General features: G+C 62.5%; 108 protein-coding genes, 1 tRNA gene, 2 other RNA genes and 1 pseudogene (2 of these 112 cut by a window edge). 82 read left to right on the forward strand and 30 right to left on the reverse strand.

All coding sequences use genetic code 11. From position 1 onward, the window contains the following. The 6 genes from JNO50_RS01280 to JNO50_RS01305 form a co-directional block, all read left to right on the forward strand. Positions 1–93, forward strand: partial view of a M48 family metalloprotease gene (locus tag JNO50_RS01280; protein ID WP_189533686.1) — the 3' end only. It extends 1,344 nt beyond the left edge of the window; 93 of the gene's 1,437 nt are visible here — the last part of the coding sequence; its start codon lies off the left edge, out of view; its stop codon occupies positions 91–93. A gap of 302 nt (positions 94–395) precedes the next feature. After that, complete coding sequence (gene aceE, locus JNO50_RS01285) at positions 396–3,059, forward strand: pyruvate dehydrogenase (acetyl-transferring), homodimeric type (RefSeq protein WP_189533684.1); 2,664 nt, start codon at positions 396–398, stop codon at positions 3,057–3,059. Between the two features lie 16 nt (positions 3,060–3,075). Next, complete coding sequence (gene aceF, locus JNO50_RS01290; protein ID WP_189533682.1) at positions 3,076–4,689, forward strand: dihydrolipoyllysine-residue acetyltransferase; 1,614 nt, start codon at positions 3,076–3,078, stop codon at positions 4,687–4,689. Between the two features lie 11 nt (positions 4,690–4,700). Further along, entirely contained in the window at positions 4,701–6,485 is a 1,785-nt protein-coding gene (gene lpdA / locus JNO50_RS01295; RefSeq protein WP_189533680.1) for a dihydrolipoyl dehydrogenase, read from the forward strand. Between the two features lie 90 nt (positions 6,486–6,575). Beyond that, the gene (locus JNO50_RS01300) at positions 6,576–8,321 is read left to right on the forward strand and encodes an autotransporter assembly complex protein TamA (RefSeq protein WP_229804637.1); all 1,746 of its coding nucleotides are present in this window, start codon (positions 6,576–6,578) and stop codon (positions 8,319–8,321) included. 13 nt (positions 8,322–8,334) lie between these two features. Next, positions 8,335–12,168 (forward strand): translocation/assembly module TamB domain-containing protein, encoded by a 3,834-nt coding sequence (locus JNO50_RS01305; RefSeq protein WP_189533675.1) that lies wholly within the window; start codon positions 8,335–8,337, stop codon positions 12,166–12,168. Between the two features lie 85 nt (positions 12,169–12,253). Here JNO50_RS01305 and ssrA read toward each other — a convergent pair. Both ssrA and JNO50_RS01315 read right to left on the reverse strand, forming a co-directional pair. Then, positions 12,254–12,555, reverse strand: a transfer-messenger RNA (tmRNA) gene (gene ssrA / locus JNO50_RS01310). 128 nt (positions 12,556–12,683) lie between these two features. Beyond that, positions 12,684–15,890: an EAL domain-containing protein gene (locus tag JNO50_RS01315; protein WP_189533673.1), complete on the reverse strand. Its 3,207-nt coding sequence runs from the start codon at positions 15,888–15,890 to the stop codon at positions 12,684–12,686. A gap of 107 nt (positions 15,891–15,997) precedes the next feature. Here JNO50_RS01315 and rnpB point away from each other — a divergent pair. From rnpB to gap, 9 genes are all read left to right on the forward strand, one after another. Beyond that, an RNA gene (gene rnpB / locus JNO50_RS01320) (RNase P RNA component class A) lies at positions 15,998–16,354 on the forward strand. Between the two features lie 162 nt (positions 16,355–16,516). Beyond that, on the forward strand, positions 16,517–17,539 hold the full coding sequence (dusB, locus tag JNO50_RS01325) for a tRNA dihydrouridine synthase DusB (RefSeq protein WP_189533672.1): 1,023 nt from the start codon (positions 16,517–16,519) through the stop codon (positions 17,537–17,539). Then, a complete protein-coding gene (locus JNO50_RS01330; RefSeq protein WP_189533670.1) occupies positions 17,529–17,765 on the forward strand; it encodes a helix-turn-helix domain-containing protein in 237 nt (78 codons plus the stop codon). The genes dusB and JNO50_RS01330 overlap by 11 nt, the downstream gene beginning before the upstream one ends. A gap of 74 nt (positions 17,766–17,839) precedes the next feature. Continuing rightward, complete coding sequence (purH, locus tag JNO50_RS01335; RefSeq protein ID WP_189533668.1) at positions 17,840–19,417, forward strand: bifunctional phosphoribosylaminoimidazolecarboxamide formyltransferase/IMP cyclohydrolase; 1,578 nt, start codon at positions 17,840–17,842, stop codon at positions 19,415–19,417. A gap of 13 nt (positions 19,418–19,430) precedes the next feature. Beyond that, entirely contained in the window at positions 19,431–20,708 is a 1,278-nt protein-coding gene (gene purD / locus JNO50_RS01340; protein WP_189533666.1) for a phosphoribosylamine--glycine ligase, read from the forward strand. A 101-nt stretch (positions 20,709–20,809) separates the two neighbouring features. Beyond that, on the forward strand, positions 20,810–21,415 hold the full coding sequence (gene tsaC, locus JNO50_RS01345; RefSeq protein ID WP_189533664.1) for an L-threonylcarbamoyladenylate synthase type 1 TsaC: 606 nt from the start codon (positions 20,810–20,812) through the stop codon (positions 21,413–21,415). A gap of 29 nt (positions 21,416–21,444) precedes the next feature. Further along, a complete protein-coding gene (tolQ, locus tag JNO50_RS01350) occupies positions 21,445–22,113 on the forward strand; it encodes a protein TolQ (RefSeq protein WP_189533662.1) in 669 nt (222 codons plus the stop codon). 75 nt (positions 22,114–22,188) lie between these two features. Continuing rightward, positions 22,189–23,055 (forward strand): drug/metabolite exporter YedA, encoded by an 867-nt coding sequence (gene yedA / locus JNO50_RS01355; protein WP_189533660.1) that lies wholly within the window; start codon positions 22,189–22,191, stop codon positions 23,053–23,055. A 239-nt stretch (positions 23,056–23,294) separates the two neighbouring features. After that, a complete protein-coding gene (gene gap, locus JNO50_RS01360) occupies positions 23,295–24,305 on the forward strand; it encodes a type I glyceraldehyde-3-phosphate dehydrogenase (RefSeq protein ID WP_189533658.1) in 1,011 nt (336 codons plus the stop codon). A gap of 96 nt (positions 24,306–24,401) precedes the next feature. Here the strand turns inward: gap and JNO50_RS01365 are convergent, their stop codons facing one another. After that, positions 24,402–24,845: an Lrp/AsnC family transcriptional regulator gene (locus JNO50_RS01365; RefSeq protein ID WP_189533656.1), complete on the reverse strand. Its 444-nt coding sequence runs from the start codon at positions 24,843–24,845 to the stop codon at positions 24,402–24,404. 459 nt (positions 24,846–25,304) lie between these two features. Next, positions 25,305–26,312 (reverse strand): glycosyltransferase family 2 protein, encoded by a 1,008-nt coding sequence (locus JNO50_RS01370; RefSeq protein WP_189533654.1) that lies wholly within the window; start codon positions 26,310–26,312, stop codon positions 25,305–25,307. A 289-nt stretch (positions 26,313–26,601) separates the two neighbouring features. Between JNO50_RS01370 and phoB the strand changes: the two genes are divergently transcribed. From phoB to tal, 3 genes are all read left to right on the forward strand, one after another. Beyond that, positions 26,602–27,291: a phosphate regulon transcriptional regulator PhoB gene (phoB, locus tag JNO50_RS01375; RefSeq protein ID WP_189533651.1), complete on the forward strand. Its 690-nt coding sequence runs from the start codon at positions 26,602–26,604 to the stop codon at positions 27,289–27,291. Between the two features lie 7 nt (positions 27,292–27,298). Beyond that, a complete protein-coding gene (gene phoR, locus JNO50_RS01380; protein ID WP_189533649.1) occupies positions 27,299–28,627 on the forward strand; it encodes a phosphate regulon sensor histidine kinase PhoR in 1,329 nt (442 codons plus the stop codon). A 105-nt stretch (positions 28,628–28,732) separates the two neighbouring features. After that, positions 28,733–29,791, forward strand: coding sequence for a transaldolase (tal, locus tag JNO50_RS01385; protein WP_189533647.1), 1,059 nt, complete (start codon positions 28,733–28,735; stop codon positions 29,789–29,791). A gap of 54 nt (positions 29,792–29,845) precedes the next feature. Here tal and JNO50_RS01390 read toward each other — a convergent pair whose 3' ends face one another. Both JNO50_RS01390 and JNO50_RS01395 read right to left on the reverse strand, forming a co-directional pair. Further along, entirely contained in the window at positions 29,846–30,847 is a 1,002-nt protein-coding gene (locus tag JNO50_RS01390) for a sodium:calcium antiporter (protein ID WP_189533645.1), read from the reverse strand. 57 nt (positions 30,848–30,904) lie between these two features. Continuing rightward, entirely contained in the window at positions 30,905–31,429 is a 525-nt protein-coding gene (locus JNO50_RS01395; RefSeq protein ID WP_189533643.1) for a hemerythrin domain-containing protein, read from the reverse strand. Positions 31,430–32,037: 608 nt separating this feature from the next. Here JNO50_RS01395 and ampD point away from each other — a divergent pair. Continuing rightward, positions 32,038–32,580: a 1,6-anhydro-N-acetylmuramyl-L-alanine amidase AmpD gene (ampD, locus tag JNO50_RS18870; protein WP_268248170.1), complete on the forward strand. Its 543-nt coding sequence runs from the start codon at positions 32,038–32,040 to the stop codon at positions 32,578–32,580. A 3-nt stretch (positions 32,581–32,583) separates the two neighbouring features. Here the strand turns inward: ampD and kup are convergent, their stop codons facing one another. Further along, entirely contained in the window at positions 32,584–34,449 is a 1,866-nt protein-coding gene (gene kup, locus JNO50_RS01405; protein WP_189533639.1) for a low affinity potassium transporter Kup, read from the reverse strand. Positions 34,450–34,669: 220 nt separating this feature from the next. Here kup and JNO50_RS01410 point away from each other — a divergent pair, with 220 nt between their 5' ends. From JNO50_RS01410 to JNO50_RS01490, 17 genes are all read left to right on the forward strand, one after another. Further along, positions 34,670–36,382 (forward strand): proline--tRNA ligase, encoded by a 1,713-nt coding sequence (locus tag JNO50_RS01410; protein ID WP_189533637.1) that lies wholly within the window; start codon positions 34,670–34,672, stop codon positions 36,380–36,382. 37 nt (positions 36,383–36,419) lie between these two features. Then, positions 36,420–37,019, forward strand: coding sequence for a lytic transglycosylase domain-containing protein (locus JNO50_RS01415; RefSeq protein WP_229804636.1), 600 nt, complete (start codon positions 36,420–36,422; stop codon positions 37,017–37,019). Further along, entirely contained in the window at positions 37,016–38,146 is a 1,131-nt protein-coding gene (locus JNO50_RS01420; protein ID WP_189533632.1) for a dienelactone hydrolase family protein, read from the forward strand. The genes JNO50_RS01415 and JNO50_RS01420 overlap by 4 nt, the downstream gene beginning before the upstream one ends. Positions 38,147–38,619: 473 nt before the next feature. After that, a complete protein-coding gene (gene epsF / locus JNO50_RS01425) occupies positions 38,620–40,005 on the forward strand; it encodes a chain length determinant protein EpsF (RefSeq protein ID WP_189533631.1) in 1,386 nt (461 codons plus the stop codon). Between the two features lie 9 nt (positions 40,006–40,014). Further along, positions 40,015–40,905 carry a chain length determinant protein tyrosine kinase EpsG gene (epsG, locus tag JNO50_RS01430; RefSeq protein ID WP_189533629.1) on the forward strand — a complete coding sequence of 297 codons (891 nt, stop codon included), beginning with the start codon at positions 40,015–40,017 and terminating at the stop codon, positions 40,903–40,905. Continuing rightward, positions 40,902–41,795 (forward strand): exosortase B, encoded by an 894-nt coding sequence (xrtB, locus tag JNO50_RS01435; protein WP_189533627.1) that lies wholly within the window; start codon positions 40,902–40,904, stop codon positions 41,793–41,795. The genes epsG and xrtB overlap by 4 nt, the downstream gene beginning before the upstream one ends. Beyond that, a complete protein-coding gene (gene epsI, locus JNO50_RS01440) occupies positions 41,785–42,474 on the forward strand; it encodes an exosortase-associated protein EpsI, B-type (RefSeq protein WP_189533625.1) in 690 nt (229 codons plus the stop codon). The genes xrtB and epsI overlap by 11 nt, the downstream gene beginning before the upstream one ends. Next, positions 42,474–43,589: a GDP-mannose 4,6-dehydratase gene (gene gmd / locus JNO50_RS01445; protein ID WP_215796449.1), complete on the forward strand. Its 1,116-nt coding sequence runs from the start codon at positions 42,474–42,476 to the stop codon at positions 43,587–43,589. The genes epsI and gmd overlap by 1 nt, the downstream gene beginning before the upstream one ends. Positions 43,590–43,596: 7 nt before the next feature. Next, positions 43,597–44,583: a GDP-L-fucose synthase family protein gene (locus JNO50_RS01450; protein ID WP_189533623.1), complete on the forward strand. Its 987-nt coding sequence runs from the start codon at positions 43,597–43,599 to the stop codon at positions 44,581–44,583. A gap of 82 nt (positions 44,584–44,665) precedes the next feature. Then, entirely contained in the window at positions 44,666–45,922 is a 1,257-nt protein-coding gene (locus JNO50_RS01455; protein ID WP_189533621.1) for a flippase, read from the forward strand. Further along, complete coding sequence (locus tag JNO50_RS01460; RefSeq protein WP_189533619.1) at positions 45,919–46,815, forward strand: glycosyltransferase family 2 protein; 897 nt, start codon at positions 45,919–45,921, stop codon at positions 46,813–46,815. Before JNO50_RS01455 ends, JNO50_RS01460 begins: the two co-directional genes overlap by 4 nt. A 2-nt stretch (positions 46,816–46,817) precedes the next feature. Then, positions 46,818–47,954, forward strand: a complete 1,137-nt coding sequence (locus JNO50_RS01465) for a glycosyltransferase family 4 protein (RefSeq protein WP_189533617.1) — start codon at positions 46,818–46,820, stop codon at positions 47,952–47,954. A 3-nt stretch (positions 47,955–47,957) separates the two neighbouring features. After that, entirely contained in the window at positions 47,958–49,268 is a 1,311-nt protein-coding gene (locus JNO50_RS01470; protein ID WP_189533615.1) for an O-antigen ligase family protein, read from the forward strand. Then, complete coding sequence (locus JNO50_RS01475) at positions 49,261–50,445, forward strand: glycoside hydrolase family 5 protein (RefSeq protein ID WP_189533613.1); 1,185 nt, start codon at positions 49,261–49,263, stop codon at positions 50,443–50,445. The genes JNO50_RS01470 and JNO50_RS01475 overlap by 8 nt, the downstream gene beginning before the upstream one ends. A gap of 27 nt (positions 50,446–50,472) precedes the next feature. Next, positions 50,473–51,192, forward strand: coding sequence for a glycosyltransferase family 2 protein (locus tag JNO50_RS01480; RefSeq protein ID WP_189533611.1), 720 nt, complete (start codon positions 50,473–50,475; stop codon positions 51,190–51,192). 28 nt (positions 51,193–51,220) lie between these two features. Beyond that, positions 51,221–52,342, forward strand: a complete 1,122-nt coding sequence (locus tag JNO50_RS01485; protein WP_189533609.1) for a DUF1972 domain-containing protein — start codon at positions 51,221–51,223, stop codon at positions 52,340–52,342. Further along, positions 52,339–53,577 (forward strand): glycosyltransferase family 4 protein, encoded by a 1,239-nt coding sequence (locus JNO50_RS01490; protein WP_189533607.1) that lies wholly within the window; start codon positions 52,339–52,341, stop codon positions 53,575–53,577. Before JNO50_RS01485 ends, JNO50_RS01490 begins: the two co-directional genes overlap by 4 nt. 44 nt (positions 53,578–53,621) lie before the next feature. Here the strand turns inward: JNO50_RS01490 and JNO50_RS01495 are convergent, their stop codons facing one another. Then, entirely contained in the window at positions 53,622–54,119 is a 498-nt protein-coding gene (locus JNO50_RS01495) for a MarR family winged helix-turn-helix transcriptional regulator (RefSeq protein WP_189533605.1), read from the reverse strand. Between the two features lie 247 nt (positions 54,120–54,366). Between JNO50_RS01495 and guaD the strand changes: the two are divergent. Beyond that, positions 54,367–55,569 (forward strand): annotated as a pseudogene (guaD, locus tag JNO50_RS01500) (guanine deaminase); the annotation flags it as partial. A gap of 69 nt (positions 55,570–55,638) precedes the next feature. Here guaD and JNO50_RS01505 read toward each other — a convergent pair. From JNO50_RS01505 to JNO50_RS01520, 4 genes are read right to left on the reverse strand one after another with little or no spacing between them, the layout of a single operon-like run. After that, complete coding sequence (locus JNO50_RS01505; protein ID WP_189533603.1) at positions 55,639–56,166, reverse strand: RDD family protein; 528 nt, start codon at positions 56,164–56,166, stop codon at positions 55,639–55,641. 12 nt (positions 56,167–56,178) lie between these two features. Continuing rightward, positions 56,179–56,529, reverse strand: coding sequence for a DUF3106 domain-containing protein (locus tag JNO50_RS01510; RefSeq protein ID WP_189533601.1), 351 nt, complete (start codon positions 56,527–56,529; stop codon positions 56,179–56,181). Next, entirely contained in the window at positions 56,522–56,887 is a 366-nt protein-coding gene (locus JNO50_RS01515; RefSeq protein ID WP_189533599.1) for a hypothetical protein, read from the reverse strand. Before JNO50_RS01515 ends, JNO50_RS01510 begins: the two co-directional genes overlap by 8 nt. Next, the gene (locus JNO50_RS01520) at positions 56,884–57,450 is read right to left on the reverse strand and encodes an RNA polymerase sigma factor (protein ID WP_189533597.1); all 567 of its coding nucleotides are present in this window, start codon (positions 57,448–57,450) and stop codon (positions 56,884–56,886) included. Before JNO50_RS01520 ends, JNO50_RS01515 begins: the two co-directional genes overlap by 4 nt. A gap of 198 nt (positions 57,451–57,648) precedes the next feature. On the opposite strand from JNO50_RS01520, the gene ilvB reads away from it, so the two are divergent. The 5 genes from ilvB (at position 57,649) to pssA (ending at position 62,438) form a co-directional block, all read left to right on the forward strand. Then, complete coding sequence (gene ilvB / locus JNO50_RS01525; protein ID WP_189533594.1) at positions 57,649–59,409, forward strand: biosynthetic-type acetolactate synthase large subunit; 1,761 nt, start codon at positions 57,649–57,651, stop codon at positions 59,407–59,409. A gap of 8 nt (positions 59,410–59,417) precedes the next feature. After that, complete coding sequence (ilvN, locus tag JNO50_RS01530; RefSeq protein WP_189533592.1) at positions 59,418–59,909, forward strand: acetolactate synthase small subunit; 492 nt, start codon at positions 59,418–59,420, stop codon at positions 59,907–59,909. Between the two features lie 50 nt (positions 59,910–59,959). Beyond that, positions 59,960–60,976 (forward strand): ketol-acid reductoisomerase, encoded by a 1,017-nt coding sequence (gene ilvC / locus JNO50_RS01535; protein WP_189533590.1) that lies wholly within the window; start codon positions 59,960–59,962, stop codon positions 60,974–60,976. An 86-nt stretch (positions 60,977–61,062) separates the two neighbouring features. Beyond that, positions 61,063–61,707 carry a phosphatidylserine decarboxylase gene (locus tag JNO50_RS01540; RefSeq protein ID WP_189533587.1) on the forward strand — a complete coding sequence of 215 codons (645 nt, stop codon included), beginning with the start codon at positions 61,063–61,065 and terminating at the stop codon, positions 61,705–61,707. Next, positions 61,707–62,438, forward strand: a complete 732-nt coding sequence (gene pssA, locus JNO50_RS01545) for a CDP-diacylglycerol--serine O-phosphatidyltransferase (RefSeq protein WP_189533585.1) — start codon at positions 61,707–61,709, stop codon at positions 62,436–62,438. The genes JNO50_RS01540 and pssA overlap by 1 nt, the downstream gene beginning before the upstream one ends. A 31-nt stretch (positions 62,439–62,469) precedes the next feature. Here the strand turns inward: pssA and JNO50_RS01550 are convergent, their stop codons facing one another. Further along, positions 62,470–63,693: a cysteine peptidase family C39 domain-containing protein gene (locus tag JNO50_RS01550; RefSeq protein WP_189533583.1), complete on the reverse strand. Its 1,224-nt coding sequence runs from the start codon at positions 63,691–63,693 to the stop codon at positions 62,470–62,472. Between the two features lie 83 nt (positions 63,694–63,776). Between JNO50_RS01550 and JNO50_RS01555 the strand changes: the two genes are divergently transcribed. The 7 genes from JNO50_RS01555 (at position 63,777) to JNO50_RS01585 (ending at position 70,783) form a co-directional block, all read left to right on the forward strand. After that, complete coding sequence (locus JNO50_RS01555) at positions 63,777–65,564, forward strand: 2-isopropylmalate synthase (RefSeq protein WP_189533581.1); 1,788 nt, start codon at positions 63,777–63,779, stop codon at positions 65,562–65,564. 127 nt (positions 65,565–65,691) lie between these two features. After that, positions 65,692–66,318, forward strand: a complete 627-nt coding sequence (bioD, locus tag JNO50_RS01560; protein WP_189533579.1) for a dethiobiotin synthase — start codon at positions 65,692–65,694, stop codon at positions 66,316–66,318. 146 nt (positions 66,319–66,464) lie between these two features. Continuing rightward, positions 66,465–67,523 (forward strand): cytochrome c oxidase subunit II, encoded by a 1,059-nt coding sequence (gene coxB, locus JNO50_RS01565; RefSeq protein WP_189533577.1) that lies wholly within the window; start codon positions 66,465–66,467, stop codon positions 67,521–67,523. A gap of 22 nt (positions 67,524–67,545) precedes the next feature. Then, positions 67,546–69,168 carry a cytochrome c oxidase subunit I gene (ctaD, locus tag JNO50_RS01570; RefSeq protein ID WP_189533575.1) on the forward strand — a complete coding sequence of 541 codons (1,623 nt, stop codon included), beginning with the start codon at positions 67,546–67,548 and terminating at the stop codon, positions 69,166–69,168. A gap of 10 nt (positions 69,169–69,178) precedes the next feature. Next, positions 69,179–69,718 (forward strand): cytochrome c oxidase assembly protein, encoded by a 540-nt coding sequence (locus JNO50_RS01575; RefSeq protein WP_189533573.1) that lies wholly within the window; start codon positions 69,179–69,181, stop codon positions 69,716–69,718. Next, positions 69,715–69,909: a DUF2970 domain-containing protein gene (locus tag JNO50_RS01580; protein WP_189533571.1), complete on the forward strand. Its 195-nt coding sequence runs from the start codon at positions 69,715–69,717 to the stop codon at positions 69,907–69,909. Before JNO50_RS01575 ends, JNO50_RS01580 begins: the two co-directional genes overlap by 4 nt. A gap of 13 nt (positions 69,910–69,922) precedes the next feature. Beyond that, on the forward strand, positions 69,923–70,783 hold the full coding sequence (locus JNO50_RS01585; protein WP_189533569.1) for a cytochrome c oxidase subunit 3: 861 nt from the start codon (positions 69,923–69,925) through the stop codon (positions 70,781–70,783). Here the strand turns inward: JNO50_RS01585 and JNO50_RS01590 are convergent, their stop codons facing one another. After that, positions 70,784–70,981, reverse strand: coding sequence for a twin transmembrane helix small protein (locus tag JNO50_RS01590; RefSeq protein WP_189533567.1), 198 nt, complete (start codon positions 70,979–70,981; stop codon positions 70,784–70,786). It lies immediately after the preceding gene. 73 nt (positions 70,982–71,054) lie between these two features. Between JNO50_RS01590 and JNO50_RS01595 the strand changes: the two genes are divergently transcribed. From JNO50_RS01595 to JNO50_RS01690, 20 genes are all read left to right on the forward strand, one after another. Then, positions 71,055–71,693 carry an SURF1 family cytochrome oxidase biogenesis protein gene (locus tag JNO50_RS01595; RefSeq protein WP_229804635.1) on the forward strand — a complete coding sequence of 213 codons (639 nt, stop codon included), beginning with the start codon at positions 71,055–71,057 and terminating at the stop codon, positions 71,691–71,693. After that, positions 71,690–72,226: a hypothetical protein gene (locus JNO50_RS01600; RefSeq protein WP_189533565.1), complete on the forward strand. Its 537-nt coding sequence runs from the start codon at positions 71,690–71,692 to the stop codon at positions 72,224–72,226. Before JNO50_RS01595 ends, JNO50_RS01600 begins: the two co-directional genes overlap by 4 nt. Before the next feature lies 1 nt (position 72,227). Beyond that, a complete protein-coding gene (locus JNO50_RS01605) occupies positions 72,228–73,226 on the forward strand; it encodes a COX15/CtaA family protein (protein WP_189533563.1) in 999 nt (332 codons plus the stop codon). After that, a complete protein-coding gene (locus JNO50_RS01610) occupies positions 73,214–74,107 on the forward strand; it encodes a heme o synthase (protein ID WP_189533561.1) in 894 nt (297 codons plus the stop codon). The genes JNO50_RS01605 and JNO50_RS01610 overlap by 13 nt, the downstream gene beginning before the upstream one ends. Positions 74,108–74,112: 5 nt before the next feature. Then, positions 74,113–74,706, forward strand: coding sequence for an SCO family protein (locus tag JNO50_RS01615; RefSeq protein WP_189533559.1), 594 nt, complete (start codon positions 74,113–74,115; stop codon positions 74,704–74,706). 46 nt (positions 74,707–74,752) lie between these two features. Beyond that, positions 74,753–75,514 carry a flagellar brake protein gene (locus JNO50_RS01620; RefSeq protein ID WP_189533557.1) on the forward strand — a complete coding sequence of 254 codons (762 nt, stop codon included), beginning with the start codon at positions 74,753–74,755 and terminating at the stop codon, positions 75,512–75,514. Positions 75,515–75,663: 149 nt separating this feature from the next. After that, on the forward strand, positions 75,664–76,317 hold the full coding sequence (gene hisG, locus JNO50_RS01625; protein WP_189533555.1) for an ATP phosphoribosyltransferase: 654 nt from the start codon (positions 75,664–75,666) through the stop codon (positions 76,315–76,317). A gap of 5 nt (positions 76,318–76,322) precedes the next feature. Then, complete coding sequence (gene hisD, locus JNO50_RS01630) at positions 76,323–77,615, forward strand: histidinol dehydrogenase (RefSeq protein WP_189533553.1); 1,293 nt, start codon at positions 76,323–76,325, stop codon at positions 77,613–77,615. A gap of 6 nt (positions 77,616–77,621) precedes the next feature. Then, positions 77,622–78,692, forward strand: coding sequence for a histidinol-phosphate transaminase (gene hisC / locus JNO50_RS01635; protein WP_189533551.1), 1,071 nt, complete (start codon positions 77,622–77,624; stop codon positions 78,690–78,692). Further along, entirely contained in the window at positions 78,689–79,288 is a 600-nt protein-coding gene (gene hisB / locus JNO50_RS01640) for an imidazoleglycerol-phosphate dehydratase HisB (RefSeq protein ID WP_189533549.1), read from the forward strand. Before hisC ends, hisB begins: the two co-directional genes overlap by 4 nt. A 31-nt stretch (positions 79,289–79,319) precedes the next feature. Continuing rightward, the gene (gene hisH / locus JNO50_RS01645) at positions 79,320–79,961 is read left to right on the forward strand and encodes an imidazole glycerol phosphate synthase subunit HisH (protein ID WP_189533547.1); all 642 of its coding nucleotides are present in this window, start codon (positions 79,320–79,322) and stop codon (positions 79,959–79,961) included. Between the two features lie 23 nt (positions 79,962–79,984). Then, positions 79,985–80,734: a 1-(5-phosphoribosyl)-5-[(5-phosphoribosylamino)methylideneamino]imidazole-4-carboxamide isomerase gene (gene hisA, locus JNO50_RS01650; RefSeq protein WP_189533545.1), complete on the forward strand. Its 750-nt coding sequence runs from the start codon at positions 79,985–79,987 to the stop codon at positions 80,732–80,734. A 3-nt stretch (positions 80,735–80,737) separates the two neighbouring features. Then, positions 80,738–81,505: an imidazole glycerol phosphate synthase subunit HisF gene (gene hisF, locus JNO50_RS01655; RefSeq protein WP_215796450.1), complete on the forward strand. Its 768-nt coding sequence runs from the start codon at positions 80,738–80,740 to the stop codon at positions 81,503–81,505. Further along, entirely contained in the window at positions 81,502–81,891 is a 390-nt protein-coding gene (gene hisI, locus JNO50_RS01660; protein ID WP_189533541.1) for a phosphoribosyl-AMP cyclohydrolase, read from the forward strand. The genes hisF and hisI overlap by 4 nt, the downstream gene beginning before the upstream one ends. A 91-nt stretch (positions 81,892–81,982) precedes the next feature. Continuing rightward, positions 81,983–82,309: a phosphoribosyl-ATP diphosphatase gene (locus tag JNO50_RS01665; RefSeq protein ID WP_189533539.1), complete on the forward strand. Its 327-nt coding sequence runs from the start codon at positions 81,983–81,985 to the stop codon at positions 82,307–82,309. 11 nt (positions 82,310–82,320) lie between these two features. Further along, positions 82,321–82,644 (forward strand): histidine triad nucleotide-binding protein, encoded by a 324-nt coding sequence (locus JNO50_RS01670; RefSeq protein ID WP_189533536.1) that lies wholly within the window; start codon positions 82,321–82,323, stop codon positions 82,642–82,644. Positions 82,645–82,676: 32 nt separating this feature from the next. Continuing rightward, positions 82,677–82,877, forward strand: coding sequence for a Sec-independent protein translocase subunit TatA (gene tatA, locus JNO50_RS01675; RefSeq protein WP_189533534.1), 201 nt, complete (start codon positions 82,677–82,679; stop codon positions 82,875–82,877). 9 nt (positions 82,878–82,886) lie between these two features. Continuing rightward, on the forward strand, positions 82,887–83,297 hold the full coding sequence (gene tatB, locus JNO50_RS01680) for a Sec-independent protein translocase protein TatB (RefSeq protein ID WP_189533532.1): 411 nt from the start codon (positions 82,887–82,889) through the stop codon (positions 83,295–83,297). Continuing rightward, positions 83,294–84,025 (forward strand): twin-arginine translocase subunit TatC, encoded by a 732-nt coding sequence (gene tatC / locus JNO50_RS01685; RefSeq protein ID WP_189533530.1) that lies wholly within the window; start codon positions 83,294–83,296, stop codon positions 84,023–84,025. The genes tatB and tatC overlap by 4 nt, the downstream gene beginning before the upstream one ends. Further along, positions 84,022–84,384 carry a DUF2069 domain-containing protein gene (locus tag JNO50_RS01690; protein WP_189533529.1) on the forward strand — a complete coding sequence of 121 codons (363 nt, stop codon included), beginning with the start codon at positions 84,022–84,024 and terminating at the stop codon, positions 84,382–84,384. The genes tatC and JNO50_RS01690 overlap by 4 nt, the downstream gene beginning before the upstream one ends. Here JNO50_RS01690 and JNO50_RS01695 read toward each other — a convergent pair. The 8 genes from JNO50_RS01695 to JNO50_RS01730 form a co-directional block, all read right to left on the reverse strand. Continuing rightward, positions 84,360–84,830, reverse strand: coding sequence for a hypothetical protein (locus JNO50_RS01695; protein WP_189533527.1), 471 nt, complete (start codon positions 84,828–84,830; stop codon positions 84,360–84,362). The genes JNO50_RS01690 and JNO50_RS01695 overlap by 25 nt on opposite strands. Before the next feature lie 11 nt (positions 84,831–84,841). Further along, positions 84,842–86,473 carry a methyl-accepting chemotaxis protein gene (locus tag JNO50_RS01700; RefSeq protein WP_189533525.1) on the reverse strand — a complete coding sequence of 544 codons (1,632 nt, stop codon included), beginning with the start codon at positions 86,471–86,473 and terminating at the stop codon, positions 84,842–84,844. 97 nt (positions 86,474–86,570) lie between these two features. Next, complete coding sequence (locus JNO50_RS01705) at positions 86,571–87,392, reverse strand: TatD family hydrolase (protein ID WP_189533523.1); 822 nt, start codon at positions 87,390–87,392, stop codon at positions 86,571–86,573. A 20-nt stretch (positions 87,393–87,412) separates the two neighbouring features. Next, positions 87,413–90,004 (reverse strand): TonB-dependent receptor plug domain-containing protein, encoded by a 2,592-nt coding sequence (locus JNO50_RS01710; protein WP_189533521.1) that lies wholly within the window; start codon positions 90,002–90,004, stop codon positions 87,413–87,415. Positions 90,005–90,220: 216 nt separating this feature from the next. Then, positions 90,221–90,583 (reverse strand): response regulator, encoded by a 363-nt coding sequence (locus JNO50_RS01715; protein ID WP_189533519.1) that lies wholly within the window; start codon positions 90,581–90,583, stop codon positions 90,221–90,223. Beyond that, on the reverse strand, positions 90,580–92,274 hold the full coding sequence (locus tag JNO50_RS01720) for a sensor histidine kinase (protein WP_189533517.1): 1,695 nt from the start codon (positions 92,272–92,274) through the stop codon (positions 90,580–90,582). Before JNO50_RS01720 ends, JNO50_RS01715 begins: the two co-directional genes overlap by 4 nt. An 86-nt stretch (positions 92,275–92,360) precedes the next feature. Then, positions 92,361–94,472 carry an FUSC family protein gene (locus JNO50_RS01725; RefSeq protein ID WP_189533515.1) on the reverse strand — a complete coding sequence of 704 codons (2,112 nt, stop codon included), beginning with the start codon at positions 94,470–94,472 and terminating at the stop codon, positions 92,361–92,363. A gap of 74 nt (positions 94,473–94,546) precedes the next feature. Then, the gene (locus tag JNO50_RS01730; RefSeq protein WP_189533513.1) at positions 94,547–96,793 is read right to left on the reverse strand and encodes a glycoside hydrolase; all 2,247 of its coding nucleotides are present in this window, start codon (positions 96,791–96,793) and stop codon (positions 94,547–94,549) included. Positions 96,794–96,964: 171 nt separating this feature from the next. On the opposite strand from JNO50_RS01730, the gene JNO50_RS01735 reads away from it, so the two are divergent. Beyond that, entirely contained in the window at positions 96,965–97,822 is an 858-nt protein-coding gene (locus JNO50_RS01735; protein ID WP_189533511.1) for a GGDEF domain-containing protein, read from the forward strand. 70 nt (positions 97,823–97,892) lie between these two features. Here JNO50_RS01735 and JNO50_RS01740 read toward each other — a convergent pair. Next, a tRNA-Leu gene (locus JNO50_RS01740) sits at positions 97,893–97,977 on the reverse strand. A 65-nt stretch (positions 97,978–98,042) separates the two neighbouring features. Next, entirely contained in the window at positions 98,043–98,939 is an 897-nt protein-coding gene (gene rsmI, locus JNO50_RS01745; protein WP_425325364.1) for a 16S rRNA (cytidine(1402)-2'-O)-methyltransferase, read from the reverse strand. Between rsmI and JNO50_RS01750 the strand changes: the two genes are divergently transcribed. The 3 genes from JNO50_RS01750 (at position 98,919) to JNO50_RS01760 (ending at position 101,405) form a co-directional block, all read left to right on the forward strand. After that, entirely contained in the window at positions 98,919–100,094 is a 1,176-nt protein-coding gene (locus tag JNO50_RS01750; protein ID WP_229804630.1) for a penicillin-binding protein activator, read from the forward strand. The genes rsmI and JNO50_RS01750 overlap by 21 nt on opposite strands. A 124-nt stretch (positions 100,095–100,218) precedes the next feature. Beyond that, the gene (locus JNO50_RS01755) at positions 100,219–100,809 is read left to right on the forward strand and encodes a phosphoheptose isomerase (RefSeq protein ID WP_189533507.1); all 591 of its coding nucleotides are present in this window, start codon (positions 100,219–100,221) and stop codon (positions 100,807–100,809) included. Then, positions 100,806–101,405, forward strand: a complete 600-nt coding sequence (locus JNO50_RS01760; protein WP_189533506.1) for a BON domain-containing protein — start codon at positions 100,806–100,808, stop codon at positions 101,403–101,405. The genes JNO50_RS01755 and JNO50_RS01760 overlap by 4 nt, the downstream gene beginning before the upstream one ends. An 18-nt stretch (positions 101,406–101,423) precedes the next feature. Here the strand turns inward: JNO50_RS01760 and JNO50_RS01765 are convergent, their stop codons facing one another. After that, the gene (locus tag JNO50_RS01765; RefSeq protein WP_229804629.1) at positions 101,424–101,585 is read right to left on the reverse strand and encodes a hypothetical protein; all 162 of its coding nucleotides are present in this window, start codon (positions 101,583–101,585) and stop codon (positions 101,424–101,426) included. 254 nt (positions 101,586–101,839) lie between these two features. Then, the gene (locus tag JNO50_RS18875) at positions 101,840–102,130 is read right to left on the reverse strand and encodes a hypothetical protein (protein ID WP_229804625.1); all 291 of its coding nucleotides are present in this window, start codon (positions 102,128–102,130) and stop codon (positions 101,840–101,842) included. 115 nt (positions 102,131–102,245) lie between these two features. Between JNO50_RS18875 and JNO50_RS18880 the strand changes: the two genes are divergently transcribed. Further along, positions 102,246–102,428 (forward strand): helix-turn-helix domain-containing protein, encoded by a 183-nt coding sequence (locus JNO50_RS18880; protein WP_229804623.1) that lies wholly within the window; start codon positions 102,246–102,248, stop codon positions 102,426–102,428. 3 nt (positions 102,429–102,431) lie between these two features. On the opposite strand, the gene JNO50_RS01780 is transcribed toward JNO50_RS18880, so the two are convergent. From JNO50_RS01780 to JNO50_RS01795, 4 genes are all read right to left on the reverse strand, one after another. Further along, the gene (locus JNO50_RS01780) at positions 102,432–103,634 is read right to left on the reverse strand and encodes a sensor domain-containing phosphodiesterase (RefSeq protein ID WP_189533504.1); all 1,203 of its coding nucleotides are present in this window, start codon (positions 103,632–103,634) and stop codon (positions 102,432–102,434) included. A 159-nt stretch (positions 103,635–103,793) separates the two neighbouring features. Next, complete coding sequence (locus tag JNO50_RS01785; RefSeq protein ID WP_189533502.1) at positions 103,794–104,786, reverse strand: Tim44 domain-containing protein; 993 nt, start codon at positions 104,784–104,786, stop codon at positions 103,794–103,796. Between the two features lie 40 nt (positions 104,787–104,826). Further along, entirely contained in the window at positions 104,827–105,546 is a 720-nt protein-coding gene (gene tsaA / locus JNO50_RS01790) for a tRNA (N6-threonylcarbamoyladenosine(37)-N6)-methyltransferase TrmO (RefSeq protein WP_189533500.1), read from the reverse strand. 58 nt (positions 105,547–105,604) lie between these two features. Next, positions 105,605–106,354, reverse strand: coding sequence for a GNAT family N-acetyltransferase (locus JNO50_RS01795; RefSeq protein ID WP_189533497.1), 750 nt, complete (start codon positions 106,352–106,354; stop codon positions 105,605–105,607). 202 nt (positions 106,355–106,556) lie between these two features. Between JNO50_RS01795 and mnmG the strand changes: the two genes are divergently transcribed. The 8 genes from mnmG to JNO50_RS01835 form a co-directional block, all read left to right on the forward strand. Beyond that, positions 106,557–108,452 (forward strand): tRNA uridine-5-carboxymethylaminomethyl(34) synthesis enzyme MnmG, encoded by a 1,896-nt coding sequence (gene mnmG / locus JNO50_RS01800; protein WP_189533495.1) that lies wholly within the window; start codon positions 106,557–106,559, stop codon positions 108,450–108,452. Further along, a complete protein-coding gene (rsmG, locus tag JNO50_RS01805) occupies positions 108,449–109,075 on the forward strand; it encodes a 16S rRNA (guanine(527)-N(7))-methyltransferase RsmG (protein WP_189533493.1) in 627 nt (208 codons plus the stop codon). Before mnmG ends, rsmG begins: the two co-directional genes overlap by 4 nt. Further along, positions 109,072–109,863 (forward strand): ParA family protein, encoded by a 792-nt coding sequence (locus tag JNO50_RS01810; RefSeq protein WP_189533491.1) that lies wholly within the window; start codon positions 109,072–109,074, stop codon positions 109,861–109,863. Before rsmG ends, JNO50_RS01810 begins: the two co-directional genes overlap by 4 nt. A 2-nt stretch (positions 109,864–109,865) precedes the next feature. Continuing rightward, the gene (locus tag JNO50_RS01815; RefSeq protein WP_189533489.1) at positions 109,866–110,723 is read left to right on the forward strand and encodes a ParB/RepB/Spo0J family partition protein; all 858 of its coding nucleotides are present in this window, start codon (positions 109,866–109,868) and stop codon (positions 110,721–110,723) included. 92 nt (positions 110,724–110,815) lie between these two features. Next, positions 110,816–111,178, forward strand: coding sequence for an ATP synthase subunit I (locus tag JNO50_RS01820; protein ID WP_189533487.1), 363 nt, complete (start codon positions 110,816–110,818; stop codon positions 111,176–111,178). Between the two features lie 11 nt (positions 111,179–111,189). Continuing rightward, the gene (atpB, locus tag JNO50_RS01825; RefSeq protein ID WP_189533485.1) at positions 111,190–111,999 is read left to right on the forward strand and encodes a F0F1 ATP synthase subunit A; all 810 of its coding nucleotides are present in this window, start codon (positions 111,190–111,192) and stop codon (positions 111,997–111,999) included. 69 nt (positions 112,000–112,068) lie between these two features. Then, positions 112,069–112,356: a F0F1 ATP synthase subunit C gene (gene atpE / locus JNO50_RS01830; RefSeq protein WP_189533483.1), complete on the forward strand. Its 288-nt coding sequence runs from the start codon at positions 112,069–112,071 to the stop codon at positions 112,354–112,356. A gap of 50 nt (positions 112,357–112,406) precedes the next feature. Further along, positions 112,407–112,444: the 5' end (the start) of a F0F1 ATP synthase subunit B gene (locus tag JNO50_RS01835; RefSeq protein ID WP_189533481.1), read on the forward strand. The gene runs 433 nt beyond the window's last position; only the first 38 of its 471 coding nucleotides appear in the window; its start codon is at positions 112,407–112,409; its stop codon lies beyond the right edge, outside the window.

A 112,444-nucleotide genomic window follows, 5' to 3' on the forward strand; every position in this document is an offset into this window, starting at 1 on the left:
CCGGGCGAGGACTTCTACCTGCGCTCCTCGATCGAGGCGCGCACTCGCGAGTTGGAAAAAATGCTCAAAGATGAAAAGAACAAAGCGAAATAGTCATACAAACGTTCCAAATTGGCATGCCGCGCTGGCAAAAAAACAACATGGTGCGATGCAATAAGCGGCGCGGCCGGCCTGATTTCGAGTAAATAGCCCAGAGTCCTATTCCTTTTCGAACTGGCGGCGTTTTACACTGCAGGCAACCCGGTTCGTTGTTCGCAACCGAACATTTTTATTAGTTTTTTGTTCGTTTATAATCCTGATTGCTGGCGCGGATTCAAATTCGATCCCGAATGACGCATAACGATAGGGGATCGCTCCTCTCCCGCGCCCATGAAACCAAGATGTGAGGATGAGATATGGCTGCAACCTTCCCGGACGATATCGACCCGCTGGAAACGAATGAATGGCTGGAGGCCCTCGAATCGGTGCTCTTGACCGAGGGGCCGGAGCGCGCCCACTACCTGCTGGAGAAGCTGGTCGAGCGCACCCGCAGCCGCGGCGCGCACCTGCCTTTCGATGCGACCACGGCCTACCAGAACACCATCCCCGTCGGGCGCGAGAAAAAATCGTCCGGCGACTTCGAAATGGAACACCGCATTCGCTCGATCAACCGCTGGAACGCCATGGCCATGGTGCTGCGCGCCGGCAAGAAAGAGCTCGAGCTTGGCGGTCACATCGCCAGCTTCCAGTCGGCGGCCACGCTCTACGATGTCGGCTTCAACCACTTCTGGCGCGCGCCCAACGACGAGCAGGATGGCGATCTGGTGTATTTCCAGGGTCACTGCGCGCCGGGCGTGTATGCCCGCGCCTACATCGAAGGCCGTCTCTCCGAAGAGCAATTGGATAATTTCCGTCAGGAAGTCGACGGCAAGGGGCTGTCGTCCTATCCCCATCCGTGGCTGATGCCGGACTTCTGGCAGTTCCCGACCGTCTCGATGGGCCTTGGCCCCTTGATGGCCATCTACCAGGCGCGGTTCCTGAAATATCTGGAAAGCCGCGGTCTCGCCCGGACTCCCGGCCGCAGGGTATGGTGCTTCTGCGGCGACGGCGAGATGGACGAGCCCGAGTCCCTGGGCGCGATCAGCCTGGCGGCCCGCGAGGGACTCGACAACCTGATCTTCGTGGTGAACTGCAACCTGCAACGCCTGGATGGCCCGGTGCGCGGCAACGGCAAGATCATCCAGGAGCTGGAGGGAGACTTCCGCGGTTCCGGCTGGAACGTGCTCAAGGTGATCTGGGGCAGCCGCTGGGATCCGCTGCTGGCGATGGACAACAAGGGCCTGCTGAAAAAGCGCATGGACGAATGCGTGGATGGCGATTACCAGACCTTCAAGTCCAAGAATGGCGGATATGTCCGGGAGCACTTCTTCGGCAAGTATCCGGAGCTGCGCGAGATGGTCGCCAACATGTCCGACGACGAGATCTGGAATCTCAATCGCGGCGGCCATGATCCGCACAAGGTCTTCGCGGCCTACCACGAAGCGGTGAACAACGCCCGCGGCCGCCCGACCGTGATCCTCGCCAAGACCATCAAGGGCTATGGCATGGGAACGTCCGGCGAGGCGCAGAACATCGCCCACCAGGCCAAGAAAATGGATCTGGAGTCGATCCGTCGATTCCGTGACCGGTTCGGCATCCCCATCCCGGATGACAAGCTGGCCGAGGTGCCGTACTACAAACCGGCCGAAGACAGTCCCGAGATGGTTTACATGCGCGAACGCCGCAAGGCCCTCGGCGGCTACCTGCCGGCGCGCCGTCCGGTGCAGGCGCCGCTGGCGATTCCGGGGCTGCATGTGTTCGACGCCCAGCTCAAGGATTCGGGCGAGCGCGAGTTCTCCACGACCATGGCCTTCGTGCGCATGCTCGGCACCTTGCTCAAGGACAAGAACATCGCGCGCCAGATCGTGCCGATCGTGCCTGACGAGTCCCGGACGTTCGGCATGGAAGGCATGTTCCGTCAGTACGGCATCTGGTCGTCGATGGGTCAGAACTACGTGCCGCAGGATCATGACCAGCTGATGTTCTACAAGGAGTCGCGCGACGGCCAGATGCTGCAGGAAGGCATCAACGAACCGGGCGCCATGTCGTCGTGGATCGCGGCGGCGACAAGCTATGCCAATAATGGCATCCCGATGATTCCGTTCTACATCTACTATTCGATGTTCGGCTTCCAGCGCATCGGCGACCTGGCCTGGGCCGCGGGCGACATGCGCGCGCGCGGTTTCATGCTGGGTGGCACGGCGGGCCGCACCACGCTGAATGGTGAAGGGTTGCAGCACGAGGATGGCCACAGCCACATCCAGGCCGGCCTGATTCCCAACTGCATCAGTTACGACCCGACCTATGCTTACGAGCTGGCGGTGATTCTTCAGGACGGACTGTCCCGCATGTACGTGAACCAGGAGGACGTGTTCTACTACATCACCCTGATGAACGAAAACTACGCGCATCCGGCCATGCCGGCCGGCGCGGAAGAGGGCATCCTCAAGGGCATGTACCTGCTGCGCGACGGTGGCGACGCCGAAGTGAAGGTGCAGTTGATGGGCTCGGGCACCATTCTGCGCGAAGTGATCGCCGCAGCGGACCTGCTGCGCAACGATTTCGGCGTCTCCGCCGACATCTGGAGCGCGACCTCGTTCAACCTGCTGCGCCGCGACGGCATGGAGGCCTCGCGCTGGAACATGCTCAATCCGCTGGAGGCGCCGCAGGTGCCCTACGTGACCGCGCAACTGGCCGACCGCAAGGGACCGGTGATCGCGGCGACCGACTATATCCGCAACTATGCCGACCAGGTCCGCGAATACGTGCCGGGCCAGTACGTCGTACTCGGCACCGACGGTTTCGGACGTTCCGATTCCCGCGGCAATCTGCGTCAGTTCTTCGAAGTCGACCGTCATTATGTCGCCGTGGCCGCCCTGTCGGCGCTGGCGCGCGAGGGTCGGATCGAAGCGGCGCGCGTTGCCGAGGCCATCAAGCGCTATGGCATCGACACGGCCAAGCTGCCGTCCTGGAAGGCATGAGCGGGGAACCTACACTATGAGCAATCTGATTGAACTGAACGTGCCGGATATCGGCGGACACAGCAATGTCGATGTGATCGAGGTGTTCATCCTGCCGGGTCAGACGGTGGCGGTGGACGATTCCCTCATCACCCTGGAAACCGACAAGGCCACCATGGATGTTCCGGCGAGCCACGCCGGGGTGGTCAAGGAGGTTCGCGTCAAGGTCGGCGACAAAATCAGCGAAGGCGGCGTGATCGCCCTGATCGAGGTGTCGGACCCGGCAAGCGCCGAAGCGCCAAGCCCGGCGCCGGCTCAGGCCTCCGCCCCCTCCACGGCGCCCGCCGCCGCGCCCGCGACGAGCGGCGCCCCCGCCGAAATCCGTATCCCGGATATCGGCGGCCATAGCGGTGTGGACGTGATCGAAGTGGCCGTGAAGCCTGGCGATACCATCGCCGTGGACGACACGCTGGTGACGCTCGAGACCGACAAGGCGACCATGGATGTGCCGGCGACGCTGGCGGGCGTGGTCAAATCGGTCGCGATCAAGGTTGGCGACAAGGTCGGCCAGGGCGATCTGATCGTGGTGGTCGAGGGCTCGGCCTCCTCAGCTGTGGCTCCGGCAAGTCCCGCGCCGGCGCCCGCTCAGGCCACCCCGGCTCCCGCCCCGGCCCGGGCCGAGCCGGCCGCTCCGTCCGCCGCGTCGACCAGCGTCGACGAGGCGTCCTTCGCCCGCGCCCACGCCGGGCCGTCGGTACGGCGCCTCGCGCGCGAGCTGGGCGTCGACCTTTCCCGCGTGGCCGGCACCGGCCGCAAGGGGCGGATTGTCGAATCCGACGTGAAAGCCTACGTGAAGTCGCTGATGAGCGGCGTCGCGGCCGCTCCGGCGGCCTCGGCTGCCCCGTCCAACGGCTCCGGCCTCGATCTCTTGCCGTGGCCGAAAGTCGATTTCGCGAAATTCGGTCCGGTGGAGACGGCGCCGCTGTCGCGCATCAAGAAGATCTCCGGCGCGAACCTGTCGCGCAACTGGGTGATGATTCCCCATGTGACGCAGTTCGACGAAGCCGACATCACCGAGATGGAAGCGTTCCGCAAGGCCATGGGCGAAGAGCTCAAAGCCGAGGGCGTGAAACTGACGCCGCTGGCCTTCCTGATCAAGGCGTCGGTCGCGGCGTTGAAGAAATTCCCGGAATTCAATGCGAGCCTGGATGGCGACAATCTGGTGCTCAAACAGTATTTCCACATCGGCTTCGCCGCCGACACGCCGAACGGTCTCGTGGTGCCGGTGATTCGCGACGCCGACAAGAAAACCCTGTCGGAAATCGCTCAGGAAAGCTCGGCGCTGGCGAAAAAGGCCCGCGACGGCAAGCTGACTCCCAACGACATGCAGGGGGGCTGCTTCAGTATCTCCAGCCTTGGCGGTATCGGCGGCACGGCGTTCACGCCGATCATCAATGCGCCGGAAGTGGCGATCCTGGGCGTGTCCCGCTCGGCCATCAAGCCGGTATGGAACGGCAAGGAGTTCGCTCCGCGCTTGATGCTGCCGCTGTCGCTGTCCTATGACCATCGCGTCATCGACGGCGCTTCCGCCGCGCGCTTCACGAGCTATCTTGCCCAGGTGCTGGCCGATATCCGCCGTCTGATGCTGTGACAGGAACTGCAATGAGTCAAACCATGGAATTGAAGATCCCCGATATCGGGGGGCACAACAATGTCGATGTGATCGAGGTGTTCGTCAAGCCGGGCGATACGGTGAAAGTGGACGACTCCCTGATCACCCTGGAGACCGACAAGGCCACCATGGACGTGCCGTCGACCCACGCGGGCGTGGTCGCCGAAGTGCGCATCGCGGTCGGCGGCAAGGTGTCCGAGGGCGATGTGATCGTCGTGTTGGAAGCCGCTGCGCAATCCGGCGCTTCGCCCTCCGCGGAAAACACCGGTGTGGCGTCGGCGCATACCGAAGCGGGCAGCGTGCCTGCCGCGCCGGTTCCCGCCACACATGCCGGTGGCGCCGACATCGAATGCGACATGATGGTGCTGGGCGGCGGGCCCGGCGGCTACTCCGCGGCCTTCCGCTCGGCGGATCTGGGGCTCGATACGGTGGTTGTCGAACGGTTCGCGACCCTTGGCGGCGTCTGCCTCAACGTCGGCTGCATCCCGTCCAAGGCGCTGCTGCACAACGCCGCGGTGATCGACGAGGTCAAGCACCTGGCGGCCAACGGAATCCGTTTCGGCGACCCGGAGATCGACATCGACGGTCTGCGCGGCTATAAGGAAAACGTCATCGCCAAGCTCACCACCGGGCTCGCCGGGATGGCCAAGGCGCGCAAGGTCCGTGTGGTGCGCGGCATCGGCCGTTTCATCGATCCCCACCACATCGAGGTCGAACTGACCGACGGCCCGGGCAAGGCCGTCACCGGCGAGAAGAGAGTGGTGCGCTTCAAGCAGGCCATCATCGCGGCCGGCTCGCGCGTGGTGAAGCTGCCGTTCATTCCGGACGATCCGCGCATCGTCGACTCCACCGGCGCGCTGGAGCTCAAGGCGGTGCCGCAAAAAATGCTGATCATTGGCGGCGGCATCATCGGGCTGGAAATGGGCACGGTCTATTCCACGCTCGGCGCCCGCCTCGATGTGGTGGAAATGATGGACGGCCTGATGCAGGGCGCGGATCGCGATCTCGTCAAGGTATGGGAAAAAATGAACGTCCACCGTTTCGACCGGATCATGCTCAAGACGCGCACGGTCGGCGTCGAACCCCGCGAGGATGGCATCTGGGTCAGCTTCGAGGGCGAGCAGGCGCCGGAAGGTCCGCAGCGCTACGACCTGGTGCTGGTCGCGGCCGGTCGCGCGCCGAACGGCAAGCTGATCGGCGCCGAGAACGCCGGCGTGACGGTATCCGAGCGCGGATTCATTCCGGTCGACAAGCAGATGCGCACCAATGTGCCGCACATTTTTGCCATCGGGGACCTTGTCGGCCAGCCGATGCTGGCGCACAAGGCCGTGCATGAAGCGCATGTCGCCGCTGAAGTGGCGGCCGGTCACAAGGCCTTCTTCGATGCCCGGGTCATCCCCGGCGTGGCCTACACCGACCCGGAAGTGGCCTGGGTCGGCATGACCGAGGAAGAAGCCAGGGCGCAGGGCGTGAAACTCGAGAAGTCGGTGTTTCCATGGGCGGCTTCGGGACGCGCGATCGCCAACGGTCGCGACGAGGGTTTCACCAAGCTGCTGTTCGATGCGCAGACGCATCGCATTGTCGGTGGCGGGATCGTCGGCACCCACGCCGGTGACATGATCGGTGAGATCTGCCTGGCGATCGAAATGGGCTGCGATCACGAGGATATCGGCAAGACCATCCATCCGCACCCGACCCTGGGGGAATCGATCGGCATGTCCGCGGAGGTGTTCGGCGGAGTGTGTACCGACTTGCCGCCGCAACGACGCAAATAATTCGTGTCAGAAAGTACCATAATGCGACGAGGCCCGCCCTCGTCGCTTTTTTTGTTTTACCATGTGCCCATTGCCGTGAAAGCCGGAGCCATGCGACCCCACCCGCCGATCTTCCGCATCCTGATCCTGACTGGCGCGCTATGCGTCTTGCCGTCCCCGGCGCTCGCCGCGGTCGACTATGCCGTACGCGTCGATGCCCCGGCGCCGCTGGCCGCACTGCTTGCCGAACACCTTTCGCTCGTCACGGATCGCAAGGATCCCGATATGGACGAGGCGCTGCTTGACGCGATGGTGCGCGACACCCCCGAAGAGGCGGTCAAACTGCTGGAAACGGAGGGGTATTTCGCCGCGCAGGTCCGCGTCGACACCGAACCTGGCAAGACGCGCGGCTATGTGGTGAAGGTCGAGCCGGGACACGCGGCGACGGTCGCCGATGTGACGATCCGGCTGACCGGCCCGATCCACGGGGAAGAGGATTTTCAGGGGCGGTACGCCGCGGTGCTGGAAGCCTGGACTTTGCCGATCGGCGCCCCCTTTCGCCAGTCCGACTGGGAGGACGGTAAGAAGGCGACGCTAAGGCTGCTGCTCGTCGACCGTTTCCCCATGGCGCGCATCGCCCATAGCCGGGCGCTGGTCGATCCAGTCACGCGCAAGGTGGATCTGGATGTCGAACTGGACAGCGGCCCGCGCGTCGAGTTCGGTGCGCTGGCCATCAAGGGGCTCGAGCGCTATCCGCCGAGCGTGGCCCGGGGGCTGGCGGATTTCCGGGAAGGCGATCCCTACCGGCTGGACAAGCTCCTCGCCTATCAGTCGGCGCTCGAACAGTCTCCGCACTTTTCCACCGCCATTGTCAGCGCCAACCTGCAGCGCTTCAGCGACGGCAAGGTGCCGGTGGAGGTGGATTTGACAGAATTTCCGCGCCAGAAGCTGGAGTTGGGTCTGAACTATGGCACGGATGTCGGGCTGGGTACTCGTATCGGTTACGAGCATTACAATATTTTCCGGCGAGGCTATACCGGCTCGCTGGTGTACGACTGGAAAAAAAGCGAGCAGCAGTTTTCCCTTGGGCTTGGCTTGCCGCGTCAATCCGACGGCTATGCGCATTCGGCGACCTACGCCTACAAGCGCACCGATACCAATAACGTCATCGAGCTGTCCCACTCCGCCGGGCTGTGGCGCACGCGTTCGCGCGGCAAGATCGAGGCCCGGCTCGGGCTGGAATACCTCGCCGACAGCCAGAAAGTGGCCGGGAACACAACCATCAACCGGGCATTGATTCCATCGTTCGGCTGGACACGCCGCTCCGTGGACAATCCCCTGCGCCCGCGCTCCGGCCTCTTGATCGACTCCAAATTGTCCGGCACGATCGGCGGCGCGTTGTCCAATACCTCGTTCGTGCGCGGCTATCTGAAAGCCACCGCCTACTGGACGCCGTTTCCCGGATGGGGAACCTGGGTGGGACGCACCGAGCTTGGTCAGGTCTGGGCCAACGATACCGACCAGGTCCCGTCTTCCCTGCTGTTCAAGGCGGGCGGCAGCAACAGCGTTCGTGGTTACGATTATCAGGCGCTGGGCGTGCCGGGGCCGGACAATAGCGTGCTCGGCGGCCGGGTGCTCGCCACGGCCAGTGTCGAATACCAGATCCCCGTGATGCGCGACTGGGCGCTGGCGCTGTTCACCGACGTTGGCGACGCGAGCCAGAGTTGGAAGTCCTACCGCTCCCGTCATGGCAATGGTGTCGGCGTGCGCTGGATGAGCCCGGTGGCGCCACTGTCTTTTGATATCGCCAAAGGAGACAAGCTCCGTTGGTACCTCAGCCTCGGGCTGGCTTTTTGATCGACCGACCTCCATGTCCGATTTCGAACCCGTGAACGATTCCGATACCGTCAGCAAGGCTTCCGGCCCGGCCGCGCCCCGGCCGCGCAAGCGCGGGCGCCGCCTGCTGGCGGGCGCTCTGGCGGCGCTGTTGCTCATGTTTGGCGCCCTGGCCTGGCTGGGCGCGACGGAAGCCGGATTCGCGGTCCTGTGGCGCGCCGCGGCGTGGGCAAGCGGTGGCGCCCTGACTGTCGGCAAGGCCCGCGGCACGCTGATTGACCGGTTTTCCCTTGACGATATTCAGTGGTCCGGGGCGACCGAGCGGGTGAGAGTCACCAATGTGGCTGTCGACTGGTCCGCCGGGGATGTGTGGCGCAGAACGCTGACCATCCGGCGCCTGGCTGTCGGGCACGTGTCCGTGATATCCGTTCCGGGTGCCCGGAAGCCCCCTTCGTCCCCGACCGTCCTGCCCGAGTCCCTGTCGCTGCCGTTCGATGTGAACGTGGACGCGTTGACGCTTGCGAGCCTCGGTTTCGATGGGGAGGGTCCGTCATTGTACGGCGTGTCGGCAAGCTACCGTTATCGGGCCGATAACGGCCACCGGCTGCGCATCGATCGCCTTGATTCTCCCTGGGGCCGGGGACGGGCCGCGCTCTTCGCCGCGGACCGCCGGCCCTTCGCGCTCAGCGGCGATCTGGCCGTGGACGGCAGCGTCGAATCGCTGCCCGTCGCCGGAAAACTGGATGTTTCGGGATCGCTCGCCGCCGTCAGGATTTCGGGGGGGGTGACGGGCAAAGCGGTCAATGCCCGGGTGGATGGCGAGTTCGCGCCATTTTCCACCGACTCCTTTTCCATCGTCCGGCGGCTGGACATTCTGGCCGGCGGAGTGAACCCGCATGCCTGGCTCGCCGATCTTCCCGATGCGCGGCTGAACATCGCCGCTTACCTGAGGCCGGCGGCTGGCCGGGTGAGCGGCGGCATGTCCGTGCTCAACCTGGAACCGGGCGACATGTCGCGCAACCGCTTGCCCGTCCGGTCCATGGCGGCGGAGTTCCTGTTGGGACAGAATGCGCTGGACCTGACGTTTTTGGGGCTGGACATGCCGGCGGGCCACATCCGGTTGAGCGGTACCGTCGGCAACATGCTGGATATGACGCTTGCCCTCAAGGAGGTCGCGCTCAAAGGTATGCATGCCGACGCTCCGGACGATGTGGTCAACGGCGCGTTCAGGATCGGTGGCAGTGTGGCCGAGCCCCGTATCGAAGGCAAAGCGGCCGGCACATGGCTGGGGCTGGAGCTGAACGGTGGCATTGTCTCCTCTCCCTTGCGGCATGTCGCCCTGCGCAAGCTCGGGCTTCGGGCCGGCGGGGGAGAGTTGACGGTCTCAGGATCGCTCGAACTGGAAAAACTGCGCCGTTTCGACGTGTCCGGAGCCCTGTCCCATATCGATCCATCCCGGTTCGGCGCCTCCTGGCCCCGGGGCGACGTGAGCGCCAGGCTCTCGGCGGCCGGGAAACTGGAAAAAGGCCCGGAAGGGCGGCTCAATCTCGTCCTGTCGGAAAGTCGTCTTTCCGGGCAGCCGCTGACCGGCCGGGTCGATGCCGAACTGGTTCCCGAGCGCCTCAAACGTCTGGCGATGGACCTTTCTCTGGCCCGCAACCGTTTGCAGGCGCAGGGCAGTTGGGGGGCCGCGGGTGACCGCTTGAAGTTCGCGCTGGACGCTCCCGCCCTGGGGCTGCTCGGCCCGGGGTTTTCCGGCAGCCTCGACGCCTCGGCGGAGGTCTCCGGCACACCGAAAGTGCCGGTCGTCAGCGGCAGGGTGAAGGCGGATCGCCTGGCGTTGCCCGGAGACGTCTTTGTGCAGAGCCTGTCGGGTGCGGGAGACCTCCGCGCCGACAACGCCAGTCCGTTCCGGGTCGCGGTGTCCGGCGACGGTCTCCGCGTCGCCCAGCGCCGCATCGACGGTTTGCGTCTGGTGCTGGAGGGGACCCGCGCGCGTCACCACCTCGAGTTCGATGGCCGCATGCAGGCCGAACGCCTTACCGAAAGCTGGCTGGTCAGGGCATCCGGAGGATTGGCGCAAGACCGGCTGGTCTGGGGCGGTTCGCTGGACCGGCTGGAACTCGCCGGCAGCGTGCCCGTATCGCTGCAGGCCCCGGTCAGGCTCTCTGTCGCGAAAGACAGCCTGGATATCGGCGCGGCCCGACTGTCCGCCCTGGGGGGTACCCTGGCGCTGGCGTCGCTCTCGCGCAAAGGCGACGGCAGCCTGTCCACCCGGGGGCAATGGCGCGGCCTGTCGCTCGCGGAGCTCGAGCACCTCGTGTCCTTGCCGGTGAAGGCGGCCATGACGCTGGACGCCGAGTGGGCGATCGATACGGCCCGCGAAATCCGCGGGACGATCGGGCTGCGCCGCGCCGCCGGCGATATCCTGCTGCCGGGCTCCGGCAAGGACGGCCAGCCTCTCGGGCTGAACGGCCTCGACGCCACGGTATCGATGGGCAATGGCCAAGCGCAATGGACACTGGCGGCGAGAACCCGTCATGGCGACCTGGAGGGAACCGGCAGTCTGCCACTGGGCAGTCGACTACCGGATGCCCGTACTCCGCTGTCGGGCAATGTGCGTCTGTCCTTGCCGGCGCTGTCCACCTTTGCCGCGCTGGCCGGTCCTTCCCTGGAACTGGGCGGGCGGGTGAACGCTGACCTGTCGTTCAACGGCCCGCTCGGCGCTCCCCATTGGCAAGGGCGTGTGGGAGGAGACCATCTGCTGTTCGCCGACCGCCGCACCGGCATCCGTCTGGCCGACGGCACCCTGGCGGCCCGCATTACGGATGAGCGAGTGGAGCTGGATACGCTGCGCTTCTCCGGCGGCAAGGGGTATGCGACCGCGCACGGCGCCCTGGCCCTCAAGGATGGCGGCCCGGATGCGCGTGTCCAGGTGGAACTCAATGCCTTCAGTGTGTTCGACCGCCCGTCGCGGCGCCTGGTCGTCAGCGGCAATGCGGAGCTGGCCATGGCCGGGCGCAAGGTCAGCCTGACCGGCAAACTGCGCGCCGATCAGGGGCGGGTCGAACTTGCCCGTCTGGGCACTCCGTCGTTGTCCGACGATGTGGTGGTCAAGGGCAGGGCGGCGCCCGAGCCGTCGGCTTTGGCGAGTTTGCCGCTGTCGGTGGCGCTGACGCTCGATCTTGGCGACCGGTTCCGGTTCTCTGGCCAGGGTCTTGACGTGGAGCTGACCGGGCAGGCGCTCCTGACGGCCGAGCCGGGCATGGCCCCAGCGGCCAAGGGGCAGGTCAGAGTTGTCAAGGGTCGCTACAAGGCCTACGGGCAGGATCTTGACATCGAGTACGGTGTCATCAGTTTCGCCGGCCCGCTGGACAACCCGGGACTCAATGTCCGGGCCCGCCGGCGCCTGTCGCCGGTGGGGGCCGGGGTGGAAGTGACCGGCTCGGTGGCGACGCCGCAGATACGCCTGATTGCAGACGAAGCCATGTCCGACAGGGACAAGCTCGCCTGGCTGGTGCTCGGACGCGCGTCGTCGGGGTCGGACAGCGACAACAACTCGATGGCCGCCTCGGCCGGCGCCTTGCTGGCCGGTACGCTCAACGAGCGGATCGGGCTGTTCGACGACCTGGGCATGACCCAGCGCAACGAGCGGACTCTGGCGGATGGGCGAATCAGCCCCGCGGAGCAGGTGGTGACGGTCGGCAAGCAGCTGACCCAGGAGTTCTATCTTGGCTACGAGTACGGTATCACCAGTGCCCATCAGGCCGTGAAGATGATCTACTCGCTCAGCAAGAGCTGGTCGCTGGTGTTGCGGGCGGGCACGGAGGCATCGGCCGAAACCCGCTATACGCTGCGATTCGATTGATGAGGCCTGCATGCCGGCCCGAACGCTTTGAAAGGATGCCGGTTACGTTTCCGGCGCCACCCCTTGGCGGCCGAGTCGCACAACATGTTCTGCCCGCCTTTCTGTTCCCAGGCGAGGGCGGGCTACCCGGATCGCTTTTAGCGGTTAGGCATATTTGCGATCGTCGTAGATATCTGCGTTTGCATTTATCGGTTTTGCGCCGTTAAGGCCGGTCGCCTTTCCCGCTGATACTCCGGCTATCTCACCCTGTCGAAACCAGGTCGGCCCCGTCGATGGTGGAGCCGGCGGGAATCGAACCCGCGTCCAGTATGCCTTACCCTTCGTACGCTACAGCGATACCCGGTCATGGTTGTCGGCCGGGAAGACGGAGCCAGTATTGCCGGATTCTCCGAGCAGCGCTTGCAGAAAACGGCCATGGCGGCAGGGGACTGAAGAGGGATGGCAACAGGCAGGGAAAAAGGCATGCGGATTTTGCCGCGGTCGCCTGCCCGGGGACGTCCGGGCAGGTCGCGCGATTACGCCTTGTCCGCGGCGGTGACTTTACCGTCGATGACCACGGTTTTGCGGCTGGCCAGCAGATCGCCCATCTCCTGGGCCGATTGCGGTCGGCCCATCAGGTAGCCTTGCAGCAGCTGACAGCGCAGGCTGCCCAGGAACTGGCGCTGGGCCTCGGTCTCGACGCCTTCGGCCAGGGTGTCCATGCCCAGCGCTTCGGCCAGGTGGATGATGGCCGAGACGATCGCGGCGTCTTCGCTGTCGTCGGGGAGATCGCAAACGAACGAGCGGTCGATCTTGATGGTGTCGGGCGCGAAGCGCTTGAGGTAGGCAAGGCTCGAGTAGCCGGTGCCGAAGTCGTCCACCGACAGGCGCACGCCCATTTCCTTGATGCGCGCCAATTGACCGGCTGCCATGTCCGGGTCTTCCATCAGCGTGCTTTCCGTCACCTCCAGCTCCAGCAGGCTGCCTTCCAGGCCGTTTTCCCGGAGGGCGTGCTCGACATCCTCGATGAAGTCATGCCGGGCCAATTGCCGCGCCGATACGTTGACGGCCACCGGGATGCAGGGCAATCCGCTGTCGCGCCAGCGCGCCAGTTGCCGGCAGGCCTCGTTGAGCACCCAGCGGCCGATGCCGACGATCAGCCCGGTGTCTTCGGCGACGGGAATGAAGCGATCCGGCGGAATGCGGCCATGCTCCGGATGATTCCAGCGCAGCAATGCCTCGCAGCCGACCAGCCGCCGTGACTTGATGGCGAACTGGGGCTGGTAAACCAGTTCGAGTTCGTTGTTTTCCAGGGCTTGGCGCAGATGGGATTCGAGCAGTAAACGCTCGGTGACCTGTTCGTTCATGCGCCGCGCATAGAACTGATAGGTGTTCCGCCCGCTTGATTTGGCGTGATACATGGCCAGGTCGGCGTTCATCAGCAAGGTCTGGATGTCCTCCCCGTCTTCCGGACAGACGCTGATGCCGATACTGGCCGATACGACAAGCGTGTGGCCCGCGACCACGAACGGGCGGTGCAGGATATCGAGCAGGCTTTGGGCCGCGTGTCCGGCCTCTTCCGGCGAGTCAAGGTCGGGCAGGATCAGGACGAACTCGTCGCCACCGGTGCGGCCGACCGTATCGATCGGCCGCAGGGCGCCGGCGAGGCGGTCGGCGACCATCTTGAGCAGCTCGTCGCCGTTGCCGTGCCCCAGCGAATCGTTGATGTTCTTGAAATGGTCGAGGTCGACAAACAGCACGGCGAGCTGATGCAGGTTTTTTTGCGCGGCGCGAATGGCCTGCTGCAGCCTGTCGTGGATCAGCACACGGTTGGGCAGGTCGGTGAGGAAGTCGTATTCGGCCAGATGGCGCACGTGCGCTTCCTGGGCCTTGCGCTCGGTGATGTCGGTGAACAGCGCGATGAAGTGCGTGATGGCGCCGTTCTCGTCGGTCAATACGCTGATATTGAGCCATTCCGGAAAAATCTCGCCATCCTTGCGGCGGTTCCAGATCTCCCCCGCCCAGTGGCCGCGCTCCCGGAGCCGCTGCCACATGTCCTCGTAAAAGCTGTCGTTATGGCGCCCGGAGGCCAGAATCGACGGCATCTTGCCGAGGACTTCCGATTCCTCGTAGCCGGTGATTTCGCAGAACAGCCGATTGACAGCCAGAATTCGGCTGTCCGCATCGGTGATCAGAATCGCCTCGTTGCTCGAGTCGAAGACCCGGGCGGCAAGCCGCAACTGATGATCCGAGCGGACCCGCTGGGTGATGTCGCGTCCCGTCACGCACAGATAGTGCTCGCCTTCGTAGTCGATGCTGTTCTGGGTGACTTCCAGATAGGTCGTGGTGTCTCCCGGCTCCGACAGCATCACTTCGTACGTGACGGGCAGGGGCTGGGGAGGGGCGGCGAACAGGGCGGCGAGCCGGGCGGTGCGATCGTCCTGCTCCTCGCCAAGACAGCGTTTGGCGGCATCGTTTTCATACGCCAAGTGTTTGTGCTCATCGAGCAGGCAGACGATGTCCGTCGCATGGTCGACCATGAAGCGCGACAGCAGCAACTCGCGCGAGCGCTCTTTGAGTTCACGGTTGCTCTGCATCAGATCCTTGCGGTAACGCCCGATCAGGGCATTCATCCAGCGCATGAACAGCCAGGAAAACACCACGCCGAGCACGAGCGCGAACAGGGTCATCAGCAGGGTCGCCGATATTCTGAGCTGCAGGGTCCTGTCCAATTCGTCGCGTGCCTTGCGTCCGATGTCGGCGATACTGTCGGTCTCCATGGCCGACACCAATGTCCAGTCCCAGCCGGGCAGACGCCGGACATAGGCCAGGTGCGACACTTCCTTGCCATGACGCTCCGGGGCCGCGTATTCCATGAAGCCGCCCCGGCGGCTCAGTTCCATCATCGCCAGGACCTGAGCGCGCAGCGGGGCGGGCAGCGCCAGATAGTGTCGTCCTTCGAGGGAGGGATCGGCCGGGTAGAGACGCAGCACGCCGTGATTATCGATCAGCAGGGTATTGCCGTCCTCGCCATAGCGCATGCTCGACAGCATGGCCAGGGCATCGCGCTGCATGGCATCTTCGACGTTGGCAACGTATTCCCCGCTGCCGATCAGCCAGCCCGCGGGGTCGAAACGCTTCACGTAGGCGATCTTGTCCGCCATCGTCCGGGTGCCGGGCAAGTACCAGCGGTAATGACTGAAGCCGCTGCCGGAAGGATTGCGCGTCGCGTCGATCAGCCCGCGCATGATGTAGTGCCCGCGGTCATCCTTGTTGTCGATGAGTGGCCGGCCTTCCATGCGCGCGGCGGTGGGAAGGAGCACGCAGCGGCCGTCGAGGGTGTCGATGAAGAAATAGCCGCGGCCGTCGAAGTAGCGCAACGGCCTGAGGGTTTCCACGATCATGCGGCGCAGACGGGCGTCGGATACCCTGCCGTGCTCGCGTTTCCATATCGTATCGACAACGGTATAGGTCTGGTCGACCTGTTCGCGGATCTGGTTGTGCAACTGGGCGGCCGTCCGGTCACGGAATGCCTGCAGGGTCAGCGCCGTGTGATCGCCGTAGGCCTGGAGGTATTCCCGGGCGCGCTTGCCGGTGTCGCTTTCGATGGAGGCTTGCCGGGCGACGAAATCGCGCCAGTGCAGTGTCAGGAAGTAACCCGCCATGGTGATCGCCAGGGCAAAGACGATTGCGAGCGTACCGAACAACTGTAGTCTCGATAGTCGTGATTGAGTGAGCTCCATGTGCGCTGCCGTTTCCCTGGGAAAGAAGAGTATACAAGCTAATTCCGTTGGAATGAGTTAAAAAATCGACGCCATCGCGAAAGCAGTTTGCGGTAGAATGCGCTCCGGGAGTCGGCCAGACAGTCGCCGCGCCGCAAGGCGGGGAGGAAAGTCCGGGCTCCATAGAGCAGGATGCCGGTTAACGGCCGGACGCCGCGAGGCGATGGAAAGTGGAACAGAGAGCTGAACCGCCGATGGCCTTTCTTCGGAAAGGATCAGGCAAGGGTGAAAAGGTGTGGTAAGAGCACACCGCGGACGTGGCAACACGGACGGCAGGCTAAACCCCATCCGGAGCAAGACCAAATAGGGGTGCGTTAACGTGGCTCGCGTTGCACCCGGGTAGGTTGCTTGAGCCCGTCGGCAACGGCGGGCCTAGAGGAATGACTGTCCAACGACAGAACCCGGCTTACCGGCCGACTCCCCCCTTCCTCGCGACACGCCGAATGCATCCCATATCTGTGACAGTCATATGTCATGTCATTTCTTCCGGCTATCAGGATTGCACAAAAAATAAGCAAAATGTTTTTTACCGCCCGGAAAAAAAGCATTACAATAGCCGCCCTTTCCCTCGTAATGCCTTGTTAAACATGCAGATCGGTCCGTACACCCTGAAAAACCGGCTAGTCGTCGCACCTATGGCCGGGGTAACCGATCGCCCGTTCCGCATGTTGTGCAAACGCATGGGCGCCGGCATGGCCGTGTCGGAGATGATCACCTCCAACAAGGCGCTGTGGGGCACTGCGAAAACCCTGCGCCGTGCCGATCACCAGGGCGAGGCGGAGCCGATCTCAGTGCAGATCGCCGGCGCCGATCCGGAGCAGATGGCGCTGGCGGCGCGCGTCAATGTCGAGCAGGGCGCGCAGATCATCGATATCAACATGGGCTGTCCGGCCAAGAAGGTGTGCAATGTCGCCGCCGGTTCCGCGCTGTTGCGCGACGAGGCGCTGGTGGGGCGCATCCTCGAGGCCGTGGTGAAGGCGGTCGACGTTCCCGTGACGCTCAAGACCCGTACTGGCTGGAGCCGCGACAACCGCAATGCGTTGAGGATCGCGAAGCTGGCCGAGTCGTGCGGAATCGCCGCGCTGGCGCTGCACGGCCGTACGCGGGAAGACCTGTACCGGGGCGACGCGGAGTACGACACCATCCGCCAGGTCAAGGCGGCGCTGACGATTCCGGTGATCGCCAATGGCGATATCGATTCGCCGGCCAAGGCGCGCCATGTGCTCGATGCCACCGGCGCCGACGCGATCATGATCGGCCGGGCGGCTCAGGGCCGGCCGTGGATTTTTCGGGAAATCCAGCATTACCTGGATACCGGGGAGACCTTGCCGGCGCCGAAGATCGCCGAGGTGAGGGAGGTCCTGCTCGATCATCTGGACGAGCTTTACGCGTTCTACGGGGAATATTCCGGATGTCGCGTGGCGCGCAAGCATATCGCCTGGTACACCAAGGGTTTGCGAGGGTCCAACGACTTTCGGCAGACCATGTACGCGCTTGAAAGTACGACCGGCCAGAAGGCGGCGGTCGCCCTGTATCTTGATCGACTGGCCGAAGCGTCCGAACGGCTGGAATATATCGAGGCTGACGAGAATGACAACCATGCAGAATAACGAACATATTTCCCAGTCGGTCCGGCTGGCCATGGAGCAGTATTTCAGGGATCTGGACGGGGAAACGCCCTCGTCGATCTACGACATGGTGTTAGCCTGCGTGGAGAAGCCGCTGATAGAAGTCGTGCTGGTCCATACCCAGGGAAACCAGACAAGAGCCGCGGAGTTACTGGGACTGAACCGGAACACTCTGCGGAAAAAAATGAAATCCTATGATTTGATTTGAAGATAAACAGGCCGTCCGACCTCCGGACGGCCTGTTTTTTTGTGTGTGTCTCAACCTAGCGGTGGTAAGAAGAAATGACCAAGATCGAACGAGCGCTGATCAGCGTTTCCGACAAAACCGGAATAGTCGAGTTTGCCAGAGCCCTTGCCGAGAGCGGCGTGGAGATCCTGTCGACGGGGGGAACCGCGAAACTGCTGGTCGACGCCGGCCTGGCCGTGACCGAAGTGTCCGATTACACCGGTTTTCCGGAAATGCTCGACGGGCGCGTCAAGACTCTGCATCCCAAAGTGCACGGCGGCATTCTCGGCCGCCGCGATGTGGCCGAGCATGTCGAAACCATGAAGCGCCATGATATCGGCAATATCGACCTGGTCTGCGTCAATCTTTATCCGTTCGAGGCCACGATCGCCAATCCCGACTGTTCCCTCGAGGAGGCTATCGAGAACATCGATATCGGCGGTCCGGCCATGGTGCGTTCCGCCGCCAAGAACTGGGCGCATGTGGCCATCGTCACCGATGCCGCCGACTACCCGAAGCTGATCGGCGAGTTGCGCGACGGTGGCGGCGCCCTGTCCCGCGCCACCCGTTTCGAATTGGCGAAAAAGGCCTTCACGCATACGTCTGCCTACGATGGCGCGATTTCCAACTATCTCACATCGCTGACACCGGAGAGCCTGTCCGGGCAGCCCGAGCGCCAGGTGTTCCCCGCACGGCTCAACATGCAGTTCATCAAGGTTCAGGACATGCGCTACGGGGAAAACCCGCATCAGGCCGCGGCGTTCTACCGGGACCTGGATCCGGCCGCCGGCGCCATCGCGCATTATCGCCAGTTGCAGGGCAAGGAATTGTCCTACAACAATATCGCCGATGCCGACGCGGCATGGGAGGCCGTGAAAACTTTCGACGATACGGCCTGCGTGATCGTCAAGCATGCCAATCCGTGCGGTGTGGCCGTGGCCGGTTCGACGCTGGAGGCCTACCGTCTGGCGTTCGCCACCGACACCACCTCGGCGTTCGGCGGCATCATCGCTTTCAACCGCGAGGTCGATCTTGAAACGGTCGAGGCCGTGACCGGCCAGTTCCTCGAAGTGTTGATCGCGCCGTCCTTCTCCGCGGATGCCAAAACCGCCATCGCCGCCAAGAAAAACGTCCGGGTGCTGGAAATCCCGCTCGATACCGGCGCCAACCGCTTCGAGTTGAAGCGCGTCGGCGGCGGGGTGCTGGTGCAGACACCGGATGTTCGCAACGTTACGATGGATGAACTGAAAGTCGTGACGCGCCGCGCGCCGACACCGGCGGAGATGGCCGATCTTCTGTTCGCCTGGCGCGTGGCGAAGTTCGTCAAGTCCAATGCGATCGTGTTCGCCCGCAACGGGCAGACGGCCGGTATCGGCGCAGGGCAGATGAGCCGCGTCGATTCGACGCGGATCGCGTCGCGCAAGGCGGCCGATGCCGGTTTGTCCCTGGCCGGCGCGGTGGCGTCGTCCGATGCCTTCTTCCCGTTCCGCGATGGCATCGATGTGATCGCCGAACAGGGTATCCGCGCCATCATCCAGCCTGGCGGTTCGATGCGCGATGAAGAAGTGGTGGCGGCGGCGGACGAGCATGGCATCGCCATGGTATTGACCGGTTGCCGTCATTTCCGCCATTGATCGGGAGTCTTGTATGAAAGTGATGGTAATTGGCAGCGGAGGACGCGAGCATGCCCTGGCCTGGCGTATCGCCAAATCGCGCCGGGTGTCGCGGGTTTTTGTCGCGCCCGGCAACGCCGGCACGGCGCTGAACCCCGACCTGACCAACGTTCCGGTGACCGATATCGGGGAGCTGGTCGCATTCGCCCGTGCCGAGAAAATCGAATTGACCGTGGTGGGTCCCGAAGCGCCGCTGGCGGCGGGGGTGGTCGACGCCTTCCGTCAGGCCGGCCTGAAGATTTTCGGGCCGACGCGCTACGCCGCCCAGCTGGAAAGCTCGAAGGATTTCGCGAAGGACTTCATGGTGCGCCACGGCATCCCGACGGCGCAGTACCGGACCTTTTCCGATGCCGCCGCCGCTCATGCCTGGGTGGCCGAGCGCGGGGCGCCCATCGTCATCAAGGCCGATGGCCTCGCCGCCGGCAAGGGGGTGGTGGTGGCGATGTCCGAAGAGGAAGCCCACCAGGCCATCGACATGATGCTGGTCGGCAACCGGATGGGGGAAGCCGGCGCCCGTGTCGTCATCGAGGACTATCTTCAAGGCGAGGAAGCGAGCTTCATCGTCATGGTCGATGGCGAGCATGTGCTGCCCATGGCGACGAGCCAGGACCACAAGCGCTTGCTGGATCAGGATCGCGGTCCGAATACCGGGGGCATGGGGGCGTATAGCCCGGCTCCGGTCGTGACCCCGGAGGTGCACGCCAGGGTGATGCGGGAAATCATCATGCCCACGGTGCGTGGCATGAAGGCGGACGGTCACCCTTACACCGGATTCCTCTACGCTGGACTGATGATCGATGCCGAGGGCCGGCCCCGGACGATCGAGTTCAACTGCCGATTCGGCGATCCGGAAACCCAGCCCATCATGGCGCGCCTGAAGTCGGATTTCACCGTGCTGCTCGAGCACGGGGTCAATGGCTCGCTGGACAAGGTCGAAGCGGAATGGGACCGGCGCGTTGCATTGGGTGTGGTGCTGGCGGCGTCGGGTTATCCGGAGGATCCACGCAAGGGGGATCTGATCGCCCCCTTGCCGGCCGACACCGATGACGCGATGGTGTTCCATGCCGGCACCCGGCTCGACGAGGCGGGGCAACTCGTGACCAGCGGCGGCCGCGTGCTGTGCGCGGTGGGACTGGGCGACAGTGTGCGCATGGCGCAGTCGCGCGCTTACGCTCTGGCCGACCGCATCCATTTTGACGGCATGCAAATGCGCCGCGATATCGGCGCCAGAGGGCTCGTCAAGCGGGGGTGACCGGGAAAGACGGGGGCCGGCGCCGCTATCCGGGCGGCATCCGGCCACCGTTTTGCGGTACAATGCGCAAATCCCCCGTATTCGTGATGGTTGTTGGCCGTATGTCCGATTCGCCCGTTCCCGCTTTCCGTCCGTTCCACCGCCGTATCCGGCTCCCCGGCGCCCGCCTGGTCGACAAGGCGCGCGGACAATTGCGCAAAGGCCGTGTGCTGGCCTATTCGACGGAATCGTGCTTCGGTTTGGGCTGTGATCCGATGAATCATCGTGCGCTGGCCCGCATTCTGGGCATCAAGGGACGGCCCAATCACAAGGGTATGATCGTTATTGCCAGCCATATCGATCAGCTGCGCCATCTTGTCGCTCCGCTGACAGAGGAGGCATGGCAGGAACTTATGCGCTACTGGCCGGGTCATTACACTTTTTTGCTTCCCGCGTCGCCGCGCGTGCCGCCGGTTTTGCGGGGTCGGCATGCCAAGCTTGCCGTGCGCCTGACCGCGCATGACGAGGCAGCGGCCTTGTGTCATGCCCTCGGGTCGGCGCTGGTGTCCACCTCCGCCAACCGGGCCGGAAAGCGCTCCCTCAAGACCGCTCGCGCGTGCAAGAAGGCCTTCGGCGATCGCGTATTGACCCTGCCGGGCCGCATCGGAAAGCGACGCCGCCCGTCGACCATCATCGATTTCGAGAGCGGCCGCGTGCTGCGGGCGTAACGCGCAGTCAAACTAAGGAACCACGTAAAGTGCAGCAGATTTCTATTCTGAGCCTGGTGATGGATGCCAGCCTGATGGTGCAGTTGGTGATGGCCGGCCTGGTGCTGATGTCGGTTATGTCCTGGGCCGTGATCATCAAGAAAATCGCCATTCTGGGTTCGGCGAGGCGCAACAGCGAGGAATTCGAGCGGACTTTCTGGGGCGGGGCGGACCTGAACCGTCTCTATGAGGATGTGACGCGGCGGCAGGATTCGATGGGCATGGAGCGCATTTTCCAGTCGGGGTTCGCCGAGTTCCTCAAGCTGCGCGGACGCAACGGCGCCGAGCTCTCCGATATCATGGACGGATCGCGCCGGGCGATGCGGGCCGCGGCCCAGCGCGAGCTGGACTCGCTTGACCGGCATACCTCGTTTCTGGCGACGGTCGGCTCGGTCAGCCCCTATATCGGTCTGTTCGGCACGGTATGGGGCATCATGCACGCCTTCATCGGCCTGGGCAATGCGGGGCAGGCCACCCTGTCCACGGTGGCGCCCGGGATCGCCGAAGCGCTGATCGCGACGGCCATCGGCCTTTTCGCCGCCATTCCGGCATACGTTGCCTACAACCGTTTCGCCACGGATGTCGACCGCCTGGCGGTCAGGTATGATACATTCATGGAAGAGTTTTCCAATATCCTCCAGCGTCTCGCCACTCGCTGATCGTCATGAAGTCCGCATGCCGGACAGCCATGGACGGGCCGCGTGGCGGCCCGCTGTGTTTTGCAGGTTCGCCACATGCCCGTTAGCCGCTTCTCCCTGCCTGTTCTGGCCTCGCTTTTCGCGTTGTATGTCATCTGGGGCTCCACCTATTTTGCCATCCGCATCGGTGTTGCCCAGTGGCCGCCCTTGATGATGGCCGGTGTGCGCTTTTTGCTCGCCGGTGCCCTGCTGTTCGGCTGGTGCCGCTGGCGCGGAGCGCCGTGGCCGACCGCGCGGCAGTGGGCCGGATCGGGCCTGCTTGGCGTGCTGATGCCGGCCATCGGCAACGGTCTGGTGACGGTCGCGGAAAAAGATGTGTCCTCAGGCGTAGCGGCATTGATGGTCGCGACCGTGCCGCTGTTCACCACCCTGTTCGCCAGGTTTTTCGGCCAGAAAACCTCTTTCCGCTCCTGGGTCGGCATCGGTTTGGGGTTTGTCGGCATCCTGGTGCTCAATCAAGGGAGCAATTTGATGGCCAGCCCGTCCGGCGCCATCCTTCTGGTGTTGGCATGTCTCGGCTGGGCGCTGGGTTCGGCGATCAGCAAGCGGGTTCCCCAGCCGTCCGGCCAGATGTCCAGCGCGGCGATGATGCTGACCGGCGGAGTATCCCTGCTGCTGTCCAGCGCCGCGACCGGCGAGCGTTTGGCCGCGATGCCCGGCCTGGCGGGATGGGGGGCGCTGCTTTACCTTGTGGTATTCGGTTCGATTATCGCCTATACCGCGTATCTCTACCTTCTCGCGACGGTATCCCCCGCTGTGGCGACAAGCTACGCCTACGTCAATCCGGTGATCGCCGTGCTGCTGGGCATGTCGCTCTTGGGCGAGCATGTGGGCTACTACGAGTGGGGTGGCATGCTGGTGATTGTCACGGCGGTGGTGCTGATCGCCTGGAAGCGGCGTTGATTTTTGCGGTGTGTAGGGAATTTGTGTAATAAAGCAACACATCGAGCAAAGGGGTGGGCGTTTTCAAGTCATTGTATGTAAACGGATTGTTTGACATTCGGTCTGCGCCGTTCCTGCGTGTTCGATCCAGATCAAAGGTTGATTGTGTAATCGATTGATTACACCGGAAGCTTGGCCGACCATGGAGACAACCGGGGCCGGAGTGCCCGCGACAACAGACTCTATCTGGAGGTGTCATCATGTCTCTCAAGCTCGCCATCAATGGTTACGGCCGGATCGGCCGCATGGTTCTGCGTGCCTGGCAGGAGCGGTTCGCCGATCGCGGTATCGAGATCGTCGCGATCAACGACCCGGCCGAGCCGGAGCTGCATGCGCATCTCACCCGTTTCGACAGTGTCCATGGTCCGTTCCGCGCGGACGTTTCATTGGGAGACGGCACCCTGAATGTGAACGGCCACGCCATCCGGCTGTTGTCGATCCGCAATCCCGCCGAGTTGCCATGGCGCGAACTCGGCGTGGACGTGGTGCTTGAATGCAGCGGCGTGTTCAACTCCCGCGAGAAGGCCTCCCGCCACCTGGAGGCTGGCGCGCCGCGCGTGCTGATCTCCGCGCCGTCCGATGATGCCGACGCGACCATCGTCTATGGCGTCAATCACGAATTGCTCAATGGCGGCATGACGCTGGTGTCCAATGCGTCGTGCACCACCAACTGTCTGGCTCCGCTGGTCAAACCGCTTAATGACTCCATCGGGATCCTGCGTGGCCTGATGACCACGGTGCACGCGTATACCAATGACCAGGTGCTGCTCGATACCGATCACAGCGACCTGCGGCGCGCGCGCGCGGCCACGGTGTCGATGATCCCGACCAAGACCGGAGCGGCCAAGGCCGTGGGATTGGTGCTGCCCGAGCTCGCCGGCAAGCTGGACGGTTTCGCGGTGCGCGTGCCGGTAAGCAATGTCTCGCTGGTCGATCTGACCTTCAGCGCGGCGCGCGAGACGAGTGTCGCCGAGGTCAACGAGATCGTGACGAAGGCGGCGAAAGGGCCATTGGCCGGGGTGCTCGAGGTCAATACCCTGCCGCTGGTGTCGCACGATTTCCTGCATAACCCGGCCTCCAGCGTGTTCGACGCGACGCTGACCCGCGTGATCGGCGGCACGGAGGTCAAGGTGCTGGCCTGGTACGACAACGAATGGGGCTTCGCCAACCGGATGCTGGACACCACGCTGGCGTGGGTCGAGCGGCTGTAATTCCGTCACTACAAAGAGAGGCGGGCATGAATGACAATGCCCCCCGCCGTTTGCCGGCGGGGGGCATTGTCGTATTTCCGTTTGCGACGTTCCGCGCTACTCGCCTCCCGGCAGGGGAGGAAGGCGCGGTGTGACCGGCATGTCGATGACGATCGAGGTTTTGGTATCGCCGAATTGCATGAGCCGCGCGATGAGCGCCTGGAGCGACGGCATGCTGTCGACCACCACCCGCACCATCAGTCCGGTCGAACCGGTGACCGAAAAACATTCAACGATCTGATGCATGCTCCGGACCTCCTCGATCACCGCGAAATAATCGAGATGCTTGGCGGTCAACTCGATCAGGCACTGGATCGGGTAGCCGATGCGAGCCGGATCGACCGCCGCGTGATAACCGGTGATGACCCCCGCGCGTTCAAGTTTTTCCACCCGGTCGGCGACGGCCGGGGCCGACAGGTTCACGCGGCGGGCGAGTTCGGCGAAGCTGATGCGGGCGTTCTCATGCAGCGCTTGCAAGATTTTCTTATCGTAACGATCCATGTTTTGAAACGAAAGTTTATTCGAGGAACAAACTTTAAAAATAAGGCAAAGTCCCTTTTTTTTCCAGATAAAACTATTAAATTTGCCATGAGGCCTACGTAAAATACTCGCATCAGAACCGACGCATTGTATGCGAACGTTCTTCCGGATCTGTTGAAGCGCTGTTTCATCCTGTTGATGCAGCGTCTGAACTGTCCTGGTGATCTCTTTGTCCCTGGTCTCAAGTCATGACTTGAACATTGACGACGACCATTCCGGGCTTGTCCATGAGACAGGCCCGTTTTTTTTTGTTTCAGTGGTGTCACTCGGATTTGGCAGGACGGCCCGGGTCCGCCTTTGCCGCAGGGCAGGGACGCCGCACACCGTAGGATGCGCATGGCGGCGGTATGTCCGAATAGTTCGAACTCCCGCGAGTTTTCCTGCCGCCGGGGAGCGGGGCCGCTTCCCGGCGAGGGATCTTTAACGGTTCGCGTCGCGCTTGTGCTTGCGGATCTGATACTTCAGGAAGAGTTTGGCAAGCCAGCAGGGACCAAGAGCGAATTTCAGCCATTTTTCCCGCCGGGTAGGCAGGCCAAGTGCCGGCAGCTGCTTCGCTGAAATGTCGAATTCCCGTGACAGACAATCCCGCATGGCGAAAAGCCATGCTTCGTTCATGACTCCGCTTCTCACCATGTCTTTCATCCCGTAGTAACCAAGATGCGTGGCCGCCATGATCTGCAGAGACCGTGAAAGAGGCTCTCGCGTGGCGCTAGGCCCCAGCGTTGTCTGTATGGCGCGACAAAACGATAGGCGATTGCTGAGCAGTTCCGGCTTGAAACGGGACAACACCGAGCCGTCACGTTTTCGGTAAGCGTATCTTGGCAAGTTGACATGGCAGACCCGGCTTAGCCGAAGCATCAGCCGGACGCTGAATTCCATATCTTCGCCGACCACCAGTTCGAGTGGAAAACCGGTACCAGCAAGGCATTCTCGCCGATACAACCGTGCCCAGACGTTGGGAATGTACTCACCCTCCAACAGTTTTCGCAACGCCGCAGGTGCCTCCTCGTTTTCCATTTCCGTATCCGCTGTTTCAGGGAAATCAGGCGCGGAGCCATCCGCAAAGACAACCGCCTCGCAAATAACAAGATCACAAGGGTTATGCATGCAGGCATACAGGCAGTCCGAGATGAAGTCGGGGTGGAGGATGTCATCGCTGTCGACAAAGGCCAGCCATGTTCCCCTTGCCTCGCCAATACCGACATTCCGTGCCGCGCTTGCTCCGCTGTTAGACTGGGTGATCACACGAATTCGAGGATCGGTGTCGGCGTACTTGCGGCAAATCTCCGCGGTCCCATCGGTACTGCCATCGTCAATGATGATACATTCGAAATCCGTATGGCTTTGAGAAAGCACGGACTGGATGGCCTGGTCGATATAAGGCTTGTCGTTATAGGTCGTAAGTACGAGAGAAACGGTCGGTAGCATTATGGGTATGCGGGGCGGCCCTCTGACATTCCGAGAGGCGAGCGCATTCGAGATTTGAATGCCGAATTTTATAGCACTAGCTGTTTTTCAAGCAAATTGGCCACGTTGCCGGTGCTTTCGGAGCCTTGGTTTACTCGCAGAAAAAATCTTACTGAAACGATGAAAGCATATATTTGATGTGTGTTTACATCGCTCAATCCGGAAATGTGGGAAACTATCGAAGAATTGTCATATTTTTGTAATCGGTGCTTTTTATCCTTGCCACAAACCCACAAAGGAACGCATCGACATGGCCGCAAATATTTTGCTCGTTGAGGATGAACCGGCAATCCAGGAATTGATCGCTTTCAACCTGACCCAGGCCGGCCATCACGTGCTGCGCGCCAGCACCGCCGAAGCCGCGCTGACCTTGGTCAAGAACGCCTTGCCGGACCTGGTCCTGCTGGACTGGATGCTTCCGGGCATATCGGGGGTCGACATCGCCAAGCGTCTTCGCTCCGATGAGCGCACCCGCCATGTGCCGATCATCATGCTGACGGCCCGCTCCGATGAGCAGGACAAGATCGTCGGCCTGGAAACCGGCGCGGACGATTACATCACCAAGCCGTTTTCGCCAAGGGAGCTGCTGGCCCGCATCAAGGCGGTATTGCGCCGCAGGGCGCCGCAGATGACCGACGATGCGGTCGAAGTGCAGGGGCTGCGGCTGGATCCGGTGACACATCGCGTTACCGGTGCCGGTGTGCCTGTCGATCTGGGACCGACCGAGTTCCGTCTGCTGCATTTTTTCATGACGCATCCGGAGCGCGTGCACTCCCGCTCCCAACTGCTCGATCAAGTGTGGGGGGATCACGTGTTCGTCGAGGAGCGTACGGTGGACGTGCATATCCGTCGCCTGCGCAGTGCGCTGGAAAAATCCGGCCACGATGAGCTTATTCAGACCGTGAGGGGTACCGGGTACCGTTTCTCCACCCAACAGTGAGGCAGTTTTGCGAGATTTTGTTCGGCGTACCCTGATCTGGATGGCGCTGGTTGCTGCGATCGGTTTCGGTTTCTGGATCGGGTCAAGCGCGGTGGATGCCCTGATCGCCGTGTCGATATGCGCAGGCGGGGCGCTGGCGTTCCACTTGTATCACATCGCCTTGCTGTTGCGCTGGCTCAAGCACCCCGTGCCGGAACGGGTGCCGGACGGATTCGGTTCATGGCATGCGGTCTTCATGACCCTGTACCGGCAAGTCCGCAGTCAGACACAAAGCAAGCGCAAGCTGACCAATGTGCTCGAGCGTTTCATCAATGCCGGGGAGGCGATGCCGGATGGCGTGGTTGTCCTCGACGAGCATGACAGGATCGAATGGCTCAACCCGATGGCGGTGGAGCACATGGGGCTCGACCGCAAGCGCGATGTCGGCAATCTGCTGCTCAATCTGATTCGTCAGCCGTCCTTTCATACCTATATGAAAAGCGAGAGCTTCAGCCAGCCTCTGGTGCTTAAGTTCTCCCAGCCCAACGAGCGAGTGCTGTCGATCCAGCTCGTACCGTTCGACTCCACCCGCAAGTTGCTGTTGTCGCGGGACATTACCCAGCTTGAGCGGGTGCAGACCGTGCACCGCGACTTCGTCGCCAATGTTTCCCATGAGCTGCGCACGCCGTTGACCGTGGTGGGCGGTTTTCTCGAAACCATCCAGGACATGGGCGCCGACGATCCCGCGATGATCCGCCAGTTCCTGCCGATGATGATGGAACAGTCCAGACGCATGCAGAGTCTGGTCGAGGATCTCCTCATCCTGTCGCGCCTGGAGAACAGCCCGAAAAACCTGGTGTCGGAAAAAGTCGATATGCGCGACATGCTCGACACCCTGATGGTGGAGGCCGAGGGATTGTCCCAGGGGCGTCATGTCATCCGGATGGACCCCGTGACGCCGCTGTGGTTGTGGGGCAATGCGGCCGAGTTGCACTCGGCGTTCGGCAACCTGGTATCCAATGCCGTCCGCTATACTCCGGAAGGCGGTACGATCACGCTGTCCTGGCGCGAAGAGGGCGACAAGCTGGTTTTCTCGGTCAGCGATACCGGAATCGGCATCCCCCGGGAGCATATTCCGAGACTCACCGAACGTTTCTACCGCGTCGACCGGGGCCGCTCGCGCGGAAACGGCGGCACAGGGCTCGGACTTGCGATTGTCAAGCACATCGTGGCACGGCACCAGGCCCGGCTGGACATCGTGAGCGAACCGGAAAAGGGCAGCACGTTCAGTGTGGTTTTCGGCGGGGAGCATCGTGCCGAACCGGATCATGATCCGCGAGCCGAAGAAGCCGCATGACAGGGGAAAGTCGTTCGATGTAAAGACGCTTGTTGTCCGGGCGGGCTGGGGTTAGCATGTCCTTCTCCCCCATACAAACATTACCTCGATATCGGGCAAGCAAAAATGAATCGATTGAAAGCCATCCGACCTTTCGGCCAGCGCATCTGGCTGGACAACCTGTCCCGCGACCTGTTGTTCTCCGGGGAACTCGCACGCTTGATCAAGGAAGACGGCATCGCCGGCGTCACTTCCAATCCGACGATTTTCCACAAGGCCATCAGCACCGATCCGCGCTACCGCGACGACCTGGCCGCGCTGAAGGCGCGCGGCTTCGACCCGGAGAAGACCTATGAGGAACTGGTGATTCCGGATGTGCGCGAGGCCTGCGACCTCATGCTGCCGGTTTACCAGGAAAGCCGCGGGGACGACGGCTATGTCAGTCTCGAAGTATCCCCGTTCCTCAGCCGCGACCGCGATGGCACCCTCGCCGCCGCGCGCCGCCTGTGGCAGGCGGTGGGACGTCCCAACCTGATGATCAAGATCCCGGCCACCAAGGAAGGTATCGAGGCCTTTGGCGAACTGACCGCGGACGGCATCAATGTCAACATTACCCTGCTGTTCAGCCTGACCCAGGTCGAGGCGGTATGGGACGCCTATATCGCCGGTCTGGAGCGCCGCCACCATGACGGTTTGCCGCTCGACCACATCAAGGCCGTGGCGAGCTTCTTCCTGTCGCGAGTGGACAGCCTCGTGGACCCGCTGGTGTCCGAGCCGAACCGCGGCAAGGTCGCCATCGCCTTGTCCAAGAGCGCGTACGGCCGCTATCTGGAACGCTTCCATGGCGAGGAATTCGAAACGCTCAAGGAGGCCGGCGCCCGTCCGCAATATCTGTTGTGGGCATCGACCGGAACCAAGAATCCGGCCTACTCCGATGTGCTGTACGTGGAAAGCCTGATCGGACCGGAGACCATCAATACCGTGCCCGATGCCACCCTGGCGAAGTTCCGCGACCATGGCATCGCCGCCGACACCCTGATCGAGGGGATCGACGATGCCGCCGATCTGCTGGGGCGTGTCGAGGGAGAGGGGCTGGATCTGGACGCCATCGGCTCCCGTTTGCAGGATGACGGTCTCAAACTCTTCGAACAGTCCTTCACCGAACTGCTCGCCTTGACGGCTTGACGCAGACCGGGGCCGCCCGGTCGTGGCGGTCCCGCTTTCCTCCCTGGCCGGGCGTCAGCCCAGGCTGATCCACAGATATACCAGATACAGCGCGCCATTGACCATCAGATGGCCGATTTTCAAGCCGCGCTGCGCGGTCAGCCGCAGCCAGGCCGCCGCCGCCAGCGTCAGCGTGATGCCCGCGAAAACCTCGGTGCGTGGAACCCAGGGGGTGAGTGAAATGCCGATCGCCGGCAGCAATGTCCCCTGGAACACCATGGCGCCGGTGATGTTGCCGAAGGCGAGGGTGTCCTTGCCCTTGCGTACCCAGAGAATGGAATTGATCTTTTCCGGCAGCTCGGTGGCAATGGGGACAATCATCAATGACAGAAGGAGCGGGGTGATGCCCAAAAGGCCCGAAACCGACTCGACGCCGTCGATGAATCCCCGTGCGCCGCTCACCAGCAAGGCGAGTCCCAGCGCCAACTGCAACAGAATGGTGACGAAATTGACCGGAAGGCGGAGCTTTTCCAGGAACATCGAGCCGGCCGCTTCCGTGCCATGTCCGTCCTCGACCAGAGCGGCGGAGGCCCGGATGGTCAAGAGCACGTAGATGAAATACAGCAGCACCAGCGCGGCGCACAGAAAACCGCGCACTGTGTGGCTGGTGACGAACATGGCGGCAGCGGACAGGGAGTAGGCGATCAGAAAAACATTCAGATCGCGCAGCAGCCCGCTTTTTTCCGGGTTCAGTCGTCCGCAGAAGCCGCGGCTTTTCAGGACCGCGGCGCCCATCAGACAGGTCGACAGCGTGGAGAGCATCAGCGGTGCGCCCAGAATCGCGCCCACGCCGATTTCCTCATTAACCGATGCCTGGGCGGAGCTGCCGCCGAGAATGGCCAGCAAGGGCACCAGTGTTTCCGGCATGGCCGTGCCCACCGCCGCGAACAGGGAACCGGTCACCCCTTCCGAAATGCCCAGTTTTTCGCCCAGATGTTCGAGCGCGTTGGTGAAAATCTCCGCTGCGACCAAAATGATCAGCAGCATCAGGGCCAGTTGAGCGAGGGAAATCAGCATGGGGAAGGGGAGTCGGATAGCATTTTCTCAATCCGACATTCTACCTCAAGCGGCGCCTCAGCTGTTTGTCTTGCGGCGCTGCGCCATGTGTTCGCCGGCCAGCCGCTTTTCTGTCGGCGTCAGGACGGCGTCGGCGGTAGGGATCAGCCAGGCTTCCTCGATCGCCGCGTGCTCGCGGTACAGACGCACGAATTCCTGGATCTCGATGCGGCTGATGACGGAGCTGTCCCCGTTTCTGAGCGCCGCCAGATCATCGCGGATAGCGTTCCAGCACGAGTGGAGATACCCGTGCTCGGCCGAGAGCTGTTCCAGCTTGGGCGCCGCCGAGGGAACACGGGCGAGAAGAATGGGAAACAGCTCTTCCTCTTCGTCGGCGTGGTGCGAAGGACCCGCCTGGTCGAAATAACGGATGACCCCGTCGATGGCCTGTTTCGCCGTCTCATTCACGCCGTTCTCGTCGATATACGGCGGCAGTTTGTCAAGCTGGTCGCAGAAGCGGCGGATCTTGTCGTGACAGGCCAAGAGCATTTCCAGCGGTTCGTCGAATCCGGGTGCGGGGCGATTGAAGGGATCGAGCGTCATGCGAGGTCTCCGGTAGGTGCGCTTGCCCTACAGTATCGGCCATCGTTCACCCGGTTGTCCTGATGTTTCTCAATGGATGCGCCAAGTGCGACTTGCCTTTACCATGAAGGCTGTCGGTATGAATGAGGCAGCACATGAACTCAGTGCCTTTCAGGGTTTTCCTGTTGGATCCGCGCGACGAACAGCGCGCCGGCGCGCTGGCGACGTTTGATGCCGCCCTGCGCTCAGAAGGGGCGGGGCGTATTTGCGGCGCGCCGGTGTTCGGGAGCGCCGGAACGGTTGACGAGCGCGAAGGAGCCGTCTGGGTTTGCGAAGATGAACGGGAGGCGCTGGCGGGCTTTCTGGCGACTCGCCGCAAGAACGGCGTCGACGAAATCGTGAGTTTCGTTGTCGATCCGGCCCGCCAATGGGATACCTGGGGATACCGCCTGCTCAATCGCCTGTTAGCGTCGGCATCGGAAGTACGGGTACGGATCGGGGGGGGGCGGGATCGCGTCCGCGCGTTTTTTCATCGGGCGGGATTCATCGACGATGCGGGACATCACCCCCTTTGCGGCGGCGCCGTTTCCCTTGTCTATCGGAGGAAGGAAGACGGGCAGCATCCGGAGCTGACCCTGCTGCCGTCAGGATGGATCGCCGAGGCGCGGCAGGTAGTGTCGCCCAATTGCAACGAACGCCCGCAGAGGGGCGTTGATCTGCTGGTTGTGCACAACATCAGTCTGCCTCCCTATCAGTACGGCGGGGATGATGTCGAAAAGCTGTTCACCAATTGCCTGGATCCGTCCGGCCACCCGTTTTATGAGTCGCTGCGGGAGCTTCGCGTGTCGGCGCATTTTTTCGTGCGGCGCGACGGCGAGCTTGTCCAGTTCGTGCCGGTTGGCCGCCGGGCCTGGCATGCCGGGGTTTCCAGCTGGCGCGGACGCGACGGATGCAACGATTTTTCGGTGGGCGTCGAGATGGAAGGCTGCGATTTCGAGCCCTTCTCCGATGCCCAGTACCGCACGCTGATCGCCCTGGCGCGTTGCCTGATGCGTGATCAGCCGCTGGCGGGCATGACCGGTCACGAGGACATCGCCCCGAACCGGAAAACCGATCCGGGGCCATGGTTCGACTGGGAGCGGGTGCGCCGGGCGGTCGGTTTGCCCGGCTGAGGTTTACAGTTCGACCTGCGCGCCCATTTCGACCACGCGGTTGGTCGGAATGCTGAAGAAGTCCGTGGCGCGCAGCGCGTTGCGGCTCATCCAGACGAACAGGTGTTCGCGCCAGCGCGCCATGCCCGGCCGGTCCGTCGAAATCAGGGTTTCGCGGGACAGGAAGAACGAGGTATCCATGACTTCGAAGGCCAGCCCGCGCTCTTCGGCGCATTCGAGCATCTCGTTCATGTCCGGAGTCTCCATGAAACCGTAGCGCGCCACGACCCGCCAGAAACTGTCGGACAACCGGGTCACTTCCAGGCGTTCGGCCCGATCCACGTAAGGTACGTCTTCCGTGTTGGCGGTCAGCAGCACCACGCGCTCGTGCAGCACCTTGTTATGCTTGAGATTGTGCAACAGCGCATGGGGCACGCCATTGGTCGTGCCGGTCAGGAAGACGGCGGTGCCCTGCACGCGGGCGGGCGGGTATTCCTCGATATTGCTGATGAAGCTGTCCAGCGGCAGGGCGTGTTCGCGAATGCGTTCGACCAGCAACTCGCGTCCCTGTTTCCAGGTCAGCATGAGCGTGAAGATGATGATGCCGATCAGCAGGGGCAGCCAGCCGCCGTGGGTCACCTTGAGGATGTTGGCGCTGAAGAACACCATGTCGATGCTCAGGAACAGGCTGGTGACACCGATGGCCAGCGGCAGCGGCCAGCGCCAGTTGACCCGTGCCACCACAAAGAACAGCAGCGAGGTGATGACCATGGTGCCGGTCACGGCGATGCCGTAAGCGGCGGCGAGGTTGGCCGACGAGCGGAATGCCATGACGACGATCAGCACGGCGGCAAGCAGCGCCCAGTTCACGAACGGCAGATAGATCTGGCCGATCTCGCGTTCGGACGTGTGGTCGATGAACATTCTCGGGCAGTAACCAAGCTGGATGGCCTGGCGGGTCAGTGAATAGGCGCCGGAGATCACGGCTTGCGAGGCGATCACTGTGGCGAGCGTCGCGAGCACGATCAGCGGCAGCAGACCCCATTTGGGCGCGAGGTTGAAGAACGGATTGTCGATGGCGTCCGGATTGCTCAGCAGCAGGGCTCCCTGGCCGAAGTAATTGAGAACCAGGCCGGGCAGCACGAGGCCGAACCAGGCCGCGCGGATAGGTTTGCGGCCGAAATGCCCCATGTCGGCGTACAGCGCTTCCGCGCCGGTCAGCGCGAGCACCACCGAACCCATGGTCAGGAAGGCGGCAAGACCGTGTTCGGAGATGAAGCGGACACTGTAATACGGATTGACGGCGGCGAGCACCGAGGGAACCTGGATGATCTTGGCCAGTCCGAGCAGGCCGATGGCGAAGAACCAGAGCATCATGACCGGGCCGAACAGCTTGCCGACATGGGCGGTGCCGAACTTCTGCAGCAGGAAAAGACCGAGCAGCACCGACACCGACATCGGCAGCACGTAGGATGCCAGATCCGGATTGAGCACCTCCAGCCCTTCGGCCGCCGACAGGACGGACATGGCCGGGGTGATGATGGCGTCGCCGTAGAACAGGGCCGCGCCGAACAGGCCAAGCACGATGATGCGGCTGCGGGCCGGGCCGCCAAGATAGCGGCGCGCGAGCGCCATCAGCACCATGATGCCGCCTTCGCCGCGGTTGTCGGCGCGCAGGATGAACGCCACGTATTTCACCGTGACGACCAGCAAGATGGCCCAGAAAATCATCGACAGGATGCCGAGGACGTTGTCGTGATTCAACGGCAGGTGGGCCGTGGCGAAGCATTCCTTGAGCGTATACAGCGGACTCGTGCCGATATCGCCGTACACGACGCCCATTGCCGCCAGGGTAATGGCGGCAAGACTGTGTTTTTCGTGTTCCTGCATGGTTCTCGAACTAAGGTAATGTATTTTTTTGGCGACCTGGCAGGCCGGATCTCGGCGCGGTCGCCCCGGTTTTGACTTGCGCGAAGCTTACTCCTGTCGCCGCGCAGTGGATAGTGGCGCATAGGCGGCGGCGTTTATGGCCCCACGAGGCGGTTTCGCCGGTGGGTTCAAAACGCTACAATCGGCGTTATCTCACAGGTTTATCAAGGATTCGTCAACCATGCGTGCATCGCAGTACTTCATCTCCACCCTCAAGGAAGCGCCCAACGAGGCGGAACTCCCCAGCCACAAACTGATGTTGCGCGCCGGCATGATCAAGCGCATCGCGTCGGGCATCTATACCTGGATGCCGCTGGGCTTGCGGGTTTTGCGCAAGGTCGAGGCCGTGGTGCGCAGCGAGATGGAGGCCGCCGGCTCCGTGGAACTGTTCATGCCGGCCGTGCAGCCCGCCGAACTGTGGCAGGAGTCCGGACGCTGGGAGAAGTACGAAACCGGCCTCATGCTGCGTATCAAGGATCGCCATGATCGCGACTTCTGTTTCGGGCCGACCCACGAGGAAATCATCACCGATATCGCGCGCAAAGAGATCAACAGCTACAAGCAGCTGCCGAAGAACTTCTTCCAGATCCAGACCAAGTTCCGCGACGAAACGCGGCCCCGCTTCGGCGTGATGCGCGCCCGCGAATTCATCATGAAGGACGCTTACTCCTTCCACGCCGATTTTGACAGTCTGGTGGACACCTATGGTCGCATGTACCAGGCCTACAGCAATGTGTTCAGCCGCCTCGGTCTGAAATACCGCGCGGTGGCCGCCGACACCGGCGCCATCGGCGGCACCGGCTCGCATGAGTTCCAGGTGCTGGCCGACTCCGGCGAGGACTTGATCGCTTATTGCCCCGATTCGGATTTCGCCGCCAATATCGAGTTGGCCGAGGCCGTGGCGCCCGCCGGCGGGCGCCCCGCTTCCGCCGAGCCGCTCGCGCGCGTCGCCACCCCGAAAGTCAAAACCATCGATGAGCTGGTGGCGTTCCTGTCCGTGGATATCCGCCGGACCGTGAAGGCGGTCGTGGTCGAGTCCGAGGACGGTGCGCCGGTGCTGATGCTGGTGCGCGGCGATCACACCCTGAACGAAGTGAAGGCGGAAAAAGTCGCCGGCATCAAGACTCCGCTGACTTTCGCCTCGCCGGACGCGATCCGGGCCGCCTTCGGCGCGGGACCGGGATCCCTCGGCCCGGTGGGCTTCAGCGGCCGCGTCATCGCGGACCGTACCGTTGCCGCGATGGCCGACATGATCACCGGCGGCAACGAGGACGAGGTGCATCTGACCGGGGTGAACTTCGGGCGCGACTGCCCCGAACCGGAGGTGGCCGATATCCGCAATATTGTGGCGGGCGATCCGTCGCCGTGCGGCAAGGGACAATTGGCGATCTGCCGCGGCATCGAAGTCGGGCACATTTTCCAGTTGCGCACCCGCTACGCGGAGCCGATGGGCTGCACGTTCCTCAACCGTGAAGGCAAGCAGCAGACCATGGAAATGGGCTGCTACGGTATCGGCGTGTCGCGCGTGGTGGCCGCGGCGATCGAGCAGAACTACGACGAGCGCGGCATCATCTTCACCGACGCCATGGCGCCGTTCACCGTGGTCATCGTACCGATGGGCTACGGCCGCAGCGACACGGTGCGCGCCGCGGCCGACGACCTTTACCGCCAGTTCTCCGAAGCCGGAGTGGACGTATTGCTCGACGATCGCGACGAGCGCCCGGGCGTGCTGCTGGCGGATTCCGAACTGATCGGGATTCCGCATCGCGTGGTGATTGGCGACCGTGGCCTGAAGGAAGGCCAGGTGGAGTACCAGGGGCGCCGCGACAGCGAGGCCTCGCCGGTACCGCTGGCCGGTGTGGTGGCGCATATCCGTTCGCGTCTGGGCGCCTGACGCGATCATGGCGGCGAGGCTGCTGAGGACAGCGTTGATGGTCTGGACGGGGCTCTTCGCCCTGTCGCCGGCCTTCGCTGGCGCCCAGCGCGAGGAAGCGCTGTCCGCCAATGTCGCGTCGGCGATGAGCCGGTCGGTGGGCGATGTCAACGCCGCCCGGCTGGTGTTCGATCATCCCGCCACGGGCGCGGCCTGGCTTGCCGAGATGTCGCGCCGCCTGGAGCGCCAGATCCCCGACCGCTGGATGCGCGAGCGCCTGCTCACCGCCATCCAGTACGAATCGGTTCGCGCCGGTCTCGATCCCCAACTGGTGCTTGGGCTGATCCAGGTCGAAAGCGGGTTTCGCAAGTACGCTGTTTCTCCCGCGGGCGCCCGCGGGTTGATGCAGGTCATGCCTTTCTGGGTGCGCGCGATCGGCGCGCCCGATCACAATCTCTTCGATCTGAGCACCAATCTGCGTTACGGCTGCACGATCCTGCGCCACTACCTCGACAGCGAGAACGGCAATCTGTTCCGGGCGCTGGGCCGCTACAACGGCAGTCTGGGACGCCGTGAATACCCCGACAGCGTTGTCGCCGCCTGGAAAAACCGCTGGCAGTGGACCGCGCCGGCGCGTCTGGATACCGCCGCCCGATGACCCTGCCGCGCGGCATCGTGGTGTTCGCCGCGCTGCTCCGGACAGCCTCGGCCGCGGCTCTGGAGATACCTCCCGATCCTTCCCTGAACGAATCCGTGCTTGATCTTCCCACTCCGGCCGGCCGGTTGCGGACCACCCTGTTCGTGCCTGGCGGCAAGGGGCCGTTCCCCCTTGTCGTCATCAACCACGGCAAGCCCGAAGGCGACGCCGCGACGCAGCCGCGTTTTCGTCCGCTTGCCGCGGTGGGGTTTTTCCTGGCGCGCGGCTATCTGGTCGCCGTGCCGATGCGCGGAGGGTTTGCCGGTTCGGAGGGTGTCTATCGGGCCGCCAGTTGCGATTCGGCCGAGTACGGCAAGCGTCAGGCGGCGGATGTGGAGGCGGCGCTCGCTGTCTTGGCGCGCCGCGCCGATGTCGATCGTTCCCGGATTCTCGTCGTCGGTGTCAGCTCCGGCGGATGGGCATCGCTGGCACTGGGCGCGCGAGGCGTCGTCGGCATCCGCGGCGTGATCGATTTTGCCGGGGGCGTACGCCTTCACGGCTGTCCTTCATGGCAAGCCGACCTGGCCGACGCCGCCGGAACGTTCGGAGGACGCAGCCGCGTGCCGTCGCTCTGGTTGTATGGAAGCAACGACAGTCTCTTCCCCGAGCCGGTATGGCGCGCCATGTTCGGGCGCTACCGGCAGGCCGGCGGACGGGCGGTCCTGGTTTCGTATGGGGTGTTCGAGCGCGATGCCCACACGCTGTTCACCACGCGCTCCGGTCTGGATGTCTGGAGTGAGCCGGTCGAGTCCTTCCTGCGCGGCCTGGGCTTGCCGGCTTCGGTGACGCTGCCGCGCTTTGTGCCGCCGCCGGCCATGCCATTGCCCGGCGCCACGTCCTTCGCCGCGTTATCCGATTGGCGTGCCGTTCCGTTTCTTGCCGGGCCGGGACGCCAGGGCTATCGGCTTTTTCTTGGCAAGCCCTCGCCCAGAGCGTTCGCTTTGGCCGCCGATGGCGCATGGGGCGCCGCCTGGCAGGGCGACGACCCCGCGGCTCGCGCGCTGGCGACCTGCCGGCGGACAAGCCGTGCCGTGTGCTCGCTCTATGCGGTTGATGACACAGTGGTATGGAGCGCGCCGCGCAGGTGACTGAATCGGGCTGAAGGCACGGCCCGTGATTGGGTGAACATTTCAAATAGTTACACGTATTGGAATTAATATTAACATCGTATGTGTATGCCTCGGAGGCGGGCTTTTCCTCCCGCCATTTTTTCCTCTTTGCCACGCGTCCCGAGAATGGGGGGTTTCGCAAGGAAATCGTTGCTTTTCTGTGGGTTGGCGTTGTTCGACCGTAATTCTTCTTATTGAATCGGCCTTGATGAACGTGGTATAAATCGCGATCCGACAGGTAAAAACATCTTTCACGATCTGTTGTGAACGGCAGGCCTCAGCAAGGGTGCGAGGATGCCGTGCTGCGAACGGTATTATTCCATTCACCTATAAACCTGTCACAGAGTGCTGATAGCATCCCGCATGGCTGCTGATGTGCCGCCGTCCCGTCAGGCAGGGAACGTCAGTCTGTGCGTAACCGCCTGTTTTGAATAAGTGAGGCAAGGTCGTCGATGAATTTCGAACTTTTCGTCCAGATTCTGAAAGCACGCCGCAAGATCGGTATCGGAGTCTTCGGAGGTGTGGTGGTGCTGACCCTTCTGGTCAGTGTGCTGCTGCCCAAACAGTATACCGCCGAGACGAGTCTCGCGATTGATGTCAAGGCGACGGATCCGTTGACCGGCCAGCCTCTGGCGGCTTACATGATGAATGGTTATCTGCAGACCCAGGTCGACATCATGACCAGTCAGGCCACGGCGCTGAACGTGGTCGACTCGCTGGGACTGACGAAGCTGCCCGAGGCCCAGCAACAGTTCGCCAAGCAGACGGGCGGCAAGGGCGATATCCGCAACTGGCTGGCCAAGACTCTGCTGCGCAGCCTCGAAGTCAAACCGGCGCGCGAGAGCAGCGTGATTACCATGTCGTACACCAGTGGTGATCCGAAATTCGCCGCAACGCTGGCGCACTCTTTTGCCCAGTCCTACATCCGCACCCTGGTCGACATGCGCGCCAACAGTGCCCAGCAAAACAACAGCTTTTTCCAGTTGCAGCTGAAAACCCTGCAGGGAAACCTGGAAACGGCGCAGAAGAACCTGGCCGACTTTCAGCAGAAGGAAGGCATTATCGCCACGGACGAACGTCTTGACGTCGAAACCCAGCGGCTGAACGAAATATCCTCGCAACTGGTGACCGCGCAATCCGCGACCATCGATGCGCAGTCCCGCGCCAAGGGCGTCGATGCGCCGGATGTGCTGAGCAATCCCCTGATCCAGCAGCTGAAGAGCCAAGTCGCCTCGCAGGAGGTGAAGCTCAGGGAACTCGGACAGAAGGTCGGTCCGAACCATCCTCACTATCAGCAAGCCAGGGTCGAGCTTGACAGTATCCGCGATCAGCTCGGCCAGTTGCAGCGCCAGTACGCGGGAGGCCTGAACAGCATCGCCGGTAACTCGGCGGGCCGCCAGGCCGCGCTGCAGGCCGCGCTCAAGGCCCAGAAGGAAAAGGTTCTGGAACTGAAGACCCAGCGTTCGCGCGTCGACGTGTTGCAACGCGAAGTGGAAAACGCCCAGCGCGCCTATGATCAGGCCCTGCAGCGCTTCTCCCAGACCATGCTCGAGAGTCGCTCCGACCAGGCCAACGTCGCTATTCTGGAGGATGCGGTCGAACCGACCGACCCGTCCAAGCCGCGCGTGGCGCTTAATTTCATTGTGTCCCTGTTTGTCGGCGGCCTCTTGGGAGTGATTTCCGCACTGGTGGCCGAACTGCTCAACCGCAAGGTAAGAACGGCCGACGATATCGAAACACTGCTGGAGTTGCCGGTGCTCGCCGTGTTGCGGCCTCCGCGATCCCTGAAACGCAACTGGTCAACGCTGTTGCGTTTTGGCAAGAGAAAACTGGTGTGAGGCCCGGCCATGACAATTGAAGCATTTGAAAAACAGACAGACGCCACGATGGACAAGAACCGTAATTCCGCGATCGGGCAGATGCTCCTCAATCAGGGCAAGCTGACCCCCCAGCAGGCCGAAAAAGTGCTGCTGCTGCAAAAGGAGCAGGATCTGCGCTTCGGTGAAGCGGCGATCAAATTGGGATTCATTTCCGAAACGGACCTGCAGCGCGTGCTGTCGTCCCAGTTCGATTACGCCTTTTTGTCGAAGGACGACCGGTCGCTGAGCGAAAACCTGCTGGCCGCCTACCAGCCTCACGCCGAGGAGGTAGAGGCGCTGCGCAGCCTGCGCAGCCAGTTGATGCTGCGCTGGATGGGCGATGGCAACAAGGCCGTGGCGGTGGCGAGCCACAATGCCGGCCGGGCCAACAGCTGGCTCGCGGCGAATCTGGCGGTGGTATTTTCCCAACTGGGCGAACGAACCTTGCTGATCGACGGCAATATGCGCTTTCCTTCCCAGCATGAGTTCTTCAAGCTCGACAACCGTCAGGGTCTGTCCGATATTCTGGCAGGCCGTGCGACGCTGGAATGCGCCAACCGTATTCCGAACCTGCTAGATCTGTCCGTGTTGACGGCGGGAACGCCGGTGCCGAACCCGCAGGAGCTGCTTACCCGGGCGAGCTTCGCGGGGCTGATGGACCGCGCCGAGGTCGGTTTTGACGTGATCATCCTCGATACGCCGCCGATGGAACTGGCGGCGGATGCCCAGATGATCGCGGCGCGCAGCCGTGGCGTGGTGCTATTGGCCGATGCCGGCAAAAGCGGCGTGATCGCGCTGACTCGCTGCCGGGATCAACTCGCGACCAGCGGCGCCACCGTGCTGGGCTGTGTCCTCAATCACCTCAAGGGTGCCGAATGAATTCGGAAAACGCCTCGTTGCTCGAGCAGGTTCGCAGGGAGCTCGCTCCCGATGGCCTCATCATGCGCTTCCTCCCTTTGTGGGTGGCTCTGGCGCTGGTGATGGGACCGACCTATTACGGCATCATCGTGTCCAGTCTGAGCCCCACCGGGCAGGGCCACGAACCGATCGTGATGGGTATCCTGATCTGGCTATTCTGGAGCCGGAAAGCGGAGCTGGCCTCCGGAGCCGGGGCGTCGGGCCGCTGGGTGGCCTGGCTGATCGGCGCGGCCGGCGTCCTGCTGTATGTGGTCGGCCGCTCGCAAGCCATCTCGACCATCGAGGTGCCCGGCCACATCCTGATCGCCACGGCTCTGGTGCTGCACTTTACCGGCTGGAAAGGCATGCGCGCGGTCTGGTTCCCGCTGCTGTTCTGGCTTGTGCTGGTTCCGTTGCCCGGGGTGCTGACCGATCCCCTGACCCGGTCGCTGAAAATGCTGGTGTCGCAAATGGCCGAAACCATCCTCTATGCGCTGGGCTACCCCATCGCGCGCAGCGGGGTGATTCTGAACATTGGCCAATACCAGTTGCTGGTGGCGGATGCCTGCTCGGGGCTCAATTCGATTTTTGTCCTCAGTGCGATGGGCATGCTGTATCTGTATCTTGCCGGTCATCGTAATGTCATGCGGAATATCGTCATGCTGCTGCTCATCCTGCCTTTGGCCGTGGTGGCCAACTGGATCAGGGTCATGGCGCTGATTCTGATCACTTACTATCTGGGCGACGAGGCCGGACAGGGATTCGTCCACGAGTTCGCCGGGCTGGTACTGTTCGCGGTGGCGCTGCTGCTGTTTTTCACATCGGACATGCTGCTTGGCCGTGTCATGAAGGAGCGCAAGCATGGCGATTGACAAACGAAGCTGGCTGCCCGCCCTGGTGCTGGCCGCGGCCGCGGCCGCCGCTGTCGCGCTGACTCCCAGGCAGGTCATGGCCCAGGCCAATCCGATCAAGCTCGTGAAGGTGTTCCCGGAGTCGTTCGGTGACTGGAAAACCGATACCAGTCTTGCCCCGGTGGAGATCGATCCGTCGCTGCAGGCGCTGCTCAACACCGTATACAACGACACGCTGTCCCGTACCTACATCAACTCCAGCGGCCAGCGCATCATGCTGTCGGTGGCCTATGGCGGAGACCAGAGTTCGGACAGTACTCAGGTGCACCGGCCCGAATTCTGTTACGTGGGCCAGGGTTTCACGATTTCCGCTCCGTCCGATAGCCGTTTCAATCTGCCGGACCGCTCGGTCAGCCTGCGCAACATGGTCGCCCGCCAAGGACCGCGCAACGAACCGATTTCCTATTGGGTGACGGTCGGAGAGACCAGCACGCTGCCCGGTCTGGGGCGCAAGCTGGCGCAACTGGAGTACGGCCTGACCGGCAAGGTGCCGGACGGCATGCTGGTCCGGGTCTCGTCGATTGACGAAGACAACGGGCATGCCATTCAAGTGCAAAAACAATTTATCACCGATATGTATCAGGCCATCGCTCCTGTTTACAGAAATCGGGTATTTGGTGCGAACAAACAGGAACAGTGATGAAGAAAATCGCTCTGATCACCGGGATTACCGGACAGGATGGCGCCTACCTCGCCGAATTCTTGCTCAAGAAAGGCTACGAGGTGCACGGCATCAAGCGCCGCACCTCGCTGTTCAATACCGACCGGATCGACCACCTCTATCAGGATCCCCATATCGAGGGCCGCAATTTCATCCTGCATTACGGTGACCTGACCGACTCCACGAGCCTGATTCGCATCATCCAGCAGGTCAAGCCGCACGAGATTTACAACCTTGCCGCGCAAAGTCACGTGGCGGTGTCTTTCGAAGAGCCGGAATACACCGCCAACGCGGACGGTATCGGCGCGTTGCGGATCCTTGAAGCAATCCGCATCCTCGGCATGGAGAAGACCACGCGTTTCTATCAGGCGTCCACCTCCGAGCTGTACGGCCTCGTGCAGGAAATCCCGCAGCGTGAAACCACGCCGTTCTATCCGCGCAGCCCCTACGCGGTGGCCAAGCTCTATGCCTACTGGATCACCGTCAACTACCGCGAAGCCTACGGGATGTACGCGTGCAACGGCATCCTGTTCAACCACGAATCTCCGGTACGCGGTGAAACGTTCGTAACCCGCAAGATCACTCGGGCCGTGGCACGCATCAAGCTTGGCCTGCAGGACTGCCTCTACCTTGGCAACATGGATGCGTTGCGCGACTGGGGCCACGCTCGCGACTATGTCGAAATGCAATGGCTGATGCTACAGCAGGACAAGCCGGAAGACTTCGTGATCGCCACCGGCGTGCAGTTCAGCGTACGCCAGTTCGTCGACGCCGCGGCCAGGGAACTGGGCATCACGCTGCGCTGGGAAGGCTCCGGAGTCGATGAAATCGGCATTGTGGTCTCCAACGACGGCGATGAGAGTCCGCTCAAACCGGGCCAGGTCGTGGTGCGTGTCGATCCCCGCTACTTCCGTCCGACCGAGGTCGAAACGCTGCTTGGCGACCCGACGCGCGCCCGCGAAAAACTCGGCTGGTCCCCGAAAACCACCTTCCAGGAGCTGGTTTCCGAAATGGTCCGCAACGACTACGAACTGGCCCGTCGCGACCACCTGATCAAATCCCATGGTTTCAAGGCCATGGATTATTTCGAGTGATCCGTCCATGAACGCCATACCCAGGGAAGCGCGCATTTATATCGCCGGCCATCGCGGCATGGTCGGCGGAGCGATCGTGCGCGAGCTCCAGCGTCAGGGCTACCATAACCTGATCACCCGGACTCATGAAGAACTGGACCTGACCCGTCAGGCCGATGTTGAAGCGTTCTTCGCGGCCGAGCGGCCGCAGTACGTGTTTCTCGCGGCCGCCAAGGTGGGCGGCATTCATGCCAACAACGTGTATCGTGCCGATTTCATCTCGCAGAACCTGATGATCCAGACCAACGTGATCAACGCGGCGTGGCAGAACGATGTCGAACGCCTGTTGTTTCTCGGATCCAGCTGCATTTATCCGAAGGAATGCCCGCAGCCGATCAAGGAGTCGTACCTGCTGACCGGCCCGCTCGAATCGACCAATCAGCCCTACGCGTTGGCCAAGATCGCGGGCATCGAAATGTGCTGGTCGTTCAATCGCCAGCATGGCACCCGTTATCTGGCGGTGATGCCGACCAATCTGTATGGACCGGGCGACAACTACCATCCGGAAAACAGTCATGTGATTCCCGCGCTGATCCGCAAGGCGCATGAGGCGAAGCTGCGCGGCGATGCCTCCATGACGGTATGGGGCAGCGGCAGGCCGATGCGCGAATTCCTGTACAGCGAAGACATGGCCGCCGCCTGCGTGTATCTGATGAACCTGCCCGAGGCGGAGTACCGCACGCTGCTGACCGACGAGACGCCGCCGCTCGTCAATATCGGTGTCGGGCACGACATGACGATCGCCGAACTGGCGCAAGCCATCGCCCGAGTGGTTGGGTTTGAGGGGGAGCTGGTTTTCGATGCGAGCAAGCCGGATGGCACGATGCGCAAACTTCTGGATGTGGGCAAGCTGGCGGCCTATGGCTGGAAGGCGACGATGCCATTCGAGACAGGCATTGCCATCAGTTACGAGGATTTCCTGAAGAGGGAATCCTCCCGCCCGGCCAGTCATTAGCAGCGGGAGCCGGGTCATTTCTCTCTCTCTTAAAAAGCTGGCCTCCCGCTCGGGGGTTCTCTATCTCGACAATTTTTTCCGGATGGGCGCCAGCGCCGTTACCTCGTTCGCTCTGGCCCGGCTGCTCGGGCCGGAGTCGTTCGGGATGCTCAACTATTCGACGGCGCTGACGGCGATCTTTTTCGCATTGGCCTCGTTCGGACTGGAAAACCCCACGATCCTCCGGTTGGTGCGCGGCGGCAACCCGGCTTCGGTGCTCGGTACCGCGATGGCCATTCGGCTGGTCACAAGCTCGGTGTGCCTGATTGCCGGTTGCGGCATCGTCTGGCTGCTGGAAGGCGCCTTCAATACGGTGTTCTGGCTGAACGTCGCCCAGTTGGCCTGCATGTCGTTTTATGTGCTGTCGTCGGCGGAGTTCTGGTTCAAGTCGCGCACCGAACCGCTGATTCCGGCCGCGATGCGCTCATCGGCCGTGGCGGTGTCCTCTCTGGGCAAGATCGGCATGGCCGTGGCCAGTGTGCCGCTGGTCTGGTTCGGCATCCCCGTGTTGCTCGAAGCCGCGATAATGAGTCTCGGCGTCTACTGGGCTTACCGGTGGAAGGCGCCGCGTGATGAACGGGCGCTGACGTTCGACCGCGGCCAGGTGCCGGGCATGCTCAAGGATGCCTACCCGTTCGTGATCGCCGCGTTTTCCGTGCTGATCTACATGAAGATCGACGCGGTGATGCTGGGGAAGATGGCGGGGCATCACGAAAACGGCATTTACGGTGTCTCCCAGAAGCTGACGGAGATCCTCTATATCGTGCCTGTGGTGCTGACCGACACGATTTATCCGACGTTGATCGGCAAGCGCACTCAGGGTAAGAAGGAGTTCGCGCGGCTGTTCCAGCTGTTTGTCGACGGTGCCGTCGTCATTTCCCTGGTGGCCATTGTCTGCAGCATCCTGCTTGCCCGACCCGCGATCATGCTGGTGTTCGGCGAGGAGTATGCGGCGTCGGTCGATATTTTTCATATCAATGCGTGGGCGTGCCTCCTGGTCACCCTGTCCTATGTCAGGGCGCGGTGGCTGGCGATCGAGGGCTTGCAGAAATATGAGTCCTGGGCGACGGCGATCGGCGCCGTGACCAACATACTGCTCAATCTGGTGATGATTCCCCGCTGGGGAGCCATCGGCGCGGCCTGGGCCTCGCTGCTGTCGTACGCCGTCGCCGGGGTTCTGACATCTTTCCTGCTGCCCGGCACGCGCGCGGTCGGAATGCACCAGATCCGGGCCCTGTGGCCGTTTGGCAGACTGGCAGCCGCCGTCAGAACCCATTATCTGTCCAAGGTGACACCATGACACATGTCCGTTTTTCAATTGCCACTCCCGCCTGGAATGCGCTGGACAAGCTGCGCCGTTGCGTGGGCTCGGTGCGTGGTCAGACGGGTGTGACCTATGAGCATCTGGTCCAGGACGGCGGCTCGTCCGACGGAACCGCCGAATGGCTGGCGGCCCAGTCCGACGTGGCCGGCGTCAGCGAAAAAGACCATGGTATGTATGATGCGATCAACCGCGCGTGGAGTCGCGGCTCCGGCGAATTTTTCTCGTGGCTCAATGCCGACGAGCAATATCTGCCGGGCACCTTGGAGAAGGTGGCCGCGTATTTCGACAGCCATCCCGATGTCGATATCGTGTTTGCCAACGCCATCGTGGCGGACATGGATGGCAAGGTCGTCGCGTTGCGCCGTGAAATTCCGTTCCGCAAGAGCTACGTGGTGAACAGTTTTCTGAACACCATGTCCTGCACGCTGTTTTTCCGCAAACGCTTGCGCGAACAGGGGTTGCTTGCCTTCGATACCGGTTATCGCTACGCGGGGGACATGGACCTGATTCTGCGGCTCGTCGAGGCGGGCGCCGTGATCGCGCATTTGCCGGATTATCTTTCGGTATTCGGCGTGGACGGCAGCAATCTGAGCACGCACCAGCGGATGCAGGATGAAACGGTCGCCTTGCAGAAGAAATTCGGGGCGTTCTCCAGTGGCTGGTTGCGTCAGGCGGTTCTGGTCGGGCGCCGCATCGAGCGTCTCGTGATCGGAGCCTACAAGCCGGAAACCATCAGCTATCTGTATGCGGTCGATGAAACCCCGTCCTATCATCGCATCACGGCGTCGGGAATCGGCGGGCGCTATACGCTCGCCGATGTGCGGGGACGAGCCGATACCATCGAAATTCTTCGCCACGGCGAGGCGTGACGATGCGCATACTCTTTGTGCACCAGTCGGCGGACCTTTACGGCTCCGACAAGGTACTGCTGGATCTGGTGACGCGTCTCGCGGACCACGGTATCGAGCCCGTGGTGCTGATCCCTTGCGAAGGGCCACTGCTGGCGGCGCTGAGGGACGCGCGCATCGAAGCGCATGTGTGCCCGGTGCTCAAGCTAAGCCGGGCCAGCCTGCGCCCGTTGGGTTTTCTCAAATTCCTTTCGGAAATCCCGGGCGTCATCGGCGCCATCGACCGGATCGTCGCCGGCCGCAAGATCGATATCGTTCACTCGAATACGCTGGCGGTGCTGGGCGGGGCGCTGTGGGCGCTGCGCCGCCGCATTCAACATGTCTGGCACCTGCACGAAACCATTCACTCGCCGGCCGCCGCCGCCAGACTGTTTCCCTGGCTGGTCAGGCTGTTCGCCGATCGCGTGGCCTGCAATTCGCATTCCACGCGCGAGTGGCTTTTGCAGCATCAACCCTGCCTGGCAAGCCGAAGCTGCGTGATCTGGAACGGGGTGGCGGCTCCTTCGCCACAAATGGATGCCGCGAGCCATGTCCCCGGCGGAGCCGTGACGACTATCGGTCTTGTGGGCCGTATCAACCGGATGAAGGGTCAGACGGTGCTGATCGAAGCGGCCGAGCGTCTGGCGGCGCAGGGCGTCGATGGATTCCGCGTGGTGTTCGTTGGCAGTCCTCCTCCGGGGCAGGAGCATTTTCTTGATGCCCTGCGAGCACGTATCGATCAATCCCCGATCTCCGACCGGCTGACTCTTCAAGGTTTCTCTTCCGATATCTGGAGGATCTGGAAAACCATCGATATTGCCTGCGTTCCCTCCATTGAGCCGGAATCGTTCGGACTCGTGGCTGTGGAGGCGATGGCGACGGGGCTGCCGGTGGTGGCGTCGGCGCATGGTGGTATTCTGGAGATCGTGCGGGATGGCGAGACCGGCTGGTTGTGCGAGCCGGGGAGTGTTCCCGAGCTGTCGGCCAGGCTGAATGATTTGTTGGCCTCGCCGGCCCGACGGGCTGAGTTCGGCGCGGCCGGCGAACGAGTCTATCGCGACTGTTTTTCCGTGCCTGCCATGATGCAAGGGTTTGTCAAACTTTATCGGGACATGGTGTAGTCGATGACATTTCAGAATTCTGTGGCGGGAGTGAGCGCGCGTCCCGTGCGCAACCCCGTCTGGCCCGAATATTCGATCGGTTTTCTGTCGATCGGATACGTGATCCTGTGGCCCGGTTTGCTTACCGTGCTCAATCTGGTGTTGCTGGTGTTTTCCATGCTGTTCTGGATGTTCGGTAAGAACCGCTTCAATCGCGTGCTGTTGGGGGTGATCGCTTGCGATATCGTGCTGATTCTGACTGGCGTGATAGCGGGAGTTGGCAACCCGACGTATGATTATTTCAAAGATATATGGTATTCAAGTAATTATGTAATATTGATTTCCGTGGGGTTCGTTTTGGCCCTGTCGATCTCCGATATGCGCAAGGGGCTGCTGGCTTTCGTCGTCTCCGGCGTTCTGGTGGCATGCTTGCATCTGTCCAGTTTTATCGCCAATCCGGCCTTGTTGACCAAGTCGGCTGTTGAGATCCGGGGGGCCGCGGGTACCGGCTACTATCTGGTGTCGCTTGCCTTGCTGATCCTTTTGCATTGTCGTGGACAATGGCGGGCACGGCTTTTTCTGCCACATAGCCTGGCCTGGATATTCATTGTGTTGACGGCGCTGTCCTGCATCCTGACATTCTCCCGGACGATGCTTGTCGTTGTCTTGCTTGGGTACTATTTCACCTCGCGTTTCATGAACCGGCAGCGTACCATCAAGACCATCATCCTGGTTTGTTTGTCGGTGGTGACCCTGCTGGTCATGCAGGGCGCGAGCGATTTTTTCCCGGATGTGGACAAGAATTCGTTCTCGGGAAAAATGCTGCGTTCCTTCAACGAGCTGCATGTCGAAGACTACCGGGACTACCGAAGCATCAACGAGAACTATCGGGGATTCGAAACCGAGCGTGGCCTGGCGACTTACGCTAATGGCGAGAGCTGGCAATTGCTGGTCGGGCAGGGCTTCGGCAAGTCCGTCGATTTGGGATTCTATTTGCGTTTGGGGAGCGAGGATTCGGTACCGTTACGGTTCATTCCCGTTTTCCACAATGGATTCATCTACCTTTTGGTCAAGACGGGCGCGATTGGGATCCTCGCATTCCTGCTTTCGTTAACCATCCCTTATGTCTATGCTAAAAAGATGGGCAGGACGGCAAGCGCATCCGACCCTGAAGTGACGAGTTCCCAGTTCCTCAAAGGTAGTATCGGCGTACTTTTGGTGACCACCTGGCTGATCTCCGGTGCATTCAATAAATCGGATATGGCTTCCTACCTGTTGATGGTTGGGTTCATGTTGGGTTGTCTCAATCGTATGGAAAGGAAGCAAGATGCATAAGATTATCGTCCGGTTGGGCATGATTGCCTGCTTTTTGCTATTAAGCCCGATCGGAAACGCAGCAAATTCAACGACCACGAAGGCGGCCATGGCGGTGACTCCGCCCTTGGCGTTTTCCAACCGTTTCCTGACCGCTGCGGATTTTGACAACGAACAGCTGCGCGGCTTCGTCATCGGTGGCACGACGAATGTTCGCAATGCCGCGTACTTTGATGGATTGAAACGTAACGGAGCCAATCTGGCTCGTGTGTTTTTTCCTTTCAAACGTTGCCAGAGCTGCAGTCAATACGGGATCAGCGATGATGACCTCAAGGCCCTGAACGCGATGATCGTCCAGGCCAAGCGGGTCGGCATCTATCTTGTTATCGTTGGGGCGTTCCAGTACATCGAGACCGGCGACGTGTGGAAAAATAAGGCGCTTCAGGCGTCCATGGCGACGACCTGGGCAAAGTTCGCCAAGATCTATGCCAATGAGAAAATCATTGCCGGCTACGATATCGTTAACGAGCCGAATCCACCGTGGGACGGTTCCCACCCGCAACAGGCGATCGACAAGTGGAATCCCATTGCTTCCAATATTATCGACATGATCCGTCTCGTGGATCGTAATCATGTGATCATTTACGAAACGATCGCGGGAGGCAGTACATTGGGTTTTCAGGGATTGAAACCCCTGCCGTATGACAATATCGTTTATAGTATTCACTATTACTCGCCGCACGATATCACTCACCAGAAAACCTCGGCGACCTACTCCCGGACCATTCCGTATCCCACGCCTATTTCATACGGCATTGGTACGTACTCCCGTTGGGGCGTGACCGCTTTCGACAAGGATCGGCTGGCGCTGGATTTCCAGGATGTGATCGCTTTCAAGAACACTTACAAGAAACCTGTGTACGTCGGGGAGTTCAGTTGTGTGCGTTGGGCGCCGGGCAGTTCCGCGTACAATTACATCAGCGATGTCATTTCCTTGTTCAAGCAATACAAACTGTCCTGGACGTATCACGAGTTCAGGGGCTATCCGGGCTGGGATGCGGAAATCGCTTCCCAGGATCCGGCCTATATGATCCGGACTGACAACGCGCCGGTGATCACGTTGATCCGGCAGGCGATTGGCGCGCCCACCGCTCCGATTCCAGGAACCGGTTACTCCGCGCCGAGCAGCTCCAAATAACAGCGTTTGCGAAAGGAATCCTGTTCGATGCATGAGACCCCTGATATCTCGGCTGTCATTCTGCTGATGACGGACGATGAGCGGGAGTACGCTCCGAAGACCCTCGGTTCGGTGTTGGCGCAAACCCTGCCTGTTGGCGAGATCCTGGTTTATGTTCGCGAGGAGAACACCTGGATCGATGCCATCGTGCAAGGTCAGCCCAAGATCACGGTCAGGCGGATCCCGAAAATGGGGCCTGGACATGTCAGAAACCTTGCCGCGAGGGAAGCCAGGGGCGAATGGCTGGCTTACCTCGACGGCGATGACTACTGGGCACCGACCCGGCTCGAACGCCAATGTGCCGGTCTGAGCAGTCATGATGGATTAATCTCCTGCGATTACTATCTGATCAATGAGCGCGGAGTCAATTGCGGATTCGCCATGTCGAACCGCTTTCCGACCCCGAGTTCCTGGTTGATCCGCCGGCGGATCATGCTTGAAAAACGCTTCAACGAAACGGTTTTCAAGCACAACGACAGCATGTGGTGGGTGGAACACCGCGGTTGGGAAATCACCCGCCGGGTACCCGAACCGCTGCTCTTTTACCGGGTCCGGCGGGGATCCTTGTCGGATGTGCTGAAAAACAAACAGCGCAAGAACCAGTATGTGGCCCTTGCGAGCCACCCGCTGGTCCGGCCTTTGGCGTACTTTGCCACCTGGATGGTCTACCGTGGCAAGCGTGCCACGACGTACCCGCCGGCAGCCTGAATACACTCTTTCATTTCATAATAAAAGCATGAAACCAGCTGTCAGAATTCTTGGGACGCGTGGCGTCCCCGCTGCGCATGGGGGATTTGAGACCTTTGCCGAGTATCTCGCGAAACACCTGGTAGGGCAGGGGTGGCGCGTGATCGTCTATTGCCAGGAGGATGGCTCGGGAGAGGTGATGAATGATACCTGGGAGGGTATCGAGCGGGTGCGCATTCCCGTAGCCGTGTCCGGAGCCAAGGGAACCGTGCTGTTCGACTGGCTGGCGACGCGCCACGCCGCGCGGCACCGGGATCTGTGCCTGACGCTCGGTTACAACACGGCGATCTTTTGCGCATGGCTTCGTCTCAAAGGCATTCCGAACCTGATCAATATGGACGGAATCGAGTGGAAGCGGCAAAAGTGGGGCTGGGTCGCCAAAACCTGGTTCTGGCTGAACGAGTTGATCGGTGCCCGGATCGGCAACCATCTGGTGGCCGACAACCCGGGAATCAAGGCGCACCTGACGCGCTGGGTGCCGGCGGACAAGATCACGATGATCGCGTATGGCGCTGAGGCTTGCGTTCAGGGAGACCCGGGGGCGATCCGGTCATACGGGCTGGATGACAAGGGTTACGCGCTGGTGATCGCGCGGCCCGAACCGGAAAACTCCGTCCTGGACATTGTGCGGGCGTTCTGCGCGAAACCCCGCTCGTGCAAATTGGTCGTGCTGGGGCATTTCGTTCCGGAGACCAACCCCTATCACAAGGCGGTTGTCGACGCCGCCAACGATCAGGTGCTGTTTCCCGGCGCGATTTACGACAAGACCGTTGTGCAGGCGCTGCGGCGTCATTGCCGCCTGTACGTGCACGGTCATCAGGTGGGCGGGACGAACCCTTCACTGGTCGAAGGCCTGGGTTCCGGCAGCCCCGTGCTGGCTCACGACAACCCGTTCAACCGGTGGGTTGTCGGGGAAGGGGCCGCGTATTTCTCCGGAGAGGACGCATGCTCGGCGCAACTGGATGCGCTGCTGGACGACCCGGACAGACTCGAAGCGATGCGCACGGCACATCTCGAGCGCTTCGCTTCGCACCTGACGTGGCCGATCATCCTTGCCCAGTACCAGGCTCTGCTGGAGCGTTGGCTACCGGCCGGGAAGGATCGAGCGTGAAGATCCTGCTGTCAGTGTTCGCCTGCTCGCCAGAATGGGGGTCGGAGCCCGGCGTCGGCTGGCGCTGGGCCCTGGCGCTGGCCGGGAAGCACGATGTGACGGTCATTACCCACGCGTATTTCAAGCAGCAGATCGACAAAGTGAGTATGCCTGACGGGCAGCCGCTACCGTGTTTCCGGTATGTCGATCTGGATGTCTTCGGCCTGCATCCGCACCGCCTGCTCAATTCGCGTCTTTACTACATGCTGTGGCAGTTGAAGGCGGCCTGGTCGGCGCGCCGCTGGATCGGGGACTTCGATCTCGTTCACCACCTGACCTGGGGCACCTACCGTTTTCCGAGCTTCATGGGATTGCTGGGCAAGCCCTTTATCAACGGACCTCTTGGCGGCGGAGAGCGTTCGCCAGCCCGGTTGTGGATGCGTTTGCCCTTGCGCGAGAGAGCTTTCGAATTCGCCAGGTCGGCTCTGATCGAATTAAGCCGGTTCGATCCGTTCGTCTGGCTCAACATGAAGAGTTCGGACCTGATTTTCTGCAAGACCGACGAAACACGGGATGCCTTGCCCTGGTTCGCGCGCGGCAAGGCTCGGGTGGCCACGGAGATCGGCGTCATGCCCGGCCAGCAATGGGGCGCGGCGAAAGATTACACCGGGCGAGAGCGTTTCACTCTTTTCTATGCGGGCAGACTGATCGGACTCAAAGGCGTTCACCTGATCATCAGGGCGCTGGCCGAGCTTCGTCACCGTCACGGGCTGGATGTGGATCTTTCCATCGCGGGAGACGGGCCGATGCACAGCTACCTCGTGGATCTGGCGATATCCCTGGGGGTTGGCGACTCCGTGAAGTTTCTTGGCAAGGTTCCGAGGGATGCACTGCTGACGCTTTACCGCGATATGGATCTGTTCGTTTTCCCGAGCTTTCATGACTCCAGCGGTAATGTCATCCTCGAGTCGATGAGCGCCGGTTTACCCGTCGTATGCCTTGACCTTGGCGGTCCCAAGCACTTCCTCGACGACGACTCCGGAGTGGTGGTGCCCGCGAAAGGCGTCTCCGAGGCGACCGTGGTGGGGCGACTTGTCGAGGCGATATCGGAACTTCTGACATCCCCGGGGACTCTCTCGGCGCTTTCTGCCGGCGCCTTGCGCCGTTGTGACGCTTTTACGTGGGAAAAACAGGTGGATGCCGTTTACGATGCCATAGCCGCTGAGGGGCTCGCGGCAACGCGGCCTTCGGCCTGAATGCGGTCGGCGGGGGGCATCGCTGTGCGGGCCCCCCGCTCCTGTCAGTCTTCCTGGGTTTGCAGCAGTTTTTTCAGCAGCTTCGCCAGGGTATGGCGTTCTTCCGCGTCCAGCGGCTCGAGCAGCTCGTTTTCCGCGGCGAGGTGGTTGACGACCGCCTCGTTGATGACGCGCAGTCCTTTTTCGGTCAGCGTAACGATCACGCCGCGGCGGTCAAGGGGATCGGGCGAGCGGCGGACCAGACCCGACATTTCCAGGCGGTTGATGCGGTTGGTTAGCGCTCCCGACGAAATCAGCACCATGGTCTGCAACTGATTCGGCGACAGTTGGTACGGCTCCTTGCTGCGCCGCAGGGCGGCGAGAACGTCGAATTCTCCGACGTTGATGTCGTGCGCCATCAGGTCCTGCAGGACACGGCGGGTGATGAAGTATTCCATGCGCGCGATGCGCCCGATCACTTCCGTCGAGGATGGGTCAAGATCCGGTCGGACTTCACGCCACAAGGCAACGATGCGGTCGATCTGGTCAGGCTGCTCGAACATAGTTTTTCCACTTTCCGTATGCGATGTAACCGTTCATCGATGAACGGTTTTGTTTTGCCCTAAAACCTTCTGATGTGTCATTGATGCAATACCGCTTCGGGCCCAGAGATTACCATTTTCTTGCGATTAACTATCTTCACCTGAAGATATTTGATATAAAGATAAAAAGGGGTGGTTGACGCCCCGCTTTCCTGTTTGTCTGTGTAACGTTGAAGGAGTCACGATGAAGTCGGCTGTGCGCGGCGCCATGATCACATTTCGGGCTGATCCGTTCATTGTCCCTGACGAAGAGAGTCTCACGCATCTGTCCGATGCGCTGATCGTCATCGAAAATGGCAAGATCGTCGCGGTGGGCGATGCCGCGGAGCTGCTGCCTTCGCTGCCGCCCGGCACGGACATCACGCATTACCGTGATGCCTTGATCGTGCCGGGTTTCATCGATTGTCATGCGCACTATGCGCAGACACCGATGATCGCGGCGTTTGGTGAGCAATTGCTGGACTGGCTCAACCTGTACACCTTCAACACCGAACAGGCATTCGGCGATCCTGCCGTGGCGTCCGAAGTGGCCGCGATCTTCCTTGATGAGCAGTTGCGGCATGGCGTGACCACATCCGCCGTGTTCGGCACGGTGCACCCCGAGTCGGTCGAGGCGCTGTTTGACCAGGCGCGCCGGCGCAATGTGCGGATGCTGGCGGGCAAGGTCTGCATGGACAGGAACGCGCCGGCTTCCCTGCTGGACAGCGCTCAACGCGCGTACGACGAGTCGGAGGCGCTGATCGGGCGCTGGCATGGCGTGGGCCGGCTGGAGTATGCCATCACACCGCGCTTCGCACCGACGTCGAGTCCGCAGCAGCTCGAGGCTCTGGGCGCGCTGGCGGCGCGCTACCCGGATATGCCGATTCAGACGCACCTCGCGGAAAACCGCGACGAGATGGCCTGGGTCGCCCGGCTGTTTCCCGACGCGCGCGATTACACCGATGTGTACGCCCGCCACGGGCTGGTCAGACCCCGGGCGATTTTCGGGCATGGCATTCATCTGACCGAACCGGAGCTCGACCGCCTGGCGGAAAACGGCGCCTCCCTGGCGCATTGCCCAACATCGAATTTCTTTCTCGGATCGGGGTGTTTCGATGTCCGGCGCACCCGGCAACGGAGTCTTCCGGTGCTGACCGGATTGGCGACCGATGTCGGCGCCGGAACGAGTTTTTCAATGTTGACCACCATGAACGAGGCTTACAAGGCGGCCCAGTTCAATGGTCATGCCCTTTCCGCGGTTCAGGCTTTTTATCTGGCGACGCGGGGCGGAGCCCGGGCGTTGGGCGTCGAGGACAAGGTGGGGTCGATCGCGGCCGGGATGGATGCGGATCTTGCTGTACTGGACATGGCGGCCACGCCATTGATCCGCTACCGAATGACCCGCGTCCGGACTATCGGGGAGGCGATGTTCGTGCTGATGATGCTGGGGGACGACCGCGCGGTACGCGATACCTGGGTCGCCGGTTGCCGCTGGATGCCGTCAGGCGGTCTTGCCGGAGCGTTTGGGGATCAGCACCGTGCGGGTGCCGCACAGTCGATCCTGCAGGGTCAGGCGTTCGGGATCGACCAGTGTCGCCAGAAACGGCAACAGGCACCAGGAGAACGATGCCAGGGCCACCAGCGGCCGATGGCCGGAGCCTTGCCGTGCGCCAAGGTAGGCGAGCACGGGAACGACGACGAACAGTATCAGCGAGATGACGTAGCGGATGGCCGCTTCCTTCCAGGATAGCGTTTCGCCATCCGCGGTCTGCAGTTTCAGGCGCCAGGCTTTCATCGCCACGGTTTGTCCGTGGCTGACCCAGGATTTGCCGAAGTAGGCGAACAGGGCCAGAGCGAGCGTGGCGCGGAATGCCTGGTCAAGCCACAGAGAGGCGCCGAGCGACGCTTGCAGGGGCGTGTACAGCGCCGAGACGAGCAGCAGGATGGCGGCGAGCAGCAGCGATTCGTAAGCGAGGCAGGCCAGCCGTCGCGCCAGCGACGGGAAGGCGGTAGTGTCGGGAGTCGTCATCGGGCTATTGTGTCATTGGCCGGCCGGGGCGTTCAAGCGCGCCAGCGCGCGTTGCCGCGCATCGGGTGGCAGGGATTCGAGAAGGCGCCAGTTGGCGCGGGCGCGCTGCTGATCGGACTCGCTGAGCATGGCCCACACCCGGAGTCGCTCGCGGATCCTGGCCTGACGCGCAGCGGGAAGCCCGGTCGCGCGCGCGGCGATCTGCGCGAAGCGCTCGCGCCGTGCCGGGGACAACCGCGGCCAATCGCTTTCAAGGGGGGCGAGCAAAGCCCGCTCGCCCGCTCCCAGTTGCTGCCATTCCGGCGGGGAGGCCAATGCGCCGGCGCAGAGGGTTGCAGCAAGCACTAGCAGCAACTTATTCATGCGCGGCCCCCGCCAGATCCGGATCCATCAGGTTTTCCAGGGCGATGTCGCCTGCCAGTACGCCAATGTCCTGATCGATGTCTTCGTTGCGCGAGGACTCCACCCACAGGGCGGCCGTCAGCGCGACCGCGGCGACCGTGAGCGTCGCCGTGGTGCGGCGCATGGCAAGACCGTGCGCCAGGGACCAGCGCAGCCAGTGCGCCGACCAGCCGGACTGGGCGGGGCTGTGCGACAGGGCGTGCCGGCGCAGGCCGGCCAGCCGTTCGCGTGTCGCCTCAGGCATGCGGGCGAGTTCGTTGTTGAGTACCCGCACCACGATTCCGGGTACGGCGTCATGCTTCGGGCGCTCGTGTTTCACAGGGTCACTCCTTTTTGGCTCAGGATGGCCGCCAAGGTATGGTTGGCTCTCGAGCAATGCGTTTTGACGCTGCCCTCCGAACATCCCATGACTTTTGCCGTACCGGCCACATCCAGTCCTTCCCAGTAACGCAGCAGAAAGGCTTCCCGTTGACGGGCGGGGAGCAGGGCGAGAGAGGCATCGATCAGTGTGGCAACTTCCTTGCGCATCAGCCATGCCTGCGGATCCAGGTGGATCTCGTCCGCCGCCACGTCGAGCGTTTCCAGCAGATCCGGGGTGTCGTCTTCCTCCTTGCGGGGAACCAGCGCGCTGAACAGCGTGAAAACGAGCCGGCGCACGCGGGTTCTGCGGTAGAAGTCGCGGATGGTGTTTTGCATGATGCGCTGGAACAGCAGGGGCAGCTCGTGCGCGGGCGCGCCAGCGTAGTGCCGGGCGAGCTTGAGCATCGCGTCCTGCACGATATCCATGGCATCTTCTTCATTCTGGACGGCAAACAGGGCTTGCCTGAATGCCCGTCGTTCCGCCGATCGAAGGTAATCGGCCAACTCTTCTTGACTGGCCATGGAAATGTGGTTTCAGTAATCCCAACCCGCAATAGTAACAGGTCACCACCGGCAATGGTAGTTAATGATTTTTCTCAATAATTACCTAGGCTTAGCGGCATGTTGCAGCCGCACAAAAGCGCTTGACCGGCCGCGTGGGGATACGATAAGGTCAATGACATAACAGGATGAAACTATCATTACAACAATGAGGCAAAGATGCAGATCTCGGGAGCAGAAATCGTCGTCCGCTGCCTGCAGGAGGAAGCCGTCGAGTACGTCTTCGGCTATCCGGGCGGAGCGGTGCTTGAAATCTACGATGCGATCTTCAAGCAGCAGCAATTCAAACATGTCCTGGTGAGACACGAACAGGCCGCCGTGCACGCCGCGGATGCTTATTCGCGGTCCAGTCAGCGCGTCGGTGTCGCGCTGGTGACTTCCGGTCCGGGCGCGACCAATGCCATTACCGGCATTGCCACGGCCTATATGGACTCCATTCCTATGGTGGTTATCTCCGGCCAGGTGGCCACGCCGGCGATCGGGCTTGATGCGTTCCAGGAAGTCGACATGGTGGGCATCACCCGTCCGTGCGTGAAACACAATTTCCTGGTCAAGGACGTGACCGAGCTCGCGGCCACCCTGAAAAAGGCGTTCTACATCGCCCGTTCCGGCCGCCCCGGTCCGGTGGTGGTGGACATTCCCAAGGATGTGACCCAACGGATGGCCGAGTTCGCCTATCCGGACTCGGTGGCCATCCGATCCTATGTACCTGTCACCAAGGGGCATCCCGGACAGATCCGCAAGGCGGTCGGCCTGTTGCTTGGCGCCCGTCGCCCCTATGTCTATGTGGGTGGCGGCGCGGTGCAGGGCAATGCCTCGGAAGAGGTGCGCGAACTGGTGCAGTCGCTGGGTCTGCCGTGCACCAACACCCTGATGGGTCTGGGCGCTTATCCAGGATCCGATCCGAAATTCCTTGGCATGCTGGGTATGCACGGCACGTATGAGGCGAACATGGCCATGCAGCACTGTGATGTGCTGATCGCCATCGGCGCGCGCTTCGATGACCGGGTGGTCAGCGTGCCGTCGCATTTTCTGTCACAGCCCAAGAAAATCATTCACATCGATGTCGATCCTTCATCGATCGCCAAGCGCGTCAAGGTCGATGTGCCGATCGTCGGCGATGTGAAACTGGTGCTGCGCGACATGCTCGAGCAATTGCGCCAGAGCGGCCAGCGGCCCGATCCGGATCATCTGGCGGCGTGGTGGAAAACCATCGAGGAGTGGCGTTCGCACGATTCCCTGTATTTCTCGCCGTCCAGCGAACTGATCAAGCCCCAATCTGTGGTTCGGGCGCTATACGAGGTTACCGGCGGGGAAGCCATCGTGACCTCCGACGTGGGTCAGCACCAGATGTGGGCGGCCCAGTATTACCGCTTCGACAGACCTCGCCGCTGGATCAATTCCGGCGGGCTTGGCACCATGGGATTCGGCCTGCCGGCCGCGATGGGCGCGCAACTGGCCAATCCGGACTCCGTGGTCGCCTGCGTGACCGGAGAGGCGTCGATCCAGATGAACATCCAGGAACTGTCGACCTGCAAGCAGTACCACATCCCGGTGAAGATCATCAATCTGAACAACCGCTATCTGGGCATGGTGCGCCAGTGGCAGGAGTTCTTCTACGGCAACCGCTATTCGGAATCCTATATGGACGCCCTGCCGGACTTCGTGCGGCTGGCGGAGGCATACGGTCATGTCGGCATCCGGGTGGACAAGCCCGCCGATGTGGAGCCGGCGCTGCGCGAAGCGTTCGCCATGAAGGATCGCCTGGTGTTCCTCGACGTGATCACCGATCAGTCCGAAAACGTGTTCCCGATGATCCAGAACGGCAAGGGGCTGGATCAGATGGATCTGCCGCCGCACATGCGCGAAATCCAGCAGGTGCCTTTCGAGAACAATCGTGATTACGGCAATATGTGCTGAGGCGGGACATGCGACACATTCTTTCGATCATTCTGGAAAACGAAGCGGGCGCGCTCTCCCGCGTGGTCGGGCTGTTTTCCGCGCGCGCCTACAACATTGACTCCCTGACAGTGTCGACAACCGAGGACCCGACACTGTCCCGCATGACAATCGTTACCCACGGTTCCGAAGAAGTCATCGAGCAGATCACCAAGCAGCTCAACAAGCTGATCGAGGTGGTCAAGGTGATAGACCTCAATGAATCCGAACACATCGAACGTGAAATGATGCTGATCAAGGTCCGTGCCATCGGCAAGGACCGCGAGGAAATGAAACGCATGGCGGACATTTTCCGGGGCAGGATCATCGACGTGACGGAAAAGACTTACACCATCGAGCTGACTGGTACGAGCGAGAAGCTCAATGCCTTTATCGAGGCGATCGACCGCGCAGTGATCCTGGAGACGGTCCGTACTGGCGCATCCGGCATCGGTCGGGGTGAACGGGTTCTTAAAATCTGACAACCTTGCGCGGCAGGCCGGGAGCCTGCCCGCATTACAAGGGGACATTCATGAAAGTTTTCTACGACAAAGACGCCGACTTTTCGATCATCAAGGGCAAAAAGGTCGCCATCATCGGTTACGGCTCGCAAGGGCATGCCCATGCGCAGAACCTGAAAGACTCCGGGGTCGACGTGGTCGTGGGGCTGCGCAAGGACGGCGCGTCCTGGAAAAAAGCCGAAGCGGCCGGCCACAAGGTCAAGGAAGTGGGCGAGGCGGTGAAGAAGGCCGATGTGGTGATGGTGCTGCTGCCGGACGAATCCCAGCCCGATGTCTACCGTGCCGATATCGAGCCGAATATCAAGAAGGGCGCGGCGCTGGCGTTCGCCCACGGCTTCAACGTTCACTACAACCAGATCGTGCCGCGCGCCGATCTTGATGTGATCATGATCGCTCCGAAAGGTCCCGGGCATACCGTGCGTTCCGAGTTCGTCAAGGGCGGCGGCGTGCCGACGCTGATCGCGGTTTACCAGGACAAGTCCGGCAAGGCCCGCGACATCGCGCTGTCCTACGCCGCGGCCAATGGCGGCACCAAGGGCGGCGTGATCGAAACGAATTTCCGCGAAGAAACCGAAACCGACCTGTTCGGCGAGCAGGCGGTGCTCTGTGGCGGCGCCGTCGAGTTGGTCAAGGCCGGCTTCGAGACGCTGGTTGAAGCCGGCTACGCCCCGGAGATGGCCTATTTCGAATGCTTGCACGAGCTCAAGCTGATCGTTGACCTGATGTACGAGGGCGGCATCGCCAACATGAATTATTCGATTTCCAATAACGCCGAATACGGTGAGTATGTCACCGGGCCGGAAGTGGTGACCGAAGCGACCAAAGCGGCGATGAAAAAAGCGCTGAACCGCATTCAGACCGGGGAATACGCCAAGATGTTCATTCTGGAAGGCAAGACCCAGTACCCGTCGATGACGGCGCGCCGGCGTCTGACGGCGGAGCACCCTATCGAAAAGGTGGGTGCGGAGCTGCGTGCGATGATGCCGTGGATCGCGAAAAACAAGCTGGTGGATCAGTCGAAGAACTGATCTTCCGCCCGTAAAGAAATGGCCGGCTTTCATGCTGGCCATTTTTCTTGCATACTAGCGAGTTGACTGAATCAAATGGAGTTTTTATGGCGTCACATTACCCGCATCCCCTTATCGCCCGTGAAGGCTGGCCGTTCCTGGTGCTATCGCTGGCCGCCGCACTCGCCGTGACGGTGCTGGCTGGGTGGTGGTCGGCTCCGTTGTGGGTCATTTTCCTGTTCGTCCTGCAATTTTTCCGCGATCCCGCGCGTGTCGTGCCCTCCGACAGCAAGGCCGTTCTGTCGCCGGCCGATGGCCGCGTGGTGGTGGTCGGCAGGGCGATGGACCCGTATCGCGGCGTGGAAGCCCTGAAGATCAGCGTGTTCATGAATGTGTTCAATGTGCACTCCAACCGCAGTCCGGTGGACGGCACCGTTGAAAAGGTCGAGTACCATTCCGGCTCCTTCCTGAACGCCGCCCTGGACAAGGCCTCGCTGGAAAACGAGCGCAACGCCGTGCTCTTGAAGACGCCGGAAGGCACGTCCATCACCTTCGTGCAGATCGCCGGTCTCGTGGCCCGCCGCATCCTGTGCTACACGAAAGCCGGTGACGCGCTGAGCCGTGGCCAGCGCTATGGTTTCATCCGCTTCGGCTCGCGCGTCGACGTTTACCTGCCGCTGGACGCCAAGCCGCAGGTGTCGATCGGCGACAAGGTCAGCGCCACCGAAACCGTGCTGGCGCGTCTTGCCTGATGCTCAAGGGTAATATGCGCCGCTCGGGCATCTACCTGTTGCCCAACCTCTTTACCCTGGCGGCGCTGTTCGCGGGGTTCTACGCCGTGGTCAGGGCGATGGACGAATCGTTCGAGGCCGCGGCCGTGGCGATTTTCATCGCCATGATCCTGGACGGTCTGGATGGACGGGTCGCGCGCATGACCCGTACCCAGAGCGCCTTCGGCGCGGAGTTCGACAGCTTGTCGGACATGGTCAGTTTCGGTGTCGCGCCGGCGCTCGTCGTATACGAGTGGCAACTGCGCAGTCTCGGCAAATTCGGCTGGATGGCCGCGTTCGTCTACTGCGCCTGCGCGGCGATGCGGCTCGCCCGCTTCAACACCATGGTCGGCACGGCCGACAAGCGCTGGTTCGTCGGCCTTGCGAGTCCGGCCGCCGCGGCGCTGGTCGCCGGACTCGTGTGGGTGTCCATGTCCTATGAGCTTTCCGTTCCCCACATGAACTGGATGGCCTGGGGGCTGACCGTTTTCGCCGGCCTGTCGATGGTCGGCACGGTGCGCTTCTGGAGCTTCAAGGAACTGCATTTGCGCCGCCAGATTCCGTTTTACGCATTGCTGGCGCTCGTGCTCGGCCTGTTGCTTCTGGTGGCCTCGCCGCCTCTCGTGCTGTTCCTCTTCTTCGTCGGCTATAGCCTGTCCGGCTACATCATGGCCGTCACCGGCATCACCCGTCGACTCGCCGGCAAGCTTTGAGTTTCTTGCCGGCATGGTCGTTCACGGCGTGTTACTGACGAATTTGCACGCACTCGCCTTTGTTCCACGCCGCTTCGAAGGCCTCGCGTTCGATGTCGACACGCCAGCCATGCAAGGGATCGCGGATCGTGACGACCTCCGTGTTAATCGTATCCACGATGACCACATGTCCCCCGGCGCCACTATCCACCGTGACAATTGCCGGGCCATCGGTCTTCAAGGCCTCGTTCAGTTCGTGGAGGGTGCGCACTGAACGAACCACGGGCGCAAGCCCCGCTTCGCGAATGTCGGCGAGGATAGTTTGCGTATTGCCCAGATTCCGTGTCCGGAGTGCTTGATTCGGGCTGAATCGGCCAATGTGATCAAAGATCAACATTTCGGCCACTGCCGAGGTGCAGCCACGAGTCGCCTGCTGCAGGATCACCGTTTTCCCCCCCGACTGTTCCACTTCGATGCCATCCACCGAACTCGCTGACTGAGCCGGATGAATGCGGCGGATCGCGTCGTCGGCAAAAGAATGGGCATAGCCATGGGCGCCGCTGGACGAATAGTTTTTCAACTCCGGCAGCAGGCGCGCGATAAGGTGATTGACGGGGGAGATCGTTTGCCTGAAAGCCTGCTTGTGGCGTGCGCTGGAGGGTGTGGCGGCGGCATCAATTATCCCGGGTTGGCCGCCATGCTCGCAATACAATTTGACGATTTCGTCAATGGTGATCGGTTTTTTACCCTTTCTGGGCATGATTGTGTCCGCTAATCCAACCGGGGGGTAGCTGCGCGGGAATCGGGAATAGGGTACGCCTAACCGCTCCAGCAAGGCTTGTCGGAATTCGTCGTGCCGAAGGGTGGAATCGGAGTGCGCAGGATGGCGCGCCACAGATGTCGCGGATTGGCTTGTGTGGTCAACGGCAGCGGGCATGAACGCGTCTTGTGCGCCTGCAAAGCGTACGGTTTTGGCCGGTATCTGTTTTGCACTTCCTGGTTGTTTGAGGCATGACTTCAACGGACTCGGGGACAGAGGGCTATTCCCGACAGATGCCGGTTGGCGCTTGCTCTTGGCGCTTGGCATACAGGAAAAGAACGCGATCAGCGTTTTGACAGTGCTTGAAGCATGGTTTGTTTCCATATGATGGGTTCCTGAAGTGATGGAGGTTACCCATAAGGCTAAGTTGTTATCGGTCCGCAGTGCTTTCATAAAACGGTGGATTTGCAGCATGCAATTAGACAAATTGTCCGTTTGTTGCTGTTTGGACAACATGTTTTGCGCATTTTAAATTGACTGTTTGACGTTTTGTCCTCGTCGTATGTAGCCTGAAGTCATACAAGCGTGGGGAGAACGTTATGCAACTGGATATTGAACGCCTGATCGATGACCTGGGCGGCCCGGGGCGGGTGGCCGAGGCGCTGTCGCGCGCGTTTCCCGAGGATCCGGTCTCCCGAGCCGCCATTTATAAATGGAGAGAGAGAGGCAGCCTGCCGGTATCCCAGCTGAACAAGCTGGCCCAGCTGGCGGCGCGCCAGGGCAAACGGTTCGATTTCAACGACTACCTGAAAGGCGCCCCGGCGGCGCCGCCACAAGGGAGAACTATCGATATGGGCGATCGCGTGTATATCTTCGACACCACGTTGCGGGACGGAGAGCAAAGTCCGGGCGCTTCCATGACCCGGGAAGAAAAAATCCGCATCGCGAGGCAGCTGGAGCGGCTGGGCGTGGACATCATCGAGGCCGGTTTCGCGGCCGCGAGTCCCGGCGATGCCGCATCGATCCGCTCCATCGCCGAGGCCATTCGCGAGTCGACGGTCTGTTCGCTGGCGCGCGCCAACGAAGCCGATGTGCGCGCGGCGGGCGAGGCCATCGCGCCAGCGGCGCGCGGGCGCATCCATACCTTTATCGCCACCAGCCCCATCCATATGGAAAAGAAGTTGCGCATGCATCCTGACCAGGTGGTCGAGGCGGCGGTCAGGGCGGTGACAGTGGCGCGCGAGTACACCGAGGACGTGGAATTCTCCGCGGAGGACGCCGTGCGCTCGGATCTGGACTTTCTGTGCCGGATTTTCGAGGCGGTGATCGCCGCCGGCGCCCGCACCATCAATGTGCCCGACACGGTGGGATATTCGATTCCCTCCCTGTGGTACGAACGGATCCGTACGCTTATCGAACGGGTGCCGGGCAGCGACAAAGTGATCTGGTCGACGCATTGCCACAACGATCTTGGCATGGCCGTAGCCAATTCGTTGGCCGCCGTGCAAGCTGGCGCCCGTCAGGTCGAGTGCACGATCAACGGTCTTGGCGAGCGCGCCGGCAACGCCAGTCTCGAAGAGGTCGTCATGGCGCTCAAGACCCGGCGCGATGTTTTCGGGCTGGAATGCGGGATCGATACCGCGCAGATTGTGCCGGCGTCCAAGTTGGTGTCGACCATCACCGGCTACCCGGTGCAGCCGAACAAGGCGATCGTCGGAGCGAACGCCTTCTCGCACGAGTCCGGCATTCACCAGGACGGCGTGCTCAAACATCGCGAAACCTACGAAATCATGTCGGCCGAGAGTGTTGGCTGGAGCGCGAACCGGCTGACGCTTGGCAAACTGTCCGGTCGTAACGCCTTCAAGACCAAACTGGCCGAGCTGGGGATCGTGCTGGACAGCGAGGAAGGACTCAATGCCGCCTTTGCCCGCTTCAAGGCGCTGGCCGACAAGAAGCGCGAGATTTTCGATGAGGACCTGCATGCGCTGGTGTCCGACGAAATGGAGTCGATCGACCGCGAGGACTTCAAGTTCGTCTCGCTGAAAATCGCCACGGAAACCGGCGAAGAGCCGCACGCCGAAATCGTGTTCGCCGACCGCGGCACGGAAAAGCGCGGCGTCAGTTCAGGCTCCGGGCCGGTCGATGCCGCTTTCAAGGCGATCGAGACGATCGCGGGCAGCGGCTCCGAACTGGAGCTGTATTCGGTCAACGCCATCACCAAGGGCACTGAATCCCAGGGCGAAGTGACGGTCCGGTTGTCCCGTGACGGCCGCATCGTCAGCGGTCTGGGGGCGGATACCGACATCATTGTCGCGTCGGCCAAAGCCTATCTGTCCGCGTTGAACAAGCTCGAGAGCGGCGCCACGAAGGTCAATCCGCAGGTGTGAATGCCGCTGGTCCTTGCGGGGCGGGGCGTTTCGGGATCGGGCGCAGCGGCAAACGGCGCGCCCGGTTTTCTTGCTGGAATTTCGTGGAACCGACCCGATATAGTCTTTTTGCAAGGAAGGGCAGGGTATGGCACAGGGCTATTTCATTACCGGTACCGATACCGACATCGGCAAAACGCATGCGGCGGTCCGCCTGATCCGCCGCTGGCGCGAAGAGGGTAAGACGGTGCTGGCCATGAAACCCGTGGCCTCGGGTTGCGAAGTGGCGGCCGACGGGGAATGGGTCAATGGCGATGTGACCCGTCTCGTTGCGGCCACCGGGCAGACGGATCTGGCCCTGATGAATCCCTACCGTTTTCTGCCGCCGGTCTCGCCTCATATCGCCGCGCGCGAAGCCGGCATCGAGATTTCGCTGCCGGTGATCGCCGAGCATTACCGTCTTCTGGCCGAATCGGCCGATATCGTCCTGGTCGAAGGGGCCGGCGGGTGGTTCGCGCCGCTGTCCGACACGCTCTTCATGGAGGATCTGGCGCGCGCGCTGGATCTGCCGGTGATCCTGGTGGTGGGCATGCGCCTGGGCTGCATCAACCATGCCTTGCTGACCGCCGCCGCCATCCGCGCCAGCGGGGCTATTCTCGCCGGCTGGGTGGCGAACCGTATCGTGCCGGATCAGCCGGCATACGGGGAGAACATGGCGATGCTCAGGAACCGCCTCGACGCCCCTCTTCTGATGGAGTTGCCTTTCGAAGCCTAGTCGGCGCAAAAACATATTGCGCTGCATCAACAGAAGCCCTTGTTTTCCTTGACGGTCTTTCTAATATCGAAAGAAGCCGAACATGCATTTTGCATCAGAGCTTGAACAACTTTCGAGACAGAGATGGACGACGAGGGGGGGACAGGATGGCTTTGGCGTTGAACCTGCAAGAGCCGGTGACGCGAATCGCCGCGCAGGAATACCACCTGCACACGCTGCTTCTGATCATCACCGGTATCATCTTTTTTGGCGTGCTCGCCGTGATGCTTTACGCCATCGTCCGGCACCGCAAGACCGCCGGCCGCGAAGCCCGGCAGTTTCATGAGAACACCACGGTCGAGATCCTCTGGACCGTCATTCCCTTCGTCATCCTGATCGGCATGGCCGTGCCCGCCACGCGGACGGTACTCGAGCAAAAAAGTGCCCGCGGAGCCGACATGACCGTCAAGGTCACTGGCTACCAGTGGAAGTGGCGTTACGACTACATGGAAGAGAGCCTGGGGTTCATGAGCCATCTGTCGACGCCGCGCGAGGACCCGGCGGCGGTGGCGCGGCCGCATTATCTTCTGGAGGTGGACGAACCGCTGGTGGTGCCGACCGGAAAGAAGGTGCGCCTGCTTCTGACCGCCAACGACGTGATTCACTCCTGGTCCGTGCCGGCGCTGGGCGTCAAGCAGGACGCGATACCCGGCTTCTTGCGCGAGAGCTGGTTCGTCGTCGACAAGCCGGGTGTCTATCGCGGGCAGTGCACGGAATTGTGCGGCAAGGACCACGGCTTCATGCCGATTGTGGTCGATGCCCGCTCTCCGCAGGATTATGCCCGATGGCTCGATATCAAGAAAAAACAGCAGCTCGCCGCCGCCGACGATCCGTCCAAAGTCTGGTCACTGAAGGATCTGGTGGCGAGAGGAGAGAAGGTTTACGCCCAGAACTGCGTCGCCTGTCACCAGGCGAACGGCAAGGGCATTCCGGGCAGTTTTCCCGCGCTGACCGGCTCGGCGATCGTCACCCGGGACAAGGCGGCGCATATCGATATCGTTCTGAACGGCAGCCGCCGCAACGCCGCCATGCAGGCCTGGGGCAAGCAGTTGTCCGATACCGAGCTCGCGGCGGTGATTACTTACGAACGCAATGCCTGGGGCAACAACACGGGCCAGCTGGTGCAACCGGCCGAGATCCGCAAGGCCCGGGCGGGCGCTTCCTGACTTCGCCACGGAGGATCCACTCATGGCCATGACTGACGTGCAGCACGCGCCGGCGCATCACAAGCCCTCGGGCCTGTCGCGCTGGCTGATGGCGACCAACCACAAGGATATCGGCACGATGTACCTGTGGTTTTCGTTTGTGATGTTCATTTCGGGCGGCATCATGGCGCTGGGCATCCGCGCCGAACTGTTCCGGCCCGGCATGCAGTTTTTCGCGCCGGAACTGTTCAACCAGCTCACCACGCTGCACGGGCTGGTGATGATCTTCGGCGCGATCATGCCGGCCTTCACCGGGCTGGCCAACTGGATGCTGCCGCTGATGATCGGCGCGCCCGACATGGCGTTCGCCCGGATGAACAACTGGAGCTTCTGGCTGCTTCCTCCGGCGGCCCTGTTGCTGATGCTGTCCTTCCTGGTGCCGGGCGGAGCCGCCGCCGGCGGCTGGACGCTCTACGCGCCGCTGTCCACGCAGATGGGGATCGGGATGGACATGACCATCTTCGCGATCCACATCATGGGGATCAGCTCGGTGATGGGCTCGATCAACATCATCGTGACCGTGCTGAACCTGCGCGCCCCTGGCATGTCCATGATGAAAATGCCGATGTTCGCCTGGGCCAGCCTGATCACCGCCTTCCTGATCATCGCCGTGATGCCGGTGCTGGCCGGCGTGGTGACCATGGTGCTGACCGACCGCCACTTCGGTACGCACTTTTTCAACGCGGCCGGTGGCGGGGATCCGATCCTGTACCAGCACATCTTCTGGTTCTTCGGTCATCCGGAGGTGTATATCATGGCGCTGCCGGCCTTCGGCATCATCAGCCAGGTGATCCCGACCTTCTGTCGCAAACCGTTGTTCGGCTATACCTCCATGGTCTACGCCACCGCCTCGATCGCGGTGCTGTCCTTCATCGTCTGGGCGCACCACATGTTCGTGACGGGGCTGCCGGCCACCGTCCAGCTGTTCTTCATGTACGCGACGATGCTCATCGCGGTGCCCACCGGCGTGAAGGTGTTCAACTGGGTCGCCACCATGTGGGAAGGGGCGATGACGCTCGAAACCCCGATGCTTTTCGCTATCGGCTTCATTCTGTTGTTCACCATCGGCGGCCTGTCCGGCGTGACGCTGTCGGTGGCGTCGCTGGACATCCAGTTGCACGGTACCTACTACGTCGTGGCGCATTTTCATTATGTGCTGGTGGCCGGCGCCCTGTTTTCGCTGTTTTCGGCGATCTACTACTGGTTCCCGAAAATGACCGGACGCATGTACCACGAAGGATTGGGCAAACTGCACTTCTGGTGGTCGATGGTCTGGTTCAACGTCACCTTCTTCCCGATGCATTTCCTTGGCCTCGCCGGCATGCCGCGGCGTATTCCCGACTATGCGCTGCAATTTACCGAGTTCAACAGCATCGCCACGGTGGGCGCGTTCTGTTTCGGCCTCGGGCAACTGATCTTCCTTTACAACATCCTGACGAGCCTCAAGCGCGGCCGGCCCGCGCCCGAACTGCCCTGGGAAGGGGCCAGGACACTGGAGTGGAAGATTCCCACCCCGGCTCCCTACCACTCGTTCGCCGAGGCGCCGCAGGTGGAGGCCGGGCACAACGGCGACATCCTGTCGATGACGGGCGGCAAGCACCATTAGGGAGCGCGCCATGAAAACCGCGCCGCAAGCGAACCGGACCTTGCTCATCAAATTGGCGGTGATCGCCACCGGCATGTTCGGGTTCGCTTACGCGCTCATTCCGCTGTACCGGGCATTTTGCGATGCCACCGAACTGAACCAGGTGGTCAGGCGGGATCGGATCGGTCCGGACGGCGAGGCCGGCCTGCCGCCTCCTGCCGAGGTGAGAATGGTGTTCGACGCGACGGTGCAGCCGGGACTGCCCTGGGTTGTGCGTCCGGTGACGCGCCAATTGACAGCGCGGACCGGCGAATTCGTGAAAGTGGAATACGACATTACCAACGCCAGCCAGCGCGAAGTGGTCGGACAGGCGATTCCCCGCTATCTGCCCGCGGCGGCCGGGGAGTATGTCAAGAAACTCGATTGTTTTTGTTTTCGCCAGCAGCGTTTCAAGCCGGGAGAGACGCGGCGCTTTCCGGTGGTGTTCGTGATCGACCGGACACTGCCGGCGTCGGTCGGGGAAATCACCCTCGCCTACACGGTGTTCGACGTGCCGGGGAGCGGGCAATGACAGGCGTGTGGCGAGCCATTGGCGCGGTGCTGTCGGCGTTTTTCGGCGTGCGCAAATCCGGTGCCGCCGCCCGCGACGTCCGGCTGCCTGTCTGGCAGATCGCCGTGGGGGTGATCGTACTGCTCGGGGGCTTCATCGCCGTTTTGCTGTTTGTGGTGTCATGGGCCGTGCGCAACGCCGCGGTCGGCTAAGAGGAGTCAAGGCATGGAATCGACGCATCAGGAACAGACGCATTATTACGTCCCGGCTCCCTCGCGCTGGCCGATGGTGGGCGCGGTCGCCCTGTTTTTCCTGGGGCTGGGCGCGGCTTTCGCCGTCAATGGCAAATTCCCCGGCGCGATCCTGCTCGGCGTCGGGACGCTGATCCTCGTTGGTATGCTGTTCGGCTGGTTCGGCGACGTGATCCGGGAAAGTCTGCATGGCAGTTATCACGGCAAGGAGGACAGTTCCTTCCGTTGGGGGATGGGGTGGTTCATTTTTTCCGAGGTGATGTTCTTCGCCGCGTTTTTCGGCGCGCTGTTCTATGTCCGGGTCATCTCGGTGCCGACGCTGGGAGATCTGGATTACAAGCTCCTGTATCCGGATTTCACCGCGTCGTGGCCGCTGTCGACCGGGCCGGGCATCACGGCGCGCTACGGCGCGATGGAAGCCGCCGGCCTGCCCTTGCTCAATACGCTGATCCTCTTGTCCTCGGGCGTGACCGTGACCGTCGCGCATTGGGGGCTGCTGCGGGAGCGGCGCGGCCAACTGGTGGGCGGACTCGCGGCGACGGTGCTGTTGGGCGCGGGCTTTCTGGTGCTGCAGGCCGTCGAATACCGGCATGCGCTGACCGAACTGAACCTGTCGCTGGGGTCGGGGGCCTATGGCATGACGTTTTACATGCTGACCGGTTTTCACGGTATGCACGTCCTGCTGGGAACCCTGATGTTGTCCGTGATCACCATCCGGGCCGCGCGAGGCCATTTCGGCCCGACGCGCCATTTCGCGTTCGAGGCGGTGGCCTGGTACTGGCATTTCGTCGACGTGGTATGGCTGCTGTTGTTCGTCTTCGTGTACTGGATCTGATCACAGATGGTGCGGCCGCCACCAGCCGCACAGGGCGCCGACCACGAGGAGCAGAAACAGCCCGATGGACAGACCGACCCTGACGGTGAGGGAGCGCACGGCACGGGTCGGATCCCCGCCGGGGCGCAAGACGGCGCTCAGCCCGCGGAACAGGATCAGGATGATGCCCAGAAGCAACAACAGGACAAGGATTTTCATGGCGGGGACCTCGCGAATGGGTTCCGTATCGCCGGCGGCAGCTCGAACGACGTTTTTTCAGAATAGATCGTGGATGGGGGTTTTGCTGCTGGCGATGGCTCTGTTGCCCTTCTTTCTGTCGGCGTGGCAGTGGCGCCGCGCCGAAGCGCGGACGGCCGCCCTCGCGGCCTACGACGCGGCGGCACGCCGTGCCCCTGTGCCCGTGCTTTCGCTGCCGGCGGAGCATTTGCCGCAAGGCGAGCGTGTCAGTTTGGCCGGGCCGGTCGTTGGAGCCCCCGCCTGGCTCGACAATGTCACGCTGAATGAGCGCCATGGCGCGCTGTTGCTCTATCCGGTCCGTCTGGCGGACCATTCCATCATCCTGGTCGCGCCAGGGTGGGTGGAGACGGGCCGTCCGATCGCTCTGCCGCCGCTGCCCGCGGCGTTGACCGGACGCTGGGTCGGCGTCCCGCGCCACTTCACCTTGCCTGGCGCGGTGGCGGGCAGTTCGGGGCGGGTCGACGCGCTGGATGCGCACGAGTTGTCCCGGCGCCTGGGCGGCGTGGTTCGTCCGGGTGTGGTGGCGCTCGACGCGGCTCCCGCTCCGTTAGCGACGTGGTCGCCGCGCCCGCCCTATGATCCCTCCCGCCATGCGGGCTACGCGCTGCAATGGTTGTTGATGGGCGGCTGCCTCATGGCCGCCGGTTTTTACCGCTTGAGGAGACGCGCATGAAAAGTCTTTCCGCCGAAGAGTCCGACGTCTGGTCGGCGCGCCGGCGCGATGGCCGGCTTTTGCTGGTGCTGCTCACGCTATTGTGCCTGGCGCCCGTGCTGGCGGCCTGGTGGGTGATCCGGGCGGAGCCGCCGCGAGGCGGCAAATCGTACGGCACCTTGCTCACCGTCCGACCGTTCGAGGCCGCTCGGCTCGCGGGGTGGCCGACGGGCAAATGGGTGCTGCTCACCCGCGAAGGTCCGGACTGCGCGACGGCTTGCCGGTCCTTGCGCCACACCGTCGGGCAGATCCGCACGGCGCTCGGGGAAGCCGCTTCCCGTACCGTTGTGGTGCGTCTGGTCGACGGCCGGGCGGCGCGCGCTGACGCCGGCGAACTGGCCGGAGCCGGCGTGCCGCTGCCGGCCGTCGACAGCGGGTTCATGCTGGTCGACCCGCTGGGTAATCAGGTGATGTTTTATCCGGCTTCGGCCGAGCCGCGCCGGGTGATGGGCGAAATCGGCCATCTTCTGAAAACCAACAACGGATTGGGCTGACATGAAAACTCTGGTGGCGCTGGCCCTGCTGCTCGCGGCGCTTGTGGTGCCGTTGGGCGCGTATGTCCGCTTGTCCGATGCGGGTCTGGGCTGTCCTGACTGGCCGCTGTGCTACGGCAAGGTTTCCCCCCATCATGCGCGCGAGGCCATCGCCCGCGACGAGGCGCTCATGCCGCACGGGCCGGTGACTCAGGCCAAGGCCTGGAAGGAAATGGCGCACCGCTATGCCGCGGCGTCGCTTGGCGTGCTGATTCTCGCCGTCGCGGCGCTGGCGTGGAAGAAACGGCGTGACCGCGCCGCGGCTTCCTCCCTGCTCGCGCTGGTGGCGGTTCAGGGCATGCTCGGCATGTGGACCGTCACCTTGCTGCTCAAACCGGCCATCGTCACGGCGCATCTGGCCGGCGGCATGCTGACGGTGGCCGCGCTGGCGGTGATGTTCGCCGCGCGGCGTCTGCCGCCGGTCGGCCTGCCGGCCGGACGGGTGTTCGCGGTGCGGTGTCTGGCCGTGCTGGTGTTCTGCCAGATTCTCTCGGGCGGCTGGGTGTCCACCAACTACGCCGCGCTCGCCTGCGAAGGGTTCCCGTTGTGTTCCGGCACGGCATGGCCCGACTGGCGACCGGATGGCGCCTTCCACATCTGGCGCGAGCTCGGAGAATCGCCCGATGGCACGCTTTTGCCGTTCTCCGCGCTGGTCGCCATTCACTGGACGCACCGCTTGCTCGCCCTGGCCGTCGCGGCGTTGACGCTGGCCGTCCTGATCCTGTGCCGGCGGGAGGCGGGGCTGCGGCCGCATCTGGCGTGGCTCGCCGCGGTGCTGCTCGTGCAAGTATCGCTGGGCATCGGCAATGTGCTGCTGCGCCTGCCCTTGCCGCTGGCGGTGGCTCACAACGCCGGCGCGATGTGTCTGTTCGCTGTGACCGCGCTGCTCGCCGCCAGGGTTCGTTCCCGCGTTCGTATAGCGGATCCGTGTCAAGAAAGGGGAACCTCGTGGCAATCCTGATCCGAACCGATTCGCGCCAGCGCACCCGCGCCCTGATCGCGGTGGCCAAACCCCGTGTCGTGCTGCTGATCGTGTTTTGCGCGGTGATCGGCATGTTTCTTGCCGTGCCCGGCATTCCCGACCCCGCCGTGGTGATTCCCGCCACACTCGGCATCGGGCTGGTCGCGAGCGCCGCCGCGATGATCAACTGTCTGGTCGAGCGCGGAGTGGACGCGCGCATGAAGCGCACGGCCTGGCGCGCCACGGCGCGCGGCGAGGTGGGCGCCGGTGAAACCCTGGCCGCGGCGATGCTCGCCGGCGGACTCGGCATGCTGCTGTTGATCCAGGTGAACGCCCTGACCGCCTGGCTGACGCTGGGCACGTTCGTTGGCTACGCCGTCGTCTATACTGTGCTGCTCAAGCCGAACACCCCGCAGAATATCGTGATCGGGGGAGCCAGCGGAGCGATGCCGCCGCTGCTCGGCTGGGTGGCGATGACAGGCTCGGTCGATAGCATGGCGCTCGCCCTGTTCCTGATCATCTACGCGTGGACGCCCCCGCACTTCTGGGCGCTGGCCCTGTACCGGCGCGACGATTATGCCAAAGCCGGCTTGCCGATGTTGCCGGTCACCCATGGCGAGCGGTTCACCACCCTGTCCATCGTGCTGTACACCTGCCTGCTGACCGGAACGACGTTGCTGCCGCTGGCGCTCGGCGCGTCGGGCCTGATTTATCTTGCCGGTTCGGCGCTGCTCAATGGCCGGTTCCTGTGGCTTGCCCTGCGCCTCCATGCTCAGTATGCTGACGCCTTGGCGCGCAAGGTGTTCGGGTGGTCCATCCTGTACCTGACATGGCTGTTCGCCGTTTTGCTTGTCGACCACTACTGGCGAATACCGCTCTAGATACCATGCCCTCTTTGCTCAAACGGCTCGCAGTCCCTGCTCTCCTGATCGCGCTGGCCGCTTGCGGCCGCCATGAAACGCCTCCTCCCGCCTCCTTCAAGGGCACCGACATCTCCGGCGCGTCGTTCGGCGGGGATTTCTCCCTGACGGCGCACAACGGCGAACGCAAGAGCTTGTCCGACTTCAAGGGCAAAGCCGTGGCGCTCTTCTTCGGTTATACCCATTGCCCCGACGTCTGTCCGACGACGATGCTCGAGTATGCCGCGGTGACGAAAAGCCTGGGGCGCGACGCGCAAAAGCTCCAGGTTCTGTTCGTGACCGTGGACCCCGAGCGGGATACCCGCGAGGTGCTGGCCGGGTACGTGCCGCATTTCGATCCGGCTTTTCTCGGCATGACCGGTTCGCGCGCGCAAGTGGACGAGGTGATGTCCCGATTTCGCATCGTGGCGCAACGCGTGGCCGTGCCGGGTGGCGGGTACTCCGTCGACCACAGCGCGGGATCCTACCTGTTCGATCCTGAAGGCAGATTGCGGGTCTACGAGCCTTACGCGACGCCTTCGGCATCACTGACCCATGATATTCGGGAGCTGTTACGCTAGAATACCCATGAATACTACCTGCTCCACACATTGAGAGTCCTGCATCGTGAGTGAAGAAAAACGTCCCGGCGGCACGTCCGGATCCGGCCCGCTGGACCTGGCGAAATACACGTTGTCCTCGCCGCTCGAAATCGCTCATCACCTGAAGGCCATCGCCAATCAGGGGCATATGGTCACGGTGTTCTCCAACAAGGGCAAAACTTTCATCCTGACCCGTTTTCTCCTGGTCGACCTGAACGCAAAAACGCTGGTGTTCGACTGGGGCTCGGATCCGGCGACCAATCAGCAGATGCTCGCCAGCGAGCGCAACGTATTCGTCTGCTCTCCCGATGGCGTGAAAACCCAGTTCATCACCGGCCAGGCCCGGCAGATCGATTACGAGGGCAGGCCGGCTTTCGAGGTGGCGCTGCCGGAGCAGGTCATCAAGCTGCAGCGCCGGGAGTTTTTCCGGATCAGAACGCCGGTCGGCAATCCCATCATGTGCCATGTCGCCGACTATCCGGATGCGCCGCTTGATTTGCAGGTGTTCGACATCAGTCTTGGTGGTCTCGCCCTGTGGCTGCCCGCTCCAACTACGCCGGGCTTCGATCTTGGCCAGCAGTACCAGCGCTGCTCCGTCGAGCTGCGGCCGTTCGGCCAATTGTCCGGCGCACTGGAAATCCGACATCGACTGCCCGTGACCCTGCGCAATGGCCAGGACGCGGTGCGCATCGGCGCGACCTTCCTGGGATTGCCCAGCAGCATGGAAAACCTGATCCAGAAATATGTCGGTCAATTAGAAAGGGAGCGGCGGGCGATGATGAGGTAATTGCCCGTGCATCGGCGGTTTCATGCGTTTGCAGTATGACAGTTTTCGGGTATGCTTTAACCATTCCCAACCCCTGTTCTTTTTCCCGGGCCGGCGCGTCAACGCCTTGATAAATCGGCGTTTTGCATCCGGTTCGCGTAGCGACCGCCATGACGTTGACTATAGCCCTGTCCAAAGGGCGCATCTTTGAAGAAACCCTGCCGCTGCTGTCGGCGGCCGGCATCGTACCCGCCGAAGATCCGGACGCCTCCCGCAAACTGATCATCGACACCAATCATCCCGATGTGCGTCTCGTCATCGTCCGGGCCTCGGATGTGCCTACCTATGTGCAATACGGCGCCGCGGATCTGGGCATCGCCGGACGGGATGTGCTGATCGAGCATGGCGGCTCGGGACTTTACCATCCGCTGGATCTGGACATCGCCCGCTGCCGCATGATGGTGGCGGCGCCCGAAGGCTTCGATTACGAAGCCGCGGTTCGTCATGGCGCGCGCCTGAAGGTGGCCACCAAATATCCCCGCATCGCCCGCGAACACTTCGCCCGCAAGGGCGTCCACGTCGATATCATCAAGCTGTACGGCTCGATGGAACTCGCCCCGCTGGTGGGGCTCTCCGATGTGATCGTGGACCTGGTGTCGACCGGCGGCACGCTCAGAGCCAACAAGCTGGCGGCTGTCGAGCACATTCTCGATATCAGTTCGCGTCTCGTGGTCAATCAGGCCGCGCTCAAACTCAAGCACGATGCCATTCAGCCCGTGCTCGACGCCTTCGCCCGCGTGGTGGGCGAGGCTCCACGGAGGTAATGCCGATGCTGTGTCTCGATTCCCGCGACCCCGGCTTCGATAGCCGCCTTGCGGCGCTGCTGGCTTTCGAAACGGCTCAGGATCCCGCCGTCGACCAGGCGGTGGCCGATATTTGCCGCGATGTGGCCGAGCGTGGCGATGCCGCCCTCGTCGACTACACCAACCGTTTTGACCGCATGAACGCGGCCTCGGTCGATGAATTGTTCCTTGACCGCGGCGACCTGGCCGCCGCGCTTGACCGGCTCGACCCCGCGGTGCGCGGCGCGCTGGAAACGGCCGCGGCGCGCGTGAGACGCTATCACGAGCGTCAGGTGCAAACCTCCTGGCATTACGAGGAAGAAGACGGCACGCTGCTCGGTCAGCAGGTGACCGCGCTTGACCGGGTGGGCATTTACGTGCCCGGCGGCAAGGCCGCTTATCCCAGCTCGGTGTTGATGAACGCGATTCCCGCCCGGGTGGCCGGTGTCGGGGAAATCGTCATGGTGGTGCCGACGCCGGGTGGCGAGCGCAACGACCTTGTGCTCGCCGCCGCCTGTATCGCCGGGGTCGACCGGGTGATCACCGCGGGCGGAGCGCAGGCCGTGGCCGCGCTCGCCTACGGCACAGAGAGCATCGCCCAGGTGGACAAGATCACCGGACCCGGCAATGCTTGGGTCGCGGCCGCCAAACGCCGGGTTTTCGGGGTGGTGGGCATCGATATGGTGGCCGGCCCGTCCGAGATTCTGGTGATTTGCGATGGCGATACCGATCCGGACTGGATCGCGATGGATCTTTTCAGTCAGGCCGAGCACGACGAAATCGCCCAGGCCATTTTGCTGTGTCCGTCGGCCGAATTCATTGGCGAGGTCGAGAAGAGCATTGCCCGCCTGTTGCCCGGCATGCCCCGCAAGGCGATCATCGGAGCGTCGCTGGCCAATCGCGGCGCGCTGATCAAGGTCGCGGACCTCGACGAGGCGTGCCGCATCGCCAATCGTGTCGCGCCGGAGCACCTGGAGCTGTCGGTGGCCGACCCCGAGGCCTGGTTGCCGAAATTGCGCCACGCCGGCGCCATTTTCATGGGACGCTTCAGCTCGGAAAGCCTCGGCGACTATTGCGCCGGCCCCAACCACGTGCTGCCGACCTCGCGCACCGCGCGCTTCGCCAGTCCGCTTGGCGTCTATGATTTCCAGAAAAGATCCAGCCTGATCCGCGTCTCCCGGGATGGCGCCCGCGCGCTCGGGCGTGTCGCTTCCTTGCTCGCCCACGGCGAAGGACTGACCGCGCATGCCCGGTCCGCGGAACTGAGGCTCGAGGAGTAAGCACGCATGAAGCAGCCCGTCGACCAATTGATCCGCCCCGACATCCTGGCCATGAAAGCCTATCCCGTCGCCGATGCGGCGGGCTTCATCAAGCTCGATGCCATGGAGAACCCCTGGCGACTGTCCGAAAGCCTGCTGGCCGAACTTGGGAGCCTGCTGGCCGAAGCGCATATCAACCGCTATCCGGATCCCGCCGGCGGCGGGCTGAAGGAGATGCTGCGGGTGACCGCCGGCATTCCCGCCGGCGCGGACATCCTGCTGGGCAACGGCTCGGATGAGCTGATCACCCTGATCACCCAGGCCCTGGCCCGCCCCGGCGCGACCGTGATGGCCCTGGAGCCATCCTTTGTCATGTACCGGCTCAATGCGGTGTTTTCCCGGGTGAACTATGTGGGCGTGCCGCTCAACCAGGACTTCTCGCTGAACCTGCCCGTGTTGCTCGATGCGATCGCCAAGAATCAGCCCGCGGTGATTTTTCTGGCGTATCCGAACAATCCGACCGGCAACCGGTACGCGCGGGAGGATGTGCTGGCGGTGCTCGAAACGGCGCGCGGCCTGGTGGTGATCGACGAGGCCTACGGGCCGTTCGCCGACGACAGCTTCATGAGTCTTGCCGGCAGCATGGACAACCTGATCGTGATGCGCACCCTCTCCAAGGTCGGCCTTGCCGGCATCCGTCTGGGGTATGCCGCCGGGCAACCCGACTGGATCCATGAGCTGGACAAGGTGAGGGCACCCTATAATGTCAATGTGCTCACCCAGATCACCGCGCGTTTCGCGCTGACCCACTCGGGGGTGTTCGAGGAGCAGGCCTCGCAGCTGCGCAAGGAACGGAGTCATCTGGCCGAGGCGTTGTCGGCCTATCCCGGTGTCACGGTCTATCCCAGCGAGGCCAACTTCCTGACGATGCGCCTGCCCGACGCCGATCTCTTGTATGCCTGGCTCAAGAGCCGCCGCATTCTGATCAAGAATCTGGGCGGCATGCACCCCATGCTGGAGAACTGCCTGCGCTTTACCGTGGGTTCCCCAGAAGAAAACCGCGCGGTGATCGCCGCGCTCGACGAGTATTTCCAATGACCGCCCGTTCCGCTTCCGTCTCCCGGCATACCCTGGAAACCCGCATCGATGTGAAAATCGATCTGGATGGCACCGGCGCCGCCCGTTTCGCGACCGGCGTGCCGTTCCTCGAGCACATGCTGGATCAGATCGCCCGCCATGGCCTGTTCGATCTGGATATCGTGGCCGAAGGCGACCTGCACATCGATGCGCACCACACGGTCGAAGATATCGGCATCACCCTCGGGCAGGCCTTTGCCCGCGCGGTGGGCGACAAGAAGGGCATCCGCCGTTATGGCCATGCCTACGTACCGCTCGACGAAGCGCTGTCCCGGGTGGTGATCGATCTGTCCGGGCGCCCGGGACTGGTATGGAATGTGCCGTTCACCCGGGCCGCGATCGGGCAGTTCGACGTGGATCTGTTCGCCGAGTTTTTCCACGGTTTCGTGAATCATGCGATGGTCACCCTGCATGTGGACAACCTGCGCGGCGAGAACAGCCACCATCAGGCGGAAACCGTGTTCAAGGCCTTCGGACGCGCCTTGCGCATGGCTTGCGAGCCGGACGACAGAATGGCGGGCATCACGCCGTCGACCAAGGGAACGCTGACGCTGTGACGCTCCGACTCATTCACGTGGATGATCTACTATGAAAGTGGCTGTGATCGATTACGGCATGGGCAATCTGCATTCCGTGCTCAAGTCGGCGCAAAGCGTCAACGGGATCGGCGCGACGATTTTTCTGACGCGGGACCCGCACGAGGTGATGGCCGCGGACAAGGTGATTTTCCCCGGGCAGGGCGCCATGCCCGATTGCATGCGCGAACTGACCGCTTTCGGCCTTGACGAGGCGGTACGCGAGGCGACGCGCAATAAGCCGTTTTTCGGCATCTGCGTGGGCGCCCAGTTGCTTTTCGAGCGCAGCGAAGAGGGCGATACACCGGGTCTCGGTCTGTTCCCCGGACGGGTGGTGCGTTTTCGCAGCGGGCTGACCGGCGCGAACGGCGAGCGCCTCAAAGTGCCGCACATGGGATGGAACCGGGTCTGGCAGACGGTGGAGCATCCCCTGTTCTCGGGCGTTGCCGATGGCGAGCGCTTCTATTTCGTGCACAGCTATCATTTCGCGCCGGACGACGCCTCCCTGACGCTGGGGGAGAGCGAGTATCCGGAGCGTTTTTCGTGTATCACCGGTCGCGGGAATGTGTTCGCGACCCAGTTTCACACCGAGAAAAGCCATCTGGCGGGACTTCGCATGATGCAGAATTTCCTGACCTGGGACGGCACTGTATAACTCTTTTCAGATCCAAGACTACCATGTTGCTCATACCCGCTATCGACCTGAAGGATGGCCAGTGTGTTCGCCTCAAGCAAGGCGTGATGGAAGAAGCCACCGTCTTTTCCGATGATCCCGTCGAGGTTGCCCGTCACTGGTGCGACCTGGGGGCCCGACGTCTGCATCTGGTCGACCTTGACGGCGCGTTTGCCGGCAAGCCGAAGAATCTTGGCGTGATCCGCGCCATTCTCGAAGAGGTCGGTTCCGATATTCCGGTGCAGTTGGGCGGGGGGCTTCGGGATCTGGACACCATCGAGGCCTATCTGGACATGGGGCTGGAATACGTGATCATCGGCACGGCCGCCGTGAAAACGCCCGGTTTCCTGCGCGATGCCTGCGATGCCTTTCCGGGACAGGTGATCGTCGGCCTGGACGCCAAGGATGGCAGGGTGGCGACCGATGGCTGGGCGAAGCTCACCCAGCACAATGTGATCGATCTGGCGCGGCGTTTCGAAGACTATGGCGTCGTATCGGTGATCTACACCGATATCGGCCGTGACGGCATGATGAACGGTGTGAATGTCGAGGCGACGGTGCGCTTGGCGCAGGCCCTGAAAATCCCCGTTATCGCCTCGGGCGGACTGACGAATCTGGACGATGTGAGGCAGCTTGCCGCCGTGGAGTCCGAAGGCATCGAAGGTGCGATCACCGGCCGGGCGATCTACGAGGGCAGCCTGCGATTCGATGAAGCCCAGCAACTGGCGGACGAGCTGTCCGGCGCCGGGCAGTGATCCATGGCGCTGGCGAAACGCATCATTCCCTGTCTTGACGTGGCCGCGGGCCGCGTCGTCAAGGGCATCAACTTTGTCGGTCTCAAGGATGCCGGTGATCCGGTGGAAATCGCGCGACGTTACAACGAGCAGGGCGCCGACGAACTGACCTTTCTCGACATCACCGCCAGTTCCGATGACCGCGACCTGATCCTGCATGTCATCGAATCCGTGGCCGAGCAGGTGTTCATCCCGCTGACGGTCGGCGGTGGTGTGCGCGAGGTCGGCGATATCCGCCGCCTGCTCAACGCGGGCGCCGACAAGGTCAGCATCAATACCACGGCGGTGACCCGGCCCCGGCTCGTCGCCGAGGCGGCGAGCCGTTTCGGTTCGCAATGCGTGGTGGTCGCCATCGACGCCAAGGCGGTCGACGATGCCAATACGGTTTGGGAGGTCTTTACCCATGGCGGCCGGCAGCGCACCGGGCTGGACGCGGTGGCGTGGGCACGCCGGATGCAGGAGCTGGGGGCCGGCGAGATTCTGCTGACGAGCATGGACCGCGACGGTACCCGCTCGGGGTTCAATCTGCCGCTGACGCGCGCGGTGGCCGACGCTGTGGATATTCCCGTGATCGCGTCCGGCGGGGTCGGCACGCTTGGCCATCTGGTCGACGGAATTCTTGATGGGCACGCAGACGCGGTGCTCGCCGCGAGCATCTTCCATTTCGGCGACTATACCGTGCGCGAAGCCAAAGAGGCGATGAGAGCCGCCGGAATCGAGGTACGCTTATGACTTCATCCTGGCTTGACGAGGTCAAATGGGATGAAAGCGGACTTGTTCCGGCTATTGCCCAGGATGCCGCGAGCGGCCGAATCCTGATGATGGCCTGGATGAACCGCGAAGCGCTGGCCCTGACGGCCGAAACCGGCGTCGCCCATTACTACAGCCGTTCTCGCAAGCGCCTGTGGAAAAAAGGCGAGGAGTCGGGGCATTTGCAGCATGTACGGGAGCTGCGGCTCGATTGCGATGGCGACGCCATAGTCATGCAGATAGCGCAGACTGGCGGCATCGCTTGCCACACCGGGCGCGAGAGCTGTTTCTACCGCCGTTGGGAAAACGGCGGCTGGCGGGTCGTCGATGCGGTACTCAAGGATCCGGCTACCCTCTACCGTCACTGATTGCGCTAGAATAGCGCCATGGTTTCCCGATTATTTTTTGCAATCTGATAAAGGTATACTTGCCTTTCCGGTTAGCCGAGGATTCATCGCCATGGCCCATGATGTGCTCAAGTCGATCGCCGATACGCTGGAAGCCCGGCGCGAGGCCAGTCCGCAATCGTCCTATGTCGCCTCCCTGTTTCACAAGGGCGAGGATGCCATCCTGAAGAAGGTGGCTGAAGAGGCCGCGGAAACCCTCATGGCATCGAAAGACAAGGACCGCCTGCATCTGGTGCGGGAAGTTGCCGATCTGTGGTTCCATAGCCTGGTGCTGCTGACCTGGCACGGTTTGCGTCCCGAGGACGTGATCATGGAACTCAAACGCCGCGAAGGCATCTCCGGTATCGACGAGAAAGCCTCCCGAAACGGCCAGGAATAAAGGAAAACGAAATGAGCGACTGTATCTTCTGCAAGATCATCAAGGGCGAGATTCCTTCACGCAAGGTGTATGAAGACGAGCATGTCTACGCGTTCCATGACATCCGTCCGATCGCGAAAGTGCATTTCATGATCGTGCCCAAAAAGCATGTCGATTCGCTGGCGCATTGCGGCAAGGACGATGCCCAGATGCTGAGCCACATCATGCTGCTGGCGCCGAAACTGGCGGCCGAGCACGGTCTGGAGCAGGGCTTCAAGACCGGCATCAACACCGGTCGTGGCGGCGGACAGGAAGTCTTCCACCTGCATGTACATGTTTTCGGCAATCCGCTCTGAACCGGGTTGACCGCCTCTTTTAGGAAAGCATCATGGGTTCTTTCAGCATTTTTCATTGGCTTATTGTCCTGGCCGTCGTCGTGCTGCTGTTCGGCACCAAGAAACTGCCGAATGTCGGCAAGGACCTCGGCGCCGCCATCCGCGGTTTCAAGGACGGCATGAAAGGTGAACAGGACAAGGCCGACAAACCCGAATCCGGCCGTGTCATCGACGCGGATCACGACAAAAAGTAAGGCGCCGTCGTGTTCGACATCAGTTTTGGCGAGTTGCTGCTGATCGGAGGGGTGGCGCTTGTGGTGCTCGGCCCCGAACGGTTGCCCGAGGTCGCCCGCACCCTCGGCGCCCTGGTCGGGCGTGCCCAGCGTTTCGTGGCGAGCGTGAAAGCCGACATCGGGCAGGAGGCGAGGCTCGACGAACTCGCCCTGCTGCGCCAGGATGTCGAGGCCACGGCACGGCATTTCTCCGCGCAGCTCGAGTCGGAAGTGCGCTCGGCGCGCGAGGCCGTGGAGGTGTTTCCGGCCGAGGAGCCGCCGGCCCCGCAGATCGGATCGGCGGCGCCAGTCCGCGACGAAAATCAGCTCGACCTGTTCGAGGAACTGCCCCCGCCGCGTGAAGACGCGCCTCCCATTTCCACTGACCCGACGCATCGATGACCGAAGAACAACCTCTGCTGGCGCACCTGATCGAGTTGCGTCAGCGCCTGTTGCGCGCACTGATCGGATTTTTTCTGGTATTCGTCGCGCTGTTTCACTGGTCGGCGGATATTTATCATCTGCTTGCCCGTCCCTTGCTGGAACATTTGCCCGCCGGCTCGAAGATGATCGCCATCGATGTCACCGCGCCGTTTTTCGTGCCGGTGAAGGTGACCATGCTGGTGGCGTTCCTGCTGTCGCTGCCGCATTCCCTCTACCAGATCTGGGCGTTCGTTGCGCCCGGGCTTTACCATCATGAAAAGCGCCTGATCGTGCCGCTCGTGGTGTCGAGCATGATCTTGTTTCTGGTCGGTATGTCGTTCGCCTATTTTCTGGTCTTTCCCGTGGTGTTCGGCTTCATGGCCGGGGTCACCCCGACAGGCGTGGCGATGATGACCGATATCGACAAATACCTCTCCTTCGTGATGGGGATGTTCATCGCCTTCGGCATGGCGTTCGAGGTTCCGGTGGTGGTGGTGTTGCTGGCGAGGATCGGTGTCGTGTCCCTGGAGAGCCTGCGCAAGATGCGCTCTTACGTGATTGTCGGCGCCTTCGTGGTCGCCGCGGTGGTGACCCCGCCCGATGTGCTGTCCCAGACGCTGCTGGCCGTGCCGCTGTGGCTGCTTTACGAAGTCGGCATTCTCGCCGTGGTGCTGATGCAGCGCGGCGGCCGGGGGGAGGCGTCATGAAACAACGCGCTTACCATTGGACTGCCATCGCCTCCCTGATCGCCCTGATCATGCTGTGCCTTGCCTGGGAGCTTATGCTCGCGCCGATCCGGCCGGGCGGCTCGTTCCTCGCGCTCAAGGCGGTGTTGTTGCTGTTGCCGCTGCGCGGCATCCTCAAGGAGCGGGTCTACACCTACCAGTGGTCGTCGATGTTCATCCTGCTGTTCTTCACCGAAGGCGTGATGCGTGGATGGGCCGACAAAGGCCTGTCGCGCGATCTCGCGCTTGCAGAGGCCACTTTGTCGACGCTGTTTTTCCTGGCGGTGCTGGGCTATATCCGGGAGCGGCGGCGCGCTCAGCTCTCGTCGTCGGCCAGGTAGTAGCGAAGTTCGCGGCGCACCATCAGCAATTGGCGGGTCGCCTGCGGCAACTCATCGAAGGCGAACAGCCCTTTCTCGATCAGCAGGTTGATGATGTCCTCGATCACCCTGACGGCCTTGGTGTCGGACAGTTCGAGCGATTGCCGCGCTTCGGGCTCGCCGCCCTCCACCCGGTCGATCAGCGCGTCCAGACGGATGGCCTGTTCGCCATCTGCCCGGGGTGAATCGAGCAGGCCGCGGTCGCCGCAAAGATGGATCAGGCCTTGCAACAGTATCCGGTAACACGAGTCGGTGGCATCGAGCAGACTGGCGGCGAATCGGGCGTCCTCCTCGAGCAGGAAGTGCAGCACCTTCGCATTGTCCAGCGGCAGAAAATCCCGATCCCGCGCCGGTTCGCGAAACAGTCCTTCCACTTCCCCGTCACTGCGATAGGTCACATAGGGCATGGCATCCTTTCTTACGCCGTCAGCCTGTTCAACGTGGTGTCGAGCGCGCCCGACAGCGAGGTGAGTTGTTGTGCGAGGGCGCTGGCGTCCTCCACGGCCCTGCTGGTGCTTTCATTCATTTGGGCGATCTGGTCGACATTCCTGGCGATGCTCTGGCTCGCTTCGCTTTGTTCCTTGATGGCGTGGGCGATGTCCGAGATGCGATCGACCGTGTGCTGGGAAAAGTTGCGGATATCCTCCAGCGTTTGCGACACGCTCTGGGCGCCCGCGACGCTGCTGTCGATCGACGCATTGGCCTCTTGCATGCTCTGATAGGCGCTTTGCGTGTCGTGCTGAACACCGGTGATGCGCGAGGCGATCTCCGAGGTGGCGAGGCTGGTGCGTTCGGCGAGCTTGCGGACTTCGTCGGCGACCACGGCGAATCCCCGGCCCATCTCTCCCGCCCTGGCCGCCTCGATGGCGGCGTTCAGCGCCAGCAGATTGGTCTGATCGGCGATATCGTGGATCACCTTGACGATATCGCCGATTTCTCCCGACCGATGGTTGAGTTGACTGATCACTTCGGATGTCGTGGCGATGCCTTGCGCCACGCGACGGATCTCTTGCGCCGCCTTTTCCGCGAGAACAACGCCTTCTTCGGCCTTGCGATTGGTGTTGAGCGCCTGCTCCTCGACGCCTTGCGCGCTTTCCGCCACGACGTGAATGCTGACCGTCATCTCCTCCACCGCCGCGGCGCTGGCCGCCGCCGCTTCACTCTGATTGCGCGAGGCGTTGGCGACCTGTCGGCTGACCTGGCTGAGCTGATCGGCGGCATTGACCAACTGCGAGGAGTGACCGTGTGATTCCCGGATCAGTGACCGCACGCTGTCGACCAGCGTCGCCAGCGCGCTGGCCACCGTGCCCAGTTCATTGCGGCCGAACTGCGGCAGGGTTTGTCTCAAATCGCCGGTTTCCGCCAGGGCGCGGCTTTGCCGGCTCATGATGTTCAGTGGGGTCCGTATCGAGCGGACGATGACGAAGGCCAGGGCGAGGCCGGCCAGCATGGCGACCGCCAACAAGGACATCATGGCCGTTCGCGCGCTGGACGCGGTCTCGTCGATATGGGCGCTCAATTCGTCGGCGGCGCGCTGGGCAATGGCGGACAGATCCTTCAACTGCCCCTCCATGCTGTGGATGCTTTCCTTGTGCTGCTCCATGCCACGGTTCGCCTCCGCCGTCGTGGCCAGGGTTTTCGCGGAGATCTGCCCGGTGACGGCGATGAAGCCGTCGCCGTACTTGCCAAGAAGGGCCGACAGATTGCCGAGTTTGTCGTTGGTGGACGGGTCCGAGGATTTGCCCTGGGCATGCTTGAGCGCTTCGCGGGCCTGCGCGAGCGCGCCTTTCCACTTTTCGATGTACTCGTCGCGCTTGGACTGGTGTTCGATATTGATGAAGGTGTCTTTTTCAAAGCGCCTCAGGTTACCCATGGCGGTTTTCAGATCGCTCATGGCGCTGAAAAAGGCCAAGTCTCCGCTCGTGACCTCCTGCACTTTGGCATCGATCCGGGACAGGCCAATCGTCCCGGTCAGACCGCACGCGAACATGAGTCCCAGCAAAAGGACAAACCCGGCCGTGATCCGCGCGGCAATCGACATATTTTTCATGATGGTTCCCGTTCGCCAAAAACCAGCCATTTGTTGATGGCTGTTATGTTTTTTTTCATTCTTGGCGGGGTTTCCCTCGATTTCAAGATGGACTTTGCTAAGAGATCTGCGGCAACCCCAGCGCGTCAAGGGTATTGCGCGCGGTCAGCATGGCGACGGCTTCCGGGCTCGTGCTCCGCAATTCGGCGAGCACGGCGGCGATGCGGGCGAGCGCGGAAGGCTGGTTGGGCCGGTTCTGAGCCCATTCGGGAGGGATATCCGGCGCATCCGTTTCGAGAACCAGCGCCTCGTCGGGCAAGGTGGCGGCAAGCGCGCGGATGCGGGTGGATCCGCTGTAGGTCATGGCGCCGCCGAAACCCAGTTTCAGGCCCAACTTGAGAAATTCGCCGGCTTGCTGGACGCTGCCGTTGAACGCGTGGGCGATGCCGCCGCGCACCGGGTGCTGGCGCAGATACTTGAGAACGCGGTCTTGCGAGCGGCGGATGTGGACGATGACCGGCAGATCGTGACGGCGCGCCAGCTTGAGTTGCTCGACGAACAACCATTCCTGGCGCGCCGGAGCCAGCCCGGGCACGAAAAAATCCAGTCCGATCTCGCCCAGCGCTTGCGGCCGGTGCTCGACAAGCGCCGTCTCCAGTATGTCCAGATGCTCGTCGAGGTGGCGCGCAAGGTAGATCGGATGCAGTCCCAGCGCAATCCAGCAGCCGAAGCGCTCGCGCATGGCGAGCGTGTCGGCGAACTGACCGGCGTGGACGGCCGGCACCAGGATCTGTCCGATGCCCGCATCCTGCGCCGCGCGCACCACCGCCTCCCGGTTTCCCGAAAACTCCGGGGCATCCAGGTGGCAGTGCGAATCGATCAGGCCGCCCGGGACGGGGGACTCCGGGAAGCGCGCGGCGGGTGGGTTATGCTGGGTCATCGCTTCATGGTAAACCGCTTTCAGTTGAAGGTGTAGTCCACTCCGATCGTGAATACCCGGCCGCGCGGGTCGGCCTGGGTCAGGTCGAAACCGTCCGAGGAGGGGTCCCAGGGCGGGCGGCGGTTGGTCAGATTCTGGATCGACGCCGTCAGTGTCGTGCGCTTGAAGCCCTTGTAGCTGGCCGCCAGGTTGAAGGTGTTGTAGCTGCGCACCCTGTCCGGCGTATCGTCCTTGTCCTTCACGGTCTGCTTGTAGCCGCCCGTGTGGAACCAGCTGAGCGTGCTCGACCATTGCGCCGTCTCCCAACCGAGCGAGGAGGTGCCTTTCCACTTCGGCAGCGAGCCCAGCGCATTGTTGCCCGCGCCTTCCACCGGGGCGCCGCCGGCCTGCTGCGGTTCGCGGTATGACAGCAGACGGCTCCACTGCGCGGCCAGCACCAGTTTGCCCGCGGCGCCGAAGGACACGACCTGTTTCAGATCCGCATCGATGCCCGAGGTGGTGCGCCGGTTCAGGTTGACGAACTGCTGGCTGATGCTGACCAGCTTGCCCTGGGCGTCGCGCACCACGCGTCCCGGAAATTGCTCCGGGTGGCGCACGATGTACTGGGCGCTTTCCGTGCCGATGATATTGCTTTGGCGGATGCGGTAGTAGTCGAGCGAGACGCTGGTGGTGGCGGTCGGGGAGAACACCACGCCAAGGTTGGCGTTCGTGGAGCGCTCCGGTTGCAGATTGGGGTTGGCGACGGTCAGATGCGTGATGCCGACCGAGCGGTTGGGCGTGACCGGATCGAGCGGATCGATCACGGAGCCGTAGCTCACGCCGGTGCTGTTGGTGATTTCCGGAAGGGACGGCGCGCGGAAACCGCGGGATACCGAACCGCGCAGAACCAGGCTGTCCAGCGGCTGATAGCGGATGGCCAGCTTGGGGGAGAAGGCATTGCCGAAGTCACTGTAATGGTCGGCCCGCAGGGCGCCGCTGAGCGACAGCGAGCGCAGCACCGGCACGTTCACTTCGGCGTAGGCCGCCTGGACGGTGCGGGCGCCGTTGATGATGTTCAGCGCCGGGCGCAGCTCCGAGCCCGTTTCCACCGCGTCGGACGTGCGCGAATTCATCGATTCGCGGCGCAACTGGTACCCGGCGGCGAATCCCAGGGGGCCCGCCGGCAGTTCCAGCAATTCCGTGCCAGTGGTGGCGTCGAGTGTGGCGATCCGGTACCAAGCCGGCCGCAGGGTCGACAACCTGAGGCTGTCGCGTACCGCCCGGGTGTTTTTCGCAGGATCGGTAAAACTGTAGCCGCCCGATTTGAGCAGGTTTTCAAAAGCGTAGCGATTGACGAAGTTGGTCGCGTACTCGCGCATACGGCTGTCCGAATAGGCTCCGGAAATGTCCCAGTCCCAGTTTCCCGTGGTGCCTTTCAAACCGGCGAGCAGACGCCGGAACAGCACCGTGTCGCTCTTGTAGCGCGTACCCAGATCGAACAGGGTGGCGTTGACGGGGGTCGGGGTCGAGTTCGGATTATCCGGGTGGCCGACCGGCAGAACGTTGCTGATCGGAACCAGCGCCTGGGTTTTGGCATCCCAGGCGCGCAGCGAACTGCTGATGGTGAGCGGCGCCCCGAAAATCTGCTGGCTGCGGCTGGAGCTGAAGAGAAACTCGGCGTAGGCCGTGGTGGAGGCATTCAGTTTCAAGGTGCCGCGCAGCGCCGCGTGATACCGTTCGATACCCGGGATCAGGGTCGAATAGTCCGCAGGATTGTAGGACCAGACACGACCGCTTTTTTCCGGATTGATGGTGGCGTAGTCGGTGTCCGCCAGAGGGCCGCTCACCCGGGGAAAGCGGTTGGTCGGATCCGTGCCGTAATAGTTGGTGACGTTGCGATTCAGGTCGCCACCGGGGTAGCCACGAAAATCGCCGTCCTTCAGCCAGGCCACCTGGCTCTTGTCGAGGCGATCGCGTTTTTGGGCATCGAAGGCGAACCAGACATTGTAGCCATCCTCTTCCAGCGAGCCGTGTCCGGCGAGAAGACGCAGCGTTTTTTCATCCTGACCGGTGGCGAAGTCCCGTCCGACCGTGATGCCGGTTTCCACGCCGTTGTAGTCCGGGTAGAGGATGATGTTGACCACCCCGGCGATGGCATCGGAGCCGTAAATCGCCGATGCGCCGTCCTTCAGGATTTCGATGCGCTTGACGGCGCGCAGCGGGAGTGAATTCAGGTCGACGAAGGTTTCCTGCAGATTCTGCGCGGTGGCGTAATTGGACACGCGTTTGCCGTTGACCAGGATCAGGGTATTGCGTTGACCCAGGCCGCGCAGCGAAATGCCCGCCGTTCCCGCGGAAAAACTGCCGGTGAATTGCTCGTTGAAGCTGTTGCCGCTGTTGGCCGACAGGGAACGCAACAGATCGGGCAGATCGCTTTTGCCGCTTTTGGCGATGTCGGCGGCGCTGATGACCTGCACCGGATTGGCGCCGGCCCTGGCGGTCGCGCGCAGGTTGGACCCGGTGACGGTGATTTTTTCCAATGCCGTGATGGCCGATGGATCGGCCGCGCCGGCGGCGTGCGCCAATGGCAGCGCCGTGCCTATGCCGGCGATGAGCACAGTATGTTTGAGCATGTTGGAGGCTTCCTGTTCGTTATCTCTCGGAGCGCCGTCCGGATGAAGGGGACCGTTTCAGCCGGATCGGCGCGAACGACAGTGGAACAGGAGCAGGGGAGGCAAAAAGTCGGCGATCATCATGGATACAAAATACTGTATGTGGATGTGCCGACTTTACCGCAATGATATTTACGTATGAAATGATATGTACGGCTAATAAAATTCCAAATGAATCTATTGCAGGGCGAGGCCAAGGGATTGGAGCAGGCCATCGCGGTTGATCGGCTTGATCAGCAGATCGTCGAATCCGGCGTCCATGATGCGGGCCCGCTCATCGGCAAAGGCATGAGCCGTATAGGCAACGATATGCAGTTTCCGCTCCGGGTGCTCGGTTCTCAGGTAGTGGCACAGCTCCGTCCCGGTCATGCCCGGCAGGCTGACATCCAGCAGCAGGCAATCGAAGCCGCTGTCTTCATCCAGCAGGCTGAGGGCTTCTTCGCAACTTGTCACCGCAACGGCGTCCACGCCCCGGCGCGCCAGGATGGCCAGCGGGAGTTTGCGATTCACTTCCTGGTCGTCAACGATGAGTACTTTCATGGAATTTCCTTGTTTGCTGCGGTGTTCGCGGGCAGGGAGAGGGTGAAGGTGCTGCCATGCCCGATTTCCGATGAGACGGTCAGGCTCCCCCCCATCAACTCCGCCAACTGGCGGCTGAGCGCCAGCCCCAGTCCGGCGCCCCCCTGCTCGCGGTCGATGAATCCCTCCACCTGGCGGAACTTGTCGAAAATGACCGCGAGGTGTTCCGGAGCGATGCCGCATCCCGTGTCGGAGACGATGAATTCGATATTCGTGTCCTGGCTTCGCGCCAGCAGGGAGACGGAGCCCGCCGCGGTGAATTTTATGGCGTTGTGGACCAGATTGTTGAGTATCTGCCTGACCCGCAAAGGATCGCACTGCAATATCTGCGACGTGCCGTCGGCGACGGAATACGACAGAACAAGGGATTTTTTGGCCGCCTCGGGGAGATGGGCGGCATGGGTTTGCTGCAGCAGCGATTCGATCACAATGGTTTCAGGCTGCAGCGACATCTTGCCGGCCTCGATTTTCGCCAGATCGAGGATCGAATTGACCAGCTTCAGCAAGTGGTGGCTACTGGTTCCGATGGTTTGGGCATAGTCCCTCAGACTCGCTTCGTCCAGGCTGTCCTCCAGCAGTTCCGCGTAGCCGATGATGCCGTTCAATGGCGTGCGGAGTTCATGGGATACCGACGCCAGAAATTCGGACTTGAGCCGGTTCCCTTCCTCCGCCTTGAGCCGCGCCTGGTCAAGCTCCTGGGAGATGCGCTCCTGGCGGCTGATCAGCCGTGTCGTCATGAGAGCGAAAATCAGCAAAATCGCGCTGAACAATGCGCCGAACGCCTGATACTGGGTGACCCGGGTGTTGAAATCGGCCATCGCCTCATCGTACGAGACGCCGATCAGCACGATCAGCGGGTAATCCTTGAGTTTGCGGAAGGCGTAGAGACGATAGATCCTGTCGACCAGACTGGCGTTATCGTAGAAACCGTCGTCGCGAGTGGCGGCAAGCCGGATGGCCGGCGAGCCGGTGATTTTCTGGCCGACGCTGATCTCGTCCCCGGACCGGCGGGCGCGCACCACGCCGTCCAGTCCGAGCAGGGTGATCACCCCTTGTTTGCCCAGGTCCACATCCCGGTAGAGACTGGTGAAGTAGTAAGGATCAAGCGAGACCACAACGACGCCGCCGAAGCTGCCATCCGGTTTGTTGATCCGGCGCGAGAGTTGGATCGACCATTTGCCGCTGGCGCGTCCGAGCACCGGTTTGCTGACGAACAGGCAGTTGCAGTCTCGCTGGATATGCACGCGGAAGTGTTCCCTGTCGTGCAGATCGATGACTTTGTGATTGGGCAGGTTGCTGAGAATGTATTTGCCGTGTTCATCGATGACACCCAGCTGGTTGAACAGCTTGCTGATGATCATGCCTTCCTGGACATAATGCTGGATATCGATGTCGCGGCCTTGCTTTTCATACTGGAACTTGAGAAACAGCACGGCCTGATCGACACTTTTGAGTGTGCGCAACGTGTGCTCTTCAACCATGCGGGCGAGGTTGTAGCTGTTACGCTGGAGGGTTTCGATCTCCTGCTGTCTTTCGCTGTGGATCTTGTAGGAAATGCCGATGGCGATAAGCAGGAACAGGATCAGGGTGAATCCCCATATCAGCCAGAAGCCGGCCGGTTGACTCACGAAAAAGGAACGGCGTCTCGTCATCGGGACACACTCGTTGTCAGAAGCAGTTGATTCAAGTCTAGTGCATGCCCGTCAAACTGGCACGCATCCTTCCCTGTCCCCGCGTTTTAGCGTGTCACGTCGAAGGTTTGCGGATAGCGGATGCGCCGCGCGACGCGCATGACGCTGTAGGCGGTGTGCGGCAGGTTGGCGACGGCGGGATCCGCGATCGGCGAGCACAGCGGCGCTTGAGGCTCATTGTCCAGAACAGGAACCTCGGTCAGCGCCAGCAGGCGGTCGGCTCTGCCCAAGGCGTCCAGGGCGGCCTCCCGGTGCGCTTCGGACTGCTTGAGCCAATGCGCGAGAGCGGCGGTTTCCGAAGCCAGCTGCTGGCTGATCAGCAAAAGGCGGCGGGTATCCCCCGGCAGCATCCGGCGCGACTCGGGTTCCAGCATCATGCGGGCGTGGGTCGCGGAGAGGGTGCCCAGCGCCAGCAGCGTTTCCCGGCGTGCCAGCCGGTAATCCAGTTCTCCATCCGGCGTGAGCGCGCCGGTGGCGGAGAAGTAGTCTCGGAAGCTCGCGAGCAGGGCGGCCAGTTGCGGCCGGATCAGCCGGTTTTCCCAGAACGGGAAAAGATACGCCGCGCCCAGCGCGATGACAGCGCCGATGCCGGTATCCAGGAGCCGGGTGTAGGCCAGATGCCAATCGGCCGGCACCAGCAGGTGGTAGAACAGCACCACTTCGATCGATGTGAAAAACACGCTGACAAGGTAATTGCGTTGCATCAGGCTCAGGCTGACAAGCAGCGCGGCCAGCATCAGCGCGAACTGGGCGATCACGCTGGGCGCCGCCATCAGAAACAGCACCGCGGCGGCGCAGCCGGCGAGCGTGCCCTTGATGCGCAGCATGCCGCGCTCCCGGCTCTGGCCGAACCCGGGCCGCAAGGCCACCATGACGGTCAGCAGGATCCAGTTGCCGTGGTCGTCGGGAAAACTTCGCGTGACCGCCAGGGCGACGGACATGGCCAGCGTGAATCGCAGCGCGTAGCGCAGCGCCTGCCCGGCAAGCCAGCGTTTCGGGCGTTGCCACAAGGTGTGGCGCGGCCGGAAGCGCGAGACGACGGCGCTCATGCGCAGTGGCGTGGTGTTGCTGGTCGACAGCAGGTCGGCGTGCAGTTTGTCGACCATGCGCTTGACCTGTTCGGCGCGATCGAGGCTGGTTTTCAAGGCGAGGAACGCGGCGGGATTCTGCGCTTCAAGTCCGGAGGCCGACGCCGCAGATAATTCGAACGCCAAGGCGGTCAGCTCTGCGCGGGTATTGTGATACGGCCGCAACGGCCGGTTGAGCACCACGGCCTCGGCGATGCGCTCGACTTCGTGCGCGTTCTTTTCCAGAAGGTCGCGCAGGAAGATCAGACTGTCGTTACCGTCGAATTGCTCCCGCAGGGTTTCGAAATCGGTTTGCGCGGACAACACCATGTCGTGCAGGTCGACGACATCGACGAACAGATTGAACTGGCGGACCCGCTCCGGATCGAGTGTGGACGGGTTGCGGCCGAACAGGTCGTTCAGCAGCAGGTCACGGACCATCTGCTGGGCTTCCTGAACCGCGATCTGGCGTTCGAGCAGGGCCTGATAGCACTGCTCGAGAGGGATCTCGGGATCGTAGCAGCGGGAGCGGGCCGTCAGGTAGCCGGCCGTGTTGAACAGACATTCGCCCAGTGCCCGTCGGTGTGTGGGGTGTTGCAGGAAGTGGGCGAACAGCAGGCTGATGACGGCGTACCCCAGGCAGCCGGTCAAGAGGCCGCCCAGATACGGCGCGATGGCGTGGGGGGCCGTGTCGTGCAGTGTCAGCGCCAGAATCATCACCAGAACGGCATTCAGGCCAAGCACCGAGGCGCGCGGGCCGAACACCATGGCGAAGGCGCCAAGGAAGCTGACCAGCGGAACAATGACCCAGAGCAGGACGGGCTGACCCTGGGCAAGGGTGGTGAGCGAGGCGGTCGCCATGACGGCGAGCGTGCCCACCGCCAGTTCGCGCAGCTTGATGCCCAGGCCGGACGGCTGGGTGTCGATCAGCGCGACGCACAAGGCCCCGACCGAGCAGGCGAGGCCGGTCAGACTCATGCCGAACCCGAAAATCAGCAATGAGGCGGGCAGCACGATGCCCAGGGTCATGCGCAATGAACTGAAGCTGTGCTGGCTCAGCAGATACCGCCTGAGATCCTGTAGCGATGGCATGAAAAACGAATCCACTGAATAATGCGCCTGACCGTGACCGCTGTCAGCATAGCCGTAAACGTGTCATACGGAAACTACCTGCAGTGTTTGGCGGAAAAGATCCCGGGCGGTTTGCCCGGCTCCTGGGCGAGGAGGCTGAGCGGCGCCAGCGCGCGGTCTGCCGCGACTCGCGGTTCGTTGCTGAAGTTGGCAATGAGTTCGGTGCCGTCGGCGAAACGGGTGCGCTGCACTTTCCGGTCGTCGGACAGCCAGTCGAAACCGGTCAGCGCGACGGTGGCGAGCCGTTCGTGCAGCGGCCGGAAAAACCGGTCGACGCATGTCAACACGCGGATTCGGGCCGGCAGCGTGCCCGTGCTCAGGTGCACCAGTGGCGGCACGTTGTAGAGCATCTGGGCGAGCAGGTTGTCATCCCGGACATTGGTGAACTTGAGGTTGTCGTACAGCCAGTGGTTGGTGGTGATGATCGAGTCGTGGAACACCGCCTGATAGAGCGGCAGGCGGTATTCCGGCGCGAAATAAACGGTCCGGAACGGTTCCTTGAGCGGAACCGGCTTGAAAAACACCTCCGGCTCGCCGTCGGGATACCAGCGGCCCAGGAAGTAGGGCGAGGCGCGGTTCTTTTGCATGTCCGCGTCGCCCCAGCCCAGTACCGGCACCTGCATGCCGTGGGCGAAATCGATGCCGAGCGATGTCGCCGCGTTGCCGTTTTCCGAGCCGACCGGCATGCCGAAGCGCTCCCCCACCCAGGCCATGCTGGCCTCGTTGTCGACGGCCTGCCCGGCCTGGCCGCGCTGTTTGCCCGGCCGGTAGTCATCGAACACCATCCCTGTCGCGTACGCGTCGAGGAACCAGCTGTTGAAGCCGGCCGCCTCGCGCAGCGCGGTCACCCGTTTTTGCAGGATCGGTCTGACACACGCCGCGCTGGTGTAGCGCCCTTCGCCCATGAAGCCCGCCACGGACTTGCCCGCGGCGTCGATGATGCCGCAGTCGCGGTAAGCGCGCTCACCCAGCTGGGCGGACAGCCAGTCTTGCCGTATGCCTGGCTTGAGCGCGGTTTCATAGGAGTCGTAGGTGCTCATGAGAAACCCCGCCCGGATACCCGCCGCAACGGCCTCGGGGTGCCACAGGCCACCTTCCCAGCTTTCCGCGCCGAGCCACAATCGCCGTAACCCCGCCTCTTCCAGCGCGTTAACGTTCCTGACCGACAATGTGCCGCCGAAGCGCGTCCGGTCAGGTCCCAGCGAGCCGGAAAACGTGTCGTACACCGCGTCGCGCAGCTTGGCGTACACCGGCCCCAGGTTGTCCCAGTCCGGCGATCCGGTGAGTGTGGCGTCGCGTGCCAGTTGGGCCGCCGCCTGATTGAAGGCGGCCAGCAGGACGCGCTTCTGATAGCGGTCGGGCAAGGCCGTGACGCGTCCGAGCAGGCGCCGCTCCTCCGGTTCGAAGTGGCGCCGCAGATCGCGTGCCAGCGGAGTTTCGCTCTTGAGCGTGGCAAGCCAGGCGGGCCAGTCGCGGATATCTCCCTCGCCCAGCAGGCCGTTGCCCCAGAGGTAGGCGTGGCTCGCGCCGACCAGCTTCGCGATGGCCGGCCGCGCGCGGATCTTGTCGGCGAGGGCTACGAAGCGGTGCTCATCCTTCAGCCACCGCCGGTAGCGGCGGGCGCCGGCCAGCAGGTCATTGCCTTTGCCAAGGTGCAGCATCAGCAGGGCCGGCTCCTGGCGATCGAGCGGCGTCGTCCGGTGCGTCAAGGTCATGGCGAGGCCGTCGACGCTGCCGGTGAAGGACAGGGTGTTGCCGAAAGGATTGAGGATCAGCCAGGAAAGGGTGAAGGAGCCGTGGTCAAGCCCCCACATCGGCAGCCCGAGGTCCTGGGAGGTATTCATGCCGGCTTTGGCGTGGGCCGGCAAAAAGCGTTGCCCGAGCGGATCTCCCGCCGGGAAATAGCTGCCCTCGGCAAGCGGCAGCATCAACCCCCTGCCCATGGCTTTGCCCGGCTGGTTGATCAGGGCGATCTCGCCGTCCCGTTCCGCGTGCACTGTCAGCAGCAGATCCGTGCCTTCCAGCCGCGCTGCGAGACGGATTGCTCCGTTTTCCCATTGCCAACTGGCGCGGTTGCCGCCGGTTTCCAGTTTGCCGACCTGCCGTGCCGTATTGCCCGACGACACGGGAACCGGCGCGCGCCCGGTCGGGGTCGCGACGATGGCGAGCGTTGCCGGATCGATCTCCACCTGCCAGTCCGGGGTGGTCAGGACAATCCCGGCGAATGCCCATGCCGGAAAGACCGCCAGGCACGCCGGAGCCAGTCGACGCCCTAAACTCATGATGACTTCTCGCATCGGAAACACCGTATGTATATTGGTCAACACTCGACAGCCCGGCATCCCGAAAAGTTCATCGCCGATTGCGATCTTGCATTCGCCGTCGCCTCCGATAGAGTGAAATCAGGACGCCCCGGAGGTTGGCGCTGTCCGACGGCAACGCAGGAAACGCGCATGACTATTGATTTGTCTCCGACGCTGGAGCACAAGCTTCTCGAATTGCACAAACGCACGGCGCTGCTTGTCGCCCTTTTTGACGAACAGGATGTTCTGCGCTTCGCCAACCCGGCATTTTGCCGGGCCTATGATGTCGCGGCCACTGAGCATCCGGCCCGGGGTGCGCTGATGCCGCGCAATGCGCTCGCCGAGCCGGACGCGATGCGCCGCGCCCAGCCGTTTCGCTCGTACGAGGTGGAGCTGGCGGACGGCCGCTGGATCATGATGACCGAAACGGTCGAGGAACAGGGCTGGCTGCTGTGCGTCGGTGCGGACATGACGCCGATCCGCGAGGCCGAGCGGCAATTGCGCCAGGCTTGCGACATTTCCTTGCGCGATGTCCATACCGACGTCCTGACCGGTGTGGGCAACCGCCATTTTCTCTTCACCGGGCTTGAGAGCGTCGTGGCGGAGCGGGCGGACCGGGTATGCGTGGCGGTTTTCGAGATTGATCGTTTCCGCCGGATCAATGACGAGCGCGGGCACCTTGGCGGCGACACGGTGCTGGGGCACTTCGCCCGCCATATCCAGCAAACCGTGCGTGGCGGCGATGCGGTCGGCAGGATCGGCACGGCATCGTTCATGGTGATTTTGCGGAATGTCGATCAGAGCGAGGGCAGAAAGGTCGCCGCCCGGATTGTCGGCGGACTGCGCACCCAGCGGCCGCTGCGGCACGCTCCGGATTTCGGTTATACCTGTTCGGCCGGCCTGACCTGCCTGCGCGCCAACGATACGGCCGACAGTTTGTACTCGCGGGCCAACCAGGCTCTGCGTCTGGCGCAAAGCGGCGGTGAGAACAGGCTCATGTCGCTCTGATTCGCATGGAAATGAGCAACAAAAAACCGCGGAGCGTGCGCTGCGCGGTTCAATGTGCCGAGTCGTGGTTTGGTGCCCGGGGTCGGACTCGAACCGACACACCTTGCGGCGGGGGATTTTGAGTCCCCTGCGTCTACCGATTTCGCCACCCGGGCGACTCGAAGGGGCAAGTTTAACGAATCCCCGAAGTCTTGTAAACGAAATCGTTAGGCCGGGCCGTTCAGCTTTGCTGCTTGATTTCCAGGGCAAGGTCGTACAGCGCTTTCTTGCTGGCGCCGGAGAGTTTCGCGGCAAGGCCGGCCGCCTGTTTGGTCGGCAGTTCGGCCGCGAGGACGGTGAGGATCCGCACCGTTTCGGCGTCCAGCTCCCCGTCACGCGGGACGGCGGGCGCGGCATCGATGATCAGGGCGATCTCGCCGCGTTGCTGGTTGCTGTCGCTGTTGACCCAGTCGAGCATCTGACGGGCGGGGAGAGCCCGGATCGTTTCGAAGGTCTTGGTCAATTCGCGGGCCATGACCAGCCGGCGGCCTTCTCCGAGCACGTCGACCATGTCTTCGAGGGTGTCGGCGATGCGATGCGGCGCTTCGTAGCAGACGATGGCGTGCCGGGCGTCAAGCCAGGCTTCGAGCTGGCGTTTGCGCTCGCCCTGCTTGGCCGACAGGAATCCGAAAAACAGGAATCCTTGCGCGGTGATTCCGCTGGCGGACATCGCGGCGACAACCGCGGAGGCGCCCGGCAGAGGGCACACGGGGTAGCCGGCTTGGTGCACGGCGGCGGCGAGCAGGGCGCCGGGATCCGACACCGCGGGGGTGCCGGCGTCGGAAACCTGTACCACGATCTGTCCTTCCGACAACCAGCGGATAACCTGTTCGGCCATGCCTCGCTCATTATGCTCGCGCAGGCTGACAAGCCGCCTTGCGTGAATGCCGTAGGCCGACAGCAGTTGCCCCGTGACCCGGGTATCCTCGGCGCACACGACGTCGGCCGCCATCAGCGCGGCGATGCCGCGGGCCGTGATATCCGCCAGATTTCCAATGGGCGTGGCCAGCACATATAATGTTCCACGACGGAAATTTTCCCGGGAAGAATCGATCAAGTGAGCAAACGACGAGTGCAAGGGCGTTCTCCGCTGGTGGTGGGCTTGGTGTGGGCCTGGCTTGGCATGGCGCATGCCCAGGCTCCGGACTATATCATCGAACTGAACAACGCGCCGCTCAAGCCGTTGACGAAACCGGACCGCCGCGCCGCCAGCGAAGCGGCGGGCGCGCAGCCTTCCGGCGCCGTCACCGCGCCGGCCTCGTTGCCGGCCGCGCCGATGCCCGCGGCGGCCAATGGCAAGCCCCGGCCCATGCTGCGCATCGCGCTGGTGCTGCCGACCGAATCGCCCCTGTTCGGCGAGGCGGCGTCCGTTGTGCGGCAGGGCTTCGACGCCGCGTCCGCCACGGATGGCGCGGCGCAGGTCGTGTATGTCGACGAACAGGAAAACAATGTCGTCGCCCGCTACCGGGCGGCCGTCAAGGGGGGCGTATCGGTCATCGTCGGTCCGCTGACCCGCTCGGGCATCGCGGCGATCGCCCCGTTTGCGAGCGTGCCGACCCTGGCGCTCAATACGTTCGAGAAGCCGGTGGCCAATCCGCGCCTGATGAGCCTGTCGCTGTCCGTGGAAGGCGAGGCGAAGCAGGTGGCCAACCTGATGAATGACGATGGGCGCGCGGCTCCGCTGGTCGTGGTCGGCGCCGATCCCCTGGAGCGTCGCCTCGCCGAAGCCTTTTCCCGGCAGTGGCAGTTGCGTGCGGGTAAACCGCCGGTGACGGCTGGCGCCGATGACGCCAAGGCGCTCGGCGAGGCGGCGGCCCAGGCCGACGGGGTTTTTCTGGCGCTTGAAAGTCGCGCCGCGGCACAGGTTCGCGCCGCCTTGCCCGGCAGCCTGGCCGTTTACGGCACTTCGGTGATCAACGGCCGGCAGCCGGAGGCGGCTTTGGCGGGCGCGCGTTTCGTCGACATGCCCTGGTTCCTGATGCCGGAACAGCCCGAAGTGAAACGTTATCCGCGCCCCGCGGCCTTGCTGACCATGCAGACCGAACGGCTTTACGCGCTGGGCATCGATGCCTACCGCTTGGCGGTCGAGCTGGCAACCGCCCCCTATAACGCCAGAACCGGCTACGCGGGGTTATCGATCAATGGTGTGACGGGCAATCTGCGGCTGGGGCGCGACCGTCAGTTCGAACGCACCCAGCCTGTTTCCATTGTCGGTGTTCCCGCGGCCAAATAACGCATGTCCGGCCAGGCGGGTCCGGCCGGACAATTAATGAAACTTGGCGGGAAGGATCGGGTCGAAACATCTGGCCCGCCAACTACGAACAGGCTGGCTGGTGCCGGCACTATGAAGGATGGACATGGATCTGATCGATCGAGTCAACAGACATTTTCTGGAAAGCATCGCGGCCAAGGAGGCCGCGCGCGAGATGCTGTCGCCAGCCGTGGCGGTGGCCGCCGAACGCATGGTGGCCTGCCTGATGAACGAGGGCAAGATTCTTGCCTGCGGCAACGGAGGGTCCGCCGCCGATGCCCAGCATTTTGCCGCCGAAATGGTCGGCCGCTTCGAAAAGGAGCGTCCCGGACTTGCCGCGATCTCTCTGGCGACCGACTCCTCGGCGCTGACGGCGATCGGCAACGACTACGATTTCGACATGGTGTTCTCCAAACAGGTGCGGGCCCTGGGCCATACCAACGACCTCCTCCTGGCGATTTCCACGTCCGGCAATTCCGCGAACGTGATCGAGGCCATCTATGCCGCGCATGAGCGTGGCATGGGGGTTATCGCCCTGACCGGCAAGGACGGCGGCAAAATCAGTGAGATCCTCTCTCCCGAGGATATCCAGCTGAACGTGCCGGTGATGCGCACCGCGCGCATCCAGGAGGTTCACATCCTCTTGATCCACGCCTTGTGCGATGCGATCGACTACATGTTGCTTGGAGGGGAATGATGAAGAAACGATTATGCCTTGCCTTGTTGGGTGGCCTCGTCGCCGGAACGCAACTGACGGCGTGCGTGCCCCTTGTCGCCGGCGCGGCGGTCGGCGGCGCGGCCCTTGTCGCCTCGGACCGCAGAACGAGCGGCGCCTATGTCGACGACCAGGGCATCGAAGTGAAACTGCTCTCCCAGTTATCGTCGCGCTATCCGGCGGCTCATATCAATATCAACAGTTACAATCGCGCCGTGCTGATTACCGGGGAAGTGCCCGATGAAGCGTCCCGCAGCCAGGTGGAGTTGACGGTCCGCGCCATCCCGAATGTGCGCAAGGTGTACAACTACACGACGCTCGAACCGGCCTCTCCGCTTTCCCAGCGCAACAACGATACCTGGATCACCACCAAGGTTCGTGCCCGCCTGATCGACGGCAAGAACATTCCGTCGCAGACCGTGAAAGTGGTCACCGAACGGGGGGTGACCTATCTGCTCGGTCTTGTCACCGAGGCCGAGGGGCAGGCGGTGGTCGACATCGTGCGCTCCACTTCCGGCGTCCAGAAGGTGGTTCCGTTGTTCGAAACCCTTCAATCCGTTCCTTCCGCCGCTTCCTGATTCACCATGTCAGCGCCGTCATGCTTGCGTGGCGGCGCTGTTCCATTGGACAGCCAGCACACTGGCCAGTACCGTGGCCATTCCGAAAAGCGACACCGTCGACATGGTCTGTTCCAGCACCAGCCAGCCTAGCGCCACGGCCATGATCGGGCTGAGCAGTCCGAGCGAGGACACCGCCACCGGGGAGAGCCGGGTGACGCCTCGAAACCATAACAGGTAGGCCAGCCATACCGATGCGGACAGCGCTGGCAGAGGCGGGAAACAGCATCGCGCCGCCCAGCAGCAACTGCCAGCCTGTCAGGGCGGTGATCGGTGCCGCCGTGCGCAGCGGCGGGTCAGGAAAGTGCCCGCGGCCATGCCGGCTATCCCGGCGATGCTTGCCACCAGCGCCAGCCGAGCGGGCCTGCGCCGGTCCACGCCCCATGCCAGTCCCATCACCAGAAGCGGCTGAACGGCTCCCACCACGGCGGCCAATCCCCCGGCAACCGGTAAGCGGCCATGAAACGCAGTGCTTGGAACACGCCAATATTCAGCGCCGACAACAGCAGCCGTCTTCCCCAATCCTTGCGCAGTGGCGGCGCGAGCGCCCCGATCTGGAACTTGCGGCCATGGGGATCATCGGCCGTCTTGGGCGATGCGCGGCGCTGCTTCGGTAGCGCCTTGACGAGGTGTTCGCCGAGTTCGGCCTGAGCGGGTGGGAATTCGATATGCTGGCGACGCTGCACCGCTCGGGTGCGCCGTACTGTTTGGCGCCCACGCGTTGTTCTCTTCGCTGATGGTGACGTCGGGCACGATGACCCATCGCCTGAAGGTACTGGAAGCCAAGGGCTGGATACGCGCGTGTCGAGCGAAGAGGACGCGCGCAGCCTGCTGGTGCAGCTGACGGACGTCGGCTTTGAGCTGATCGAAGGCGCCGTCGCTGCGCATGTCGCCAACGAACAGGCCATCCTCTCCGGCCTGTCCGCGCGCAACCGCGACGCGCTGGACAGGCAGCTTACCGAACTGCTGAGCAGCCTGGAGTAGCGGTCAGCGCGTGCCGTGAGGCGAGAGGATGTCGGCGCACAACACGTGAAGCGCCTCGTTGATCTCGATCGCCATGGACAGCGTCACGCAGCTGCGGGTATCGGTCATCGACAGATAGGGCTCGCTCATGTATAGCACCCCGGGTTGGTCCACTGCGTGCTGGAAGTAGGCCCGGCGCGACCAGACCGCCCCCGTGGTGTCGGCGAGCGGTGCGAATTTCGGTTTGCCGGCGGCTTTTCGTCCCGGCAGGCTATCGAGATTGCGGCCGATCTGGCGGCCTTCGCTGTCGAGCAGGAAACAGCGGATGGCGTCCGGCATGCTCAACAGCGGCTTGGCCGCTTCGTCGAAAGGCGTGTTCTGGATCAGCGATATCGCGGTCTGGACGAACGATTGACGCGCCAGTTCGAGCTGGCGCCGGGTGATCTTGCGCTTGAGCAGGTCGCGCACCATCAATTCATCCCAGCGCGCGTCGATGCGTGGTGTGATGACATCATCCCTGTCGGGGTGCTCCGCCGGTCTGGCGGGGTAATACCCCTGGATCAGATCGCATCCCGACTCCAGGGCCAGCAGCACATCCGTCTCGGTTTCCACGCCTTCCTGAATGACCAGTGCTCCGGAATCGTGCATCAGGTGCACCAGTCGGTGCAGCAGATTGCGAATGCGGGGCTGGGTGCTTGCCCCGCGCAGCAGGTGTTTGTCGAATTTGACGAATTCCGGTGCCAGTTCGCAAATTCGGTCGAGGTTGGAGGGGCCGACGCCGAAGTCGTCGACGGCGACCAGGAAGCCGGCTTTTTTGAGGGTGGTCAGAGCGGCGATCAGCTGGATGTCGAGTTCCAGCGCGTGCTCCAGTACCTCCAGCACCACGGACTGGGGGTCGATCCCCGTGGCCAGGAGCGTATCGGCGAGTCGGGCGGCCTGATCGGGCCGGAGCATGGAAGCGGTGTCGACATTGAGGAACAGCCAGTTGGGTCCTTGCGCGAGCGGTTGGAAACGGGTCGCATGGGCGGTGGCGACTTCCAGGTCGAAGCGGTGGCGCTCCGTGGAGGGAATGCGGGCGAAGGCGTCCAGCGGTTCGAGCGGCTGACCATCCGCCGTCGCGCGAAGCAGGCCTTCCAGACCGACGGTGCGGCGATGGGCGAGACTGTATATGGGGTGGAAGTGGCTGCCGATCGTGATGCCCGCGGCGTCACTGATTAACGAAGTCATATTCTGAATTCCTGACAATCCAAGCCTTGCCTCGCCGGTTGGCGATGCCGCTTTCTTTCGTCTTCTAAAGCAAACGGCATTCCAGTTTAGAACACTTTGTCTTGCCGGCGAAAAAAAACCCCGTGCGAACGGGGTTTTTCCTGGGACTGTTGTGTGTCGTCAGTCTTGCTGAATACCGGCCACCAGCCATTTTCCGTTGGTCGACGGATCCTTGATGTAGTGCCAGGTTTCGGTGAACGGAACCGCCGGCGCGTTGACCGTCTCGCTGACCGTGCCGGAGAAGCGCACGCTGGCCACGTGGCGGCCGCCGTACTCCTCGTTGGTTTCGATCAGTTGGCAGTCCAGTTGCGGGAAATCCGCGACCTCGGTATTGCCGGCGATATCGCTTCTGATCGCTTCGAAGAGGTCGGGCGTCATGTAGCGGCGCACTTCTTCCAGGCTGTCTGGCGAGTTGAGGCTTTGCAGGTGCAGGAACGTGGCTTTCGCCTGGCGCAGGAAGTTCGGGGTTTCCGTGCCGTCGCTCAGGCGGGTCGGCGCCGTGCCGGGGTAGGCGGCGGCGCCAAGGCCGGAACCGATTCTCGGTACGGCGTCATAGCCGGTCGGCGCGGCGGTATTGGCGCGGGCCATGGCGTCGGCCGGAGCCTGGGCCGGAGCGGGCGGCGCAACACGACGGCGGAACCAGAACAGCCCGGCTGCCAGCAGACCGCCCAGAATCAGGATCAGACCCCAGGGGGTGCCGGAGGATGCCGGACGGGCGGGTTGGCCCCAGCTGTCGTTGGCGGTGCCCTGTTGCTGGTCAACGGGAGCGGGGGCCTGGGTTTGGGCCTGTCCCTGGGGGGCGGCATGGTTGTCGTTCATCGCCTTGCCGGCCATGTAGCCGACCGCTGCTCCCGCCACACCGGCCGCGACGGCCGTACCGACACCGATGCCTTTTTTCTGGGGCTGGGCGGCCGGAGCCTGGGGTGCCGGAGCCTGGTATTGCGGATTCGCCTGCTGGGGCGGCGGCGATTGACGCTGATACGACTGAGCCGGCGCCGAGCGGCGCATGCCGCTGCTGCGTCCGCCGCCAATCCGGCCGGCTTCGGCGGTCTGAACGGCAACGAGGGAAACCATGGAGAAGGCGAGAAGAATCGTCTTCGCACGGGATGTCATGTGTGTGTCTCCAAATGAGCAAAGTGGGTTGGTGCAGGGTCTATGACTCACGCACCGGTGAATAGTTCTGTCCGTCATGCAGAATTTCAAGGACTTCGACCTTGTCATTCATTATCCGGAAGCGCACGTTGTAGCAAAAAAGCGTCACTCCGTAGTGGCGCTGCGGGTCATCCTGATACGCGGGGCGCGGATCCTGGGCGAGAACTTCATCGATCAGTGCCCGTTCCTCGCGGCGCAAGCCAAGGTCCGAGGCTTGCCGAAGCGCCTCGCCGCTCCAGTCGACAGCGAGCCGCGCCGGCGGACCGTCGACAAAACCCGCCCTGGCCGAAGGGATGGACTCCACAAAGGGAATATACGGTTTGATGTCGAGCACCGGCGTGCCGTCCATCAGGTCCGCGCCGCCAAGGATCAGCTCCACTCCATTGCGGGTGCGGACCTCGACAAGCTCCACCAGCGACAGTCCGATCGGATTGGGCCGGTGGGTCGAACGGCTGGCGAAGACGCCGACCCGGGTGTTGCCTCCCAGGCGGGGAGGGCGCACCAGCGAGGACCAGCCGCGCGCCGCCGTGTCGTGGAAAACGAACTGGATCCAGACATGGGAGAAATCGGCGAGCCCGCGCACCGTGTCGGGATGGTCGTAAGGCGTCCGCAGGACCAGGGTCGAGCGGGCCGAAGCGGCCAGAGACGGTTGGCGCGGTATGCCGAATTTTTCCCGATAGGGTGAACGGATGATGCCGATGGGCTCGAAGCGGTAGGTCATCCCGCCATTCTAGCGGCGGAGGGGCCGGACGTCTCCTCCGGCCCTGCATTCTGGTGTGTCAGCCGACGAAATGCTTGTTGTAGCGACCGGTCAGCCGGCTCATCGGCAGCAGCATGAAAAAGTCGGCGCAATTGAAATCCGGATCCCAGGCCGGCTCCCCGCACACATACGCGCCGGCACGCAGGTAGCCTTTGATCAGCGGAGGCATCGGCGCCGGGGCGGCATCATCCTGGACTTCATGCAGCGGCAGCGGCAAGTGCGGCGTGACCCGCCATTCGGACGGCGACAAGTGCCGGCCTTCGAGCTGGCGATAAAGGCTGACCGCCTGATGGCCGCCGTCGGCAAGACTGACGCTCGCACAGCCGGCCAGGTACCGGCCGCCATGACGCCCCACGTAATCGGCAAGACCCGACCACAACAGTGCGATCACGGCGCCGGAACGGAATTCCTTGTGGACACAAGACCGGCCAACTTCAATCAGGTGCTCGCGGATGGTCGACAGACGGCCAAGATCGAATTCGTGCTCGGAATAGAGGCTGGGGGCCCGCCGCGCCGCATCGGGCGGAAGCATGCGATAGGTGCCGACCACGAGGCCGGAAGCGCGGTCCTCGACGATCAGGTGGTCGCACAGCGCATCGTAGTCGTCGGTATCGATGCCCTGGGCGGCGGATGCAAGTGTCGCGCCCATTTCGATGCCGAACACTTCGTAGCGGAGTTTCTGGGCGCGATAGATGTCTTCGGAGTTGGTGGCGACCCGGACGGTCAGCCGGGCGTCGCGTCGAGAAGCAAGCCGTTCGTTAAGCTGCATGAAGTTTGTCTCCCTCGAAATATGAGCCTCATCGTAAAGACGGCAGTTGACGATAACGTGTCGGTCATATGACCGTGCCGTGACGTCGCGATGAATCCCGTGTGACGGCCGGCTTCGTGTGAAATCAGACACTTATGCATTCAATCGAGTTTTGAAGTAAAATGATCTGTTTTTTCGTTCGACTGATCTCCCTTTCCTTGCCATGAACTATCCGACAAGCTTCGACGTGATCGTTGTGGGCGGCGGGCACGCCGGCACCGAGGCGGCATTGTCCGCCGCTCGCATGGGTTGCCGAACCCTGCTTCTTTCCCACAATATCGAGACGCTGGGACAGATGTCCTGCAATCCTTCCATCGGCGGCATCGGCAAGGGCCATCTGGTGCGCGAGGTCGACGCCCTCGGCGGCGCGATGGCGCTGGCGACCGATATGGGGGGCATCCAGTTCCGCACCCTCAACGCGTCCAAGGGGCCCGCGGTGCGCGCCACGCGCGCCCAGGCCGACCGCGTGCTCTACAAGGCGGCGATCCGCCACATGCTGGAGAACCAGCCGGGCTTGTGGCTGTTCCAGCAGCCGGTCGACGACATCCTGGTCGAAGGCGACCGCGTAGCGGGTGTCGTGACCGCGATCGGTCTGCGTTTCATGGCGCGAACCGTGGTGTTGACGGCCGGCACCTTCCTGTCGGGCAAGATCCACGTCGGCATGGAAAACTATGCCGGAGGCCGTGCCGGCGATCAGGCCGCCGCCACGCTCGGCGAACGCCTGCGCGAACTCGACCTGCCGGTGGGGCGACTGAAAACCGGCACGCCGCCGCGCATCGACGGCCGCAGCATCGATTTCTCCGTGATGGAGGTCCAGCCCGGCGATTCGCCCGAGCCGGTCTTCTCCGCGCGCGGCAACCGCGCCATGCATCCGAAGCAGCTGCCGTGCTGGATTACCCATACCACGCTGGAAACCCACGACATCATCCGTTCCGGTTTCGATCGCAGCCCGATGTTCACCGGCGTGATCGAAGGGGTGGGGCCGCGTTATTGCCCGTCCATCGAGGACAAGATCAACCGCTTTGCCGATAAGGACAGCCATCAGATCTTCCTCGAGCCAGAGGGACTGGATACTCACGAGTATTATCCTAATGGCATTTCGACAAGTTTGCCATTTGACATTCAGTTGGCCGCGGTGCGCAGCATTCCCGGCCTGGAACATGCCCACATCCTGCGACCGGGCTACGCCATCGAATACGATTACTTCGATCCGCGCGGCCTCAAATCGTCGCTCGAGACCAAAAGCATCGCCGGGTTGTTCTTCGCCGGTCAGATCAACGGTACGACCGGCTATGAAGAGGCGGCGGCGCAAGGCTTGCTGGCCGGGCTCAACGCCGCGTTGTTCGCGCGCGAGAAAGAGGCCTGGTGTCCGCGGCGCGACGAGGCCTATCTTGGCGTGCTGGTCGACGATCTGGTGACCAAGGGCGTGCAGGAGCCGTACCGCATGTTCACCAGCCGCGCGGAATTCCGGCTGCAACTGCGCGAGGACAACGCCGATCTGCGCCTGACGGAAGCGGGGCGCCGGCTCGGGTTGGTCGGCGATGCGCAGTGGGAGGCCTTCTGCCGCAAGCGCGATGCGATCGAAGCGGAAAAGGCGCGCCTGAAAACCACATTCCTTCATCCAAGCCGGATAACCGATATGGATGCCGTGGACAAGGTCATCGGCAAACGTCTCGAGCGGGAGTACAATCTGCTCGACTTGCTCAAGCGCCCTGCTGTCACCTACAGCGCCCTCATGTCGCTGCCGGACGCCCAGGCGCCAGGGATTGACGAGGCGGTTGCCGAGCAGGTGGAAATTCAGGTCAAATACCAAGGCTACATAGACCGCCAGAACGACGAACTGGCGCGACGCGACAATCTGGAAGAGATCCGTCTTCCGGACGATATTGATTACAGCCTCGTCAAGGGACTGTCCAAGGAGGTTCAGCAGAAGCTGAACGCACAACGGCCGCAAACACTCGGCCAGGCCTCGCGCATACAGGGGATCACCCCGGCGGCGGTGGCGCTCCTGATGGTGCATCTGAAACGGGGCTTTACCGACGCCAAGAAAACCGCATGACACATATTGCCGAACTCAACAGGGGAATCGAACAGCTCGGAATCGACCTGACGGGCGGCCAGACGGCGTTGCTCGGGGGCTATCTTTCGCTCCTGGCCAAATGGAACCAGACCTACAATCTGACCGCCGTTCGCGAAGAAGCGCGCATGGTCAGCTACCATCTGCTCGACAGCCTGACTCTGGTGCCTCATCTTGACGGCGGCACCCGCCTGCTGGATGTCGGTTCGGGCGGCGGCATGCCGGGCATCCCCGCCGCCATCGCGCGTCCGGACCTGTCCGTGGTGGTGCTGGACGCCAATCACAAGAAAACCACCTTCCTGCGCCAGGCGGTCATCGAACTGAAGCTTGTCAACGTCGAGGTGATCACCTCGCGCGTGGAGCTTTACCGGCCCGACACGCCGTTCGACCGCATCACCAGCCGGGCATTCGCCGAACTGGGCGAATTCGTGAGCCTGACGCGCCATCTTCTGGCGCCGGGCGGACAGTGGCTGGCGATGAAGGGCGTCTATCCCTACGAGGAGATCGCTTCCCTGCCCGAGGATACGCGAGCCAGCGAAGTGCTGGGCGTCGGGGTGCCCGGGCTTGATGCCGAACGCCATCTGGTGAGAGTCGTGCCAAGATGAAAAGCCGCATCATCGCCATCGCCAACCAGAAAGGCGGAGTGGGCAAAACCACGACGGTGGTGAATCTCGCCGCCGGGCTGGCGCAGCTCGGACGCCGCGTGCTCATCGTGGATCTCGATCCGCAGGGCAACGCGACGATGGGCAGCGGGATCGCCAAGCACGATCTCGAGGTTTCCGTCTATCATGTGCTGATCGGCGACGCCACCGCGCTCGAAGCGCGGCAGACGGCGCGTGAGGGTGGTTACGACGTGCTGCCGGCCAACCGCGATGTCGGCGGGGCCGAGCTCGAGCTCGTCCACGAGCTGGCGCGGGAGCAGCGCCTGAAAACCGCCCTGGGGCTGGTGGCGCAGGAATACGATTTCATTCTCGTCGACTGCCCGCCCTCGCTCAATCTACTGACGCTCAACGGCCTTGTCGCCGCCGACAGCGTGCTGATCCCCATGGTGTGCGAATATTACGCCCTCGAAGGATTGTCCGACCTCGTCGGAACCTTGCGCAAGGTGCGCGCGGCCATCAATCCGAAAATCGAAATACTCGGTCTCTTGCGAACCATGTTCGACGTGCGCAGCAACCTGTCGCAACAGGTCGCGGCCCAGTTGGCCCAGCATTTTCGCGACAAGGTGTTCGAAACGGTCATCCCCCGCAACGTGCGGCTTGCCGAGGCTCCCAGCCACGGTCTGCCGGGCCTGGTGTACGACCCGACTTCCCGTGGCGCGCAGGCTTACCAGGCGCTGGCGGCCGAACTGTTGGCGCGCATCGAACAACCCTCCGTATCACATACCCATTGATCATGGCGAAACTCAAAGGACTCGGGCGCGGACTTGACGCTCTGCTATCTGTCACCGACAACGCGGAGGATCGTCTGCAGACACTTCCGGTGAAGCGTCTGCGCCCCGGCAAGTATCAGCCAAGAACCCGCATGCGCCAGGAGGCGCTCGAAGAACTGGCGGAGTCGATCCGCGCCCAGGGCGTGATCCAGCCCGTGGTGGTGCGGGAGACCGGGTTCGGCGACTACGAACTGATCGCCGGCGAACGTCGCTGGCGCGCCGCGCAACTGGCGGGCCTCGACGAGATTCCCGCGGTGATCCGGCAGGTTCCCGACGAGGCCGCGCTCGCGATGGCCCTGATCGAGAACATTCAACGCCAGGAACTCGATCCGGTCGAGGAGGCGCAGGGTCTGCGTCGCCTGATCGACGAATTCGGCATGACCCACGAAAGCGCCGCCCGCGCCGTCGGGCGCTCGCGCAGCGCGGTATCCAACCTGCTGCGCCTTCTGGCGTTGCCGGAACCGGTCCAGGCGCTGCTGCACGATGGCCACATCGAGATGGGGCACGCCCGCGCGCTGCTCGCGCTGCCGGTGATCGATCAGGTGAACCTGGCGCGTGAAGCCGCCGAGGACGGATTGTCGGTTCGCGACGTGGAGCGTCGCGTGCAGCGGGAGCTGGCGCAGGGCGAAACCGCTCCGGCCGCCCCAAAGCGCCGGGATCCCGATATCGACAGACTGGCCGGCGAAGTGTCTGACTGGCTGGGAGCAGAAGTATCCATTCGGCATGGATCTGCTGGAAAAGGGCAAATCACGATCCGTTACGCCTCGCTTGACGAACTGGACGGGATTCTGGAAAAACTGCAAGCAAAATCAAGTCTCTGATCCTGCCGATGTCATGGCGGTGGCCGGTCGGCGCGGTTGACGCTGTCAAGGTGCGCGGCCTATAATCGTGCGATTTTTTAAGTTTACTGCAAATGGTCTATCCGGAAGTTAAGCGCATTGTGCGCCTGCAGGCCCGGCTCGTTGTAGTCGCGGCACTACTTGGCGTCGCGCTTGGCGGCGCGTCGTTCGCGCTTCCGGTTTCGATCCTGATCGGCGGGCTCGCCGGCATCGTGCCGGCACTGGTCTACATCAGGATCGCCTACGCCAGGCGCCATGTGCCACCGTCCGAACTGATGCGCGCCCATTTCAAGGGCGAGGCGGCAAAATTCATCCTGACACTGGTGATGTTTGGGGCGGCAATGGCGTTTTTCAAGGATTTGTCGGTAGCGGGTCTGTTCGGCGGATATTTGGCCACGGTCGCCGGCTACTGGTTCGGGCTTCTAATCAAAAATTGAGAAATTGAGCAATGGCAATCAACGCGACTGACTATATCAAGCACCACCTGACTTTCTGGAATTCGGATCCGTCCGCCGGATTCTGGAGCCTGCACGTCGATACCTTCTCCATTTCCCTGATCCTGGGCTTCATTTTCGCCGCCGTGTTCGGCCTCGTCGCCCGTTCCGCGAAGCTGGAAAACCCGGGTCGTCTGCAGATTTTCGTGGAAATGATCATCGAGATGGTCGACACCCAGGTGAAGGAAGTCTTCCACGCCAAGAGCAAGGTCGTCGCCCCGCTGGCGCTGACGATCTTCTGCTGGGTGTTCCTGATGAACGCCATGGACATGCTGCCCGTCGACCTGCTGCCGATGATCGCCCAGTATATCGGCGCCGCGATGGGGCACGATCCGCATCACGTCTACCTGCGCGTCGTACCGTCCGCCGACGTGAACGCCACCTTCGCGATGTCGCTGTCGGTGATGCTCTGCATCATCGGTTTCTCGATTTCCCACAAGGGTCTCGGCGGCTACACCAAGGAACTCCTGACCGCGCCGTTCCACGCGGAAGGCCCGGTGATGGGCGCGATTCTCGCTCCGGTGAACTTCGCGTTCCAGATGATCGAACTTCTGGCCAAGCCGATTTCGCTCTCCCTTCGTCTTTTCGGGAACATGTACTCCGGCGAGCTGATCTTCATCCTGATCGCGCTGCTGCCGATCGGCGCCCAGTGGATTCTGGGTACTCCGTGGGCGATTTTCCATATTCTGGTCATCACCCTGCAGGCTTTCGTGTTCATGATGCTGACCATCGTGTACCTGAGCCTGGCGGTGGAAAGCCACTAAGCGTTTGTATTTTGTTGTAAATTTTTACCCTTTTACCAACCATCCTTGCTTTTGTCTTAGGAGATTTAAATGGAAGCACTCGTTTCTCAGATCCAGTCGATGACCGTGCTGGCTGCTGCCCTGATCATTGGTCTGGGCGCGATCGGTACCGCTCTGGGCTTCGCCATCCTCGGTGGCAAGTTCCTCGAGTCGTCCGCTCGCCAACCGGAAATGATCCCGGTTCTGCAAACCAAGCTGTTCATCATCGCTGGTCTGCTCGATGCTATTTCCATGATCGGTGTTGGTGTGGCCATGCTGTACACCTTCAACAACCCGTTCCTGTCCGCCGCTATCGCCGCCCTGAAGGCCGCTCACTAAGCGTTTCGCGACAACGGTTGTTGTAGTTACCACACTGGAGGAAAACAAGCGTGGAATTTAACATTTCACTGGTAGGGCAGGCGATCAC

Source organism: Paludibacterium paludis, assembly GCF_018802605.1.
Lineage (GTDB): Bacteria > Pseudomonadota > Gammaproteobacteria > Burkholderiales > Chromobacteriaceae > Paludibacterium > Paludibacterium paludis.

What these genes read in the sequence shown, in the direction of transcription:
- aceE (WP_189533684.1), top strand. Translation starts at nt 396, where the DNA reads ATGGCTGCAACCTTCCCGGACGATATCGACCCGCTGGAAACGAATGAA.
- aceF (WP_189533682.1), top strand. Translation starts at nt 3,076, where the DNA reads ATGAGCAATCTGATTGAACTGAACGTGCCGGATATCGGCGGACACAGC.
- lpdA (WP_189533680.1), top strand. Translation starts at nt 4,701, where the DNA reads ATGAGTCAAACCATGGAATTGAAGATCCCCGATATCGGGGGGCACAAC.
- JNO50_RS01300 (WP_229804637.1), top strand. Translation starts at nt 6,576, where the DNA reads ATGCGACCCCACCCGCCGATCTTCCGCATCCTGATCCTGACTGGCGCG.
- JNO50_RS01305 (WP_189533675.1), top strand. Translation starts at nt 8,335, where the DNA reads ATGTCCGATTTCGAACCCGTGAACGATTCCGATACCGTCAGCAAGGCT.
- JNO50_RS01315 (WP_189533673.1), bottom strand. Translation starts at nt 15,890, where the DNA reads ATGGAGCTCACTCAATCACGACTATCGAGACTACAGTTGTTCGGTACG.
- dusB (WP_189533672.1), top strand. Translation starts at nt 16,517, where the DNA reads ATGCAGATCGGTCCGTACACCCTGAAAAACCGGCTAGTCGTCGCACCT.
- JNO50_RS01330 (WP_189533670.1), top strand. Translation starts at nt 17,529, where the DNA reads ATGCAGAATAACGAACATATTTCCCAGTCGGTCCGGCTGGCCATGGAG.
- purH (WP_189533668.1), top strand. Translation starts at nt 17,840, where the DNA reads ATGACCAAGATCGAACGAGCGCTGATCAGCGTTTCCGACAAAACCGGA.
- purD (WP_189533666.1), top strand. Translation starts at nt 19,431, where the DNA reads ATGAAAGTGATGGTAATTGGCAGCGGAGGACGCGAGCATGCCCTGGCC.
- tsaC (WP_189533664.1), top strand. Translation starts at nt 20,810, where the DNA reads ATGTCCGATTCGCCCGTTCCCGCTTTCCGTCCGTTCCACCGCCGTATC.
- yedA (WP_189533660.1), top strand. Translation starts at nt 22,189, where the DNA reads ATGCCCGTTAGCCGCTTCTCCCTGCCTGTTCTGGCCTCGCTTTTCGCG.
- gap (WP_189533658.1), top strand. Translation starts at nt 23,295, where the DNA reads ATGTCTCTCAAGCTCGCCATCAATGGTTACGGCCGGATCGGCCGCATG.
- JNO50_RS01365 (WP_189533656.1), bottom strand. Translation starts at nt 24,845, where the DNA reads ATGGATCGTTACGATAAGAAAATCTTGCAAGCGCTGCATGAGAACGCC.
- JNO50_RS01370 (WP_189533654.1), bottom strand. Translation starts at nt 26,312, where the DNA reads ATGCTACCGACCGTTTCTCTCGTACTTACGACCTATAACGACAAGCCT.
- phoB (WP_189533651.1), top strand. Translation starts at nt 26,602, where the DNA reads ATGGCCGCAAATATTTTGCTCGTTGAGGATGAACCGGCAATCCAGGAA.
- tal (WP_189533647.1), top strand. Translation starts at nt 28,733, where the DNA reads ATGAATCGATTGAAAGCCATCCGACCTTTCGGCCAGCGCATCTGGCTG.
- JNO50_RS01390 (WP_189533645.1), bottom strand. Translation starts at nt 30,847, where the DNA reads ATGCTGATTTCCCTCGCTCAACTGGCCCTGATGCTGCTGATCATTTTG.
- JNO50_RS01395 (WP_189533643.1), bottom strand. Translation starts at nt 31,429, where the DNA reads ATGACGCTCGATCCCTTCAATCGCCCCGCACCCGGATTCGACGAACCG.
- kup (WP_189533639.1), bottom strand. Translation starts at nt 34,449, where the DNA reads ATGCAGGAACACGAAAAACACAGTCTTGCCGCCATTACCCTGGCGGCA.
- JNO50_RS01410 (WP_189533637.1), top strand. Translation starts at nt 34,670, where the DNA reads ATGCGTGCATCGCAGTACTTCATCTCCACCCTCAAGGAAGCGCCCAAC.
- JNO50_RS01415 (WP_229804636.1), top strand. Translation starts at nt 36,420, where the DNA reads ATGGTCTGGACGGGGCTCTTCGCCCTGTCGCCGGCCTTCGCTGGCGCC.
- JNO50_RS01420 (WP_189533632.1), top strand. Translation starts at nt 37,016, where the DNA reads ATGACCCTGCCGCGCGGCATCGTGGTGTTCGCCGCGCTGCTCCGGACA.
- epsF (WP_189533631.1), top strand. Translation starts at nt 38,620, where the DNA reads ATGAATTTCGAACTTTTCGTCCAGATTCTGAAAGCACGCCGCAAGATC.
- epsG (WP_189533629.1), top strand. Translation starts at nt 40,015, where the DNA reads ATGACAATTGAAGCATTTGAAAAACAGACAGACGCCACGATGGACAAG.
- xrtB (WP_189533627.1), top strand. Translation starts at nt 40,902, where the DNA reads ATGAATTCGGAAAACGCCTCGTTGCTCGAGCAGGTTCGCAGGGAGCTC.
- epsI (WP_189533625.1), top strand. Translation starts at nt 41,785, where the DNA reads ATGGCGATTGACAAACGAAGCTGGCTGCCCGCCCTGGTGCTGGCCGCG.
- gmd (WP_215796449.1), top strand. Translation starts at nt 42,474, where the DNA reads ATGAAGAAAATCGCTCTGATCACCGGGATTACCGGACAGGATGGCGCC.
- JNO50_RS01450 (WP_189533623.1), top strand. Translation starts at nt 43,597, where the DNA reads ATGAACGCCATACCCAGGGAAGCGCGCATTTATATCGCCGGCCATCGC.
- JNO50_RS01455 (WP_189533621.1), top strand. Translation starts at nt 44,666, where the DNA reads ATGGGCGCCAGCGCCGTTACCTCGTTCGCTCTGGCCCGGCTGCTCGGG.
- JNO50_RS01460 (WP_189533619.1), top strand. Translation starts at nt 45,919, where the DNA reads ATGACACATGTCCGTTTTTCAATTGCCACTCCCGCCTGGAATGCGCTG.
- JNO50_RS01465 (WP_189533617.1), top strand. Translation starts at nt 46,818, where the DNA reads ATGCGCATACTCTTTGTGCACCAGTCGGCGGACCTTTACGGCTCCGAC.
- JNO50_RS01470 (WP_189533615.1), top strand. Translation starts at nt 47,958, where the DNA reads ATGACATTTCAGAATTCTGTGGCGGGAGTGAGCGCGCGTCCCGTGCGC.
- JNO50_RS01475 (WP_189533613.1), top strand. Translation starts at nt 49,261, where the DNA reads ATGCATAAGATTATCGTCCGGTTGGGCATGATTGCCTGCTTTTTGCTA.
- JNO50_RS01480 (WP_189533611.1), top strand. Translation starts at nt 50,473, where the DNA reads ATGCATGAGACCCCTGATATCTCGGCTGTCATTCTGCTGATGACGGAC.
- JNO50_RS01485 (WP_189533609.1), top strand. Translation starts at nt 51,221, where the DNA reads ATGAAACCAGCTGTCAGAATTCTTGGGACGCGTGGCGTCCCCGCTGCG.
- JNO50_RS01495 (WP_189533605.1), bottom strand. Translation starts at nt 54,119, where the DNA reads ATGTTCGAGCAGCCTGACCAGATCGACCGCATCGTTGCCTTGTGGCGT.
- JNO50_RS01505 (WP_189533603.1), bottom strand. Translation starts at nt 56,166, where the DNA reads ATGACGACTCCCGACACTACCGCCTTCCCGTCGCTGGCGCGACGGCTG.
- JNO50_RS01510 (WP_189533601.1), bottom strand. Translation starts at nt 56,529, where the DNA reads ATGAATAAGTTGCTGCTAGTGCTTGCTGCAACCCTCTGCGCCGGCGCA.
- JNO50_RS01520 (WP_189533597.1), bottom strand. Translation starts at nt 57,450, where the DNA reads ATGGCCAGTCAAGAAGAGTTGGCCGATTACCTTCGATCGGCGGAACGA.
- ilvB (WP_189533594.1), top strand. Translation starts at nt 57,649, where the DNA reads ATGCAGATCTCGGGAGCAGAAATCGTCGTCCGCTGCCTGCAGGAGGAA.
- ilvN (WP_189533592.1), top strand. Translation starts at nt 59,418, where the DNA reads ATGCGACACATTCTTTCGATCATTCTGGAAAACGAAGCGGGCGCGCTC.
- ilvC (WP_189533590.1), top strand. Translation starts at nt 59,960, where the DNA reads ATGAAAGTTTTCTACGACAAAGACGCCGACTTTTCGATCATCAAGGGC.
- JNO50_RS01540 (WP_189533587.1), top strand. Translation starts at nt 61,063, where the DNA reads ATGGCGTCACATTACCCGCATCCCCTTATCGCCCGTGAAGGCTGGCCG.
- pssA (WP_189533585.1), top strand. Translation starts at nt 61,707, where the DNA reads ATGCTCAAGGGTAATATGCGCCGCTCGGGCATCTACCTGTTGCCCAAC.
- JNO50_RS01550 (WP_189533583.1), bottom strand. Translation starts at nt 63,693, where the DNA reads ATGTTGTCCAAACAGCAACAAACGGACAATTTGTCTAATTGCATGCTG.
- JNO50_RS01555 (WP_189533581.1), top strand. Translation starts at nt 63,777, where the DNA reads ATGCAACTGGATATTGAACGCCTGATCGATGACCTGGGCGGCCCGGGG.
- bioD (WP_189533579.1), top strand. Translation starts at nt 65,692, where the DNA reads ATGGCACAGGGCTATTTCATTACCGGTACCGATACCGACATCGGCAAA.
- coxB (WP_189533577.1), top strand. Translation starts at nt 66,465, where the DNA reads ATGGCTTTGGCGTTGAACCTGCAAGAGCCGGTGACGCGAATCGCCGCG.
- ctaD (WP_189533575.1), top strand. Translation starts at nt 67,546, where the DNA reads ATGGCCATGACTGACGTGCAGCACGCGCCGGCGCATCACAAGCCCTCG.
- JNO50_RS01575 (WP_189533573.1), top strand. Translation starts at nt 69,179, where the DNA reads ATGAAAACCGCGCCGCAAGCGAACCGGACCTTGCTCATCAAATTGGCG.
- JNO50_RS01580 (WP_189533571.1), top strand. Translation starts at nt 69,715, where the DNA reads ATGACAGGCGTGTGGCGAGCCATTGGCGCGGTGCTGTCGGCGTTTTTC.
- JNO50_RS01585 (WP_189533569.1), top strand. Translation starts at nt 69,923, where the DNA reads ATGGAATCGACGCATCAGGAACAGACGCATTATTACGTCCCGGCTCCC.
- JNO50_RS01590 (WP_189533567.1), bottom strand. Translation starts at nt 70,981, where the DNA reads ATGAAAATCCTTGTCCTGTTGTTGCTTCTGGGCATCATCCTGATCCTG.
- JNO50_RS01595 (WP_229804635.1), top strand. Translation starts at nt 71,055, where the DNA reads ATGGGGGTTTTGCTGCTGGCGATGGCTCTGTTGCCCTTCTTTCTGTCG.
- JNO50_RS01600 (WP_189533565.1), top strand. Translation starts at nt 71,690, where the DNA reads ATGAAAAGTCTTTCCGCCGAAGAGTCCGACGTCTGGTCGGCGCGCCGG.
- JNO50_RS01605 (WP_189533563.1), top strand. Translation starts at nt 72,228, where the DNA reads ATGAAAACTCTGGTGGCGCTGGCCCTGCTGCTCGCGGCGCTTGTGGTG.
- JNO50_RS01615 (WP_189533559.1), top strand. Translation starts at nt 74,113, where the DNA reads ATGCCCTCTTTGCTCAAACGGCTCGCAGTCCCTGCTCTCCTGATCGCG.
- hisG (WP_189533555.1), top strand. Translation starts at nt 75,664, where the DNA reads ATGACGTTGACTATAGCCCTGTCCAAAGGGCGCATCTTTGAAGAAACC.
- hisD (WP_189533553.1), top strand. Translation starts at nt 76,323, where the DNA reads ATGCTGTGTCTCGATTCCCGCGACCCCGGCTTCGATAGCCGCCTTGCG.
- hisC (WP_189533551.1), top strand. Translation starts at nt 77,622, where the DNA reads ATGAAGCAGCCCGTCGACCAATTGATCCGCCCCGACATCCTGGCCATG.
- hisB (WP_189533549.1), top strand. Translation starts at nt 78,689, where the DNA reads ATGACCGCCCGTTCCGCTTCCGTCTCCCGGCATACCCTGGAAACCCGC.
- hisH (WP_189533547.1), top strand. Translation starts at nt 79,320, where the DNA reads ATGAAAGTGGCTGTGATCGATTACGGCATGGGCAATCTGCATTCCGTG.
- hisA (WP_189533545.1), top strand. Translation starts at nt 79,985, where the DNA reads ATGTTGCTCATACCCGCTATCGACCTGAAGGATGGCCAGTGTGTTCGC.
- hisF (WP_215796450.1), top strand. Translation starts at nt 80,738, where the DNA reads ATGGCGCTGGCGAAACGCATCATTCCCTGTCTTGACGTGGCCGCGGGC.
- hisI (WP_189533541.1), top strand. Translation starts at nt 81,502, where the DNA reads ATGACTTCATCCTGGCTTGACGAGGTCAAATGGGATGAAAGCGGACTT.
- JNO50_RS01665 (WP_189533539.1), top strand. Translation starts at nt 81,983, where the DNA reads ATGGCCCATGATGTGCTCAAGTCGATCGCCGATACGCTGGAAGCCCGG.
- JNO50_RS01670 (WP_189533536.1), top strand. Translation starts at nt 82,321, where the DNA reads ATGAGCGACTGTATCTTCTGCAAGATCATCAAGGGCGAGATTCCTTCA.
- tatA (WP_189533534.1), top strand. Translation starts at nt 82,677, where the DNA reads ATGGGTTCTTTCAGCATTTTTCATTGGCTTATTGTCCTGGCCGTCGTC.
- tatC (WP_189533530.1), top strand. Translation starts at nt 83,294, where the DNA reads ATGACCGAAGAACAACCTCTGCTGGCGCACCTGATCGAGTTGCGTCAG.
- JNO50_RS01690 (WP_189533529.1), top strand. Translation starts at nt 84,022, where the DNA reads ATGAAACAACGCGCTTACCATTGGACTGCCATCGCCTCCCTGATCGCC.
- JNO50_RS01695 (WP_189533527.1), bottom strand. Translation starts at nt 84,830, where the DNA reads ATGCCCTATGTGACCTATCGCAGTGACGGGGAAGTGGAAGGACTGTTT.
- JNO50_RS01700 (WP_189533525.1), bottom strand. Translation starts at nt 86,473, where the DNA reads ATGAAAAATATGTCGATTGCCGCGCGGATCACGGCCGGGTTTGTCCTT.
- JNO50_RS01705 (WP_189533523.1), bottom strand. Translation starts at nt 87,392, where the DNA reads ATGACCCAGCATAACCCACCCGCCGCGCGCTTCCCGGAGTCCCCCGTC.
- JNO50_RS01710 (WP_189533521.1), bottom strand. Translation starts at nt 90,004, where the DNA reads ATGCTCAAACATACTGTGCTCATCGCCGGCATAGGCACGGCGCTGCCA.
- JNO50_RS01715 (WP_189533519.1), bottom strand. Translation starts at nt 90,583, where the DNA reads ATGAAAGTACTCATCGTTGACGACCAGGAAGTGAATCGCAAACTCCCG.
- JNO50_RS01720 (WP_189533517.1), bottom strand. Translation starts at nt 92,274, where the DNA reads ATGACGAGACGCCGTTCCTTTTTCGTGAGTCAACCGGCCGGCTTCTGG.
- JNO50_RS01725 (WP_189533515.1), bottom strand. Translation starts at nt 94,472, where the DNA reads ATGCCATCGCTACAGGATCTCAGGCGGTATCTGCTGAGCCAGCACAGC.
- JNO50_RS01730 (WP_189533513.1), bottom strand. Translation starts at nt 96,793, where the DNA reads ATGAGTTTAGGGCGTCGACTGGCTCCGGCGTGCCTGGCGGTCTTTCCG.
- JNO50_RS01735 (WP_189533511.1), top strand. Translation starts at nt 96,965, where the DNA reads ATGACTATTGATTTGTCTCCGACGCTGGAGCACAAGCTTCTCGAATTG.
- JNO50_RS01755 (WP_189533507.1), top strand. Translation starts at nt 100,219, where the DNA reads ATGGATCTGATCGATCGAGTCAACAGACATTTTCTGGAAAGCATCGCG.
- JNO50_RS01760 (WP_189533506.1), top strand. Translation starts at nt 100,806, where the DNA reads ATGATGAAGAAACGATTATGCCTTGCCTTGTTGGGTGGCCTCGTCGCC.
- JNO50_RS01780 (WP_189533504.1), bottom strand. Translation starts at nt 103,634, where the DNA reads ATGACTTCGTTAATCAGTGACGCCGCGGGCATCACGATCGGCAGCCAC.
- JNO50_RS01785 (WP_189533502.1), bottom strand. Translation starts at nt 104,786, where the DNA reads ATGACATCCCGTGCGAAGACGATTCTTCTCGCCTTCTCCATGGTTTCC.
- tsaA (WP_189533500.1), bottom strand. Translation starts at nt 105,546, where the DNA reads ATGACCTACCGCTTCGAGCCCATCGGCATCATCCGTTCACCCTATCGG.
- JNO50_RS01795 (WP_189533497.1), bottom strand. Translation starts at nt 106,354, where the DNA reads ATGCAGCTTAACGAACGGCTTGCTTCTCGACGCGACGCCCGGCTGACC.
- mnmG (WP_189533495.1), top strand. Translation starts at nt 106,557, where the DNA reads ATGAACTATCCGACAAGCTTCGACGTGATCGTTGTGGGCGGCGGGCAC.
- rsmG (WP_189533493.1), top strand. Translation starts at nt 108,449, where the DNA reads ATGACACATATTGCCGAACTCAACAGGGGAATCGAACAGCTCGGAATC.
- JNO50_RS01810 (WP_189533491.1), top strand. Translation starts at nt 109,072, where the DNA reads ATGAAAAGCCGCATCATCGCCATCGCCAACCAGAAAGGCGGAGTGGGC.
- JNO50_RS01815 (WP_189533489.1), top strand. Translation starts at nt 109,866, where the DNA reads ATGGCGAAACTCAAAGGACTCGGGCGCGGACTTGACGCTCTGCTATCT.
- JNO50_RS01820 (WP_189533487.1), top strand. Translation starts at nt 110,816, where the DNA reads ATGGTCTATCCGGAAGTTAAGCGCATTGTGCGCCTGCAGGCCCGGCTC.
- atpB (WP_189533485.1), top strand. Translation starts at nt 111,190, where the DNA reads ATGGCAATCAACGCGACTGACTATATCAAGCACCACCTGACTTTCTGG.
- atpE (WP_189533483.1), top strand. Translation starts at nt 112,069, where the DNA reads ATGGAAGCACTCGTTTCTCAGATCCAGTCGATGACCGTGCTGGCTGCT.